Annotated in this window: 109 protein-coding genes and 2 pseudogenes (1 of these 111 only partly in view); 33 read left to right on the top strand and 78 right to left on the bottom strand. The window is 67.6% G+C overall.

What is annotated here, in order from left to right:
• Window positions 1-264 precede the first annotated feature (264 nt).
• Window positions 265-450: a hypothetical protein gene (locus tag HDC36_RS22440; protein WP_179571071.1), complete on the bottom strand. Its 186-nt coding sequence runs from the start codon at window positions 448-450 to the stop codon at window positions 265-267.
• Between the two features lie 306 nt (window positions 451-756).
• Here HDC36_RS22440 and HDC36_RS22435 point away from each other — a divergent pair, with 306 nt between their 5' ends.
• A complete protein-coding gene (locus HDC36_RS22435) occupies window positions 757-1,245 on the top strand; it encodes a nuclear transport factor 2 family protein (RefSeq protein ID WP_179571070.1) in 489 nt (162 codons plus the stop codon).
• Between the two features lie 324 nt (window positions 1,246-1,569).
• Window positions 1,570-2,349, top strand: a complete 780-nt coding sequence (gene pcaD / locus HDC36_RS22430; RefSeq protein WP_179571069.1) for a 3-oxoadipate enol-lactonase — start codon at window positions 1,570-1,572, stop codon at window positions 2,347-2,349.
• A 73-nt stretch (window positions 2,350-2,422) separates the two neighbouring features.
• On the opposite strand, the gene HDC36_RS22425 is transcribed toward pcaD, so the two are convergent.
• A complete protein-coding gene (locus HDC36_RS22425) occupies window positions 2,423-3,469 on the bottom strand; it encodes an NADP-dependent oxidoreductase (protein WP_179571068.1) in 1,047 nt (348 codons plus the stop codon).
• Entirely contained in the window at window positions 3,466-4,425 is a 960-nt protein-coding gene (locus tag HDC36_RS22420) for an aldo/keto reductase (protein WP_179571067.1), read from the bottom strand. The genes HDC36_RS22425 and HDC36_RS22420 overlap by 4 nt, the downstream gene beginning before the upstream one ends.
• A gap of 175 nt (window positions 4,426-4,600) precedes the next feature.
• Between HDC36_RS22420 and HDC36_RS22415 the strand changes: the two genes are divergently transcribed.
• Window positions 4,601-5,458, top strand: coding sequence for a class I SAM-dependent methyltransferase (locus tag HDC36_RS22415; RefSeq protein ID WP_179571066.1), 858 nt, complete (start codon window positions 4,601-4,603; stop codon window positions 5,456-5,458).
• A 113-nt stretch (window positions 5,459-5,571) separates the two neighbouring features.
• Entirely contained in the window at window positions 5,572-6,108 is a 537-nt protein-coding gene (locus HDC36_RS22410; protein WP_179571065.1) for a pseudouridine synthase, read from the top strand.
• A 313-nt stretch (window positions 6,109-6,421) separates the two neighbouring features.
• On the opposite strand, the gene HDC36_RS22405 is transcribed toward HDC36_RS22410, so the two are convergent.
• Both HDC36_RS22405 and hrpB read right to left on the bottom strand, forming a co-directional pair.
• A complete protein-coding gene (locus HDC36_RS22405) occupies window positions 6,422-6,823 on the bottom strand; it encodes a hypothetical protein (protein WP_179571064.1) in 402 nt (133 codons plus the stop codon).
• Between the two features lie 412 nt (window positions 6,824-7,235).
• Window positions 7,236-9,848 carry an ATP-dependent helicase HrpB gene (hrpB, locus tag HDC36_RS22400; RefSeq protein ID WP_255432872.1) on the bottom strand — a complete coding sequence of 871 codons (2,613 nt, stop codon included), beginning with the start codon at window positions 9,846-9,848 and terminating at the stop codon, window positions 7,236-7,238.
• Between the two features lie 110 nt (window positions 9,849-9,958).
• Here hrpB and HDC36_RS22390 point away from each other — a divergent pair, with 110 nt between their 5' ends.
• Window positions 9,959-10,756, top strand: a complete 798-nt coding sequence (locus HDC36_RS22390) for a TatD family hydrolase (RefSeq protein WP_179571063.1) — start codon at window positions 9,959-9,961, stop codon at window positions 10,754-10,756.
• A gap of 232 nt (window positions 10,757-10,988) precedes the next feature.
• Here HDC36_RS22390 and HDC36_RS22385 read toward each other — a convergent pair whose 3' ends face one another.
• The 20 genes from HDC36_RS22385 to HDC36_RS22290 form a co-directional block, all read right to left on the bottom strand.
• Window positions 10,989-11,501, bottom strand: a complete 513-nt coding sequence (locus HDC36_RS22385; RefSeq protein ID WP_179571062.1) for a hypothetical protein — start codon at window positions 11,499-11,501, stop codon at window positions 10,989-10,991.
• A 497-nt stretch (window positions 11,502-11,998) separates the two neighbouring features.
• Window positions 11,999-12,943: a 2-dehydropantoate 2-reductase gene (gene panE / locus HDC36_RS22380; RefSeq protein WP_179571061.1), complete on the bottom strand. Its 945-nt coding sequence runs from the start codon at window positions 12,941-12,943 to the stop codon at window positions 11,999-12,001.
• 31 nt (window positions 12,944-12,974) lie between these two features.
• Entirely contained in the window at window positions 12,975-13,628 is a 654-nt protein-coding gene (locus tag HDC36_RS22375) for a hypothetical protein (RefSeq protein WP_255432871.1), read from the bottom strand.
• Window positions 13,618-14,298, bottom strand: a complete 681-nt coding sequence (locus HDC36_RS22370; RefSeq protein WP_179571060.1) for a TadE/TadG family type IV pilus assembly protein — start codon at window positions 14,296-14,298, stop codon at window positions 13,618-13,620. Before HDC36_RS22370 ends, HDC36_RS22375 begins: the two co-directional genes overlap by 11 nt.
• Window positions 14,295-14,690, bottom strand: a complete 396-nt coding sequence (locus HDC36_RS22365; RefSeq protein WP_179571059.1) for a DUF192 domain-containing protein — start codon at window positions 14,688-14,690, stop codon at window positions 14,295-14,297. The genes HDC36_RS22370 and HDC36_RS22365 overlap by 4 nt, the downstream gene beginning before the upstream one ends.
• Window positions 14,687-15,577: a type II secretion system F family protein gene (locus HDC36_RS22360; RefSeq protein WP_179571058.1), complete on the bottom strand. Its 891-nt coding sequence runs from the start codon at window positions 15,575-15,577 to the stop codon at window positions 14,687-14,689. Before HDC36_RS22360 ends, HDC36_RS22365 begins: the two co-directional genes overlap by 4 nt.
• The gene (locus HDC36_RS22355; protein ID WP_179571057.1) at window positions 15,574-16,425 is read right to left on the bottom strand and encodes a type II secretion system F family protein; all 852 of its coding nucleotides are present in this window, start codon (window positions 16,423-16,425) and stop codon (window positions 15,574-15,576) included. Before HDC36_RS22355 ends, HDC36_RS22360 begins: the two co-directional genes overlap by 4 nt.
• The gene (locus HDC36_RS22350; protein WP_179571056.1) at window positions 16,418-18,154 is read right to left on the bottom strand and encodes an ATPase, T2SS/T4P/T4SS family; all 1,737 of its coding nucleotides are present in this window, start codon (window positions 18,152-18,154) and stop codon (window positions 16,418-16,420) included. Before HDC36_RS22350 ends, HDC36_RS22355 begins: the two co-directional genes overlap by 8 nt.
• 33 nt (window positions 18,155-18,187) lie before the next feature.
• Entirely contained in the window at window positions 18,188-19,645 is a 1,458-nt protein-coding gene (locus HDC36_RS22345; RefSeq protein ID WP_255432870.1) for a pilus assembly protein N-terminal domain-containing protein, read from the bottom strand.
• 39 nt (window positions 19,646-19,684) lie between these two features.
• Window positions 19,685-20,467 carry a Flp pilus assembly protein CpaB gene (cpaB, locus tag HDC36_RS22340; protein ID WP_179571054.1) on the bottom strand — a complete coding sequence of 261 codons (783 nt, stop codon included), beginning with the start codon at window positions 20,465-20,467 and terminating at the stop codon, window positions 19,685-19,687.
• Window positions 20,464-20,649 (bottom strand): hypothetical protein, encoded by a 186-nt coding sequence (locus tag HDC36_RS22335; protein WP_255432869.1) that lies wholly within the window; start codon window positions 20,647-20,649, stop codon window positions 20,464-20,466. Before HDC36_RS22335 ends, cpaB begins: the two co-directional genes overlap by 4 nt.
• Window positions 20,650-20,660: 11 nt before the next feature.
• The gene (locus HDC36_RS22330) at window positions 20,661-21,335 is read right to left on the bottom strand and encodes a hypothetical protein (protein WP_179571052.1); all 675 of its coding nucleotides are present in this window, start codon (window positions 21,333-21,335) and stop codon (window positions 20,661-20,663) included.
• Entirely contained in the window at window positions 21,319-22,140 is an 822-nt protein-coding gene (locus tag HDC36_RS22325) for a TadE/TadG family type IV pilus assembly protein (protein ID WP_179571051.1), read from the bottom strand. Before HDC36_RS22325 ends, HDC36_RS22330 begins: the two co-directional genes overlap by 17 nt.
• 13 nt (window positions 22,141-22,153) lie before the next feature.
• Window positions 22,154-22,948, bottom strand: coding sequence for a hypothetical protein (locus HDC36_RS22320; RefSeq protein WP_179571050.1), 795 nt, complete (start codon window positions 22,946-22,948; stop codon window positions 22,154-22,156).
• On the bottom strand, window positions 22,945-24,447 hold the full coding sequence (locus HDC36_RS22315; protein ID WP_343204370.1) for a pilus assembly protein TadG-related protein: 1,503 nt from the start codon (window positions 24,445-24,447) through the stop codon (window positions 22,945-22,947). Before HDC36_RS22315 ends, HDC36_RS22320 begins: the two co-directional genes overlap by 4 nt.
• A gap of 157 nt (window positions 24,448-24,604) precedes the next feature.
• Window positions 24,605-24,877, bottom strand: coding sequence for a pilus assembly protein (locus tag HDC36_RS22310; RefSeq protein WP_145706949.1), 273 nt, complete (start codon window positions 24,875-24,877; stop codon window positions 24,605-24,607).
• A gap of 711 nt (window positions 24,878-25,588) precedes the next feature.
• On the bottom strand, window positions 25,589-26,626 hold the full coding sequence (locus HDC36_RS22305; protein WP_179571049.1) for an OmpA family protein: 1,038 nt from the start codon (window positions 26,624-26,626) through the stop codon (window positions 25,589-25,591).
• A gap of 31 nt (window positions 26,627-26,657) precedes the next feature.
• On the bottom strand, window positions 26,658-27,107 hold the full coding sequence (locus HDC36_RS22300; protein ID WP_179571048.1) for a hypothetical protein: 450 nt from the start codon (window positions 27,105-27,107) through the stop codon (window positions 26,658-26,660).
• A 4-nt stretch (window positions 27,108-27,111) separates the two neighbouring features.
• Window positions 27,112-27,927, bottom strand: a complete 816-nt coding sequence (locus HDC36_RS22295) for an ABC transporter permease (protein WP_179571047.1) — start codon at window positions 27,925-27,927, stop codon at window positions 27,112-27,114.
• Between the two features lie 21 nt (window positions 27,928-27,948).
• Window positions 27,949-28,950, bottom strand: coding sequence for an ABC transporter ATP-binding protein (locus HDC36_RS22290; protein ID WP_179571213.1), 1,002 nt, complete (start codon window positions 28,948-28,950; stop codon window positions 27,949-27,951).
• 145 nt (window positions 28,951-29,095) lie between these two features.
• On the opposite strand from HDC36_RS22290, the gene HDC36_RS22285 reads away from it, so the two are divergent.
• Window positions 29,096-29,806 carry an FAD-binding oxidoreductase gene (locus HDC36_RS22285; RefSeq protein ID WP_255432904.1) on the top strand — a complete coding sequence of 237 codons (711 nt, stop codon included), beginning with the start codon at window positions 29,096-29,098 and terminating at the stop codon, window positions 29,804-29,806.
• A gap of 113 nt (window positions 29,807-29,919) precedes the next feature.
• Here the strand turns inward: HDC36_RS22285 and HDC36_RS22280 are convergent, their stop codons facing one another.
• A complete protein-coding gene (locus HDC36_RS22280) occupies window positions 29,920-30,813 on the bottom strand; it encodes an AraC family transcriptional regulator (protein WP_179571046.1) in 894 nt (297 codons plus the stop codon).
• Window positions 30,814-31,050: 237 nt separating this feature from the next.
• On the opposite strand from HDC36_RS22280, the gene HDC36_RS22275 reads away from it, so the two are divergent.
• The 6 genes from HDC36_RS22275 to HDC36_RS22250 all read left to right on the top strand — a co-directional run bounded on the left by HDC36_RS22275 (window position 31,051) and on the right by HDC36_RS22250 (window position 36,604).
• Window positions 31,051-31,806 (top strand): SDR family oxidoreductase, encoded by a 756-nt coding sequence (locus tag HDC36_RS22275; RefSeq protein ID WP_179571045.1) that lies wholly within the window; start codon window positions 31,051-31,053, stop codon window positions 31,804-31,806.
• A gap of 463 nt (window positions 31,807-32,269) precedes the next feature.
• Window positions 32,270-32,851, top strand: a complete 582-nt coding sequence (locus tag HDC36_RS22270; protein ID WP_179571044.1) for a hypothetical protein — start codon at window positions 32,270-32,272, stop codon at window positions 32,849-32,851.
• A complete protein-coding gene (locus tag HDC36_RS22265; RefSeq protein WP_003472309.1) occupies window positions 32,848-33,048 on the top strand; it encodes a helix-turn-helix transcriptional regulator in 201 nt (66 codons plus the stop codon). The genes HDC36_RS22270 and HDC36_RS22265 overlap by 4 nt, the downstream gene beginning before the upstream one ends.
• 82 nt (window positions 33,049-33,130) lie before the next feature.
• Window positions 33,131-34,648 carry an alpha/beta hydrolase gene (locus HDC36_RS22260; RefSeq protein ID WP_179571043.1) on the top strand — a complete coding sequence of 506 codons (1,518 nt, stop codon included), beginning with the start codon at window positions 33,131-33,133 and terminating at the stop codon, window positions 34,646-34,648.
• Between the two features lie 31 nt (window positions 34,649-34,679).
• A complete protein-coding gene (locus HDC36_RS22255) occupies window positions 34,680-35,426 on the top strand; it encodes an ATP-binding cassette domain-containing protein (RefSeq protein ID WP_179571042.1) in 747 nt (248 codons plus the stop codon).
• Window positions 35,423-36,604 carry an ABC transporter permease gene (locus tag HDC36_RS22250; RefSeq protein WP_179571041.1) on the top strand — a complete coding sequence of 394 codons (1,182 nt, stop codon included), beginning with the start codon at window positions 35,423-35,425 and terminating at the stop codon, window positions 36,602-36,604. Before HDC36_RS22255 ends, HDC36_RS22250 begins: the two co-directional genes overlap by 4 nt.
• A gap of 139 nt (window positions 36,605-36,743) precedes the next feature.
• Here HDC36_RS22250 and HDC36_RS22245 read toward each other — a convergent pair whose 3' ends face one another.
• Window positions 36,744-37,748, bottom strand: coding sequence for an energy transducer TonB (locus HDC36_RS22245; RefSeq protein ID WP_179571040.1), 1,005 nt, complete (start codon window positions 37,746-37,748; stop codon window positions 36,744-36,746).
• A 178-nt stretch (window positions 37,749-37,926) separates the two neighbouring features.
• A complete protein-coding gene (locus HDC36_RS22240) occupies window positions 37,927-38,535 on the bottom strand; it encodes a TIGR00645 family protein (RefSeq protein WP_179571039.1) in 609 nt (202 codons plus the stop codon).
• A 111-nt stretch (window positions 38,536-38,646) separates the two neighbouring features.
• Here HDC36_RS22240 and HDC36_RS22235 point away from each other — a divergent pair, with 111 nt between their 5' ends.
• The 4 genes from HDC36_RS22235 to HDC36_RS22220 all read left to right on the top strand — a co-directional run bounded on the left by HDC36_RS22235 (window position 38,647) and on the right by HDC36_RS22220 (window position 44,360).
• Window positions 38,647-39,336, top strand: coding sequence for a glutathione binding-like protein (locus tag HDC36_RS22235; protein ID WP_179571038.1), 690 nt, complete (start codon window positions 38,647-38,649; stop codon window positions 39,334-39,336).
• A 75-nt stretch (window positions 39,337-39,411) separates the two neighbouring features.
• Window positions 39,412-41,643, top strand: a complete 2,232-nt coding sequence (locus HDC36_RS22230; RefSeq protein ID WP_179571037.1) for a S9 family peptidase — start codon at window positions 39,412-39,414, stop codon at window positions 41,641-41,643.
• 42 nt (window positions 41,644-41,685) lie between these two features.
• Window positions 41,686-42,276, top strand: coding sequence for a cytochrome c oxidase assembly factor Coa1 family protein (locus HDC36_RS22225; RefSeq protein ID WP_179571036.1), 591 nt, complete (start codon window positions 41,686-41,688; stop codon window positions 42,274-42,276).
• 290 nt (window positions 42,277-42,566) lie between these two features.
• Window positions 42,567-44,360: a DUF885 domain-containing protein gene (locus HDC36_RS22220; protein WP_179571035.1), complete on the top strand. Its 1,794-nt coding sequence runs from the start codon at window positions 42,567-42,569 to the stop codon at window positions 44,358-44,360.
• Window positions 44,361-45,025: 665 nt separating this feature from the next.
• On the opposite strand, the gene HDC36_RS22215 is transcribed toward HDC36_RS22220, so the two are convergent.
• Window positions 45,026-45,499: a hypothetical protein gene (locus HDC36_RS22215; protein WP_179571034.1), complete on the bottom strand. Its 474-nt coding sequence runs from the start codon at window positions 45,497-45,499 to the stop codon at window positions 45,026-45,028.
• A 177-nt stretch (window positions 45,500-45,676) separates the two neighbouring features.
• Between HDC36_RS22215 and HDC36_RS22210 the strand changes: the two genes are divergently transcribed.
• Complete coding sequence (locus tag HDC36_RS22210) at window positions 45,677-45,925, top strand: hypothetical protein (protein ID WP_053839316.1); 249 nt, start codon at window positions 45,677-45,679, stop codon at window positions 45,923-45,925.
• A 209-nt stretch (window positions 45,926-46,134) separates the two neighbouring features.
• Complete coding sequence (gene hemB, locus HDC36_RS22205) at window positions 46,135-47,127, top strand: porphobilinogen synthase (protein ID WP_179571033.1); 993 nt, start codon at window positions 46,135-46,137, stop codon at window positions 47,125-47,127.
• 156 nt (window positions 47,128-47,283) lie between these two features.
• Here the strand turns inward: hemB and HDC36_RS22200 are convergent, their stop codons facing one another.
• Window positions 47,284-48,288, bottom strand: coding sequence for an NAD-dependent epimerase/dehydratase family protein (locus HDC36_RS22200; RefSeq protein WP_179571032.1), 1,005 nt, complete (start codon window positions 48,286-48,288; stop codon window positions 47,284-47,286).
• 93 nt (window positions 48,289-48,381) lie between these two features.
• Here HDC36_RS22200 and HDC36_RS22195 point away from each other — a divergent pair, with 93 nt between their 5' ends.
• Window positions 48,382-49,269, top strand: a complete 888-nt coding sequence (locus tag HDC36_RS22195; RefSeq protein WP_179571031.1) for a LysR family transcriptional regulator — start codon at window positions 48,382-48,384, stop codon at window positions 49,267-49,269.
• A 184-nt stretch (window positions 49,270-49,453) separates the two neighbouring features.
• Here HDC36_RS22195 and HDC36_RS22190 read toward each other — a convergent pair whose 3' ends face one another.
• Entirely contained in the window at window positions 49,454-50,206 is a 753-nt protein-coding gene (locus HDC36_RS22190) for a DNA/RNA non-specific endonuclease (protein ID WP_179571030.1), read from the bottom strand.
• Between the two features lie 196 nt (window positions 50,207-50,402).
• Here HDC36_RS22190 and HDC36_RS22185 point away from each other — a divergent pair, with 196 nt between their 5' ends.
• Complete coding sequence (locus HDC36_RS22185; protein ID WP_179571029.1) at window positions 50,403-52,907, top strand: sulfite reductase flavoprotein subunit alpha; 2,505 nt, start codon at window positions 50,403-50,405, stop codon at window positions 52,905-52,907.
• A 224-nt stretch (window positions 52,908-53,131) separates the two neighbouring features.
• On the opposite strand, the gene HDC36_RS22180 is transcribed toward HDC36_RS22185, so the two are convergent.
• Window positions 53,132-54,031: a PD40 domain-containing protein gene (locus tag HDC36_RS22180; protein ID WP_179571028.1), complete on the bottom strand. Its 900-nt coding sequence runs from the start codon at window positions 54,029-54,031 to the stop codon at window positions 53,132-53,134.
• Between the two features lie 52 nt (window positions 54,032-54,083).
• Here HDC36_RS22180 and aroE point away from each other — a divergent pair, with 52 nt between their 5' ends.
• The 3 genes from aroE to dinG all read left to right on the top strand — a co-directional run bounded on the left by aroE (window position 54,084) and on the right by dinG (window position 57,762).
• Window positions 54,084-54,932 (top strand): shikimate dehydrogenase, encoded by an 849-nt coding sequence (gene aroE, locus HDC36_RS22175; RefSeq protein ID WP_179571027.1) that lies wholly within the window; start codon window positions 54,084-54,086, stop codon window positions 54,930-54,932.
• A 43-nt stretch (window positions 54,933-54,975) separates the two neighbouring features.
• Window positions 54,976-55,302, top strand: coding sequence for a hypothetical protein (locus HDC36_RS22170; protein WP_179571026.1), 327 nt, complete (start codon window positions 54,976-54,978; stop codon window positions 55,300-55,302).
• Between the two features lie 360 nt (window positions 55,303-55,662).
• The gene (gene dinG / locus HDC36_RS22165; protein ID WP_179571025.1) at window positions 55,663-57,762 is read left to right on the top strand and encodes an ATP-dependent DNA helicase DinG; all 2,100 of its coding nucleotides are present in this window, start codon (window positions 55,663-55,665) and stop codon (window positions 57,760-57,762) included.
• An 18-nt stretch (window positions 57,763-57,780) separates the two neighbouring features.
• On the opposite strand, the gene HDC36_RS22160 is transcribed toward dinG, so the two are convergent.
• On the bottom strand, window positions 57,781-59,046 hold the full coding sequence (locus HDC36_RS22160; RefSeq protein WP_179571024.1) for an alginate lyase family protein: 1,266 nt from the start codon (window positions 59,044-59,046) through the stop codon (window positions 57,781-57,783).
• Window positions 59,047-59,331: 285 nt separating this feature from the next.
• On the opposite strand from HDC36_RS22160, the gene katB reads away from it, so the two are divergent.
• Together katB and HDC36_RS22150 are read left to right on the top strand one after the other, a co-directional pair.
• Window positions 59,332-60,855, top strand: a complete 1,524-nt coding sequence (gene katB, locus HDC36_RS22155; RefSeq protein WP_218848647.1) for a catalase KatB — start codon at window positions 59,332-59,334, stop codon at window positions 60,853-60,855.
• 73 nt (window positions 60,856-60,928) lie between these two features.
• Window positions 60,929-61,474 carry an ankyrin repeat domain-containing protein gene (locus HDC36_RS22150; protein ID WP_179571023.1) on the top strand — a complete coding sequence of 182 codons (546 nt, stop codon included), beginning with the start codon at window positions 60,929-60,931 and terminating at the stop codon, window positions 61,472-61,474.
• An 81-nt stretch (window positions 61,475-61,555) separates the two neighbouring features.
• Here the strand turns inward: HDC36_RS22150 and HDC36_RS22145 are convergent, their stop codons facing one another.
• Entirely contained in the window at window positions 61,556-62,305 is a 750-nt protein-coding gene (locus HDC36_RS22145) for a CPBP family intramembrane glutamic endopeptidase (protein WP_179571022.1), read from the bottom strand.
• Between the two features lie 223 nt (window positions 62,306-62,528).
• Window positions 62,529-63,752 (bottom strand): MFS transporter, encoded by a 1,224-nt coding sequence (locus tag HDC36_RS22140; RefSeq protein ID WP_179571021.1) that lies wholly within the window; start codon window positions 63,750-63,752, stop codon window positions 62,529-62,531.
• 92 nt (window positions 63,753-63,844) lie between these two features.
• Between HDC36_RS22140 and HDC36_RS22135 the strand changes: the two genes are divergently transcribed.
• Complete coding sequence (locus tag HDC36_RS22135; protein ID WP_179571020.1) at window positions 63,845-64,309, top strand: helix-turn-helix domain-containing protein; 465 nt, start codon at window positions 63,845-63,847, stop codon at window positions 64,307-64,309.
• 238 nt (window positions 64,310-64,547) lie between these two features.
• Complete coding sequence (locus tag HDC36_RS22130) at window positions 64,548-66,128, top strand: SDR family oxidoreductase (RefSeq protein WP_179571019.1); 1,581 nt, start codon at window positions 64,548-64,550, stop codon at window positions 66,126-66,128.
• Window positions 66,129-66,230: 102 nt separating this feature from the next.
• Here HDC36_RS22130 and HDC36_RS22125 read toward each other — a convergent pair whose 3' ends face one another.
• From HDC36_RS22125 to HDC36_RS22115, 3 genes are all read right to left on the bottom strand, one after another.
• Complete coding sequence (locus HDC36_RS22125) at window positions 66,231-66,758, bottom strand: hypothetical protein (protein ID WP_255432868.1); 528 nt, start codon at window positions 66,756-66,758, stop codon at window positions 66,231-66,233.
• A 116-nt stretch (window positions 66,759-66,874) separates the two neighbouring features.
• Window positions 66,875-67,300 (bottom strand): hypothetical protein, encoded by a 426-nt coding sequence (locus HDC36_RS22120; protein ID WP_179571018.1) that lies wholly within the window; start codon window positions 67,298-67,300, stop codon window positions 66,875-66,877.
• A 459-nt stretch (window positions 67,301-67,759) separates the two neighbouring features.
• Window positions 67,760-69,856, bottom strand: a complete 2,097-nt coding sequence (locus HDC36_RS22115) for a S9 family peptidase (RefSeq protein WP_179571017.1) — start codon at window positions 69,854-69,856, stop codon at window positions 67,760-67,762.
• Between the two features lie 282 nt (window positions 69,857-70,138).
• On the opposite strand from HDC36_RS22115, the gene HDC36_RS22110 reads away from it, so the two are divergent.
• Window positions 70,139-70,501, top strand: coding sequence for a TfoX/Sxy family protein (locus tag HDC36_RS22110; protein WP_179571016.1), 363 nt, complete (start codon window positions 70,139-70,141; stop codon window positions 70,499-70,501).
• 36 nt (window positions 70,502-70,537) lie between these two features.
• Here HDC36_RS22110 and HDC36_RS22105 read toward each other — a convergent pair whose 3' ends face one another.
• Window positions 70,538-71,005 carry a metallophosphoesterase family protein gene (locus HDC36_RS22105; RefSeq protein ID WP_179571015.1) on the bottom strand — a complete coding sequence of 156 codons (468 nt, stop codon included), beginning with the start codon at window positions 71,003-71,005 and terminating at the stop codon, window positions 70,538-70,540.
• 140 nt (window positions 71,006-71,145) lie between these two features.
• Here HDC36_RS22105 and HDC36_RS22100 point away from each other — a divergent pair, with 140 nt between their 5' ends.
• Window positions 71,146-71,451, top strand: a complete 306-nt coding sequence (locus HDC36_RS22100; protein WP_218848638.1) for a hypothetical protein — start codon at window positions 71,146-71,148, stop codon at window positions 71,449-71,451.
• A gap of 76 nt (window positions 71,452-71,527) precedes the next feature.
• On the opposite strand, the gene HDC36_RS22095 is transcribed toward HDC36_RS22100, so the two are convergent.
• From HDC36_RS22095 to HDC36_RS21920, 36 genes and pseudogenes are all read right to left on the bottom strand, one after another.
• Window positions 71,528-71,854 carry a hypothetical protein gene (locus HDC36_RS22095; RefSeq protein ID WP_179571013.1) on the bottom strand — a complete coding sequence of 109 codons (327 nt, stop codon included), beginning with the start codon at window positions 71,852-71,854 and terminating at the stop codon, window positions 71,528-71,530.
• 102 nt (window positions 71,855-71,956) lie between these two features.
• Window positions 71,957-73,657: an acid phosphatase gene (acpA, locus tag HDC36_RS22090; RefSeq protein ID WP_179571012.1), complete on the bottom strand. Its 1,701-nt coding sequence runs from the start codon at window positions 73,655-73,657 to the stop codon at window positions 71,957-71,959.
• Between the two features lie 160 nt (window positions 73,658-73,817).
• Entirely contained in the window at window positions 73,818-74,378 is a 561-nt protein-coding gene (locus tag HDC36_RS23595) for a hypothetical protein (protein ID WP_255432867.1), read from the bottom strand.
• Entirely contained in the window at window positions 74,338-74,736 is a 399-nt protein-coding gene (locus tag HDC36_RS22080; protein WP_179571208.1) for a VOC family protein, read from the bottom strand. Before HDC36_RS22080 ends, HDC36_RS23595 begins: the two co-directional genes overlap by 41 nt.
• A gap of 116 nt (window positions 74,737-74,852) precedes the next feature.
• Complete coding sequence (locus HDC36_RS22075) at window positions 74,853-75,218, bottom strand: hypothetical protein (protein WP_179571011.1); 366 nt, start codon at window positions 75,216-75,218, stop codon at window positions 74,853-74,855.
• A gap of 60 nt (window positions 75,219-75,278) precedes the next feature.
• Complete coding sequence (locus HDC36_RS22070) at window positions 75,279-75,566, bottom strand: hypothetical protein (protein WP_179571010.1); 288 nt, start codon at window positions 75,564-75,566, stop codon at window positions 75,279-75,281.
• Between the two features lie 25 nt (window positions 75,567-75,591).
• On the bottom strand, window positions 75,592-76,080 hold the full coding sequence (locus tag HDC36_RS22065) for a YcxB family protein (RefSeq protein ID WP_255432866.1): 489 nt from the start codon (window positions 76,078-76,080) through the stop codon (window positions 75,592-75,594).
• A 79-nt stretch (window positions 76,081-76,159) separates the two neighbouring features.
• A pseudogene (locus HDC36_RS22060) lies at window positions 76,160-76,354 on the bottom strand (AI-2E family transporter); the annotation flags it as partial.
• Between the two features lie 36 nt (window positions 76,355-76,390).
• Window positions 76,391-76,498: pseudogene (locus tag HDC36_RS23355) on the bottom strand (YfcE family phosphodiesterase); the annotation flags it as partial.
• 215 nt (window positions 76,499-76,713) lie between these two features.
• Entirely contained in the window at window positions 76,714-77,157 is a 444-nt protein-coding gene (locus HDC36_RS22050) for a DUF3592 domain-containing protein (RefSeq protein ID WP_179571008.1), read from the bottom strand.
• 216 nt (window positions 77,158-77,373) lie between these two features.
• A complete protein-coding gene (locus HDC36_RS22045) occupies window positions 77,374-77,772 on the bottom strand; it encodes a VOC family protein (RefSeq protein WP_179571007.1) in 399 nt (132 codons plus the stop codon).
• Between the two features lie 56 nt (window positions 77,773-77,828).
• Entirely contained in the window at window positions 77,829-78,470 is a 642-nt protein-coding gene (locus tag HDC36_RS22040; RefSeq protein ID WP_179571006.1) for a DUF2625 domain-containing protein, read from the bottom strand.
• A gap of 332 nt (window positions 78,471-78,802) precedes the next feature.
• Window positions 78,803-79,789 (bottom strand): AI-2E family transporter, encoded by a 987-nt coding sequence (locus tag HDC36_RS22035; protein WP_179571005.1) that lies wholly within the window; start codon window positions 79,787-79,789, stop codon window positions 78,803-78,805.
• Window positions 79,790-80,002: 213 nt separating this feature from the next.
• Window positions 80,003-80,320 (bottom strand): hypothetical protein, encoded by a 318-nt coding sequence (locus HDC36_RS22030; RefSeq protein ID WP_255432865.1) that lies wholly within the window; start codon window positions 80,318-80,320, stop codon window positions 80,003-80,005.
• 95 nt (window positions 80,321-80,415) lie between these two features.
• A complete protein-coding gene (locus HDC36_RS22025; protein ID WP_218848636.1) occupies window positions 80,416-80,976 on the bottom strand; it encodes a hypothetical protein in 561 nt (186 codons plus the stop codon).
• Window positions 80,949-81,626: a DUF1963 domain-containing protein gene (locus HDC36_RS22020; RefSeq protein WP_179571004.1), complete on the bottom strand. Its 678-nt coding sequence runs from the start codon at window positions 81,624-81,626 to the stop codon at window positions 80,949-80,951. The genes HDC36_RS22025 and HDC36_RS22020 overlap by 28 nt, the downstream gene beginning before the upstream one ends.
• 46 nt (window positions 81,627-81,672) lie before the next feature.
• The gene (locus HDC36_RS22015) at window positions 81,673-82,218 is read right to left on the bottom strand and encodes an NADAR family protein (RefSeq protein WP_179571003.1); all 546 of its coding nucleotides are present in this window, start codon (window positions 82,216-82,218) and stop codon (window positions 81,673-81,675) included.
• Window positions 82,219-82,296: 78 nt separating this feature from the next.
• Window positions 82,297-82,716: a hypothetical protein gene (locus tag HDC36_RS22010; RefSeq protein ID WP_179571002.1), complete on the bottom strand. Its 420-nt coding sequence runs from the start codon at window positions 82,714-82,716 to the stop codon at window positions 82,297-82,299.
• Between the two features lie 70 nt (window positions 82,717-82,786).
• Window positions 82,787-83,110, bottom strand: a complete 324-nt coding sequence (locus tag HDC36_RS22005) for a hypothetical protein (RefSeq protein ID WP_179571001.1) — start codon at window positions 83,108-83,110, stop codon at window positions 82,787-82,789.
• A 59-nt stretch (window positions 83,111-83,169) separates the two neighbouring features.
• Window positions 83,170-83,490 carry a hypothetical protein gene (locus tag HDC36_RS23680; RefSeq protein WP_179571000.1) on the bottom strand — a complete coding sequence of 107 codons (321 nt, stop codon included), beginning with the start codon at window positions 83,488-83,490 and terminating at the stop codon, window positions 83,170-83,172.
• A gap of 66 nt (window positions 83,491-83,556) precedes the next feature.
• Entirely contained in the window at window positions 83,557-84,363 is an 807-nt protein-coding gene (locus HDC36_RS21995) for a trypsin-like serine protease (RefSeq protein ID WP_179570999.1), read from the bottom strand.
• Between the two features lie 82 nt (window positions 84,364-84,445).
• Complete coding sequence (locus HDC36_RS21990; protein ID WP_179570998.1) at window positions 84,446-84,679, bottom strand: hypothetical protein; 234 nt, start codon at window positions 84,677-84,679, stop codon at window positions 84,446-84,448.
• 55 nt (window positions 84,680-84,734) lie between these two features.
• Window positions 84,735-84,956: a hypothetical protein gene (locus HDC36_RS21985; protein WP_179570997.1), complete on the bottom strand. Its 222-nt coding sequence runs from the start codon at window positions 84,954-84,956 to the stop codon at window positions 84,735-84,737.
• 499 nt (window positions 84,957-85,455) lie between these two features.
• Window positions 85,456-86,139: a hypothetical protein gene (locus HDC36_RS21980; protein WP_179570996.1), complete on the bottom strand. Its 684-nt coding sequence runs from the start codon at window positions 86,137-86,139 to the stop codon at window positions 85,456-85,458.
• 139 nt (window positions 86,140-86,278) lie between these two features.
• Window positions 86,279-86,548: a hypothetical protein gene (locus HDC36_RS21975; protein WP_179570995.1), complete on the bottom strand. Its 270-nt coding sequence runs from the start codon at window positions 86,546-86,548 to the stop codon at window positions 86,279-86,281.
• Window positions 86,549-87,246: 698 nt separating this feature from the next.
• A complete protein-coding gene (locus HDC36_RS21970) occupies window positions 87,247-87,483 on the bottom strand; it encodes a hypothetical protein (protein ID WP_179570994.1) in 237 nt (78 codons plus the stop codon).
• A 99-nt stretch (window positions 87,484-87,582) separates the two neighbouring features.
• Entirely contained in the window at window positions 87,583-87,942 is a 360-nt protein-coding gene (locus HDC36_RS21965; RefSeq protein WP_179570993.1) for a hypothetical protein, read from the bottom strand.
• A 71-nt stretch (window positions 87,943-88,013) separates the two neighbouring features.
• Window positions 88,014-88,277 carry a hypothetical protein gene (locus HDC36_RS21960; protein ID WP_343204369.1) on the bottom strand — a complete coding sequence of 88 codons (264 nt, stop codon included), beginning with the start codon at window positions 88,275-88,277 and terminating at the stop codon, window positions 88,014-88,016.
• 458 nt (window positions 88,278-88,735) lie between these two features.
• Complete coding sequence (locus HDC36_RS21955) at window positions 88,736-89,059, bottom strand: hypothetical protein (RefSeq protein WP_179570991.1); 324 nt, start codon at window positions 89,057-89,059, stop codon at window positions 88,736-88,738.
• 169 nt (window positions 89,060-89,228) lie between these two features.
• Window positions 89,229-89,426 carry a hypothetical protein gene (locus HDC36_RS21950; protein ID WP_218848635.1) on the bottom strand — a complete coding sequence of 66 codons (198 nt, stop codon included), beginning with the start codon at window positions 89,424-89,426 and terminating at the stop codon, window positions 89,229-89,231.
• Between the two features lie 499 nt (window positions 89,427-89,925).
• The gene (locus tag HDC36_RS21945) at window positions 89,926-90,306 is read right to left on the bottom strand and encodes a hypothetical protein (RefSeq protein WP_179570989.1); all 381 of its coding nucleotides are present in this window, start codon (window positions 90,304-90,306) and stop codon (window positions 89,926-89,928) included.
• A 56-nt stretch (window positions 90,307-90,362) separates the two neighbouring features.
• On the bottom strand, window positions 90,363-90,683 hold the full coding sequence (locus tag HDC36_RS21940) for a hypothetical protein (RefSeq protein WP_179570988.1): 321 nt from the start codon (window positions 90,681-90,683) through the stop codon (window positions 90,363-90,365).
• 394 nt (window positions 90,684-91,077) lie between these two features.
• Window positions 91,078-91,749, bottom strand: coding sequence for a hypothetical protein (locus HDC36_RS21935; RefSeq protein ID WP_179570987.1), 672 nt, complete (start codon window positions 91,747-91,749; stop codon window positions 91,078-91,080).
• Window positions 91,750-92,129: 380 nt separating this feature from the next.
• Window positions 92,130-92,528, bottom strand: a complete 399-nt coding sequence (locus tag HDC36_RS21930; protein ID WP_179570986.1) for a hypothetical protein — start codon at window positions 92,526-92,528, stop codon at window positions 92,130-92,132.
• Window positions 92,529-92,691: 163 nt separating this feature from the next.
• Window positions 92,692-92,901 carry a hypothetical protein gene (locus HDC36_RS21925; protein WP_179570985.1) on the bottom strand — a complete coding sequence of 70 codons (210 nt, stop codon included), beginning with the start codon at window positions 92,899-92,901 and terminating at the stop codon, window positions 92,692-92,694.
• Between the two features lie 553 nt (window positions 92,902-93,454).
• The gene (locus HDC36_RS21920; protein WP_179570984.1) at window positions 93,455-93,844 is read right to left on the bottom strand and encodes a hypothetical protein; all 390 of its coding nucleotides are present in this window, start codon (window positions 93,842-93,844) and stop codon (window positions 93,455-93,457) included.
• Between the two features lie 718 nt (window positions 93,845-94,562).
• Between HDC36_RS21920 and HDC36_RS21915 the strand changes: the two genes are divergently transcribed.
• A complete protein-coding gene (locus tag HDC36_RS21915) occupies window positions 94,563-95,576 on the top strand; it encodes an integron integrase (RefSeq protein ID WP_179570983.1) in 1,014 nt (337 codons plus the stop codon).
• 144 nt (window positions 95,577-95,720) lie between these two features.
• Here HDC36_RS21915 and ilvD read toward each other — a convergent pair whose 3' ends face one another.
• Window positions 95,721-97,559 carry a dihydroxy-acid dehydratase gene (gene ilvD / locus HDC36_RS21910; RefSeq protein WP_179570982.1) on the bottom strand — a complete coding sequence of 613 codons (1,839 nt, stop codon included), beginning with the start codon at window positions 97,557-97,559 and terminating at the stop codon, window positions 95,721-95,723.
• A gap of 260 nt (window positions 97,560-97,819) precedes the next feature.
• Here ilvD and HDC36_RS21905 point away from each other — a divergent pair, with 260 nt between their 5' ends.
• The 3 genes from HDC36_RS21905 to HDC36_RS21895 all read left to right on the top strand — a co-directional run bounded on the left by HDC36_RS21905 (window position 97,820) and on the right by HDC36_RS21895 (window position 99,916).
• On the top strand, window positions 97,820-98,362 hold the full coding sequence (locus tag HDC36_RS21905) for a DUF1190 domain-containing protein (RefSeq protein WP_179570981.1): 543 nt from the start codon (window positions 97,820-97,822) through the stop codon (window positions 98,360-98,362).
• Between the two features lie 40 nt (window positions 98,363-98,402).
• Window positions 98,403-99,584 (top strand): glutathionylspermidine synthase family protein, encoded by a 1,182-nt coding sequence (locus tag HDC36_RS21900; RefSeq protein ID WP_179570980.1) that lies wholly within the window; start codon window positions 98,403-98,405, stop codon window positions 99,582-99,584.
• 143 nt (window positions 99,585-99,727) lie between these two features.
• Window positions 99,728-99,916: a hypothetical protein gene (locus tag HDC36_RS21895; protein ID WP_179570979.1), complete on the top strand. Its 189-nt coding sequence runs from the start codon at window positions 99,728-99,730 to the stop codon at window positions 99,914-99,916.
• A gap of 211 nt (window positions 99,917-100,127) precedes the next feature.
• Here the strand turns inward: HDC36_RS21895 and HDC36_RS21890 are convergent, their stop codons facing one another.
• Together HDC36_RS21890 and HDC36_RS21885 are read right to left on the bottom strand one after the other, a co-directional pair.
• Window positions 100,128-101,435, bottom strand: a complete 1,308-nt coding sequence (locus tag HDC36_RS21890; protein WP_179570978.1) for a substrate-binding domain-containing protein — start codon at window positions 101,433-101,435, stop codon at window positions 100,128-100,130.
• A 320-nt stretch (window positions 101,436-101,755) separates the two neighbouring features.
• Window positions 101,756-112,312: the 3' portion of a filamentous haemagglutinin family protein gene (locus HDC36_RS21885; RefSeq protein WP_179570977.1), read on the bottom strand. It continues 1,494 nt past the right edge of the window; only the last 10,557 of its 12,051 coding nucleotides appear in the window; its start codon lies off the right edge, out of view; it ends in the stop codon at window positions 101,756-101,758.

The raw sequence follows: 112,312 nt of genomic DNA, 5'->3' as shown, positions 1-112,312 counted from the left end.
GCCTCTTTCGAAACGGCAATTCCTGCGTCGATTCCATTCCCGCCGCCCGCGTCCGGCACCTGGACGCAGCGCTTGCGCGCCTCGCGAGCGAAACTTCCCTGTTTCCGGGCATTCCATGCCCGGGTGCCTGGGATGTTGGATCGACAAAAACAAAACACATGGCATGCGAACGCGCAAAGCAAAACGCCCCCGGCATGGTGTCCGAGGGCGTTCGCGTTCCTCGGAGATCGATGCAACCGATCTCCGCAACGGGCGATCAGTCGATCAGGTGGCGCGATCCAGCCGCAGCGCGGTATCGCGCTGCGCACGCAGGACCGCTGCGCGCGTTTCGCGCTGCAGGCCGGGCAGATGTGCGGTGAAGGGGCGGAAGGTCATGATCGTCGGAGTCGTCGTTGCCGAACGTGTCGGCTGATGGGCGCGCACATTACCTGCGTTGTTTTCGTTGCGCAAGGGGTTTATCGAATTATTTTTGTCTCTCTCGCCAATGCCTCGATCGCTGCGCCGCGCGTCAGCAGTCCTCGGCAGATTCGCAATCCTCGAAGAGGCGTTTCCAATTCTGGTGTTTTGGTTACTGTGGCCGGCTCCGCAAAGCGAAAAAAATCATCGGGAAATGGCCGCATTTTCTCCGGGCGATGCCCGACCTGGCGCAATGCGCACTGCTAGGCTCGCGGTGCGTCCTCCAGCGGCCAATCACTTACTTTCCGGTTACTGGATGGCGCCAGCGATCAAGCCACTTCCCCCGACGGAGTCATCGAAATGAAAATTCGCCTGCATGCGTCTCTGCTCGCATTGCTGCTCGCGTTCCCCGCCGCTTCCGCATTCGCGCAAACCGCGGTCACCGCCAATCCCAACCACCAGCAGCTGTTGCAGGGATCGGATTGGCGCACCGAGGCGAACAAGCGCCTGGTCTACGACTTCTGGCGCATCGTGTTCGAAGCCGGGCACACCGAGTACGCGCCGATGTACATGGCCAAGGACTATATCCAGCACAATCCGACTGTGGCCAACGGCCGCGACGCATTCCTGCAGTTCCTGACCGCGTTCGTCAAACCGCAGCCGATCAAGCCGCGCGTGCAGCTGCCGCTGGTGGCGATCCTCGCCGAGGGCGACTACGTGACCCTGGTATCGGTGCGCACGTTGCCCGACCCCAAGGATGCGACCAAGACCTACACGACCACCTGGTTCGACATGTTCCGCATCCAGAACGGCAAGATCCAGGAGCATTGGGATCCGGCGACCAAGTGAGATAGGCCAGGATCCGGGACATCGCGGCGATGCGTCGCTGCGGCACGCACGAGGTGTGTTGTCGCAGCGACGCGGTGCGTGTGGCCGTGATGCCGTCGTCGCACGGATTTCCTTGTTGTCCGGCGCCGACCCAGGGGTGGTGAATTGGATGTCGGTGTGGGCCGCATGTGCAGTCGGTCGCGCATGCGCCTCAAGAGTTCTGTGCCGGCTTGCGGTAGCGAACACCCGGCGGTACGCGCTTGGAGCATGCTGGCAAGGCGCGAGGGAGCTAGACTCCGGTAGCGGCCATCGGTCGCGCGCCCTTTCCCAGCCGACCCTGCCGCCATGCCCTTCCTCGAACTTCCGACGCATCGCCTGCATTACCGCATCGACGGCAGCGAAGGCCGCCCATGGCTGACCTTCTGCAATTCGCTCGGCACCGACCTGCACATGTGGGACGCGCAGATCGACGCGCTGGCACCGTACTACCGGGTGCTGCGCTACGACCGCCGCGGCCACGGCGCCTCGAGCGCCGCGCCTGGACCGTATCGGATCGAGGCGCTGGCCGGCGACGTACTGGCGTTGCTCGATGCGCTGGCGGTCGAGCGGACCCATTTCTGCGGCCTGTCGATCGGCGGGCTGACCGGGCAATGGCTGGGCATCCACGCCGGCGCGCGCCTGCACACGCTTACCGTGTGCGCGACCGCGGCCAGGATCGGCACCGAGGATGGCTGGCAGGCGCGCATCGCGCAGGTGCAGGCCGACGGACTGGCGTCGCTGCTCGCCGGCACCCGCGAGCGCTGGTTCACCCCGGCCTTCGCCGAGCTGCAGCCGGCAACGGTCGAGGCGATCCTGGCGAGCTTCCTGAGCACCGATGCGCAGGCCTATGCGGCCTGCTGCGAGGCGCTGGCCAGCGCCGATTTCCGCGAGGTCCTGGGCGAGATCGCCACGCCGCTGCTGGCGCTTGCCGGACACGACGATCCGGTCTGCCCGCCGGCCGATCTGCAGGCGATCGCCGCGCAGGCGGCGCGCGGCAGCTTCGCCCAGGTGCATGGCCGGCACCTGTGCAATGTGGAATCGCCGCACGCCTTCAACGACGCGCTGCAGCGCTTCCTGTTGCAATAGACGCGGTCAGGGCTGCACAGACAAGCGCCGCGCGATCCCTACCGCGCAGCGCAGGCTGTCCCATCCCGAATCCCTAATCCCGGCTTTCATCCAGCTGCACAACCAGCTTGCCGAAATTGCCGCCGCCGAGCATGTCGATGAAGGCCTGCGGCGCGTTCTCCAGCCCCTGCACGACATGCTCGCGATAGCGCACGCGGCCGTCGGCCAGCCACGCGCCCATCTCGCGCAGGAACTCGGGATAGAGCTTGACGAAATCGCCGACGATGAAGCCGCGCAGGGTCAGCCGCTGGCGCAGCACCTGGTTCATCAGTGCCGGCAGGCGGTCCGGCCCCGGCGGCTGTTCGCCCTTGTTGTTGTAGGTGGCGACGGTGCCGCACACCGGCACCCGCGCGAAATCGTTGAGCAGCGGCAGCACCGCATCGAACACGTGGCCGCCGACGTTCTCGAAGTACACGTCGATGCCGTCTGTCGCGGCGGCGCGCAGTTGCTCGGCGAAGTCCGCAGCGCGATGGTCCAGCGCCACGTCCAGGCCCAATTCCTCGCGCAGGTAGCGGCATTTCTCGGCGCCGCCGGCGATGGCGATCACCTTCGCGCCGCGCAACCTGGCGATCTGCGCCACGCTGGCGCCGACCGGGCCGGTGGCGGCGGCGACCACGACGGTCTCGCCGCTCTGCGGCTTGCCGATCTCGTGCAGGCCGGCGTAGGCGGTGAAACCAGGCATGCCGTAGACGCCGAGCGCGGTGCTCGGCGGCAGCGGCGAGTGCGGATCGAGCTTGCGCCGCAGGCCGGCGCCGTCGGCCACCAGGTGGGTCTGCCAGCCGCCGCTCTGCACCAGCACCAGGTCGCCGGGCTTGAGGTCGGGATGGTGCGATTCCAGCACCTCGGCGACGGTGCTGCCGACCATCACCTCGCCCAGCTGCACCGGCGGCGCGTACGAGGGCGCATCGCTCATGCGTCCGCGCATGTACGGATCCAGCGACAGCCAGCGGTTGCGCAGCAGCACCTGGCCGGGACCGGGCACGGCCAGTGGCGCCTGTTCGATGCGGAAATTCTCCGCGGTCGGCGCGCCTTGCGGACGCGAGGCGAGGACCACGCGGGTGGTATGGGAAGCGGTGCTCATACGGTTTCCTTGCTGGCGGTATCCAGTTGCGCGATGTCCTCGGCCGACAGCGCCAGGCGCGCGGCGGCCAACAACTGCTGCAACTGCTCGATGCTGGTGGCGCTGGCGATCGGCGCGGCGATGCCGGGGCGCGCGATCAGCCACGCCAGGGCGACCTGGGTCGGCGTGGCCGAATGCTTGCCGGCGATGTCGTCGAGCGCGGCGAGGATGCGCAGGCCGCGCGCGTTGAGGTAGCGCGCGATCACGCTGTCGCCGCGCGCTTGGCTCTTCGCCGCATCGGCGGGACTGCGGTACTTGCCGCTGAGGAACCCGCGGGCCAGCGCGTAGTAGCAGAGCGTGCCCAGTCCCTGTTCGCGCACCAGCGGTTCCAGGCCGGCCTCGTAGCCGGCGCGGTCGTACAGGTTGTATTCGGGCTGCAGCGTCTCGTAGCGCGGCAATCCGTACTGCGCCGACACCTTCAGCGCTTCGGCCAGGCGTTCGGCGCTGTAGTTGGAGGCGCCGATCGCGCGCACCTTGCCTTGCTCGATCAGCCGCCCGAACGCGGCCAGCGAGGCTTCCAGCGGCACCGATTCGTCGTCCTCGTGGGCCTGGTACAGATCGATCACGTCGGTCTGCAGGCGCTGCAGCGATTCGTCCACCGCTGCGGCGATGTTGTCGGCGGCCAGGCCCGGGCGTTCGGCCCACTTGCCGACCTTGGTCGCGATCAGCACCTTGTCGCGCTTGCCGCTGCGCTTGAGCCACTGGCCGATGATGGTTTCCGACTCGCCGCCGCGGTTGCCGGGCACCCAGGCAGCGTACGCATCGGCGGTATCGATCAGGTTGAAGCCCGCTTCGACGAAGGCGTCGAGCAAGGCGAAGGAGGTCTTGGCGTCGGCACTCCAGCCGAACACATTGCCGCCGAAGGCGAGCGGCGCCGCGTGCAGGCCGGAACGGCCGAGTTCGCGCGTGTGCAGCATGGGGAACGCTCCGCTGTGGGGAAGGGCGACAGGATAGTCGTCCGAGGTTTCGGTATCGGGGCGATGGTCGCGAAAACAGCGTTCCGTTTGCGTGATTCGGGCTAACGCGAAGACAACATTCGGGCGTGCGCGCATGCGTGCTAGGCTCGCGTCACACCGACAACGGACGTACGCCATGAGCCTTCGCACCACGCTTGCCTGCGCTTGTACCCTTGCCATTGCCGCGACGCTGGCGATCCCGAACGCGCAGGCGATCAAGCCTGCCGACAGCGCCAGCCTGCCGGCGCCGGATGCGGCCTTGCAGAAGGCCATCGACGGCAGCTGGCGCGACCGCGTTTACGCCGAGCGCGACGCCTATCGCCACCCCGGGCAGACCCTGGCGTTCTTCGGCATCAAGCCGACCCAGACGGTGATCGAGATCACCCCGGGCGGCGGCTGGTATTCGGAGATCCTGGCGCCGTACCTGCGCGAGCGCGGCCAGTACATCGCCGCGGTGGTCGATCCGACGGCGGTGCCGGAAGGGCGCGGCCGCGAGTATCAGCAGAAGGCGCGCGCGACGCTGGAGCAGAAGTTCGCCGCCGCGCCGGCGCAGTACGACCGCGCCAAGCTGGTGGCGTATTCGCCGACCGCGCCGGTGTTTGGTCCGGCCGGCTCGGCCGATCTGGTGCTGACCTTCCGCAACGTGCACAACTGGCGCATGTCCGGCCAGGCCGAGGGCATGTTCAAGGGCTTCTACGCGGTGCTCAAGCCCGGCGGCGTGCTCGGCGTGGTCGAGCACCGGGCCAAGGCCGATGTGCCGGCCGACGACAAGAGCGGTTACGTCGGTCAGGCGCAGGTGATCGCGATGGCCGAGGCGGCCGGCTTCAAACTGGCCGGCAAGAGCGAGGTCAACGCCAATCCGCGCGACACCAAGGACTATCCGGGCGGCGTGTGGACGCTGCCGCCGAGCAACAGCCACGATGCCGCCGACGATGCCAAGTACAAGGCGATCGGCGAGAGCGACCGGATGACGCTGAAGTTCGTCAAGCGCTGAGAACGGCGGCGCGGGCAGCGGGAAAGGAAAACCGGCGTGGGAGAATTACCCGCGCCGCGCGCGCCGTCGATGCGTGGCCAATCCCGAATCCCTTTTCCCCAATCTCCGCTTCCATGCTGATCGCGTTCAACAAGCCGTTCAATGTGCTGTGCCAGTTCACCGATCGCAGCGACCCGCCGCGGCGCACGCTGGCCGGGTTCGGCCTGCCCGCCGAGGTGTACGCGGCGGGGCGGCTGGACTACGACAGCGAAGGCCTGCTGCTGCTCACCGACGACGGCGCGCTGGCGCACCGCTACACCGATCCGCGGCACAAGCAACCGAAGACGTACTGGGTGCAGGTGGAAGGCGTGCCGCAGCCCGAACAGCTGCAGCGCCTGCGCGATGGCGTGGTATTGAACGACGGACCGACCGCGCCGGCGCAGGCCAGCGTGTTGGAGACAGCGCCGGACCTGTGGCCGCGCGACCCGCCGGTGCGCTTCCGCAAGACGGTGCCCGATGCCTGGCTGCAGATCGTGCTGCGCGAAGGGCGCAATCGCCAGGTGCGGCGCATGACGGCCGCGGTCGGCTTGCCGACCTTGCGCCTGGTCCGCGCGGCGATCGGCGCGCACCGGCTGGAGGGGTTGGCGCCGGGCGCGTGGCGGGCGCTGTAAGCCATGTGGGCAACGCCCCCGTGTAGGAGCGGCTTCAGCCGCGACGCTTTACCGGTAGCCCTGTCGCGGCTGAAGCCGCTCCTACAGGAACGGGGCCGGTGGTCGCGAATTCCGGATTGAGACGCTTGCGTGCCGTGTGGCGTGTCCGCAGGCGCTCGACGATCGCCGTCGCGGGGGGCTTCGTCGCCGCGCTGCAGATCGCTTGGACACCACGTCGTCCGCTGCCTGTAAACGAAAACAGCGGCCGGATGCATCCGGCCGCTGTTTCGATGGCGCTGCCGTCGTCGCTGTCGCGGCGACGCTGCTGCAATGCTTATTCTTCGGTGGCGTCCTGCGCGGCCGCGGCACGGCGCGAGGTGCGCGCCGCCGAACGACGGGCACCGGCGTTGCCGCGCTTGCTGGCTTCGATGCGCTGCGAATCGCCTTCGATCGGCGCGTTGTTGTCGCGCTGGCGCTTGCGGTAGATCGCATACCCGAGCAGGCCCACGCCCACCGCCGCGGCGGCGATCGCGATGACCGGATTGCGGCGCACCGCCGTCCGCGCGACCTTGGTGCCGGTCTTCACCGCACCCAGCGCCGCACCGGTCTTCAGCGCGCCCATGGCGGCGCCGGACTGCAGCCACTTGTTGGCCTGCGGCCCGATGTGACGGAGGCTGTCGCCGGCATGGCTGGCGAGATCCAGCGCGCGGTCGGTGATGATGGTCAGCTTGCTCATGGGGGCGTCCCTACTGGCAGGAATAAGGACCGCAGTGTCCCCCGGGTACCGTATAGACCGCGTTAGCGCGCCGGCGTGGAGTCGTCTGCCGGCTGAATGCGCGGCCGGTTCGGGTGCGGTGGCCGGTGCGGTTGCGATCGCCACGGTGGGATGTCTCGACGGGACCGCACGCCGTGGCGCTGGCGCGACGTTGCCGCGGGCGACGTCGATCAGCGCAGCGTTCGCGCCGGGTCCATCGCCTTCGCCATCCACGGGCAGGGACGGCGGGCGAGGCGGTGCTCGCCTGCATCGGTGCATCCGGCGTGCTTGCGCCGGACCTTCGGAAACGCGGCGTGCAGACGGAACGTCCTCTTCGCCGCTGTTGCCCGTCTGCAACGGCCGCAAACCTGCAGCGCGATGGCTGCCGCCGTGCTCAAGTGCCGCGCGGCTTCGCGCGATGGCTGGCGGTGGCGGTCCACGGGTCGTCCGGCCACGGGTGGCGCGGATAGCGGCCCTTCATTTCCTTTTTCACTTCCGGATAGGTGCTGGACCAGAAGTTGCGCAGGTCCTGGGTCACCTGCAGCGGGCGCCCGCCGGGCGAGAGCAGGTGCAGCAGCAGCGGCACGCGGCCGTCGGCGACGCGCGGGGTGTCGGCCAGCCCGAACAGTTCCTGCAGCTTCACCGCCAACACCGGCGGTTGCGGTTGGCCGGCGTGGTCGAGCGTGTAGTCGATGCGCCGCTCCATGCCCGAGGGCACCGTGATCCGCGTCGGCGCGTGGCGATCGACGGTCTGCCGCTGGTCCCACGGCAGCAGCGACTTCAGCGCCTCGCCGAGGTCGTCTTCGCCGAGCGCATCGAGCCGGGTCTTGCCGGCGAAGGCCGGGCGCAGCCAACCGTCCAGGCCTTCCAGCAGCGCTGCGTCGCCAAGATCGGGCAGGCCCAGCTCCGGCATCCACGTGCGCAGCGCGACCGCGCGCGCGCGCCACTGGGTCAGCGGCTCGCTCCACGGCAGCGCCTGCAGGCCGAGTTCGCGTACCGCCTCGGTCAGCGCTGCCGCCGCATGCGCCGGATCGACGCGGCCGGCGGGGCGGCTGTCGAGCACGATGCGGTCGAAGCGGGTTTCGCGCAGCGCGCTCAACGCGCGCCGCTCGGCGTCCCAGCGCACCACGTCCTGCTGCACGAAGCGCTGCGGGAAATCCGCGCGCAGCCGCGCCTCGTCCACCGGCGCGGCGCGCAGCAGCAGTGCGTCCTTGGCTTCGTAGCGCAGTTCGGTGGCGACTAGCCACGGCTCGCCGCGCAGGTCGCTGTGCTCGAACAGGCGTGCGCTGCGGCCGTTGGCCAGCAGATAGCGCAACGGATCGGCCGGATGGCGGGTGGCGATGCGGTCGGGGAAGGCATGGGCCAGCAGGTCGCCGAGTTCGTGCGCTTCCACGCTGTCCGGCGCGGCAGCGTCGCTGCGCAGGCGCCGCCGCCATTGCTTGGCGGCCGCATCGATCGCGGCCAGGCCGCCGCGGTTGGCGTCGTGCGGGGCGCGGCCGCGGCGGAACCCGGCCAGTGCGCGCCAGCGCGCCGCCAGCGCGTCGCCGCCCTGGCGCAGCGGATCGCGCGCCTCGACCAGCGCGGCCAGGTCGCAGGCCAGCGCCTGCGCACGCGCATCCGGCGCGGCCAGCAGCATCGCCGCCAGCCGCGGATGGGTGCCCAGCGCCAACATGCGCCGGCCGGCCGCGGTGATCGCTTGGTTCTCGCTCAAGGCCCCTAGCCGCTGCAGCAGTTCGCGCGCGGCGGCCAGCGCGCCGGCCGGCGGCGGATCGACGAAGCGCAACGCGTCGCTGCCCCAGGCCGCCAGTTCCAGCGCCAGCCCGGCCAGTTCCACCTGCAGCATTTCCGCGCGGCGCTGCGCCTCCAGGCGCTGCGACTGCGGCCACAGCCGGTACGCCCAGCCGGCGGCGACACGGCCGGCACGGCCGGCGCGCTGGTCGGCCGAGGCCTGGGCGATGGCGGTCACGTCCAGCCGCGAGAAACCGCTGTTGGGGTCGTAGTGCGGCTCGCGCGCCAGCCCGGCATCGATCACCACACGCACGCCGGGCAGGGTCACCGAGGATTCGGCCACGTTGGTCGCCAGCACCACGCGGCGGCGGCCGTGCGGATCGGGCTGCAGCACCCGGGCCTGCTGTTCGACCGGCAGTTCGCCATGCAACGGCAACACGTCGACACCGCTGCCTTCTCCCCCCGGGAGAAGGTGGCGCGCAGCGCCGGATGAGGGTGCGCCCGAGGCGGTGCCGGAGGCCAGGGTGCCAGAAGCGGCCCCCGATGCGGGCACTCCCAGCCCCACCCCGGCTGCCTCCAACGCCGCCTGCACCCGCGCGATCTCGCGCTGCCCGGGCAGGAACACCAGCACGTCGCCGGGATGCTGCTGCAGCGCATGTTCGATGGCGCGGCGGGTCTGCGCTTCCAATGCCTCCTCGCGCCGCGCCGGGAAATGCGCGATCTCCACCGGATAGCTGCGGCCGGCACTGGACAGCCGCGGCGCGTCCAGGAACTGCGCCAGGCGTTCGCCGTCCAGCGTCGCCGACATCACCACGATGCGCAGGTCCTCGCGCACCTGCGCCTGCACGTCCAGCGCCAGCGCCAGGCCCAGGTCGGCGGCCAGGTGGCGTTCGTGGAATTCGTCGAACAGCAGCGCGCCGACGCCGTCGAGCATCGGGTCGTCCTGCAGCATCCGGGTCAGGATGCCTTCGGTGACCACTTCGATGCGGGTGCGCGCGGACACCTTGTTCTCGAAGCGGATGCGGTAACCCACGGTCTCGCCCGGCGCCTCGCCGCGCTGCCGGGCCATGAACGTGGCGGCGCTGCGCGCGGCGACCCGGCGCGGTTCCAGCATCACGATGCGGCGGCCCTGCAGCCACGGCGCGTCCAGCAGCGCCGGCGGCACCTGGGTGGTCTTGCCGGCGCCGGGCGGGGCTTCCAGCACCAGCCGCGGGTGCGCGGCGAGGCTGTCGCGGATCTGCGGCAGCAGCGGGTCGATCGGAAAAACGGGAGAGGCCATCGGCCAAGGATACGGATCGGCTGCGCCGCTGTAGAGCGCGCCGATCTCGCCGGTAGCGCCGGCCCCGTACAATCTCCCGCTTTCCTGCCCGGCTTCCTCGGCATCTCCGCATGACTCTGATCGATATCGGCGCCAACCTCACCCACGACTCCTTCGATCGCGACCGCGACGCGGTGCTGCAGCGCGCCCGCGACGCCGGCGTCGCGCAGTTGGTGGTGACCGGCGCCAGCCGCGAGCACTCGCCGTTGGCGTTGCAGCTGGCGCAGCAGCACCCCGGTTTCCTCTACGCCACCGCGGGCGTGCATCCGCACCACGCGCTCGAGTACACCGCCGAGTGCGACGCCGAACTGCGCGCGTTGCATGCGCATGCCGAGGTGGTGGCGGTGGGCGAGTGCGGGCTGGACTACTTCCGCGACCTGGCGCCGCGCCCGGCGCAGCACCGCGCCTTCGAGCGCCAGCTGCAGCTGGCCGCCGACACCGGCAAGCCGCTGTTCCTGCACCAGCGCGACGCGCATGCGGATTTCCTGGCGCTGATGCGCCAGTTCGACGGCAAGCTCGGCCCGGCGGTGGTGCACTGCTTCACCGGCACCCGCGAGGAGCTGTTCGATTACCTGGACCGCGACTGGCACATCGGCATCACCGGCTGGCTGTGCGACGAGCGCCGCGGCGCGCATCTGCGCGAGCTGGTCAGGAACATCCCGGCAGCGCGGCTGATGATCGAGACCGACGCGCCGTACCTGCTGCCGCGCACGCTCAAGCCGCTGCCGAAGGACCGGCGCAACGAACCGGCGTTCCTGGCGCACATCGTCGAGGAACTGGCGCGCGACCGCGGCGAGGACGTGGCGGCGACCGCGGCGGCGACCACCGCCACCGCGCGCGGGTTCTTCCGCTTGCCCGACGCTGCATGAGCGCAGTCCGCCGCCCGGCTGCGGCTATCGCGGTTGTGCGTGGCGATGCGGACCGAATGCTGGCGGCACGTGCGCTGCCGCAGCAGTCGATCGCGGTCGTTTGCGCTCGCGAGATCCTGTAGGAGCGGCTTCAGCCGCGACCGGCACTACCGTTAGCGCCTGTCGCGGCTGAAGCCGCTCCTACAGGGTTCATGGCCCGTCGCTGCGCCGGTTTTCCGTGCGCGGATCCGCGCTATTCGATCTGCGCGTCCTCGCGCTTGGCTTCCGCCATCGCTTCCGGCTCCAGTTCCTCGGCGCTGCGGTTGAGCTTGACGAACACGCCCCAGGCGACCAGCAACAGCGCCGCGCACAGGCCGACCGCGGTGGCATAGGGCAGCTTGGCCGGGTCGTCGTGCATCAGTTCGAACACGGACACCAGCGTCTCGATCGCCAGGGCGATGACGATGACCACGAAGAACCGCGACAGGTAGCGGCGCACCCGCGTCGGGCCGCTGATCTTGACGTCGCGCTGCACCTCTTCCTCGAAGATGGTCTGGCCCAGTTCCAGCGTCACCAGCGCCACGGTGAGCAGCCCGATCGCCTCCAGCACCACGTTGAAGCGGTCGCGGATGACCAGGTCGCCGCCGGGGGTGAGGCCGTGCCACAGTTCCAGCACCGCCATCGCCACCAGGCCGGCGGCGCACAGCAGGAACAGCAGGATGATCAGGAAATGGCCGCCGCGGAATATCTTTTCCATGAACTTCATCGCCGCTCGCCGTGGTCAGGTCGGCGAGCATAGGCGCGGCGGGCGTCAGCGGCGCGCGAAGAGGCGCGACGGACGGGGCACACGTGCCGCAGCCGAGGACTCGCAGGCACGCAATGCGTTCCGCGGCCCCCCGAGGCGGCTGCCGCGTGGCGGACTGCGCTGCCCGGTCGGGCGGATCAGGGAATGCATCAGTGGCGGTGGACGGTCTCGGGCATCGGCGTCGGCGGGTCCTCGCGGCTCCGGTGACCGGGGAAGTGCCTGTCGCGGTTGCACCCACTCCATGCACGCGCAAGGGCAAGCCGGGCGGGGTGGGTTTTGGGAGGGACTCCAGTCCCGACGCGTGTCGGCCGGACAGTCGCATGGCGACGCGCGTCGCGGCCGGCCCCGCTCGTACCAGATGCATGCCGGCGCATGGCGGTGTGCCGGGGACCTGTGGGGGCGTGAACCTCTCCGCTGCGAGGCGCGTCACTGTGGCGGCGTCGCCCGCCGCCATGCCTTCAGCCTTGCGCCAACCCGGCCTGGTAAGCCTGCAGATGGCAGTACGCGGCCAGCAGCCACGGTGCGGCATGGCCGGCGGCGCGGGCACGGGCCAGCATGTCGCCGACGATGTGCTGCGCTTCCACCTGCTGCCCGGCTTCCAGGTCGCGCAGCATCGAGGCCTTCATCGGCGAGCCGGGTTGGGTCAGCAGCTGCAGTGCGCTGGCCTGCGCCGCTTCCGGCACCGGTTCGCCGGCGGCGGCGGCGACCGCCGTGCATTCGGCATACAGCCCGCGCAGCAGCGCCACGCCGTCGTCGCTGGCGACGATGCGGCCGGTTGGCGCGCGCATCAGGCAGGTGGCCGCGGCCAGCGCGGTCAGGAAGGTGTACTTGATCCACTGTTCCTGCGCGATCCGGGGCGTGGCGACATGGTCGATGCCGGCCTGCGTGCAGGCGGCGGCCAGGTCGCGCACGCGGGCGCTGTCGGCGCCGCGCCCGTCGCGCTCGCCGAAGGTCAGCGAGGCCGGCTTGGCCAGGTGCTCGATGGCGCCGTCCGCGCCCAGCGTGGCGCTGATGAAGCACAGGCCGCCGAGCACGCGGTCGGCGCCGAAGCGCGCGTCCAGCAGCGGGTAGTGGCGCAGGCCGTTGAGGATCGGCAGCAGCGCGGTGCCCGGGCCCATCGCCGGCGCCAGCGCGTCCAGTGCGCTGTCCAGGTCGTAGGCCTTGCAGCTGAGGATCGCCAGGTCGAACGGTCGCGCCGCAGCCGCGGCCGGCAGCGTGTCGGCGGTCAGGGTGGCCACCGCGACGTCGGCATCGCCGCGCGGGCTGCGGATGCGCAAGCCGTCGCGCTGCAGGCGCTCGGCCCGCGCCGGGCGGACCAGGAAGGTGACGTCGGTGCCGGCCTGGGCCAGGCGTCCGCCGAAGTAGCCGCCGGTTGCGCCGGCGCCGAGGATCAGGATGCGCATGCGCCGATGGTAGCAGCGGCGCCGGCTGGCTTCAGCGCCGGGGTGCGGCCGTGCCCGGCGTGCGCAAGCCTTCCGGCGGCTCGAAGGCGTCGGCGGGCACGGGTTCGTAGCTGACCGTGTCCACACGCAGGCTGCGTTCGTCGCGTCGGTTCCCGATGCGGCCGCGGTAGCCGAGCAACAGGCCGTTGCCGTCTAGCCACAGCGTGCCGGTGGTGGTCCCGTCGGGCCCCTGCGTGGCCGATTGATAGCGCCAGCCCGCGGCGAGGCGGCCGGCGATGAACTCGCCGGGCGCCGGCGCGCAACGCCCGCCGATCCGTGCGCAGGGATTCTTGGGGTCGTACCAGTAAGGCCCGCTGGCGTCGGCGACCGGAAGCCGGTAGTCGCCTGAGCGGCTGATCAGCCAGGCGCGGCCCCGGGTGCCGGGGGCGACCAGATAGGCATCGGGCGCGTGCTCGCCGACGAAGTCGATGCGGATCGCTTCGCCACGCAGGCGCACCTGCACCTGGACCGAGTCGCCGGCCTGCTTCGGACCCAGCGGACCGAAGCCATACGCGCGTCCCTGCAGCCTGGCCTGCGGCGGCGGTGGTCCTTCTGCTGCCGCGTCCGTCGATTGGGACCGCGACGGGGCACTGACGAGGCCCAGCACGCCCGCCAGCAACGCCGCGGCCAGCCGTTCAGCGCGCAAGATTGCCGCTGTCGTAGATGGGCGACTGCATGCGCACCACCGCGTAGGACTCGATCGGCATGCGGCGGTGGCCACTGATCGGCTCCTCGATCAACATCGAAACCGGCCGATAGCTTTCGCCGCCGCTGACCAGATCCGACAGACCGACGATGACGCGGTCGACGAACGGCACGATCAGCGGCATGTTGTAGGTGACCTTGATTTTCAGGATGTTGGCGTCCTGCACGTTGACCTGGCTGCCGCCGATATTGGCGTTGCGGAATGCAAGGCTGTCGTTGGGAAGCGCGTAGCGGCCGTCGTACTGGCGTTCGCGGAATTCGTTGAAGGCCGCGCGCGTCGGCGAGATCACTTCGATCTTCGAGAAGATCAGCACCTCGGTCAGCTTGATCTTCTGTTTGGTGAGCAGCGCGTTTGCGGTGTCCGGCGACTGCACGAACAGCGGGGTCAGGCCGCCGGCGAGCGCGTCCTGCATGTCGCCGCGCTTCACCCCGCTTACCGCGCCGGCGCGTGCCGCCTGGAACGTGGCGTAGTCCAGCACGGTCTTGGCGCGATAGATCAGGATGAACTGGAAGATCACCAGCACCAGGAACAGGAAGGTGGGGACCACCACGCAGAACTCGACCAGGGACTGGCCGCGTTGCCGGCGCGGCACGTGACGCAATGCGTTCATGGGTGTTCTCCCGCAAAAGCGGTCGGTCGGGATGCGGCGGAAGCTTCGGCCGGCCACCAGGCCAGGCGCTCGCCGCGCGTCGGTTGCAGCGCCTGCAGGCTGCCTGCCGCCAGTTCCAGCGTGGCGTGGGCGCGCAGGCAGGCGGCGCCGCGCCAGGGCCTGACCCGCTCGCGCCACTCCAGCACATGGCCGTCGCGGTCCAGGAACAGCAGGTCCAGCGCGTAGCCCATGGCGAAGGTGTGCACGCTGTTGCAGGGCTCGATCAACAGCCCCTGGCCGGATTGCAGCGGCGCGCGCCCGAGCAGGCCGCGCAGGCGCAGCCACCAGGTGTCGGCGCGCCACACGCTGTGCAGCAGCACCTCGCCCTCGCGGCGCAGCGTGCCGCACCTCACAGGATCCCCTGCTGCTTCATCTGCAGATAGATGAAATAGGCCAGCACCACGAAGATCAGCGGGAAGAAGAACAGCACCAGCGGCAGCATCATCTTCACCGGGGCCTCCAAGGCCAGTTTCTCGGCGCGCAGGAAACGTTCCTCGCGGCGCTGCATGGCCTGCGAGCGCAGCGTTTCGCTGAGACTGGCGCCGACCCGGTCGGCCTGGATCAGCGCGCTGGTGAAGTTGGAGATCTGCGAGATGTCCATGCGGTCGGCCATGCGTCGCAGCGCCTCGGCGCGCGGCAGCCCGGCGCGCAGGTCGCGCAGCATCCGCGAGAACTCCTGCGACAACGGTCCGGGCGGGCCTTTCTGCACCGACTGTTCGATCGCCCCGGTGATGTTCAGGCCGGCCTCGACCGCCATGGTGATGAAGTCCAGGAACGTCGGCAGGTCGCGCACGACGTGCTTGCTGCGCTGCTTGCGCCGTTCGCCCAGCCACAGCGTCGGATACATCCAGCCCAGCGGGATGCCGAACAGCAGGCACATCGACAGCGCGCCCATGCTGAACTTGCCCAGCAGCATCACGATGACGGCGAACACCACGCTGACCGCGCAGGCGGCGACGATGCGCGTGCCGTACAGTTCCTCCGGCGTCAGCACGAAGTCCTGCCCGGCCGACTGCAGGCTGCGATGCGCGCGTTCCAGCTGCGCGGACTTGAGCCGCGGGCCGACCAGGTGCGTGGCGGCGGTGACCAGCGGCCAGAGCAGGCGCAATGCCGACGGCAGCGGATCCTGGTAGTTGCGATCATCCTGCGGCACCGCCTGCAGCAGCCCGCGCAGCGCGAACATCACCAGGCCAACGGCGGCCAGCGCCAGCAGCGCGACCAGGGCGAGCATCCAGTTCATATGTCGATCGTCATGATCTTGCGGCACATGCGGTAACCCAGGTACTCGAGCACGCACATCAGCGCGATGACGCACCAGCCGAGCATGGTGTGGAACATCGGGTTCATCGTTTCCGGGTAGAACAGCACCAGGAAGCCGACCAGGCCGGCCGGCAGCATCGCCATCACGATGCCCTGCAGCTTGCCCTGCGCGGTCAGCGCCTTGACCTTGCCTTCCATGATCAGCTTGCGGCGCAGGGTCTCGGCCAGGGTCGACAGGCTCTCCGCCAGGTTGCCGCCGACCTCGCGCGAGATGCCGACCGCGGCGACGAACAGCTTCACGTCGGCGATCGGAACGCGCTTGGCGAAGTTGTCCAGCGCCTCGTCTGTGCGCACGCCCATGTGCTGCTCGCGCAGGATCAGCGCCAGTTCCTGCGCCAGCGGCGGTTGCCCGTCATGGGCTAGCGCTTCCAGCGCCGGATTGAAGCCGACGCCGGCGCGCAGGCTGCCGGACATCATCAGCAGGCTATCGGGCAGCTGTTGCTGGATCTGGTCCAGCCGCCGCTGCTTCAGCCACAGGTAGATCTTGCGCGGCGCCACCGCCAGCACGATCACCGCGACCACCGGCAGCAGCAGGTTGCCGCTGATCAGCCATAGCAGCAGCGGGATCAGTGCCAGCACCACGCCATTGGCCACGAACAGCATCTGCGGATCGACGAACAGGAACATGTCGGCCAGGTTCAGCCGCGCCGTATCTACGAAGCGCTCGTGGTAGCGCTGCATGAAGTTCGCGCTGGCCCGTACCAGCAGCAGCCCGGAGACGGTGACGCAGCTGAACGCGAGCAGGGCGACCAGCCAGATGTTATCCATTGCCCTGGCCGCCGTTGCGGAAGATCGACAGGTCCACCGGCACGCCGCGTTCGGCCAACTCCTCGTAGAACTCCGGCACCGCGCCGGTGGCAATGAAGTCGCCGGTAACCTTGCCGTCGCGGCCGGCGCTGGATCTGGCCTTGAACAGGAACACGTCCTGCAGCTGGATGGTGCCGCTTTCCACGCCGGTGATTTCGGTGATATGGCTGACCTTGCGCGAGCCGCAGGGGAAGCGCTTCTGGTGCACGATCAGGTCCACCGCCGAGGAGATCTGTTCGCGTACTACGGTCATCGGCAGTTCCATGCCGGCCATCATCACCATCACTTCCAGGCGCGACAGCGCCTCGCGCGGATTGTTGGCATGCGCGGTGGTCAGCGAGCCTTCGTGGCCGGTGTTCATCGCCTGCAGCATGTCCAGCGCTTCGCCGCCGCGGCACTCGCCGACCACGATGCGGTCCGGACGCATGCGCAACGCGTTGCGGACCAGGTCGCGGATCGAGATGTGGCCCTTGCCTTCCATGTTCGGCGGACGTGCCTCCAGCGCGACCAGGTTCGGCTGCACCAGTTTCAGTTCGGCCGCATCCTCGATGGTGACGATGCGGTCGGTGTCGGGGATGAAGTTGGACAGGATATTGAGCAGCGTGGTCTTGCCCGAGCCGGTGCCGCCGGTGACCACGATGTTGCGCCGCTCGCGCACCGCCATGATCAGGAATTCCAGCATCGGCGCGTTGAGCGAGCCGAAGTCGATCAGGTCCTTGCCCTCCAGCTTGCGCTTGGAGAACTTGCGGATGCTGATGCTGGGGCCGCGCAGCGCGATCGGCGGAATGATCGCGTTGACGCGCGAGCCGTCCTTCAGGCGCGCATCGACCATCGGCGAGCTCTCGTCGATGCGCCGCCCGAGCGGGGTGACGATGCGTTCGATCGCCGACAGCACCGCGCGGTCGCTGGTGAAGCACACCGGCGACTGCTCGATCCGTCCGGCGCGCTCGATGAAGATCTGGTCGTAGGCGTTGACCATGATCTCGGTCACCGTGTTGTCCTCGATCAGGTCTTCCAGCGGCCCCAGACCGATCGCTTCGTCCAGCACTTCCTTGGCCAGGCGGCGGCGGTTGATGGTCTTGGGCAGGTCGGCGAACTCGCGTTCCAGCACGTCGTCGATCAGCGCGATGGTGGCGGCGCGCAAGGCATCGTCGCCCATGCTGCGTACGTCCAGGCGTCGCAGGTCCATCTGCTTGACCAGCGAGGCGTGTACCTTGGCGCGATAGACCGCGATGTCCGGCGGCAGGTCCTGCGGACGCGCCAGTTGCCGCTGTTCCTGCACGTCGGCCATCGGCTGGTTGGCCGCGGCCGTCGCCGGATCGGCGAGCGCCGCCGCGGGTGCGGCGGCCGGCGCATTGAACGTGGCCGGATCGTGGCGCGGCGCCGAGGCTTCCGGCTCGTCGCCGACCACCTGCAGGCGATAGTCGCCGATCTGCACCAGATCGCGGCTGCTCAGCGGCCCGCGGCTGCCTGACACCTTCTCGCCGTTGACCAGCACCGACGCGCGCCCGCCGAAGGCCTCGATGAAGATGCCGTCGTCCTCGCGCTTCAGCGCCGCATGCTGCTGGGCGATGCTCCAGCCCTGCAGCACCACTAGATTGCCGTCGCCGCGGCCGATGCCGCATTCGCGGTGCAGGCAGCGGACATGGCGTTGGTCGCGGTTCGGCGTATCGATGAGGATGTTGAACATGGTTCTGTCTACGGAGAGCGAGGGGGGGAAGAACTACTGCACGTATTCCTTGCTGCGCTTGGGCATCGCTTCCTGGCCGCGTTCCTGGATGCGCCGCCCGTGCTCCAGGCCATCAAGGTTTTCCTGCGAATCGGGGGTGATGATGCGCGGGGTCACGAACATCACCAGTTCGGTGCGGTTGCCGCGGAAGCCATCGGAGCGGAACAGCTTGCCCAGGATCGGAATCTCGCCCAGCAACGGGAATTTCTTCGCGTCCTGCTGCGCGCTGGAATCGATCAGCCCGGAGATCACGATGGTCTCGCCGGCGCGCACGTTCAATTCGGACTCGGTGCGGCGCGTGGTGAAGCCGGGCACGCCTTGCACGCTGACGGTCGGATCGATGCGGCTCACCTCGGCCAGCAGGCGCGTGGAGATTTCCTGGTTGCCGTTGACCAGCGGCTCGATGTCGAGCTTGATGCCGTATTCCTTGAAGTCGACGGTGACCTGGCCGAAGCCCTGCGGGATCGGGATCGGCACTTCGCCGCCGACCAGGAACTTGGCCTGGCCGCCGCTGCGCGCGCTCAGTTGCGGCGACGCCAGCAGGAACGCCTTGCCCTTGTTCATCAGCAGGTTGATCGCCGAGCCAATCTGGGTGGCGATGCCGAAGAAGGCCTGGGTGCCGGGCACGCGATTGGGCAGGACGACGCCGGCCGCGGGGCTGCCCTGCGGATTGATCCGGTAGTAGTCGTTGGTGGTGAAGTCCTTCAGCAGCCCGCCGACCGGCCCCTGGATCACGTTGTCCCACTGGATGCCCAACTCTTCCAGCGCGTTGCTGTCGAACTCCATGATCTTCACGTCCATCAGCACCATCGGGCGCATGCCGACCGGGTCGGCGGAGGTGAAGTCGAGCAGGGTCGGATACAGCTTCTGCAGCGCCTCGATGCGCTTGGCCACGCCGGGATTAATGTCCTGGCCGGTGATCACCACGCGGTCGGCCACCGCATGCACGCCCAGGTTGGGGACGTCGGCGAGCAGCGTGCGCACCGTCTCCACCGTCGCCGGCGCGTTGCCTTCCATCACCTCCACCGGCACATCGATCTGGCGCCCGTCCTGCAGCCACAGGTGCACGCTGGTGGCACCCGGCTTCTGGCCGATGATGACCAGTTCGCGCTTGCCGATGTTGGTCACCTGGACCAGCTCGCCGTTACCGACCGCCACGCGCTTGAGCGCCTGCGGCAAGCTGTGCACGGCGGCCTGACCGGCATAGATGCGCGCGCGTTCGGGCAACGGCGTGACCACGGCCGAGCCCGCGGCGCGGCGATAGGCCGGATCCGGCACCGGCGCGGGAAAGCCGCCGCCGCCCATCGGCACCGGCGCCTGGTTGCCGGTGGTGGGTGGCGCCGGGGGCCTGGATTCGGGCGCGACGGTGACCGGCACAGGCACCAATCCGGTCTGCTGCTGGGTCTGCGCCTGTGCGTTGCCGCCGATGGTCATGGTCGCGGCTGCGAGCATGGGAAGGAACGAAACACTCCATGTAGTCCTGCGCATGCGTCAGCCCTTGCCTCCGATGATGAATTCGACGCCACTGCCGCCGCCGCCCGCCTTGGCGGTGCCGAGCAGTTCCTTTTGGGTCAGGCCGTTGAGGCCGAACGGATTGCGGTCTTCGACCTGGCGCAACATGACCCGCATCGCCCCAGCCTTGGCCGCCACGGTCAGGCGTTCGGCTTGCTGCGGGTTCAGTTCCAGGGTGATGTTGGAGAAGCCTTGCTGGTCTTCCTGTACCGGCGTGTCGCCGACGCGGTTGCCGGTGGCCAGCACGTTGATGTTCTCCAGCAACGGGATGACCCGCGACCCCGCGTTTTCCTGCTCCACGGTGAGCAGGATGTCGACATGGTCGCCGGGGGCGATCATCCCCGAGATCGAATTGGTCTCGTCCACCGGCAAGGTGTAGCCGACGTTGCCCGGCTTGATCACCCGTGAGAACTGGTCGTACAGCGGAACCAGGGCGCTGGCGCCCAGCGGCGCGCCCTGGCGCACCGGCGCGCGCAGGACGCGCCCGCTGAACTGGTCAACGTTTTCCGGAGTCACCGCATCCGCCGGCTGCAGGTCGGCCGGGACCTCGCGCACCGCCAGATCCGATGTGGTGACCACCGTACCCGGTTCCATGTCGGACTTGGGCACCGCCACCGTCACCGTCTCGCCAACCTTGGCGGTGCGCGCGGCGACGGCGCCCTGCACGTAGCGCACGGCGACGAAGGCGGCCAGCGCGCCCAGTCCCAGCGCGACCATGATGAACAGCAGGTTGCGGTTGGGCTTGAATCCGGCCGCTTTCATAGCCACCCCAGCGACAGCGCGTAGGTGAAGCTGGAATAGGCCTTGCGCAGCGATTCGACCAGTTCCAGGACGATATTGGGCTGGGCCACCAGCACGGTGACCGCCAGCAGCGTGACGATGCTGTACTCGATCAGCGCGGCACCGCGTTGATGCCGGATGGACGACAGGGAAACAGGGCTCAAGGCGTTGATCCTCATTGCTGGAGCTGGTTGACCACGATGGAAGTTCCCTTCTCGCGGCGGTTGAAAGTGAGGGTCATCTGCTGCTTGCCCTTGCTGTAGCTGCTCACGCAACTGTTGGAAATCATCGAGCAGGTGGTGGCCGAGGACTGCTGGCTCCAGCCTTCGGCCGGCAGCCGATTGCGATAGAACGCCTCGCCCTGATAGGGCGACAGCGGGCTTTCCAGCGCCAGCGTGCGTCCGGGGTTGTCCAGGTACTCGATATCGTTGACGACCGTGGTGCCCGACGGCTTCAGGAAATCCGCGCCGGGCGCCTTGCGCGGTTTCTCCTTGAGCAGGCGCACGATGCCGACCTGGGCCTCGCTGCCGGCGCCGGCACCGGTGATCTCGATGGTGACGTAGTGCTCGCCCTCGGCATGGCCGACAATGGTCTTGTTGCCGACCTCGTTGACCACCACCTGGCCCGGCCACTGCTTCCCGTAGAACGCCACCAACTGTTGCGGCGACTGGTTGGCGGTGTAGCGCGAGGAGCGCATGTGCAGGCCGTTGTAGATCATGTGCTTGGACACCCACTCGCCCTTGGCGCCCTCGGGCTCGGGCACCTCGGGCCAGTCGGCGGCATGCGCGAGCGCCGGCACCAACGCGGCCAGCGCCAGGCACAGGAGGAGGCGGTCAGCGCGGCCTGGCATACGGTTCCAGCTTGTCCACGGGGACCACGTCTGGCGCGACGTAGCCCGGATCGAACCGACTGATGGTGCCGACGATGGGAATGATGCTCAGGCCGTCGAACATCTTGCCGGCCTCGCTCAGGTGCGAGGTGGGGACCAGGGTCCGCACCTGGCCGATGACCGAGCGCCTGGTCGGATTTTTGGCAGTACCCGGGCCGGCCGCGTTCCACGGATCGGTCAGCAGGGTATTGCTGCCCTGCATGCGCAGGCCGAGTTGGTCGAAGGGCTCCAGGAACGCCGCCGAGCCGCCGTTGGCCAGTTTCAGGTCCTGCACGCTGACGCTGAGACTGGCTGTGACCAAGCCCTTGTCGTTGGGCGGGAAATTGCCTGGGATCTTGCTGATCAGATTGCCGATGCGGTCGAGAATGCCGGAGGAACGCTCGTTCTTGTAGGCATCGACGCGGATGTCGCCACGCTCGACCAGAGCCTGGTTGGAGAACGTGTTGAGCAGCGGGTTGTCGACCCGGTCGCGCGCATTGCCGGTGCTGGCACGGCTGACGATCTGCGCGTCGGCCTTGCCGAAATGGCGATCCACGGTCAGGTCGCGCATGCGAGCGCTGGCCGGCAGCGTGTAGTCCTTCGCCACGGTCGCTTCCCACGCAGCGGCGCGCGCCGCCTGCTGCGTGGCCTGGCGCAGGTGGATGTACTTGCCCATGATCGGAATCAGCAGGAACAGCGGTACCAGCACGGCGCACAGCACCGCCGCCTCGGTGAGGCTCTGGCCGTCCTGGCGTCCGCGCAGCCGCGGTTGTCGACGCTGGCGCATGCTCGCGTTCCTCCTAATTGAGCTTCCCGCGCGCGCGCGGGGCTTCTAGCGCGGCCCGATCGAACGGTTTGCCGACGCTGATGACCTGGGTGGTGACTGTGTAATCAGGATCGTGGCCGGGCGTCTGCTCGAGCACGATGAAGCCGCGGTTGGGGCGATATTCGTTCAAGGGTTCCGGGGTGAACCCCCACTTGGTGCCGCCAGACCACACGCACTGGCGCAGGCCCGACGGCTTGACCCACTCGTTGCAGGGCTGTCCGGCGACGCTGCGCTGGGTCGGCCCGCTGAAGCCGGACAGCGCGACCGTGTCGCTCTTCTCCGCGGGCATGCGTGCCAGCGCATCGTCCGGCGCCGCGTCGTCGGTCTGCTCGCCGGTCGCCAGGTCGACCTGCTGGTAGCGCGAGGACGTGGTGGTTTCCTGGTTGCCGGTGGTCTGCAGCCGGAACATGCAGGTACCGCCCGGGCCGTCGTTGGCCACTTCCCAGGTAGTCTGGCGCACCACTTCGGTGTCGCGGTCGAGCCACAGCTCGTAGCGGGTGGTACCGAGCAGGGCGACGTCCTCGTCGCGCAGCGGACGGCTCTGCAGGCCGCCTGCCTGGCAATCGCGGATCGCGCCGAGGTAGTTCTCGCGCGCCTCGTTGACGCCGTTGCGGGTCAGCTCCACGGTCTGCCTGACGTGGATCGGCGGCATCGAGTCGCGGGTGTCTTCCGCGCCGCCGGTGCCTTCGGCGGTCGCGCTGCAGCCGCACAGCAGCACCAGCGCCGCGGGTAGCAAGGCATGGCGGAAAGGTGTCGCGGCACGGCTCATATTCCGCCCACTCCCGCGACCAGCACCTTGATGCTGTTGGGCGTATCCACCAGGCGCGCCTGCCAGTACGGGCTGAACAGGTTGCCGGATTCCACCTTGTTGTCGCCGCGGCGGAACAGCGCATAGTTCGGCGGCCGGTTGAAATAGACCTGCGCCGAGGACAGCGCCGACAGCTTGTTGTTCTGTGCCTTGTCTTCGGTGGCCATCGACGAGCCGGCCGGTCCACCGATGCCGTCGATCGTGGAGCTGGTGCGCGCATTGCGCATGTCGGTCTCGGCATAGACGGTGAACACCGGCCCGGCGTTGTCGTCGAAGATCTCGCTGCCGCTACTGGCGTACGGCCGCATCGCCTTGTTCTTCTTGACGTCGTGGTAATCGCGCAGGCCGTTGTAGCCGGTGAAGAACGCCTTCTTGTGCTGGCCGCCGTCCATCGCCACGTTGGCGTCGCCATCGACCATGCGCGTGACGAAGCCGTTCCTGCGCAGGCTGTCGCCATAGGGACGATAGCGGCGCCGATCCCAGTCCGAATACCAGCCCTGACCGTTGCCGAAGCCGCGCAGGAAGCGCTGGTTCTTGTAGCGGTCCACTGCCTGCGCGCCGCCCCAGCCGAGCGGAATGTCGATGTCCGGCAGCGGCCAAGGCAGATTGATGTCGAGCGCCATCGTATCCAGCGCCGCCCAGCGGTTGTAGTCGACCATGTCGGTGCCGCCGGTGCTTTCGAAGCGGATCAGCCCGAGCCCGAAGCGGTCGCCGCGATCCTTGCTGAAGCCGTCGCGCGACTGCATCACCACGTTGCGGAAGCGGTCCGCGCCGGCGCGCTGCGCCGCGCTGCCGCCACCGGTGGCGCGTGGGATGCGGTGGGTATCGAGAAACTTGCTTTCCGAGGTCAGCAACTGCTCGCCGAGCACGCCCAGCCCGACAGCGCCTATCTTGGCGTTCTTCGAGTTTCGTTCCACGACCTCTTTCGCGACCAGCATTCCGTCCACGCGCGACACCCCTTCGATCACGGCCGTGGCCGCCGTCGCGAAGATGCCGTTGAGTTCGTCGAGCGCGGTCACCATGGCTTGCGCGACCGGGTTGTAGGCCTTGCGTGCGGCTTTCAATATCTTTTCCGCAGCTTTGAATGCGACACCAATGGCTTTGAATATCGGCCCGACATAGGGAATGGCCGACAACACATCCATCGTGGTGCGAATGATGATCGTGGTCCCATGCAACTGGTTCATCCACGAATACAGGCTGATTGCCTGCGCGATCGCCACTTCGTTGGCGACGCGGCCGCGATTCATGTATGCGGCGAAATTGAGCGCGCGCGCCTGCTGCACCGCGACGCTATAGGCGGCGGCATCGGCGGCGTTGGTGAGTTCGACTTTCTTGTTGACCGCCTGGCCGCTGTCGAACAGCACGATCGCGCCGACGCACAGCACCAGGATCAGCACCAGGCCAAGCACCATGGCTTGCCCGGCCATGCCGCGCTTGCCGTCGAAACGGGGTGGCACGCGCGATTTAGCGATTGCGAACGCTGTACGCATCTGCAATTCCTTTGCCGAATGCACTCCCTACAGCGTCGTCATCGGCACGTCGGAAGTTAATTGGAACGTACCCGGGCAGCATCTGCCGCCCGGGTACCCATGGCCCTTACCCCAACAAGTGCGATTACTTGTTGTTGTACGCGTCCATGCCCTTGGTCTTGTCGGCCTCGGTCTGGGCGCTGTTGGACTGGTTCTTGGCCCGGTTGATCGACTGCGTGGCGCTCTGTCCCGACAGTTCCTTGGACATGCCCGCGACCTGGCTGCGCACGGTGCCGCCGAAGAAGGTGACGGCGGCGATGGCCGCGATCGCGATCAGGGCGGTGATGATGATGTATTCGGTCATGCCCTGGCCGAGCTGCTTGCGGCCGAAACGGATGTGCCTGCGCTGGTTCTTCATTTGATTCCTCTCCTTGGCTCTGGCGCCCACTGCACCGGCAGCACACTTACGTCCGCGCGGTTGCGTGTAGGCGTGTGGGTTGCATAAGTGAAAACACTCACAGATATGAAACTAATCCTTGGCCCACGCTTGACATGCATTGGCAAATGTATCGCGGACGTATGCACTTTATCGTCAAGATATTGCCGTTACAAGAAAGCTTGCGTTAAGGTTTTGGCGCAAAAAGGAATGAACATCCCATAATTGAGTCAAACTTCAGGCGCAGCGTTTCACTAAACGATTCACTCTATTCTGAATTCGGGACTATTCGGTCGATACGCGCCTGGCGTGAGCGAGGCGCGTCAAATGGCTGACGAATCGGGTGACGCACGCGGCAGGTGCTTGGTTCGCACGCCTTCGACGAGGGTCGGGCGATGCCGATCAGATGGGGCGACCCGATCGCGCCAGGAGATCCTGGGCGTGGGCGGTTCGGGTCATCGCGCGCGTTGCGAAAGGCGACCCGTGGGCGGCGCCCAGGTGCCGGCGGCAGTGGAGCGAAGGTCCACTCCGATTATTTCTGCCAGGCCGCCGGGAGCCGCGCGCACCGGTCGGCGGCAACTCCGGCGAATTCAATATGATGGATGCCTATTCAGGCCGCCCCTTCCGTGGCCGTTCCGGATCCATCGGCGCGTTCGGGTGAGTGGTGGATGCGCACCGCCCATGCCGGTCGCGCTACACGCGCACCAACTCCACCCGGCGATTGCGCGCCTTGCCCTCTTCCGTGGTGTTCGGCGCGATCGGCTGTTCCTGGCCGAAACCGGCCGCGCGCAGGCGATCGGCGGCGATCCCGGCGCCGGTCAGGTAGGCCACGACCGCGCTGGCGCGGGACTCGGACAGCGATTTGTTGTGCGCGGCGTCGCCGCTGTTGTCGGTATGGCCGTTGACGGCCAGGCGCAGTGCCGGGTCGGCCTTGAGCAACTGCAGTACCTGGTCCAGCTGCGGTTTGGAGTCGGGCAGGATCTGCGCCGCATCGGAGGCGAAATTGACCTGGATGGCGACCTTTCCCGCAGATGCCAGCTGCTGCTGCAGCGCATCGGCCGGCAGCACCTTGGCGGTGGCCTGGAACGGCTTGGTCTCGGCGATCAGCAGCCCACCGCCGCCGCCGCCGCTGCACACATGGATCCAGATGTCCCGATCCGCACGGTGGATGACGTAGGTGTCCGCCGGCTCATTGTAGATGTCGCCGATGCCGCCGACGTAGGTCACCGCCGCGTTGCTGCCGCCGATCGCCTTGCTCGCGTCGGCCGGCAGCTGGCCGCTGGCGATGCGCTGGCCGCCCAGCGATTCCACCATGCTCTGGATGTTGCGCGACAGTTCCAGCGGCGAATAGGGCTTGCCCTCGGCGGTGCCGATCGCGGCCGCATAGATCTTGCCTTCCACCCACTCGACCCGGTCGCCGGTCCAGAACGGCGCGCGGTCGAAGTCGTTGCGGACCGGCGCGTCCTTGGTGACATAGCCGTCGGGGAGGCCGAGATACGGGAAGCTTCCTAGCGGGGCATCGGACACGGGCAAGGTGGCGGCGTCGAAGCGTTTGGCCGTTTCTGCCGCCGCCGGCGCGGGCGGCGCCGCTGCGCCCGATGCGGGCTGCGCCTCGGCATCGGCGTGCGCCGCCGGCTGCGGTTCGGAACGTTTGCAACCGCCAGCGGCGGCGATGAGCACCAGGCAAGCGCTGAGAACGGCGCGGCGCGCCGTGAGGATAATCGCGGTCATCGGAATTCTCTGGGGCGGGGACGGAGTGCGCTCAGCGCATGTCGCTCAGCAGTTTCTTGCACAGCTCGGCATCGGGCTTGTAGGTGCCGTCGGCATGCACCTTCTGCATGCTCTGCAGCCCTTGCTTGTAGCCTTTGTCGAAGTCGCCGGAGAAGTTCGGCAACTGTGCATAGAGGCCCTGCATCGTCTTCTGCTGCTTGGCCTTGTAGGCGTCGACCTGCGCCTGCGTGGCGCCGCAGGCCTTGCCGTTGGCGGCATTGCCACCAACGATCTTGCCGAAGTTGACGATGCCATCGTCCTGAGCGTGAACCCCTCCGCTGGTACACGCCAGCAATGCTGCCGCGATGACTGCCATGTATCGGTTCATTCCTTGCTCCTCGTGCGGCCCGTTGCGAGCGGGCCGGTAAAACCCCTGTGCGCCGAGGATAGCAATGCCGTGCGCAAGCCCCAACCCTGGCCGCACCACGCGCCAGGGCGGCATTCAACTAGCTGCGCAACCCCACCCCACGCCGCAGCAGCCACAACGCCAGCGCGCTGAGCACCGCGACGAAGCCCAGCATCAGCGCGTAGGCCACCCACACCGGCACGTCGCTGCTGCCGAGCAGGCCGTAGCGGAAGGCGTTGACCATGTAGAAGATCGGGTTGGCATGGGTGGCGGCCTCGGCCCAGCCGGGCAGCAGCTTCACCGAATAGAACACGCCGCCCAGGTAGGTCAGCGGGGTCAGGATGAAGGTCGGCACGATGGCGACGTCGTCGAACTTCTTCGCGTAGACGGCGTTGATGAAGCCGGCCAGCGAGAAGATCGTCGCGCCCAGCAGCACCGTGGTCAGCGTCACCAGCGGGTGCGGGATGCGCACCGGGGTGAAGAACATGGCGATGATCAGCACCAGCACGCCGACCATCAGTCCGCGCAGCACCGCGCCGGCCACGTAGCCCCACAGGATCACCCAGTTCGGCATCGGGCTGACCAGCAGTTCCTCGACGTGGCGGCCGAACTTGGCGCCGAAGAAACTGGAGCTGATGTTGCCGTAGCTGTTCTGGATCACGCTCATCATCACCAGGCCGGGGACGATGAACTGCATGTAGCTGTAGCCGCCCATGTCGCCCACGCGCGAGCCGATCAGCCCGCCGAAGATCAGGAAGTACAGGGTCATGGTGATCGCCGGCGGCACCAGGGTCTGGCCCCAGATGCGCAGGATGCGCTTGACCTCGCGGCGCACCACGGTGCCCAGCGCGACCCAGTTGCGCTGGGCCGGCGTGGTCTCGGGGAGGAGGGATTGCGGTTTGGCGGTGGTGTTCATTGGCGTCCAGCGAAAGAGGGGTCAGGCGGCGGCGGGCGGCTGCTTCGGCGAGTCTGGCGCCGAGGCCGGGCCGCTTGCGCCGTCCCGGTTGTCCCCGGTGAGGCGCACGAACAGCTCCTCCAGGCGGTTGCTCTTGGTGCGCATCGAGCGCACGCGGATGCCGGCGCTGCCGAGCGCGGCGAACACGCGGTTGAGGTCCATCGCCCGCGGCATGTCCAGGTCCAGCGTATGCGCGTCCTGCGCGAGCAGGGTGGTGCCCTCGATCGCCGGCAGCTGCGCCGGCAGTTCGCCGTCGATGTCGAGCAGGAAGCCTTCCACGTCGAGCTTGGCCAGCAGTTCGCGCATCGGGCCCTGTTCGACGATGCGGCCGCGGTCGATGATCGCCAGGTTGCGGCACAGGCTCTCCGCTTCCTCCAGGTAGTGCGTGGTCAGGATGATGGTGGTGCCGGCGGCGTTGATCTCGCGTAGCACGCGCCACATGTCGCGGCGGATCTCGATGTCCACGCCGGCGGTGGGTTCGTCCAGGATCAGCAGGCGCGGCTGGGTCATCATCGCGCGGGCGATCATCAGCCGCCGCTTCATGCCGCCGGACAGGGTGCGGCTCATCACCTGCGCCTTGTCCCACAGGTGCGCGCGCTTGAGCTCCACTTCGGCCTGGTGCTCGGCCTGCGCGCGCGGCATGCCGTAGAACCCGGCGTAGTTGACCAGGATGTCGAAGGGCTTCTCGAACAGGTTGAAGTTGATCTCCTGCGGAACCAGGCCGAGCAGGCGCATCGCCGCGCTGCGCTGGGCGGTCAGGTCGGTGCCGAACACCTCGACCTGGCCGGCGCTGAGGTTGACCAGCGAGCTGATGATGCCGATCAGGGTGGACTTGCCGGCGCCGTTGGGGCCGAGCAGGGCGAAGAAATCGCCGGGCAGCACGTCCAGCGACACGCCGTGCAGCGCCTGCACGCCGTTGTCGTAGGTCTTGCGCAGCTCGCGCACGCGCAGCGCGGGCACCGGGGAGGGGAGCGGGGAGGCGATATTCAAGGCGGACCCTTTCGCGCCCTGTTGACGGCGCTGAAGAAATGCAGCCGCTATTATAGAAGACCTCGTGGGCTCGGCCCCGGCCATAGACTGTTGCATCCGCGTGCCTGCCCAATTCCCGTTGAAACTGGTCGACCGCCACATGCTGGCCCCGGCCGTCGGCCACTACCGCTTCGTCCGCGACGACGGCCAGCCGCTGCCGTTCGTGCCCGGCCAGTTCGTGCAGGTGCACTTCCACTACGCCGACGGCACCGCCACCAAGCGCAGCTATTCGCTGGCCACCCGCCACGATCCGTCGCAGCCGGCCGATGCGACGGTCGAGATTGCGGTCAGCTTCGTCGCCGGCGGCGCGGCCACGGCCTTGTTCGAAGGCCTGGAGATCGGCGGGCAGGTCTGCGCCAGCGGTCCGTACGGCCGCTTCTGCCTGAACCAGGGCGACAGCAACCGCCGCTACCTGCTGATCGCCACCGGTACCGGCGTCACCCCGTACCGCTCGATGTTGCCGCTGCTGGAAGCGGCGATGGCCGAGCGCGGCGCGGAGGTGGTACTGCTGCTGGGCGCGCGCACGCCGGCCGAGCTGCTGTACGGCGACGAGTTCCGCGCCTTCGCCGACGCGCATCCGCGCTTCCGCTTCGTGCCGTGTTTCTCGCGCGAACTGCCCGACGCGCCGCATGCGGACGTGCGCCACGGCTACGTGCAGCAGTTCCTCGGCGAGTTCGCGCCGCAGGCCGACGGCGATATCGCCTATCTGTGCGGCAATCCGAACATGGTCGACGCCTGCTTCGATGCGCTGAAAGAGGCGGGTCTGCCGGTGCAGCACATCCGTCGCGAGAAGTACGTCAGCAGCAAGTAGCGCCTGCGCGCCGTCGCTCGCCATGCGCCGGCGCCTGGTGGCTCGCTTCCTGCCCGCGCCGGACATCGCTCCGGGCGCTGCAGTGTTTGCTCGGCACGGGGCCCGCGCTTCGGCTACGCGGCCGAGGTCAGGCGTTGCCGGGTGTCCTTGATGTCCTTGCCCGGCGGCATGCCGAACATGCGGCCGTATTCGCGCGTGAACTGTGGAACGCTTTCGTACCCCACCGCCGAGGCCGCCCGGCCGATCGTCGCGCCTTCCGCCAACAACAGACGCCTGGCCTCGATCAGGCGCAGCTGCTTCTGGAACTGCAGCGGGGTCAGCGAGGTGATCGCGCGGAAGTGCACATGGAACGTCGACAGGCTCATTCCCGCCGCGTCCGCCAGCTGCTCCATGCGCAACGGCCTGGCGAAGTCCGAGCGGATCCTGGCCACTGCGCGGCCCACCCGCCTGGCATGGCTGTCGGTGACGCCCAGCGCGCGCATCGCGCCGCCGTGCCGCCCCGACAGCAGCCAGTAGTGCAGTTCGCGCAGCAACTGCGGGCCCAGCACGGGGACCGACGCGGGGCGGTCCAGCAGGCGGATGAGCCTGTCCGCGGTGTCGGCGACTTCCGCCTCGGTCGGATCGACGCGTACCGGCGACCCCATCGCAAAAGGGGTCGTTCCCATCTCGGCCACCAGCGATGCGATCGTGGCCGGATCCAGCTCCACCACGCAGGCGTAGTAGGGCGCGGCGAGCGAGGCACGGGTGATCTGGCTGACCGTGGGCACTTCCGCGGTGACCAGCAGGGACTCGCCGGCACCGAAGTCGTAGCTGCTGCTGCCCATCGTGACCTGCTTCCTGCCCTGCAGCACCAGCGCCACCAGCGGCCTGCAGATGGCGTAGTGCAATGGCGTCGGCCGGGTCTCGCGCAGGATCGCAAGCCCGGGCAGGGGCGTGCGCGCGACCCCGGCCTCGTCGACGTTCGCATCGGCGTAGCGACGCGCGGTTTCCAACAGATTCGCAGGCATAAGCAGACCCTAGCGCGTGGCCGCAGCGGGCACAATCGAGTTGGATGATTGGGCAAGAAATCCGGAAGAAAAGGCAGGGGTGCGCTCAGTTTTTGCGTGGAAATGAGGGGTTCCTGAGGCTCGTTGGTGCGAATTCGGGACGAATAGGCAAGAAATGGACGGGATCGGGAAACTGCGCGAGGGCGTTCCGTCCGATCGTCTCTCCACCCCGCAACATCCACCCCGCTGGAGATTCCCATGACGTCGATCACCCTCATCACCGGTGCCAACCGCGGCCTCGGCCGCAATACCGCCATCAGCATCGCCCGCCGTGGCGGCGATGTCCTGCTGACCTACCGCAACGGCGCCGACCAGGCCAAGGCCGTCGTTGCCGAAATCGAAGCGATGGGCCGCAAGGCGGTGGCCTTGCCGCTGGACGTGAGCGACGTGGCGTCCTTCGGCGCTTTCGCCGACGCAGTGCGCAGCGCCCTGTCCGGCACCTGGTCCCGGAGCGACTTCGACCACCTGCTCAACAATGCCGGCCATGGTGAGATGGCCATGCTCGCAGAGACGACCGAAGCCCAGTTCGACGCGCTGTTCGCGACCCACGTCAAGGGCGTGTACTTCCTGACCCAGGCGCTGCTGCCACTGATCGCCGATGGCGGCCGCATCGTGAACTTTTCCTCCGGCCTGACCCGCGTGTCGATGCCGGGCTTCTCTGCCTACGCGGCCGCCAAGGGCGCCGTCGAGATCCTGTCGGTCTACATGGCCAAGGAATTCGGTGGCCGCGGCATCGCGGTGAACACCGTGGCCCCGGGCGCGATCGAAACCGACTTCCTGGGCGGCGCGGTGCGCGACCTGCCCGATCTGAACAGGCAGTTCGCCGACATGACCGCCCTGGGGCGGGTGGGTGTGCCCGACGACATCGGCCCGATGGTCGCCAGCCTGCTCGGCCCGGACAACCGCTGGGTCAACGCGCAGCGGATCGAGGTGTCGGGCGGGCAGGTCATCTGACCGACGGTCCCGCGAGGCTCGGAGGGCGTCGGCCTGCTGGCCGGCGCCCTTTGTGCGGCGACGGCAGAGCGCGCGCAAGGGTGCGGCCTGTGTGCGATCGCAGCGCGACGGAGCTGCCGATGTCGCAAGGAGACGGATGCGCAGTGCGATCGCAGAGAGGTCCTGCGCGACTGTCTGAAAACGCCTCGGTGCCTGGCCACGATGCAGCTGCCGGCGCGATGCCGAGGTACGCGTTGCGGGAGTCGCGCGTGCGGCAATCGCGGGCGACGCCGGCGCTGCGACTCTGACGGATTGCGAGACGGCATCGCCTGTCGCCAGCGGCTGTAAAGGACGCTTGACAGCCGCGACCGGCGCGCGCATCCTCCTGTAAAGCGTGCTTGACAGGGGGATGTATGCGAAACGTCGTGATGGCATTCGATTGGTGCCGGCCGGAGACGGTCGGCGCTGCGGTCGGGGCGCGGCCGTGAACCGCTGCAAGCGCAGCGCGATCGTGGTGCTGGGCGTGAGCGTCGCGCTGCTCGCGGTCACGCCGTGGCTGCGGCTTTTGCGCGGCGACGACTATTTTCGCGGGCTGTGGTTCGGGCTGTGCATCGGCGGCATCTTCCTGGCGCTGATGCTGTGGTGGTCGCCGGGCAGCCTGCGCGACAGCGCGCCGCCGGCGCTGGCGCGCCGCTACTACCGCGAGTTCGGGTTGCCGATGTTGCTCTACGTCGGCGTGATGCTGTGCTGGAGACGCCTGCTCGGCAGCGTGGAGGCGGACTGGGCACGGGTGCTGATCGCGCTGCTGCCGGCGCTGCTGGTGGCGCTGGTGATCCGTGCGGTGGCGCGCTTCGTGCGCGACTCCGACGAGATGCAGCGGCGCATCGAGCTGGAGTCCATCGCCATCGCCGCCGGGCTGGTCGCCGGCGGCTACATGACCGCCGGTTTCCTGCAGGCGGCGGGCACGATCGCGGTGCCGGCAGCGGCGGCGATGCTGTGGGTGTTCCCGCTGCTGTGCGCGACCTACGGCATCGCCAAGGGCGTGAATGCGCGCCGCTACCAATGAACAGCCGCATCCGCGAACTGCGCGAGGCCCGCGGCTGGTCGCAGGGCGAGCTGGGCGAGCGGCTGGGCGTGTCGCGGCAGACCATCAACGCGCTGGAAACCGGCAAGTACGATCCGAGCCTGCCGCTGGCGTTCCGTATCGCGCGGCTGTTCGCGCACAGTATCGAGCAGGTGTTCCTGTTCGACGATTCCGAGTAGCCCTTCCGACCTGCCATCGGTCACCTACGACGCCATGCTCCGGCATGGCATCCTGCAAGCCATGAACTCAAGGATGCGAACCATGCGACACCCATGCAGACCGCTCGCCGTCGTCGCGGCGACCTTGCTGCTCGCCGCCTGCCAAGGCGGACACGGACCGGCCCCGCAGAATGCGGGGCGCAGCTACGGCACGCTGCGCTTCCATCCCTGCACGTTGACCAGTCCGGTCGCGTCCAACAACGTCGAGGCGCAATGCACGCGCATGCCGGTGCCGGAGAATCCGGCGGTGCCTGGGGGACGCAAGATCGAGCTCAACATCGCCTGGTTGCCGGTCACCGGCCAGGGCGGCAGCGATCCGGATCCGGTGTTCTTCCTCGCCGGCGGCCCGGGCCAGGCGGCGACCGAGGTCGCCAGCATCGTCGACATGGCCTTGCGCGAAACCCGCAAGCGCCGCGACGTGTTCCTGATCGACCAGCGCGGCACCGGCCAGTCCAATCCGCTGACCTGCCTGGGCGCGGACGGCAAGGAAATGCAGCTGGCCGATCCGGCGCGCGCGCCCACCGCCAGTGAACTGCTCGACTACGCGCGGCGTTGCGCGCAGTCGCTGCAGGGCCGCGCCGATCCGCGCTACTACACCACCACCCAGGCCATCGCCGACCTGGATGCGGTGCGCGCCGCGCTCGGCACGGACAAGCTCAACCTGATCGGCGGCTCCTACGGCACCCGCGTCGCCCAGCAGTACGCGGCGCGCTATGCGGCGCACACCCGCAGCGTGGTGATCGACGGCGTGGCGCCGAACGACCTGGTGGTCGGCGGCGAATTCGCCACCACCTTCGAGGATGCGATCAAGCTGCAATCGGAGCAGTGCAGGGCCACCCCGGCCTGCGCCAAACGCTTTCCCACCGACACCCGCGCGCAGCTGCGCACGGTGGTGGAGCGGCTGCGGCAGGCGCCGGCGGACGTGGACTATCGCGACCCGGCCAGCGGCGAGAGCAAGCACGACCGGGTGACCGCCGACACCGTCACCAGCCTGGCGTTCTCGTTCTCGTACGCGCCGCAGACCGCGTCGCTGTTGCCGCTTGTGCTGGACGAGGCCGCGCACGAGCGCTATGCGCCGCTGATGTCGCTGGCGAAGATGATGGGCAAGCAACTGGACGGGCAGATGAACCGCGGCATGCAGTGGTCGGTGATCTGCGCCGAGGATGCCGACCGTTACCACCCGCCCGCCGCCGGCGGCGAAACCCTGCTCGGCCCGGAGGTGGCGCAGATGTTCTTCGCCGCCTGTCCGGCATGGCCGACCGGGACGCGCCCGGCCGGTTTCACCGCGCCGTTCAAATCCGAACTGCCGGTGCTGCTGACCTCCGGCGAGCTGGATCCGGTGACCCCGCCGCGCTATGCCGCGCGCGTGTTGCAGGGCCTGCCCAACGGCCGCCACCTGGTGGTGCGCGGCCAGGGCCACGGCACCATGACCCTGGGCTGCATGCCCAAGCTGCTGAGCCAGTTCTTCGAGAACGCCGATGCCAAGCAGCTCGACGCCACCTGCCTGGACGCGATGAGCGGCGTGCCGGCCTTCACTTCATTCAACGGATGGGAACCATGAGCCGCGCAGCGTTTCGCAGGGGAGAGTGCGCATGATCGTCGCCGACAATCTGCACAAGGCGTTCAAGACCAAGGCCGGCGTCGTGCAGGCGGTGCAAGGGGTCAGCTTCGAAGCCGCCGACGGCCAGATCACCGGCCTGCTCGGTCCCAACGGCGCCGGCAAGACCACCACCTTGCGCATGCTGTACACACTGATGGCGCCCGACCAGGGCCAGGTGCGCGTGGACGGCATCGACGTCGGCGCCGATCCGCTGGCGGTGCGCCGCGCGCTGGGCGTGCTGCCCGACGCGCGCGGCGTGTACAAGCGCCTGACCGCGCGCGAGAACATCGCCTACTTCGGCGAACTGCACGGGCTGTCGGCGGCGCGCATCGCCGAGCGCACGCGGCTGCTGTCGGCGGCGCTGGACATGGACGACATCCTCGACCGCCAGACCGAGGGCTTCAGCCAGGGCCAGCGCACCAAGACCGCGATCGCGCGCGCGCTGGTCCACGATCCGCGCAACGTGATCCTCGACGAACCCACCAACGGCCTGGACGTGATGACTACCCGCGCGATGCGCGGCTTCCTGCGCGGGCTGCGCGAGGAAGGGCGTTGCGTGATCTTCTCCAGCCACATCATGCAGGAGGTGGCGGCGCTGTGCGATCGCATCGTCATCGTCGCCAAGGGCACGGTGGTGGCCGCCGGCACGGCCGACGAGCTGCGCGCCCTGACCGGCGAAGACAATCTGGAAGACGCCTTCGTCAAGGCGATCGGCAGCGACGAGGGACTGCACGCATGAGCCTGTTTCGAACCGTTTTCACCGTGATGCGCAAGGAATTGCGCGACCTCGGGCGCGACCGCCGGACCCTGGCGCTGGCCCTGCTGCTGGGCCCGCTGCTGTATCCGGCGCTGATCCTGGGCATGGGCGCGCTGGCCGAGAGCCGGGTCAGGACCCAGATCGACAAGCCGCTGAACATCCCGGTGATCGGCCGCGAGCGCGCGCCGAACCTGGTCGCGTTCCTCGCCGCGCAAGGCCTGAACGCGGTCGCCCCGCCCAAGGACCTGACCGCGGCGATTCGCAGCCAGGACGTGGACCTGGCGCTGAAGATCGACGAGGACTACGCCAACGCCTGGCGCGAGGGGCGGCCGGCGCTGGTGGAGATCATCAAGGACAGCACCCGCCGCGATGCCGACATCCCGACCACGCGCGTGCAGACGGCGCTGAGCATGTACAGCCAGCAGGTCGGCGCGCTGCGGCTGTTGGCGCGCGGCGTCGATGCGCAGGTGGCGCGGCCGCTGGACATGGCCGTCCAGGACCTGGCCACGGCCGAGGCCAAGCGCGGCGTGCTGCTGGCGATGCTGCTGCCGGTGCTGCTGAGCATCACCTCGTTCATCGGTGGCGCCTATCTGATCCTCGACGCCACCGCCGGCGAACGCGAGCGGCAATCGCTGGAGCCGCTGCTGGCCACGCCGGCATCGCGCGGCGCCATCGTCAGCGGCAAGATCGCCGCCGCGTGCGTGGTCGGGCTGGCCTCGCTGCTGCTGACCCTGCTCGCGTTCAAGCTCAGCGCGCAGGTCGCCAGCGGCATCGGCCGCCAGCTCAACGTCAGCTTCGTGGCGATGCTGCAGATGCTGTTCGTGCTGTTGCCGATGCTGTTCATCGGCACCTCGCTGCTGACCCTGCTGGCCGCCGCGGCCAAGAGCATGAAGGAAGCGCAGAGCCACATGACCTGGCTGATGCTGCTGCCGATGCTGCCCGGTTACGCACTGATGGTGTATCCGCTGAAGACCACGCTGTGGCAGTTCGCGGTGCCGTTCCTGGCGCAGAACCAGATGCTGCTGAAGATCATCCGCCGCGAACCGATCGACCTGCAGATCTGGGCGGTGTACCTGGCTGCCGGCTTCGGCCTGGCCGCGGTGCTGTGGCTGGCCGCGGTACGCCGCTACCGGCAGGAGCGGTTGGCGATATCGGGGTGAAGCCGGGATTGGGGAGTCGGGATTGGAGATTCGTAAAAGCAGCGCAAATGCATCGCTGCAGGAACGCCCTTCGCTCTTACGAATCCCCAATCCCGACTCCCCAATCCCAAAAAAAGCCCGGCAGAGCCGGGCTTTTTTCTTAGCCGCCGGGATTGAACGCCAACGTGCGCCGCGTCGTGACCGGCGCGCTGACCGGCTCGAAGCGCCAGCGCTTGGTCGCGTTCAGCGCTTCGCGGTCGAACACCCGTGCCGGGGTGGCGCGCAGCACGCGGGCGCTGGTGACCGAACCGTCGGTGCCGACGGTGATCTCCACCAGCACTTCGCCGGCGGTGCCCGAACGCAGCGCTTCGGGCGGGTAGCGCGGCGCCGGGGTGCTGATCGCGCGTAGCGATTGGGTGCTGGCGGTGGCGGCCGTCGGCGGTGGCGTGGCCGCAGGCTGTGCGGCTGCCGGAGCCGGGGTCGGCGCGCTGCGCGCGGCGGCGGCCTGGCGCTCGGCTTCCTGGCGCGCGCTCTCGCGGCGCGCGGCTTCCTGTTGCGCGGCGATCTGCTGCGCGGCCTGCGCCTCGCTGGCCTGCTGCTGCGCCTGCTTTTGCTGCTCGGCCAACAGCTTGGCCTTCTGTTCGGCCTCCTTCTTGACCTTGTCGGTCTCTTCCTGGCTACGCTGCGCCGCAGACTGCATGCCGTTGCTCACGCCCAGCTTCAGCCGCGGCAATGCCGGCGCCTGGCTGTCGATCTTCTCGATCAGCGCGACCAGCCGCTGCGCTTCCGGGAAGTCCTCGCGGTTGATGCTCTGCTCGGCGGCGATCAGCGTGTACGGCATCAGGTCGGTCAGCGCGCTTTTCACCCCGGCGTCGTCCGGCTGCTTGTCGCGCAACGCCAGGTAGTACTCGACCGCGTTGTTGCCGGCCGGCGCATACATGCGGTTCTCGCGCAGCGCCTGGCTGGCCGATTCGTGCAGCTGCTCGGTGCCCATCGACTGCACCTTGGCCGAGACCGGCGGCGCGGCCGGCGCGGTTGCCGTGGGCTTGGCCGCCGGCGCAGCGGCCGGGGCGGCGTCCTCCTGCTTGGAACAGGCGGCCAGCGCGGCCAGCAGCAGTACCGGCGCCATGCGGCGCGCCTTCGCGAATGTCGTTACCTGCAACATGCTTCCCCCTAATCCCCGGTGATGGCCATGAATACGCAGCGGTGGTTCTCCCGCGCAGCCGGTCCGGCTCCCCCGTCCCTGCCAGCGCACCCCACCTGCCAATCTAGCATCCGCTCCGGCCGCGTGCTTGACGGCCGCGTGGCGGCGGCCGGAAAAGCGTGAGCCCGTGCACGCGAGGTCAGTGCGCCGGTTTCGGCGGCGCGGACATCAGCCGGTCGGTCCAGGCGATGCCGATCGCCGACAGGATGAAGATGCCGTGGATGATGGTCTGCCACAGCACGCCGGTCTGGGTCAGCGTCGCACAGCTCTTCAGGTCCACCGTGGCTGCGGCGCTGGCCAATTGGTCCGGCGAGCACAGCGGCATGCCGCCCAGCGCGCCGACCGCGATGAAGGTCTTGAGCAGGTGGATCGAGGAGATGCCGATGATCGACAGCGCCAGTTTCACCTTCAGCACGCTGGCATTGACGTGGCTCAGCCACTCCGGCTGGTCCGGATGGCCTTCCAGGCCCAGCCGCGAGACGAAGGTCTCGTAGCCGCCGACGATCACCATCACCAGCAGGTTGGAGATCATCACCACATCGATCAGGCCGAGCACGATCAGCATGATCTGCTGCTCGCCCAGGCTCGGCGCCTCGTGGATCAGGTGCCACAGTTCCTTGCCGAACAGGAACACGTAGACGCCCTGGGCCACGATCAATCCCAGGTACAGCGGCAGCTGCAACCAGCGCGAGGCGAAGATCAGGCTGGACAGCGGATTCAGGCGGGGCGTCGGGCGCGGAGGGCTCATGGCGTGGTATCGAATGCTGCGTTGCAGGAAGGCGCAGGGTACTGGCCCGCCGTGATGCTGCCAAGCGCACGGCGCGGCTACACTGGACGCCCCCGTTTCCGGACCGCCGCCATGATCGATCTGTACTACTGGCCCACGCCCAACGGCCACAAGGTCACGTTGTTGCTCGAGGAAGCCGGCCTGGACTACACCATCAAGCCGGTCAACATCGGCGCCGGCGAGCAGTTCGCGCCGGAGTTCCTGGCGATCTCGCCGAACAACAAGATGCCGGCGATCGTGGACCATGCGCCGGCCGACGGCGGCGCGCCGCAGAGCGTGTTCGAATCCGGCGCGATCCTGCTGTACCTGGCCGAGAAGACCGGACGCTTCCTGCCGGCCGATCCGCGCGGGCGCATCGTCGCGCTGGAGTGGCTGTTCTGGCAGATGGCCGGGCTCGGCCCGATGAGCGGGCAGATGGGCCACTTCAATGTCTATGCGCCGGAGAAGATCGGCTACGCGATCGACCGCTACAACGCCGAGGTGCGGCGCCTGCACGGCGTGCTCGACAAGCGCCTGGCGCACAGCGAGTACCTGGCCGGCGCCGAGTACGGCATCGCCGACATGGCCAGCTATCCGTGGATCGAGGTGTACAACGGGCTCACCCCCGACTACGCCGCGTTCCCGCACCTCAAGCGCTGGCACGATGCGATCGGCGCACGCCCGGCCACGCAGCGCGCCTACGCGCTGAAGCAGCAGGTCAATCCGGACGCCGGCAAGCCGCTCAGCGACGCCGAACGCAAGCATCTGTTCGGCAAGCGCTGAGCCTGTCCGCGTCACGCTTCTCAAACCGCCGGCACGCGCGCATCCTTGCGCGCTAGTGCCACGCCAGGAACCTTCATGCGCTCTGTGTTCGCCGCTCTCGCCCTCATGCTCGCCACGTCCCTCGTTCCCGCGCACGCCGAAAAACTGACCCTGGAGGCCATCACCGGCAGCAAGCCGCTGTCGGGGCCGACCCTGATGAAGCCGCAGGTCGCGCCCGACGGTTCGCGGGTGACCTTCCTGCGCGGCAAGGACAGCGACCGCAACCAGCTGGACCTGTGGGAATACGACATCGCCAGCGGCCAGACCCGCTTGCTGGTGGACTCGAAGGTGGTGCTGCCGGGCACCGAGACGCTGAGCGACGAGGAAAAGGCCCGGCGCGAGCGCCAGCGCATTTCCGCCTATGCCGGCATCGTCGATTACCAGTGGGCGCCGGATGCGCACGCGCTGCTGTTCCCGCTCGGCGGCGAGCTGTATCTGTACGACCTGCGCAAGACCGGCAGCGCCGCGGTGCGCAAGCTGACCCAGGGCGAGGGCTTCGCCACCGATCCGAAGATCTCGCCCAAGGGCGGCTACGTCAGCTTCGTGCGTGCGCGCAACCTGTGGGTGATCGATCTGGCCAGCGGCCAGCAGCACCAGCTGACCCGCGACGGCAGCGACACCATTGGCAACGGCGTGGCCGAGTTCGTCGCCGACGAGGAAATGGACCGCCATACCGGCTACTGGTGGGCGCCGGACGACTCGGCGATCGCCTTCGCGCGCATCGACGAATCCGGCGTGCCGGTGCAGAAGCGCCCGGAGGTGTATGCCGACCACACCGAGGTGATCGAGCAGCGCTATCCGCAGGCCGGGCAGCCCAACGTCAGGATCCAGCTGGGCACGATCGCGCCGCGCGCCGGCGCGCAGCCGCAGTGGATCGACCTGGGCAAGAATCCGGACATCTACCTGGCGCGGGTGGACTGGCGCGATGCGCAGCGGTTGACCTTCCAGCGCCAGTCGCGCGACCAGAAAAAGCTCGAACTGATCGAAGCGACCCTGGCCGGCGGCAAGCAGCGCGTGCTGGTCACCGAGACCAGCAAGACCTGGGTGCCGCTCAACCACGACCTGCATTTCCTCAAGGACGGGCGCTTCGTGTGGGGCTCGGAGCGCAGCGGCTACGAGCACCTGTACCTGGCCTCGGAAGACGGACGCAAACTGGTTCCGCTGACCCACGGCGACTGGATCGTGGACGAGCTGCTGGCGGTGGACGAAGGCGCCGGCAAGGTCTACTTCTCCGCGACCAGGGAGTCGCCGACCCAGACCCAGCTCTACGCGGTGCCGCTGGACGGCGGCGCGATCGAGCAGCTGTCCAAGCCCAACGGCACGCATGCGGCCAGCTTCGCCAAGAACGCCAGCGTCTACGTCGACAGCTGGTCCAACACCGCCACGCCGCCGCAGATCGAGCTGTTCCGCGCCAGTGGCGAAAAGATCGCCACGTTGCTGGTCAACGATCTGGCCGATCCGCAGCATCCCTACGCCAGGTACCGCGACGCGCAGCGTCCGGTCGAGTTCGGCCACCTGACCGCGGCCGACGGCAAGACGCCGCTGCACTACCGGCTGACCAAGCCCGCCGACTTCGATCCGGCCAAGCGCTATCCGGTGGTGGTGTACGTCTACGGCGGCCCGGCCGCGCAGACCGTGCTCGACGGCTGGCCGGTGCGCGGCGACGCGCTGTTCGACCAGTACCTGGCCCAGCACGGCTATGTCGTGTTCTCGGTCGACAACCGCGGCACGCCGCGCCGCGGCCGCGACTTCGGCGGTGCGCTGTACCAGCGGCAGGGCACGGTGGAAGTGGACGACCAGCTGCGCGGCGTCGCCTGGCTGAAGGCGCAGCCGTGGGTGGATGCCGCGCGCATCGGCGTGTACGGCTGGTCCAACGGCGGCTACATGACCCTGATGCTGCTGGCCAAGCACAGCGAGGCCTATGCCTGCGGCGTGGCCGGCGCGCCGGTGACCGATTGGGGGCTGTACGACAGCCATTACACCGAGCGCTACATGAACCTGCCGGCGGCCAATCCCGACGGTTACCGCGACGGCCGCGTGGCCGCGCATCTGGATGGCCTGAATTCGCCGCTGCTGCTGATCCACGGCATGGCCGACGACAATGTGCTGTTCACCAACTCCACCTCGCTGATGAGCGAGCTGCAGAAGCGCGGCAAGCTGTTCGAGCTGATGACCTATCCTGGGGCGAAGCACGGCCTGTCCGGCAGCAATGCGCTGCACCGCTACCGCACCACCGAGGCGTTCCTGGCGCGTTGCCTGAAGCCCTGATCGCCGCCACCCGCACCGTCTTTCGCCGAAAAGGAGTTCTGCATGTCCACGCCGCCGCCGTTACCCGGTTCGCCCGTGTCTGACCCCGCCGCCGCCGCGCCGCCGGTGGCGGCCCGGAAGGGCTGGTGGGCACGCCACTGGAAATGGGCGGTGCCATTGGTGGTGCTGTTGCTGGGCGCAATGTTGCTGGCCTCGATCGCGGTGTTCGTGATGGGCATCGCACGCGTCACCAAGTCGTCCGAGCCGTACCGCGTCGGCCTGATGGCCGCGCAGCTCGACCAGCGGGTCATCGCTGCGCTGGGCGCGCCGGTCAAGGACGGGATCATGCCCAGCGGCAGCATTTCCACCAGCAACGGCACCGGCAGCGCCAATCTCAGCGTGTCGCTGCACGGCGCGCGCGGCAACGGCACCTTGTACATCGAAGCCGAGCGCCATGCCGGCGAATGGCACTACACGACGCTGCAGGTGCTGCCCGACGCCGGCGAGGCGATTCCGCTGCTCGAGGATGTCGAGTCCGGAGTGGACGACGCCATCGAAACCGACGCCGAGTCCGATTCCGACGCCGATGCCGTCAACGAGGTGCAGACCGACGCGGATCCGGCTGCGCCGGCCGAGGCGGACAGCACGCAATAAGCTCCGCGCAGCCGCGGCATGCGGTGCAGTGGCACCCACGCTGCGTGGCCGAATCCGTCGCGTCGCTGCGTTGCGCGGGCAGGGTGGATGCGGGGCATCGCGCTGTCGCCGTGCTGCCGTCCGCAGACGGTGAGGCCGTGTCTACGATTGGCGAGCCTGCAGCGGCGGCCCTGGTCGCTTCCGTGTCGCGCGCGATCGCCGGCCACCCGGCGCGGCCATGACCTACGGCAGCTTGCCGGCCGTGCGCGCGCCGCGTACGGTCGCCGCATCGTCCCGCTGGAGATTCACCGATGAAGCCACTCGTCCTCGCCATCGCGCTGGCCCTGGTCGCGCCGTTGCCTGTCCTCGCGCAGGCCGCGCCCGCCGCCGCTTCGGCCGAGGCCGCCGGCCCGGCATGGGTGAAGCGCAGCAACGACTTCGCGCAGATCCTGCTGCAGGCGCAGGCGCCGTTCCAACCCGAGGAAGTGAGCTTCTTCGGCGTGCCGGGCTACGACGACAAGGTCGCCGACCTGGGGCCGGACAATGCCCGCCGCTATCGCGACGCGATCGGCAAGGCCCGGCGCGCGCTGCAGGAGAAGCTGGAGGTCGAGCGCGATCCCAACGTGCGCCAGGACCTGGCGATCATGATCCATGCCGCCGACCAGGCCGCCGAAGGCAGCGCGTTGAACGAACGCCTGCTGCTGCCGTGGCAGGATGCGCCGCAGATGGTGTTCGGCGGCCTCAACAATCTGCTGTCCGAACAGGTGCCGGCGGCGCGCCGGGCCAAGGCGCTGGACCGCCTGCAGCGCTATGTCGGCCTGGCGCCCGGCAGCACCTCCTCGCTCGTGCTGGCGCGCCAGCGCTACGAGGAAAAGCTGGCCAACGGCGCGCTGCTGCCGCCGACCCGACGCGAGGTCGAGCAGGCCTTGAGCAACGTCGACACCTACGCCAAGGGCATTCGCGAACTGTTCGCGACCTACAAGATCGACGGCGCCGAACCGGCGCTGGCGGCGATGGACAGACAGTTCAAGGACTACGCCGCTTGGACGCGCAAGGTGGTGCTGCCGAAGGCGCGCGAGGACGCGCGCCTGCCGCCGGAACTGTATGCCTTCCAGCTCAAGCAGGTCGGCATCGACATCGCGCCGCAACTGTTGATGCAGCGCGCGCAACTGGAATTCATGGAAACCCGCGCGGCGATGCAGCAGCTGGCGCCGCTGGTGGCAAAAGCCAAGGGCCTGAAGGTCGACAATCCCAGCGATTACCGCGCGGTGATCCGCGCGCTCAAGCGCGACACCATCGCCAACGACCAGCTGGAAACCCATTACCGCGACGTCATCGCGCAGATCGATCCGATCATCCGCCAACAGCGCATCGTCGATGTGCCGCAGCGGCCCATGCAGATGCGGCTGGGCTCGGCGGCCGAGAGCGCGGCGCAGCCGGCGCCGCATTTCCGTCCGGCGCCGCTGGTCGGCAATACCGGCGAGCAGGGCACCTTCGTGCTGCCGCTGGGCAATCCGGACAGCGCCGGCAAGGGCGAGCACTACGACGACTTCAACTTCGGCTCGGCGGCGTGGACGCTGAGCGCGCACGAAGGTCGGCCCGGCCACGAACTGCAGTTCACCGCGATGGTCGAGCGCGGCGTGTCGCTGGCGCGCAGCATGTTCGCGTTCAATTCGGTCAACGTCGAGGGCTGGGCGCTGTATGCCGAGGCCGAAATGGTGCCGTACGAACCGTTGGACGGGCAGCTGATCGCGCTGCAGTTCCGCCTGCTGCGCGCCGCGCGCGCCATGCTCGACCCGATGCTCAACCTGGGCCTGACCGACCGCGAACGCGCGCGCCTGGTGCTGGAGAACGACGTCGGCCTGTCGCCGGCGATGGCGCGGCAGGAACTGGACCGCTACATGATGCGCGCGCCCGGCCAGGCCGGCAGCTATTTCTATGGCTACAGCCGCATCATGGAACTGCGCATGCGCACCGAACTGGCGCTGGGCGCGAAGTTCGACAGGCTCAAGTTCAACAACTTCCTGCTGGACCAGGGCCTGCTGCCGCCGGACCAACTGGCGACTGCGGTGGACGAGGTGTTCGTCCCGGCACAACGGAAGTGATGGAACCGTGCCGCTGCGCCGACCGCGCAGCGGCACGGTCGGACTTCAGTGATCTTCCGGGACGCTCTCAGGGCGCCGCCCGTCCGTGTTCTTCCAGTCGCTTGCTTTTCCGCCGCCTATGGGACACATGGCCATGTACTGCCCGACAGCGGTCACTGCAGTTTGCGTCCATGGCAGGAAGCAGACATTTCCGATGCAGCAGGCGCCAGTGGTTGGGTAAGGGCAATATCCAGGCACCGCTACCCAAGTCCCGCTGCTTGGACTTATCGGGATCCAGTTCTTGTCGCCGTCCTTGCAGCCTTGGGTACAGAACACGAAGGGGTCATTGTCGCGGCAAGCAAACTCCACATAAGGGCCCACTGCTTTGGCCGTGCCCTGCAGTCCGAAGAACGCGACCAATATCCATATCCAGCGCTTCATAACGAGTCCTTCTGTCAATGACGGTCCATCCCGGGCGCTAACACCAATGACGGGTCACTGCCCTCGCGGGTCCGGATCCATCCCCTGCAATGCCCGAGGGTCGGGGAATACTATAACCCGGCCAATAGCTTACCAAGGGTTCCCGGACGGCGGTCGTCTGTGCCTGGGCCGCCGCGGCGACTCAGGGCACGGTGAAGCCGGACGCCGAGGAGGCGGAAACCGCCGGGATCACTCTCCCAAGACGCTCAGCGTTCCTGCGCCGGCAACGGCGGTTGGGGCTGTGGCTCTTGCGCCTTCGGCACCTGCGCCCCCGGCGGCACCCAGATCGCCATGCCGGCGGCGCGTTTCTGCGTGGTCGGGATGCCGATGCCCAGGCCGCCGCCGACGTGGCCGCCGTAGCTGCCGGCGCCCACCGACACGCCGCCGCCGGAGCGCTGCGAGGCCACGCCCATCAGTACCACGCCGTTGGCGCCGAGCTTGGCCGCCTCGCGCTTGAGCCGGGCCATCGCCGCATCGGTCTGGCCCTGGGTGCCGAAGCCGGCCGCGCTGGACGATTCGAGCTGGGCGATGTCGACCGCGCCGAGCGGCGGGGTCGAATAGATCTGGACCAGGGCCGGGTCGATCGGGGGGCGCGGCGCGCCGACCATCACCTTGGAGGAACTGGCGCAGCCGGCCAGCGCGAACAGCAGCGCCAGCGGCAATAGCGGTCGGACGTTCATGGCATCACCCCTGGGAATCGGTTCACGATGCGATGATAGGCGCGATCGGTGAACCGCGGCGCACCCGCCATCGCCGCCACCGTGGCACGCCCGCCGTGAGTCCCGTGCCAAGAGTTGGCTTGCGCCGCCGGGGCCGCGCGCTATGGTGCGCACTGGCATTCAGCGTAGGGCGACGGCATGGGCTTGATCAGTCTGTTGTGGGGCATCGTGGCGTTGCTGTGGATGATCCTGGCCTTCATCCCGCTGCTGGGCTGGGGCAACTGGTTCGTGATCCCGTTCGCCGCGGTCGGCGCGATCATCGCCGCGATCGGGCTGCTGTTCACTTCGGCCCCGAACCGCGGTCGCGCCAAGACCGGGCTGATCCTCAACGGCCTGGTGATCGTGGTCGGGGTGATCCGGCTTAGCCTGGGAGGCGGAGTGATCTAACGGCATGCCGGCGCATGCCGGGCACGGCGGCATGCTGTGTTGCAGCAGTTCCCGTCCATCTGCGGCCGGCAGGCGTAAAATTCGGCGGTGACGACCGCTGCGGTGGCCGTCACCGTTCGCGCCGGTGCGTGCGGCGCGGCTCGGCAGACCGGGCGTCGCCTCGCAGTGCCGCGTGCGCGACGTCCGACCCGTCCCTGCAGGAGCCTCGCGTGGCCCATCCCCATTACCGCCCCCGGCGCATGCGCCGCGACGACTTCTCGCGCCGGCTGATGCGCGAGAACACCCTGACCGCCGACGACCTGATCTGGCCGGTGTTCGTGCACGAACTGCCAGGCCGCGCGCCGATCGCCTCGATGCCCGGCGTGGAGCGGCTGTCGATCGACGACCTGCTGAAGGAAGCCGAGACCGCGCTGGAACTGGGCATCCCGGTGATCGACCTGTTCCCGGTGATCGACCCGTCCGGCAAGAGCCTGGACGCGGCCGAGGCCTGGAACGAGGACGGCCTGGCGCAGCGCGCGGTGCGCGCGCTGAAGGCGCGTTTCCCCGAACTGGGGGTGATGACCGACGTGGCGCTCGATCCGTACACCACCCACGGCCAGGACGGCATCATCGACGCACGTGGCTACGTGCTCAACGACATCACCGTCGAAGCGCTGGTCAAGCAGTCGCTGTCGCACGCGCAGGCCGGCGTGGACATCGTCTCGCCCTCGGACATGATGGACGGGCGCATCGGCGCGATCCGCCGCGCGCTGGATGCCGAGGAGCATCTGCACGTGCGCATCATGGCCTATTCGGCCAAGTACGCCTCGGCGTTCTACGGCCCGTTCCGCGACGCGGTCGGCAGCGCCGGCAACCTCGGCAAGGCCGACAAGAGCACCTACCAGATGGACCCGGCCAACGGCGACGAGGCCATGCGCGAAATCGCGCTGGACCTGGAGGAAGGTGCCGACATGGTGATGGTCAAGCCCGGCATGCCGTACCTGGACGTGGTGCGGCGGGTGAAGGACGAATTCCGCGTGCCGACCTTCGCCTACCAGGTCAGCGGCGAGTACGCGATGCTCAAGGCCGCCTTCGCCAACGGTTGGCTGGACGAGCGCAAGTGCGTGCTGGAATCGCTGATGGCGTTCAAGCGCGCCGGCGCCGACGGCGTGCTGACCTACTTCGCGCCGCAGGTGGCGCGCTGGCTGCGCGAGGCGCGCTGAGGCGGTAGCGTTCTTGCGATTCAGATCATGCCGCTTTGTTGTAGGAGCGGCTTCAGCCGCGACAGGGCTCTACCGGTAGCACCCTGTCGCGGCTGAAGCCGCTCCTACGACGGCATGATGCGCGCAGGCAAAAACGTGCGGGCGTCGGTGATGCATTTACGCGGACGGATGCGCCATCGGCATGGAAGCCGCTGCCGGCAGGCAGCCCAACCCGAGCAATGTCGCCTCCACCGCGTCGTCCAGCGGCGTGTGCGGCTCTTCGCCGAGCGTCTGTAGCAGGCGCGTATTGCGCATGCGCAGCGGATGGCGCCACAGCGGGCGCATCTCGCGCAGTTCGCGCGCCAGCGGCCAGAAGGGCATGGCCAGGGTCAGCAGCCACCACGGGAAGCGGCGGGTCCGTGGCGGCGCCATGCCGTGGCGGTGCAGTGCGCGTGCGATCGCCGCCGCCATTTGCGTGCCGTCGGCGTCCCAGTGTCCGTCCATGTGCAGCCGCGCGAACGCCGGAAGCGCATCGCGCTGCTGCAGCAAGCGCAGCATGGTCCGCGCCACGTCCGGCACGTACGCCCATTGATGGCCGATGCCGGGATCGCCCGGCAGCGTCACGCTGGCGATCGGCTGCCCTGCTTTCACCAGTCCCTGCGCGAACCAGCTGTTGCCCACGCGTGGGCCGAAGAAGTCGCCGGCGCGCACCACGATGACCCGCGTACCGTGCGCGGTCGAAGCCTGCAGGCGCCGCTCCAGCTCGACCCGGATCGCGCCCTTGCGCGTAGCCGGGGTCTGCGCGGCGTCTTCGTCCGGCGCCGGGTAGGCATCGAGGCCGTAGTTGTAGACCGTGCCCGGCAGCACGATGGTCGCGCCCTCGGCGCAGGCCGCGGCGATCGTGTTGTCGATCATCGGCAGCACCAGCTCGGCCCAGCGCCGGTAGCCGGGCGGATTGACCGCATGCACGATCGCCGCGCAGCCGCGCGCCGCCTGCAGCACGTCCTCGCGGCGCATCGCGTCGCCGCGCAGCCAGTGGATGCCGTCGCGGGTGTCGCTGGCGGCCGCGAGTCCGCGTTGCAGGGCGCGCACCTGCCAGCCGGCGTCGCGCAGCTGGCGCGCCAGCTCGCCGCCGATGCCGCCGCTGGCGCCCAGGACCAGGGCGGTGGATGTCGTTGTCATGCGGGGACTCCGTTGCGGGGAATGCGATCAGTGTGATCACCGCCGCATAGCAAAGGAATTGGCGAACATCGGCGATCGGCTATACATTTATGTATGGACAATGCCATCGGTTGGGAGCTGTACCGGTCTTTCCTCGCGGTGCTGGAGGAGGGGTCGCTGTCCGCGGCGGCACGTGCGCTGGACCTGACCCAGCCCACCGTGGGACGGCATGTGGCGGCGCTGGAAAAGGCGCTGGCGGTGCCGTTGTTCGTGCGCTCGCAGAGCGGATTGCTGCCGACCGACGCGGCCCTGGCGCTGCGCGGCCATGCCCAGGCCATGCGCAGCATCGCCGCGTCGCTGCAGCGCGCGGCCGGCCGCCACGGCGAAGCGGTGCAGGGCACGGTGCGGATCTCCGCCAGCGAGGTGATCGGCGCGGAAGTGTTGCCGCCGGTCTTGGCCGGCTTGCGCCGCGCGCATCCGCAGCTGCGGCTGGAACTGGTACTGAGCAACCGCGTGCAGGACCTGCTGCACCGCGAAGCCGATGTGGCGGTACGCATGACCCGGCCGCAACAGGATCCGCTCATCGCCCGCCGCATCGGTGAGATCGCGATCGGCCTGTACGCCGATCGCGACTACCTGGCACGGCATGGCACGCCGCAAGACCTGGACGAACTCGGGCAGCACGCACTGGTCGGCTTCGATGCGGAGACGCCGTTCCTGCGCGCCGCGCGCACCGGGCTGCCGCAGTGGCGCCGCGAGGCGTTCGCGCTGCGTGCCGACAGCGACCTGGCGCAGCTGGCCTTGATCCGCGCCGGCTGCGGCATCGGCTTCTTCCAGGCGGCCCTGGCCCGGCGCACGCCGAGCCTGCTGCCGGTGCTGCCGCAGCAGGTGCGGCTGGGCCTGGAGACCTGGATCACCATGCACCAGGACCTGCGCGGCAGCGCGGCCTGCAGCGCCGTGTTCGCGGCGCTGGTGGAAGCGATGACCGCGCACGTGGCCTGAGCGACGCGCGCGGCGATTCGCTGGTGATTCGATGGGCGAGCCGCCTGTCTGCGGAAATGCGGTCTGCGCGTGCGAATGCATCTGCAGACCGCCTTCGCAGCGCTACATGCAACTACGGTATCGACACAGTCTCAGTAGGCGATGCGGCTACGAATCCCCAATCCCGAATCCCCAATCCCGGCTTTCAGGGCATCGTCAACGCGATCGGCGTGGACTTCATCGCCGCGGAGATCGACGGGAACGGGTCGACGCTGGCCATGGTGATCACGTCGTCGATCGACACCACATCGCAGGTGATGCTGTCGTCGTTCACGCACAGGTACGCGGCCGCGCCCACGCCCGGCTCGTACACTGCCTTCCACACGTAGTCCGCCACTTCCACCTTGTCGGTGCCGATGGTCGTCACGTTGTCGTCGAAGGCCGGGCCGGTGACCACGTAGATCTCGCCGCGCTGCTTGGCCAGCTGCCGCACCTGCTCTTCGATCCGCGCCCATTCGCCGGTGTTGAGCTTGTGGTCCTGCGGGACCACGTTGGCCATCGAGAAGGTCTCCTTCTCCGAGCTCTCGGTCGAGGCGTCGCCGGCCGGGGTCATGTGGCCGCGGTCGAACCCGGTGTTGGTGTAGTCCGAGCTCTTGGAGCGGTCGGCGGCGGGAATGGCGGTTTCCTCGTGGAACGAGCCGACCCGGCCGATCGCCTCGGCGCCGGCGACCTGCTGGTCGGTCAGGTGCTCGGCCGAGTACAGCGGGCCCTTGGTCACGCCCGAGGCCAGGATCGCGTATTCGGTGTGGCAGACCTCGGTGGTGCGGGCGGTCAGCGAGGCGTCCACGCTCGGCGGTTTGCCGCCTGCGTACAGCGTGGCGCAACTGGTGGCGGCCATCGCCGTTTGGGCCGTGAACAACGCAAGCAGAACCAGACAACCGCGCAGGGAGAAGGACATCGCGTACCTCGCTAGCCAAGGGGGAGTGAAGAAACTGGCGAGGGGCGATGTCGTTACGGTGACTGTTGGATGTGTCGCGCATGGCAAACGCGCTGCCGGTCACGTTTGCGGGTAGACGACGCGGGCCGGCTCGAGGCGGATCCGATAAGCGTTCTCATTTACAATGCGCGGCCGCCTTCCGAACGTGTCCTGCGCCGTGACCAAGAAGCTGTTGTTCCAGCTGCACTGGCTGTTCGGCATCAGCGCCGGGCTGGTGCTGTCGGTGATGGGCCTGAGCGGGGCCACGCTGGCGTTCGAGGACGAGATCGTACGCTGGGCCAACCCGCCGCTGGCCGAGGCGGCCGCGCGCCATGCGGCCGGCGAGTCGCCGTTGCCGCTGGCCGAGCTGGCGCGGCGTCTGGACCTGGGCGGCACGCACCGCACCACGCGCATGTTGATCGACCCCACCGGCACGCGTCCGTCCAACGTGCGCCTGGCCGGCCGCGACGGCGGACGCCTGTACTTCGATCCCTATACCGGACGCACGGTGGCGGAGCCGCGGCTGACCGGTTTCTTCGCCTTCGTCGAGGACCTGCATCGGCGCCTGGCCGCCGGCGAACGCGGCAAGGCGGTCACCGGCGCCTGCGCGATCGCGCTGCTCTTCTTCTGTCTGTCCGGGCTGTACCTGCGCTGGCCGCGGCAGTGGTGGAGCTGGCGCGCGTGGTGGGTGGTGGAATGGAAGCGGCAGGGCCGCAGTTTCCTGTGGAGCCTGCATTCGGTGATCGGCACCTGGTGCCTGGCGATCTACCTGTCGATCGCGCTGACCGGGCTGTACTGGTCCTACGACTGGTACCGGCAAGGGCTGGTGGCGGTGCTCGGCGGCGAACGCGCGGACAACGAGGGCGGCGGCCGTGGCGGCAAGCCGCCGGCGGTGGACTATGCGCGGCTGCAGGCCACGCTCGATGCGCTGCCGGACGTGCGCCGCGCCTATCTGGACCTGCGCCTGCCCAGTCGCCCCGGGCAGCCGCTCATCGCACGCTACCTGGCCGCCGATCCGGTGCACAGCCGGGCCTTCGACGGCCTGGAGATCGATCCGCGCAGCGGCCGCATCCTGCGCCGCCTGGACTACCGGCAGCAGCCGCTGGGCCGGCAATTGCTGAGCAGCGTGTTCGCCCTGCACACCGGCAGCTTCTTCGGCCTGGCCGGGCGCGTGGTGGTGATGCTGGCGAGCCTGTGCATGTCCCTGTTCTTCGTCACCGGCTGGCTGTTGTACCTGGACCGGCGACGCAAGAAGCGCGCGTTGCACACGGCGCGGCGCGATCTGGCGTCGCCCGTGCTGGACGCCGCCGAGCCGTGGCTGGTGGGGTTCGCCAGCCAGAGCGGATTCGCCGAACGGCTGGCCTGGCAGGCCGCCGGCCAGCTGCAGGCGGCCGGCGTGCCGGTGCAGGTGCAGTCGCTGGCGCAGCTGGATGCGGCGCAGTTGCGCGGTGCGCGGCGCGCGCTGTTCGTGGTCAGCACCTTCGGCGACGGCGAAGCGCCGGACCCGGCGCGCGCCTTCGAGAAGAAGGTGCTGCGCCAGGCGCAGGCGCTGCCCGACCTCGGCTATGCGCTGCTGGCCCTGGGCGATCGTCAGTACGCGCGCTTCTGCGGATTCTCGCGCCGGCTGGAGCAGTGGCTGGCCGCGCAGGGCGCGCAGGCGCTGTTCCCGGCGGTGGAGGTGGACAACGCCGATCCGCAGGCGCTGGCGCAGTGGCAGCGGCAGCTATCCGCGGTCACCGGTGTGGCGGACGCGGCGCCGGAGTTGCAGGCGCCGCCGGCGCTGGAGTGGCACCTGGCCGGACGCACCCTGCTCAACCCCGGCAGTGCCGGCGCGCCGGTGTGGCGCATCGATCTGGCGCTACCGGCACAGGCGCAGTGGCAGGCGGGCGACATCCTGGAAGTGCAGCCGTGTCACGCCGCGGATGCCGTGCGCGCCTGGCTGGCCGCGCATGGCCTGGCAGCGGACACGCCGCTGCGCGCTGCTGGCGTGCTGCGGCCGTTGCAGGCGGCGCTGGCCGATCGCGAACTGGCGCCGCCCGGGGACGCGCACGATCTGCAGGCCTGGCTGGATGCGCTGCCGCAGCTGCCGCTGCGCGAATACTCGATCGCCTCGGTGCCGGCCGACGGCCTGCTGCAACTGGTGGTGCGCCTGACCCGGCGCGACGACGGCAGCGCCGGCCTGGGCTCGGGTTGGTTGTGCCTGCACGCGCCGCTCGGTACCGCGGTGCAGGCGCGGGTGCGCGCCAACCCCGGTTTCCGCCGACACGGCGCCGCCCCCTTGCTGCTCATCGGCAACGGCACCGGCATCGCCGGCCTGCGCAGCCTGCTGCGCGAAGCCGAGCAGGCCGGTGTGCATGGGCACTGGCTGCTGTTCGGCGAACGCAATGCCGCGCACGACGCGCTGTTCGGTGCGGAACTGCAGGCATGGCAGGGCAGCGGCCACCTGCAGCGGCTGGACCTGGCGTTCTCGCGCGACCAGCCGGACAAGCTCTACGTGCAGGATCGCCTGCGCGACGCCGCCGACGAAGTGCGCGCCTGGCTCGCGCGCGGCGCCACGCTGCACGTCTGCGGCAGCCTGGACAGCATGGCCCGCGGCGTGGATGCGGCCTTGCGCGAGATGCTGGGCGAGGATGCGCTGGATGCGCTCAGCGCGGATGGGCGGTATCGGCGCGATGTGTATTGAGGTCTGAGGCAGGTGGAGCGGTTCGGTGAGTTCTTGGCCCCGGATCGAATTCGGTGGCGTTGCTTCCACCGCTGCGTCTGTCGCGGCTGAAGCCGCTCCTACAAAGGCAGCGGAGGCGCGCGGCTTTTTTGTAGGAGCGGCTTCAGCCGCGACCAACTGCATCAGCGATCGCGTGGAAACGGAGATGCCAGCACGCGCAGGCTTCGCCAGCGAAGCCGTCGCCGTCAGCGCGCACCCGCACAATCGCCGCTGCCGCTCGCAGCCGGTGCCTTCATTCGGTACACATCGAGCTTGCCGGCCTTCGGTGCGCGCGCGCTGCCGACCAGCAACAGTTCGCTCGGCTTGGAGGCATCCAGCACCGCACCGCGGGTGTCGCCGTCGGCGCCGTTGAACGACAGCGCCAGCGGCTGTGCCTGCACGTAGTGCCCACCGGCGCACTGCGCGAGCAACAGCTGCGCGCCCTGCGCCTTTCGCGCTCGCGCGAACACCAGCGCGCGGCCGTCGCCCAGCCAGGCCGCGTCGGTTTCGTCGTCGGCGCTGTTGATCCCATCCAGCGCCTGCGGTTGGCCGAAGGCCTGGCCCTGCAGCCGCGCCACGAACAGGTCCATGCCGCCGGCGCCGCCGTGGCCGTCGCTGGCGAACAGCAGCCGGGTGCCGTCCAGCGACAGGGTCGGCGCGCGCTCGTCGCCGCGCGAGTTCAGCGCCGCACCCAGGTTCTGCGGCGGGCCGTAGCGGCCGTCGGCCAGCACCGGCGCGCGGTACAGGTCGCTGCCGCCCTGGCCGCCGGCGCGGTCGGAGGCGAAGTACAGCCAACGCCCGTCGGCGCTGAAGAACGGGCCGCCATCGGCATCGGGCGAGTTCAGCGGCGCCGGCAACGGCTGCGGGTCGACCCAGCGTCCGTCGCGCAGCGTGGCCTGCCACAGGTCGCCGCCGCCGGGCCCGCCCGCGCGGTCGGGGCTGGCCCAGACGATGCGTCGTCCGTCGGCGGAAACGCTGGCGCGGGTCTCGTCGGCCTTGGTCGAGACCACGCCCATGCCCTCGATGCCGAACTCGGAAAGCGCGAACGCCGGCGGCGCGCAGAGTAAACTCGCGGCCAGCGCGAGCGGCAGGGCGGGGGTCCGCATGTCGGATTCCTTCGGATGTCGCGACCAGTCTAAAACAACCAACGAGCGTTCCATGCCCACATCCCGCTATGCCGTGTTCGGCCATCCCGTCACCCATTCGCTGTCGCCGCGCATCCATGCCGACTTCGCCAAGCAGACCGGCATCGCCCTGCAGTACGACGCGATCGACGCCCTGCCGGACGGCTTCGCGGCGGCGCTGGCGGCCTTTGCCGCGGAAGGTGGCGTGGGCGCCAACGTGACCCTGCCGCTGAAGGAAGCCGCATACGCGCTGAGCGTGGTCCACAGCGAGCGCGCGCAGCGCGCCGGGGCGGTCAACACGCTCAGCTTCCGCGACGGGCAGTGGCACGGCGACAACACCGACGGCGCCGGCCTGGTGCGCGACCTGACCGGGCGCAACGGCCTGGACCTGCGCGGCCGCCGCGCGCTGCTGATCGGTGCCGGCGGCGCCGCGCGCGGCGTGGCGCCGGCGCTGCTGGAGGCCGGCGTGCAGCAGTTGCTGATCGTCAACCGGTCGCCCGAGCGCGCCGATGCGCTGGTCGATGCGCTGGGCGAACCGGCACGGGCCATTTCCCGCTACTGGGAAGACCTGCGCGAACTGGGCGACTTCGAACTGATCGTCAATGCCACCGCCGCCGGCCGCGACGACAGCGCGGGATTCTCGCTGCCGCTGTCGCTGGTCAACAGCATGACCCTGGCGGTGGACCTGAACTACGGCGAGGTCGCGATTCCGTTCCTGGCCTGGGCGCGTGCGGCGCATTGCCGCGATACCGTGGACGGGCTGGGCATGCTGGTCGAGCAGGCGGCCGAGAGCTTCGAGCGCTGGCACGGCGTGCGCCCGGACACCGACCCGGTCTACGCCGCGCTGCGTGCGCGCGACGCGGTGCTGGTCAGCGCCGACTGATCTTGCGCCCCGGCGCTGTTTTCGTGGCTAGACGGAGATTCCGATGGACGATGGATTCGTGATGCAGCTGTTGACCACGGTGGGCTTCCAGCTGCCGATCCTGATCGTGCTCGGCACCGGCCTGGTGCTGCTGGCCACGCGCCGCCCCGGCCGCGCCCGCACGCTGGGCCTGTGGGGCTTGAGCCTGCTGCTGCTCGGCGGGCTGTGCGGCACGGTGACCTCGCTGCTGCCGATGTGGATCGTCGCGCAGGGCGGGAACTTCTCCAGCTACGCCGTCTGGTACGGCATGCTGCAGGCGGTGTTCACCCTGCTGCATGCGGTGGCGATGCTGCTGGTGGTGCTGGCGCTGCGCCTGGCGTTGCCGCGCTAGAGCGCGTCATCGATTCCCAAGTAAGTCGCGTTGGGTCTGTCAGGTCGCCAGCCGGTGCTGCGTGGCGCAGCGCCCGACTGGCGGTCGGGTCAAGCCGCGCGGCGCAGGCTGCTGGCGGCCTGATCGGCCCAACCCGCAGGGCCGCTCGTGTGCGCCCTCGGCGCTACGTCATCGCCTGGGTGGAACCCTCCTCCGCGCCTTCTGTTGCTTGCCTCGTGCGGCACACGAGCGGCGCGGTCTGCTTGGGGATTGATGACGCGCGCTAGGCCGCGTGCGGCGAGCCGTTCACCTTTCCCCGGCACGCGGCGGCCAGACCTGGGAAAATAGCCAGCCGATCCCCGGCACGAGCAGACAGGCGGCATGGAAAAGGCAGCACCCACGCGGCAGTTGACCGACGAGATGAAGGCCGGCATCCGCGACGCCTACACCAAGCTGCAGGCCAACACGCCCGGTTTCATGGTGCGCCGCGCGCAGAGCCAGATGATCGGCGTGGTCTCGCGCGCGCTGGGCACCTCCGGCGGCGTCGGCGTGGCCGAGGCGCCGACCGGCGTCGGCAAGAGCCTGGGCTATCTCACCGCCGGGGTGCCGATCGCGCTGGCCAGCAAGAAGAAGCTGGTGATCAGCACCGGCACCGTGGCATTGCAGTCGCAATTGGTGGAACGCGACATTCCCGCCTTCCTCAAGGCCACCGGCATCGAGGCGACGGTGGCGCTGGCCAAGGGCCGCACCCGCTACCTGTGCGCGCGCAACGTCGCCGAGCTGCATGGCGACGCCGCGCAGAACAGCATGTTCGAGGACGAGGCGCCGCTGTACGACCGCCCGCTGAGCCCGGCCGAGGCCGAGCAGGCGCGCACGCTGGCCAAGGCCTACGCCGACAAGACCTGGAACGGCGACCTGGACGCCGCGCCGGAACCGATCCCGGCGTCGCTGCGCGCGCGCATCACCACTAACGCCGCCGGCTGTGCCGGACGCCGCTGCTCGTTCGCGGTGCAGTGCCCGGTGCTGAAGGCGCGCAGCGACGTGCGCGATGCGCAGATCGTGGTCACCAACCATGCGCTGCTGCTGTCGGCGCTGGCGTTGGGCGACAGCGACAACGGCCAGCCGCTGATCGCGCCGCCGGCGGACATGCTGCTGGTGCTCGACGAAGGCCACCACATCGCCGGCGTGGCCATCGACCAGGGCGCGGCCAACCTGGCGCTGGACGACATGGCGCGGCGCACCGGCCGCCTGCAGGCGCTGGTCGGCGCCGCCTATCGGCTGGCCGACAAGGACACCATCGGCAACCAGTTGCCGAACGAAGCGATCGAACTGGCGACCCAGGTCAGCAAGGGGCTGAAGAGCTTCCGCGCCGAGATCGAACGCGCCTGGGTGCCGGACCCGGGCCAGGAAGAACCGATGTGGCGCGCGCCCAACGGGCGCCTGCCCGAGGACTGGAAACCCTTCATCGATGCGCAGGCGCAGGACACCGCCGCGCTGCTCAACTGGGTGCAGGCCGCGCATCAGCTGGTGGCCAAGTCCAAGCAGGAGGACGCGGCCAAGGAGCGCCTGCAGCGCAGCCTGGGCATGGCCCTGGAGATGGTCGAGCAGCAATACGCGCTATGGCTGGGCTGGCGCCGCGAGGACCAGGACGGGCAGGCGCCGATGGCGCGCTGGATCACCCTGTCGCGCGATGCCGACCTGGTCTGCCATTGCTCGCCGGTGTCGGCCGCGCAGGTGCTGCGCGCGCTGTTGTGGAGCGAAGTGGACTCGGCGGTGCTGACCTCGGCCACGCTGACCGGCGGCGGCGATTTCCAGGCGCTGGCGATCGACAACGGCCTGCCCGCGCATGCGGAAATGGTGTCGCTGTCCTCGCCGTTCGACCTGCCCAACCAGGCCGAACTGATCGTGCCGAAATTCCCGGTGGCGCCGGACGACCGCGAAGGCCATCCGCGCGAGGTCGCGCGCTACCTGGTCAAGGAGCTGGACTGGGGCAAGGGCTCGATCGTGCTGTTCACCTCGCGCTGGAAGATGCTCAAGGTCGCTGACCTGTTGCCGATCGCGCAGCGCAACCGCGTGCTGGTGCAGGGCGATGGCTCCAAGTCGCAGATGATCGGCGAGCACATGCGCCGCATCGGCGCCGGCGAGGGCTCGGTGCTGTTCGGTCTGAATTCCTTCGGCGAAGGCCTGGACCTGCCGGGCGAGGCCTGCACCACCGTGGTCATCACCCAGGTGCCGTTCGCGGTGCCGACCGACCCGCAGACCGCCACGCTCGGCGAATGGTTCGAAAGCCGCGGCCTCAACGCCTTCAACCTGATCGCGGTGCCGCATGCGCTGCGTACGCTGACCCAGTTCGCCGGCCGCCTGATCCGCAGTTCCAGCGACCACGGCCGGGTCATCATTCTCGATTCGCGCCTGCTGACCAAGCGCTACGGCAAGCGCATCATCGATGCGCTGCCGCCGTTCAAGCGGGTGATCGGGTAGCGATCGCGAAGGCCGGCGCTATGGCGTCTGCTGCAGGCTGTACAGCAAGGTGCCGTAGCCGAGCTGGTCGTAGCCGCCGCTGTTGGGGCCGTAGTCGCCGCCGCCGCCCTCGGCGCGGACCTTGGCGGCGAATCTGGTCAGGTACGGTGCCTTGAGGCCTTTCAGCACCACGTAGTGGTTGTACAGCAGCTCCCATTCCGGGCGCAGCGTGCCGCGCCCGTTCGGCGAGAGCGTCGTCTGCGTGACGTCGCTGTTGCTGTAGGGGGTGTACGGCAGCGTCAGGGTGTCGTCGCAGCGGTCGCCATCGGTGTCGCAGACGTTGTAGGCGGCCACGTATTCGGCGCCCTTGAGCACGCGGTTGTCGTCGTAGCCGAACAGGTCCTCGCCCTGGCTCCAGGCCATCTGGCACAGCGAACCGAGCAGCGCGATCACCAACGTGGCATGGCCCTGGTCGCGTCCGCTCTCCTGCACCTGGCCCATGCCCTGCGCCGGATACAGCTTCCAGATCGCCTTGGCCAGGCTGCCATTGCCGGCGCCGTGCTTGAAGTAGTCGATCGCCTCGTCGTACAGGTCCGCGCGGTCGGTGAGCACGCCGATGGCGAGGATCGCATTGAGCTGCGCCAGATCCCAGTTCGCCCAGTAGTGGTCGATCTGCGCGTTGTTGTGGCGGACCAGGAAGTCGTGATTGATCGGATAGAACACGTCGAGCAGCGTCCGCTTGAAGCGATTGAAGTCATCCCTGTTCCAGCCGGTGTAGTCGCGCATCAGTTCGCCGGCATTGGCGAATTCGTAGCCGTAGATGCCGGCGGCCAGCGCCGCGTCGCTGGTGCCGCGGATCGCGGTGAGCTTGCCCGACCAGGCATTCATGATCTCCACCGCCTTGTCGGCATAGCGGCTGTCGCCGCCGAGCTTCCAGCGCAGCGCCAATGCATAGGCGGCCGCGGCATCCCGGTACAGCCGTGTGTAGTTCTCCGGATGCTGGCCGTCGTAGCCGCGGTAGACGATCTCCACAGGACGCGGCTTCCAGTCCAGCGAGGCATGCGGGTTGGCGATCAGGCGTTCCCATCCTGCTTGCCAGGGGGCGGCGGAGAGGGTGAGTTTTTCCCGGATACGGGCCAGATCCTGTGCGCTGTGCAGCAAGCCGGGATGTGCGAAGGTCAGGGTCGCTGCATCGGCCTCGGCGACGAGGGCGGCCATGCACAGCAGCAACAGCGCGATCCAGCGCAGCGCGCCGCGCGCGCGCGAACGGCGCTCTTCTACACGCACAGTCGTGTGGTCATGCATCGGAATCTCTCCTGGGTTGGCGGCGGCGCGCAATGCGGCTGCGCTCGGCGCGCGAGGCACGGCAGGTTCGCCGGCATCGTCTACATTTTGATGTCGGTTTTCCGTTGCTGCGCTGCGCATGCGATGTGTGTCGTCGAACTTGCAATGCATCGCCCACGCTATCGGAGACCGCAATCACATTGCCGGCGCCGTATCTGCCGCGCCTATCGCTTCCATAGCAACTAACGAATTCTCCGCGCACGGCGCTACCGCCATCATTCAGCTCCCTCAACACGAGCTGACGCCATGCGCCCTGGAACACTGTTGGTGCTCGCCCTGCTGTCGCAGACCCTGATCGTCCCCGCCGGGTTCGCGCAGTCCACGCTCACCCGCGACAACGGCGCGCCGGTCGGCGACAACCAGAACTCGCAGACCGCCGGCGTCACCGGCCCGACCCTGCTGCAGGACGTGCAGCTGATCCAGAAGCTGCAGCGCTTCGACCGCGAGCGCATCCCCGAGCGCGTGGTGCATGCGCGCGGCACCGGCGTGCATGGCGAGTTCACCGCCAGCGCCGACATCTCCGACCTGACCAAGGCCAAGGTGTTCGCTGTCGGCGCGAAGACCCCGGTGTTCGTGCGCTTCTCCTCGGTGGTGCACGGCAACCATTCGCCGGAGACGCTGCGCGACCCGCATGGCTTCGCCACCAAGTTCTATACCAGCGAAGGCAACTGGGACCTGGTCGGCAACAACTTCCCGACCTTCTTCATCCGCGATGCGATCAAGTTCCCGGACATGGTGCATGCGTTCAAGCCGGATCCGCGCACCAACCTGGACGACGATTCGCGCCGCTTCGATTTCTTCTCGCACGTGCCCGAAGCCACGCGCACGCTGACCCTGCTGTACTCCAACGAAGGCACGCCGGCCGGCTACCGCTTCATGGACGGCAACGGCGTGCATGCCTACAAGCTGGTCAACGCGCAGGGCGAGGTGCACTACGTCAAGTTCCACTGGAAGTCACTGCAGGGCCTGAAGAACCTGGATCCGAAGCAGGTGGCGCAGGTGCAGGGCAAGGACTACAGCCACCTGACCAACGATCTGGTCGGCGCGATCAAGCAGGGCGACTATCCGAAGTGGGACCTGTACATCCAGGTACTGAAGCCGGAAGACCTGGCCAAGTTCGACTTCGATCCGCTGGACGCGACCAAGATCTGGCCCGACGTCCCCGAGCGCAAGATCGGGCAGATGGTGCTGAACAGGAACGTGGACAACTTCTTCCAGGAGACCGAGCAGGTGGCGATGGCGCCGGCCAACCTGGTGCCGGGCATCGAACCGTCGGAAGACCGCCTGCTGCAGGGCCGCATCTTCTCCTATGCCGACACCCAGCTGTACCGCGTCGGCACCAACGGCCTGAGCCTGCCGGTGAACCGGCCACTGGTGGCGGTCAACAACGGCAATCAGGACGGCGCGATGAACGCCGGCGCCACCGCCAGCGGCGTCAACTACGAACCGAGCCGGCTCAGCCCGCGTCCGCAGGATCCGAACGCGCGCTACAGCCAGCTGCCGCTGTCGGGCACCACCCAGCAGGCGAAGATCGTCCGCGAGCAGAACTTCAAGCAGGCCGGCGATCTGTTCCGCAGCTACAGCAAGAAAGAGCAGCAGGACCTGATCCAGAGCTTCGGCGAATCGCTGGCCGGCACCGACGACGCCAGCAAGCACATCATGCTGTCGTTCCTGTACAAGGCCGATCCGGCCTACGGCAGCGGTGTCGCCCGCGTCGCCAAGGGCGATCTGGCGCGGGTCAAGCAGCTGGCCGCGCAGTTGCAGGATTGATCGTTCGCTGCGCAGCGCGGCGGCGCCTCCCCCACGCCGCGCTGCGCTGCGCCTTCTTTGTCGGAGACCGAGCATGCGTCGCTTCCTTCTTCTCGTCCTGAGCCTGGTCGCCGTCTCGGCGACGGCCGCGCCCGCACCCGCCGACCCAGCCAAGGTCCAGGCGCAACTGCGCGACTACTTCTTCGATGCCGCGCGCGAAGGCCGCCAGGACATGCTGGCCGAGTTCATCCGGGCGCACTACGACCTCAACACCCGCGACGACAAGGGCTATACCGCGCTGATCCTGGCCGCCTACCACGGCCAGCAGCCGGCGGTGGAGCAATTGCTGCAGGCCGGCGCCGATCCGTGCGCGCAGGACAGGCGCGGCAACACCGCGCTGATGGGCGCGATCTTCAAGGGCGAGCTGGCGATCGCCAAGCGGCTGATGCAGGCCGATTGCGCGCCCGACCAGCGCAACAACGCCGGGCAGACCGCAGCGATGTACGCGGCCCTGTTCCAGCGCACCGAAGTGCTGAAGGAGCTCGCTGCCAAGGGCGCCGATCTGCAGGCGAAGGACGCGCAGGGCAACGACGTGGCCAAGCTGCAGCGCGGCGAGTTCGCGCAGGCGCCGCTGCGCTGAACCGCATGCGGACACCGGCGGTGCGCGCGGGCATGGCCGCGCTCCGCGCGCTCAGCCGACCGTGCCGCCATGCGGGCTCGTTCAATGCGGCGGCCACAGCGCAGCGAAGATGCACGCGTTCATCGCCAGGTTGAAGCTGGCATGCGCGGCCATCGCCGGGAACAACGAACCGCTGCGGCGCCGCAGCCACGCGAACAGCAGCGCCGTGCAGAACATCAGGCCGACCCACAGCGCAGCGGACAGCGGCAGCAGGCGGATGCCGGCCGCGGTCGCCAGCAGTCCGTGATGGCAAAGATGCACCAGGCCGAACCACAGCGCTTCGATGCAGGTGCTCGCGCGTAGCGAAAACCGCTCTTCCAGCGCGCGTTGCAGCAGGCCGCGGAAAAAGATCTCCTCGCCGACCGGGCTGAACAGCAGCGCGGGCACGGTGGCCACCAGAAACAGCTGCAGCGTGCTGAAACCCTGGTGGGGAATCGTGTCGCGGTAATTGCGCGCGACGCTGACGAACCAGTTGTCCTCGCCGCTGCCGAAGGCGATGGCGCCGAGTGCGAAGCATGCAAGGGCCGCCAGCGCCCCCAACGCGAGCGACGGCGCGAACCAGGCGAGCCGTATCGGCCGCACCAATCCGATCTGCTGGTGCCCTGGACGGGACAGCAGCAGCCACGGACTCGCTGCCATGCACACGAAGCCGAGCGGCAGCAACCAGCGCCAGTGCGCCGGCGCCAGCGTGCCTGCCGCACGCATGGCGGCGAAGACCAGCGCCAATGCCACGGCAACAGGCAACCCGCGCGCGCTGCTGAACTTCCACGACAGACGCGAGGTCAGGGACACGGGCCGATCTCGCTCGATGTGGGTGCGCTGGTGCGCGTAGGGCAGGCTACTGTGCTGGTGCTCGGCCACGCAAGCGTGCGATCACTGGAGAGGCTGCAACAGACGCGCGGGAGCGTCAGTCGCCACAGACGCTACCGGTGGCGCTTGTGACAAGGAATGGCCGAGGCCACCCGATGTCGTTCCCAAATGCCCCGCCAACGGCGGTTGCGCGCGACGACGATGGCTAGCGAGCGGGTTCCGCCGGCATCCAGCGCAGCGTCGCCGCCCAGAACAGCAGCGCCGCCGCGCTGGTCGCCGCCCCCAACATGCACACGCCCGTCCATCCGGCATGCGCATAGGTGGCGGTGGCGGCGATCGCGCCCAGGCCGCTGCCGAGTGCGTAGAACAGCATGTAGCCGGCCACACGCCGGCTGTGCGCCTGCGCGTCGCCGCGGAAGATCAGGCTCTGGTTGAGGACATGGATGGCCTGACCCGCCATGTCTAATGCGACGATGCCGAGGATCAGTGCCGACAGCCAGCGCATGCCCAGCGCCAGCGGCAACCACGAGGCCAGCAGCAACGCCAGCATCAGCCCGCTGCAGCGTTGCGCCCAGCCACGGTCGGCCCAGCGCCCGGCGCGCGCTGCGGCCAGGGCGCCGACCGCCCCGACCAGGCCGAACGCGCCGATCGTGGTGTGCGAGTACGCATGCGGCTGCGCGCTCAGCGGCAGCACCAGCGCGGTCCAGAACACCGAGAAGCTGGCGAACATCAGCAGCGCGATGCCGCCGCGGATCTGCAGCACGCGCTCGTGCGCCAGCATGTGCAGCATCGAGCGCAGCAGGGCGGCGTGGCCGGGCGGCCGTCGCGGCGCAGGCAGGGCGGGCAAGGCGTGGCGCAGCCACAGCAGCAACAGCAGCGTCAGCGCCGCGGATGCCGCATAGACGCCGCGCCAGCCGGCCAGGTCGGCGATGACGCCAGCCAACACGCGCGCCAGCAGCAAGCCGATCACCACGCCGGCCTGGGCCGCGCCGACCACACGGCCACGTTCGGCCGGTGCGGCGCTGGCCGCGGCGTAGGCGATCAGGCCCTGGGTCATCGCGGTGCCGAGCAAGCCTACGGCGAGCATGCCGGCCAGCAGCGCCGGCAGCGTCGGTGCCGCGGCCACCGCCAGCAGCGCGGCCAGCAACGCGCCGGCTTGCCACAGCATCAGCGGGCGCCGCGCATGGCGGTCGCCCAGCGGCACCACCAGCAGCAGCGCCAGCGCGCAGCCGGCCTGGGTCGCGGCGATCACCCCGCCGGCAGCGCCCTGACCGATGCCGAACTCCGCCGCCAACGCGTCGAGCAGCGGCTGCGCGAAATAGACGTTGGCCACACTGGCGCCGCTGGCGCAGGCGAACAGTGCCACCTGCGCGCGGCGCAGCGCGGGCTCGGGCTGGGGGTTGGGTACGGTCGGCACGGGGCTGTGCATGGCTAACTGGTTGCAATAAAAAACCACTGACAGGGTGTCGATTTTGGTTTTAAAATGCAACCGGATGCCGCACTCGGCGAATGGGAGCCAGCATGGCCAGACGCAGCAAGCACCCTGCCCAACCATGCCCGGTGGCGCGTTCGGTGGAGCTGATCGGCGAGCGCTGGGCGCTACTGATCGTGCGCGATGCCTTCGACGGTATCTGCCGGTTCGGCGATTTCCAGCGCAGCCTGGGCATGGCGCGCAACATCCTGGCCGATCGCCTGCGCCTGCTGGTCGAGGCGCAGATCCTGGCGCTGCGGCCGGCCGCCGATGGCAGCGCCTATCAGGAGTACGCGCTCACCGAAAAAGGCGAGCAGCTGTTCCCGCTGCTGCTGGCGTTGCGGCAATGGGGCGAGCGGCACCTGTTCGCGCCGGGCGAGGCGCATTCGCGCCTGCTCGATCGGCGCACCGGCAAGCCGCTGCCGGCGATGCTGCCGCGCGATGCGGCAGGCCGTGCGCTGAAGCCGCGGCAGACGCTGGTACGCAAGGTCGAGGCGCCTGCCGACGGCGCATGAGCGCGGCGGGGGTGTTGGGACGCGCGCAGGATCGGGACGCAATCCGGGGCCGACATGGCGCCGACACCCCCGGATCGGCGAAAATACCGTCTGGCCGGCCTGTCCCGGCCCGTTGCAACGCTCCCTGCGCTGCCGTTGCCCGTTCGCCGCAAGCGCCGGGCGTGCTGCATCGCCGCCCTTTCGTCGGCTTGCTGCCGCGCCTTCGCCACGGCTCGCCGCCGCTCATTCCGGATCCGTCTTGAACACCACCGCCTCGCCCCCTGCCACCGACGCCCTGCCCCTGACCGAGCGCCTGCGCGTCGCCCTGGACCTGCTCGAAGCCATCGATGCCGACCGCAGCGTGCTCGACGCGCTGCCCGAGGCCGACCGCGTGCGCCTGCACCAGGTCGTCGCCAAGGTCTATCACCCCGAGCCCAAGGCGCGCCGGCAACTGCTCAAGCAGCAGGCGCGCGAACGCCACCAGGAAAAGGTGCGCAAGGCCGAAGCGCTGCTCGAGCAGACCGGCATCCGCGCGCTGCGGCGCAAGCCGGTGTTCAGCACGCCGAACTACTTCCCGCCGCATGCCGCCGGCCTGCACGACGCCAGCAATGGCGCGGCCGAGGAACCCGCGGCGGCGCAATCGCCCGAGCTGCGCCACTGCTACGTGTGCAAGCAGAAGTTCACCCAGCTGCACCATTTCTACGACCAGATGTGTCCGGCCTGCGCCGAACTGAACTACTTCAAGCGCACCGAGACCGCGGACCTGCGCGGGCGCGTGGCGCTGCTGACCGGCGGCCGGGTCAAGATCGGCTACCAGGCCGGGCTGAAGCTGCTGCGCGCCGGCGCCGAGCTGATCGTGACCACGCGCTTCCCGCGCGATTCGGCCGCGCGCTACGCGCAGGAACCGGATTTCGCCGAGTGGGGCCACCGCCTGCAGGTGTTCGGCCTGGACCTGCGCCACACGCCCAGCGTCGAAGCGTTCTGCAGCCAGCTGCTGGCCACGCGCGAGCGGCTGGACTTCATCGTCAACAACGCCTGCCAGACCGTGCGCCGGCCGCCGCAGTTCTACGCGCACATGATGGCCGGCGAGACCGCCGCGTTGCACGAACTGCCCGAGCACGTGCGCCGCCTGGTCGGCCACTACGAAGGCCTGCGCAGCCCGGAACTGCTGCCGGCGGCGTCGGCGACCACGCTGTCGGCGGGCCAGGGCCATGGCATCAGCGGCGCCGACGGGCTGACCCGTGCCGCCGAGCTGTCGCAGGTGCCGTTGCTGGCCGACGAACTGCTTGGCCAGCAGCACCTGTTTCCCGAAGGGCGCCTGGACCAGGACCTGCAGCAGGTGGACCTGCGCGGACGCAACTCGTGGCGCCTGCTGATGGCCGAAGTGCCGTCGGTGGAATTGCTGGAGACGCAGCTGGTCAACGCCATCGCCCCGTTCATCATCAATGCGCGGCTCAAGCCGCTGATGCTGCGCACGCCCGAGCGCGACAAGCACATCGTCAACGTGTCGGCGATGGAAGGGCAGTTCTACCGCAACTTCAAGACCACCCGGCATCCGCACACCAACATGGCCAAGGCCGCGTTGAACATGATGACCCGGACCTCGGCGGCCGATTACCAGAACGACGGCATCCACATGAACAGCGTGGACACCGGCTGGGTCACCGACGAGGACCCGGCCGAGATCGCCGCGCGCAAGGTGCAGGAAGAACGCTTCCACCCGCCGCTGGACATCGTCGACGGCGCCGCGCGCATCGTCGACCCGATCATCCACGGCTTCAACACCGGCGAGCACGTGTGGGGGCAGTTCCTGAAGGATTACGCGCCGACCGATTGGTGAGGGGCGGCGTGGTCCACGCCAACCGGTCTGCTTCCATGATCGTGGCGATCTGACGATCGCCGCGGCCATCCCGACGGGGCGGCGGCGTGCTTTTTTCGGAGATCAGCCGCCGGCGACCGCACGGTGCATGGTGCCACTGTAGCCCCAGGCGAATTGATACCACTGATCGTCAGGGGAAACGTCGAGATTGTTCACGGTGCGCTGCCAATAGACGATCATCTCGTCCTTGGAGGTCCGCGCAAGCGTGAATGAGGACGACTCAACCCAGACGCCATCCTCGTCCCGTCCCGAGGTGGTGCTGTAGATGAGCGCATGCGGGCCGGAATTGCGCATGCGGAACTGCCCCGGCTTCATTTCTTGCCACGATCCCTTGACCACGTTGTAGACCCGCACTTGCCAGCGGGAAATGACGAAGCGAAAGCGTCTCGGAAAGCCTGCGCTATCCACGTAGCGGGGCGCGTCGAATCCGTCGAGCACACCTTCCCACGTGCCCTGGAAATCGAATTTGGCATCGCTCGGGTGGGCAAGGACGGGGCGTGGCCGATACGTGTAGAGCGGCGCCGTCACGGTGGCGCAGGACGTCAGAAGAAACAACGCAAGCGCAACCGTCCAGCGTGTGCATGCTTTCATGGGAAGTGGCATCCGATTCGATCAACCAGCGCAGCCGATTCGATTTGGGTGGGTTACAAGAGACGCATCTGGATCAGAACGATTGGACGATGCGCTTGAGGCTCGCCATATTCGTCTCAACTGGATGGATCGGAGGCGGCCGTGGAGGCGGCCTGGCCGCTTTCGCGGCCCCAGAATTCCACCATGATGGTCATCAAGGTCCACACGAGCAGCGTGGGTTGCACCTTGTCGGGCAGCAGATCGTGCCCCTTGAGCATGATGTCGATCATCTGCGGCATCGTCAGCGCCAGCAGCAGTGTGTAGACCGCATACGCGATCCTGTGCCGGCTGTTGGAAATGAACAGGATGGAGATGACCGTGCTGGCGAGGATGGCCAGCACGACGCCGAACCGCCAGCCGTCGAGCCGTTCCGTACCGGTGAGCACCAGGCCCAGCACGGCGCCGAAGAACGTGTTGATTCCGCTTAGATTCGCCTGGTATTCGCCATTGGACATCTTGCCAAGGCCGGTCTTGCCGAAGATACCGCCGAACTTCTTCCACATGAGACATCCCCTTTGTCTGCCACGTGACGTATGTCGTCTGTTCCCGCTGCATCGAGCGTTCGACGCTGCCTGCGCCCCCGCGCGGCATCGGCCATATTCCCCGTTCCCGGCCCGCCTTGCCAACCCTGCGGCCAGCGGCCAACTCTAGCGGAGATTGGAGACGCCCACAGCGCGATCGCCGCCCGCGCGGATGCGCAAGGCGCGGGAAGAGCGTTTCCATCCGCCGCTGGACATCGTCGGCGGCGTCGCGCGCATCGTCGAGGCGATCCTCCACGGCTGCAACGCCGCGAGCCCGTGTGAGGGCAGTGTCCAAGGACTGCACGCCGACGGATTGGTCGGCGCACCATCGCGCATCGCGGTCATGATCGCCGCGGCGCAATGCGCCATCGCCGCCGTGGCGCTGCCGCGACGGCGCCGATGCGTGCACGACGGGAGGCACGCATCGGCGTCGGCGAGGACTTACTTGCGCACGCTCTGCGTATGCGACTTCAGCGCGTCCTCCAGGCCCGGCACCTGCGCCGCGCCGTCCGGCACGCTGAGGCTGGAGCCGACCAGGTCCTGGCCGAACGGCTGCGTGCGTCCGCCCAGGCACTTGCCCAGGAACGCTTCGCTGACCGCGTTGAACGCCTTGCTGTTCTCCGGCCGGGCGAAGCCGTGGCCTTCGTCGGGGAACAGCACGTAGGTCACCGGGATCTGCTTGGCCTTCAGCGCGTTGACGATCTGGTCGGCCTCGGCCTGCTTCACGCGCGGGTCGTTGGCGCCCTGGCCGATCAGCAGCGGCCTGGCGATGCGGTCGGCGCGGCTCAGCGGCGAGCGTTCGTCCAGCAGTTTCTTGCCGGCCTCGGTGCGCGGATCGCCGATGCGCCGCGCCATCTGCTCGAAGCCGGATTTCCAGTACGGCGGGATGGTGCTGAGCAAGGTGTTCAAGTTCGACGGGCCGACGATGTCCACGCCGCACTTGAAGGCGTCCGGGGTGAAGCTCAGCCCGACCAGCGTGGCGTAGCCGCCGTAGCTGCCGCCCATGATCGCGACCTGGTCCTTGGTCGTGACGCCCTGCTGCACCGCCCACTGCACCGCATCGAGCAGGTCGTCGTGCATCTTGCCCGCCCATTCGCCATCGCCGGCGTTGGTGAAGCGCTTGCCGAAGCCGGTGGAGCCGCGGTAGTTGACCTGCAGCACCGCGTAACCGCGGTTGGCCAGCCACTGGTTGTAGCCGCTGTAGCCGTAGTCGTCGCGTGCCCACGGCCCGCCGTGCACGAACAGCACCAGCGGCACCGGCTTGTCGGCCTTGCCGTCGCCGTTGGCATCTGCCTCGCGCGGCAGGGTGAGGTAGCTGACCAGGGTCAGGCCGTCGCGCGAGCGGATCTCCTGCGGCCACTGCGGCACCAGCGGCTGCCCCTCCAGCGCCGGGCGTGCGGCGAACAGCTTGGTCAGCTTGCCCGCACCGGACGGTGCGCGGTCGTAGCGGTAGAACGTGGCCGGCGCATCGGCGGCGGAATAGGCGACGATCCAGGTGCGGTCGTCCTGGGTGCGGGTCAGCACTGAGATCTCGCCCGGGCCGATCGCCTGCAGCTGCCTGATGTCCGCGGCGATGGCCGGGTCCAGTACCTTCCATTCCGGGCGCATGTAGTTCGATTCCACCGCCTGCACCACGCCGCTGCGCGGATCGGTCAGGGTGCCGCCCACGTCCGCGCGCGCATCCTCGAACAGCAGCTTGCGCGTGCCGCTGGCCACGTCCACCGCGTACAGCGCCGAGGTGTCGCGCTGGCGCGAATCGACGAAGTACAGCGTCTTGCCGTCGGCGCTGAAGCCGGACGGCGCGGTGGTCAGCGAATCCTCGAACGGGATCTCCTCGCGCTTCTGCCAGCCGCCCTTGCCGTCGGGCTGCAACAGGTCTTCGCCGCCGTCCTCGCGCGAGCGCGTCGCCAGCCGCACCTGGTAGTCGTCGTCGGCCAGGTACTCGCCGATCTGATCGGTGTTCTTCTGCAGCAGCGTGCGCTTGCCGCCGGCCAGGTCGACCCGGTACAGATCGTGCCACTGCGCGTCGCGGTCGTTCATGCCGACCAGGATCGACTCCGGATGCGTGCGGCTGACCGCCACCACCCGCGCGCGGGTCTTGGGGAAGTCGCTGAGGTCGCGGCCGTTGCCGCCCTTGGCGACGTCGAGCGCGAACAGGTGGAAATCCTCGTCGCCGCCGCTGTCGCGCATGTACAGCAAGGTGTCGGGCAGGAACGACCAGAAATAGGAGCGGATGCCGCGGCCGCGGTCGTGGGTGACGGCGCGCGCCTTGTCGGGTGCGTCGGCCGGCGCGACCCAGACGTTGAGCACGCCGTCCACCGGCGCCAGCCAGCTCAGGGTCTTGCCGTCGGGGCTCAGCTGCACGCTGCTGCGCTCGGGGTTGCCGAACAGCACGTCGCGCGGGATCAACGGCGGTGCCGCGGCGGCCGCTGCCGGCGTCTGCGCGGCCGGCGCGTCCTTGGCGGCGGGAGCGGCGGCCTGCTGCGAGCAGGCGGAGACCGCGAGGACGAGGCTGGAAACCAGGACGAGACGCCGCATGAGTGCTCCGGGAACGTTGTTGGCGGGAAGGAATTGTTACTTTATAACAAGTGAGGATTCCAGTGCGGCAGGTGCCGATGCGGCCACGCGTAATGGATCTGCGACGCGCTCCAGTATCGGTTGCCGGCGGCCGTTGCGACTTCGGGGTTCGGTGCCCGGACATGGGCGTATCGGCGTGGCGCAGGATGCTTCCGATGTGTGGCGCACCCCGGCGCCGCCGGCGCTTGCGCTTTGCCGGCCGCGATGCAAAATCCGGCATCGACCCAAGCGCAGAGCGACGACATGGCCTCCGACGCCAGCTACGTGGAATACGTCATGGAACAGGCGGCGCTCGGCGCCGCGCTGACCTGCAAGAAGATGTTCGGCGAATACGCGCTGTACCTGGACGGCAAGGTGGTGGCGTTCGTCTGCGACAACCAGGTCTTCGTCAAGCCGACCGCCGCCGGGCGCGCGCTGCTCGACGATGTGGTCGAACAGGCGCCGTATCCTGGCGGCAAGCCGCATTACCTGATCGACGAGGGGCTGGAGGACCGGAGCCTGTTGCAGCGCTTGCTGCGCGCCACGGCGCAGGCATTGCCCGCCCCCAAACTGGCCAAGGCGGCCAAGGTCGGCAAACGCGCGAGCCGGCCGCCGGCGCCGCGGTAGAGCGCGCGTCGTTTCCCGGAATCCCGCAGCGCCGCTTCAGGTCAGCGCGTGCAGCTCGCCGCGGACGCCGCCTGCCTGCAGATGCAGATAGCCCACCCCGATCGGCAGGCTGAAACGGCGCGGCCCGGCACTGCCGGGATTGACGTACAGCACGCCGTCGCGGCTCTGCAGCAGCGGTTTGTGCGAATGCCCGCTGACCACCACGTCCACGGAGGCGGGATCGCGCGCCAGCGTCTTCAGATCGTGCAGCACGTGCAGGCGGATGCCCGCGATGTCGAGGTCCAGGGTGTCGGGCAGCGCCTGCGCCCACGGCGCGGTATCGATGTTGCCGCGGATCGCATGCAGCGGCGCGAGCGCGCGCAGCGCATCGAGGATTTCCGGCTTGCCGATGTCGCCGGCATGCACGATGGCGACGCAATCGCGCATCGCCGCCAGCGCCTGCGGCCGCAACAGGCCGTGGGTGTCGGAGATCAGGCCGATTCGCAGCGGCGGCACGGTAGGCATCGGCAGGGCTTGGCAACGGGACGGAGTGCTAGCCTAAACCCCACGTTCGCAAGGCCGCGTGCCGGTCGAGCGAAAGGCTTCCTTCACCACGTCGCGAGAACCGCATGTCTGCAGCGCTTGATCGGGAACCAGCGGCCTACGTGGAACAGGCCGACGCCGCCGCGATCCGGGTCCGGGCGATGCGTAACGAACACGATGCGGCGCTACGTGCGCTCGGTTTCGCACGCACCGGCGAGGCTGGCGTCTCTGCCATGGTGGTGCGCGACGATGCGGAAAAGGCCGAGGCCTTCCACGCGCTGCGCGAACTCGGCCTGGCCTTTGCCGCCGGAAGGGAGTGGTGCCCGGCAGAGGTCTTCGGCTATCTGCGCGACAAGGGATTGCTGAGCGGCCCGTTCCTGCGCATCGCCTGGACCCAGCCGGGCCGCTACCGAGTGGATGAGGCGTAATCGCGTGCCACGCGGGCCGGCTGCTCGCGACCGCGCATCCTGGCCGAGTCGCCAGGCGCATCGGCGAGTGTGGCCGCTACGTCCCTGTTCCGCCGTGATGCGGCGTGCAGCGTCGCATCGCGGCGCCCGATGGATGACCGCGTCGATGTGGCGGCCATCCGGATCCCTCACGAACGCCGCGTAGTGCGTGCGGGTGGGTACCTGCGATGCCGACGTCCAGCGTGTCGGGCAGCGCCCGCCCATGACGCGGCATTGATGTCGCCGCGGATCGCTGCACCCACGCGCGTGTGGGCAGCGCATCGAGGATCACGGGGTTGCCGATGTCGCCGGCGTGCACGACGACCACGCGATCGCGCATCGCCGCCAGCGCCTGCGGCCGCAGCCGGCCGTGGATGTCGGACATCCGGCCGATTCGCAGCGGCGAAACGGACGGCGTCGGCGGTGGCCTGATGGGAGGCCGATAGCCCGGCTGCGCAGGCGGCTACCGTTCTCCCCTGGCTCCGGCTCAGGCGAAGTGCAGGGCGGCGGTCAGGTCGCCCGGGCGCACCCCGCTGACGGCCTGCATGGCACGCTCCCGTTCGGCCAGGCCCGGCAGCGTCTCCAGCCCGAAGCGGCGGGTGATGAAACGCAGGATCGAGCCGGTGTCGTAGACGCTGTGGTCGACATGGCCGCGCCTGGCGTGCGGCGATACCACCAGCGCCGGGATGCGCGAGCCCGGCCCCCAGCGATCGGCCTTGGGCGGAGCCACGTGGTCCCACCAGCCGCCATTCTCGTCGAAGGTGATGAACACCACCGTCTTGTCCCACAGCGGGCCGTTGCGCAGCGCGTCCACCACCATGGCGATATGGCGGTCGCCGGCGGCCACGTCGGAATAGCCGGCGTGCATGTTGAGGTTGCCCTGCGGTTTGTAGAACGCCACCGGCGGCAGCGTGCCGGCCTGCACATCGGCGATGAAGCGGTTGTCCGGGGCGCTGTCGCCCAGCCCGCCGTCGCGCAGGCGCCGCGCGCGCGCGGCCGTGCCGGGAGCGAGATTGGCGAAATAGTTGAACGGCTGGTGGTGGATCTGGAAATTGGGGCTGGTCGGGAACTCGGGGGTATCGCCGGTGTCGCCCTTGCCCTGCACCGCCAGGCCCCAGCCGCCGGCATACCACGCCCAGTCCACGCCCTTGGCATCGAGCGCGTCGCCGATGTGGCGGTGGGTCTGCGCCGGCAAGGTGTCGGGACTGTCGGGGGCGGCGTAGTCGGGGCGCGCGGGGTCCTGGCTGGTGCTGGGCTGGAACGGCGGGCTCAGGGTGTTGACCGCCCAGAAGTCCGGGGTCAGCGCACCGTTGCGCACGAAGCGCGGCTTGCCGTTGAGCGCGGTGTCCGGCGAATCCTCCTGCACGGCCAGGCGGATCTCGTCGGGCCGGTCGCTGGCCATGGCGCTGATCTGCAGCCGCGCCGGGCTGGTGTCCGCATGCGGGTAGTACGGCGCCTGCGCGGCGACCAGATATTGGTGGTTGAGGAACGAGCCGCCGAACGCGCCCATGAAGAAGTTGTCGCACAGCGTGTACTCGCGCGCCAGGCTCCACAGCCGCAGCGTGGCCGGGGCGTCGGCGTAATGGCCCATCACCAGCCCGCCGGCATCGCTCCAGGCGGCGAAGCCATCGTTGCGGCCGCCATTGATCTGCATCTGGTTCTCGTAGAAGCGGTGCACCAGATCGCGGGTGACCACGCCATGCGGCAGCGGTTTGCCGTCGGCCGTGCGCAGCGGGAACGGCGCATTGGGCAGCGGGCCGATCGCATCCTCGCCGATCTTGTAGCGGCGGTGGTCCACCACCTGCTCGTCCGGCGCCAGCCCGCCCCAGATCGGCGGCAGGATGTCGAGCACGCTGCCGTCGCGATCGACCTGCCGCGCCTGCGCCGGCGTCACCGCCGACAGCGGCCGCTGCAGCCCGGGAAAGTCCGGGAACAGGTTGTTGAAGCTGCGATTCTCGGCGTAGATCACCACCACGTGCTGGATCTTCTCGCGCAGCTGCTTGTCCAGGTCGCTGGCCGACAGCGGGCTTTGCGGCGCGCGTCTGGCCGCCTCGGCGAGGGCCTCGCCGGGGCCGATGGCCAGCGCGCCGCCGGCCAGTGCCAGGCCGCCGAGCAGGCGACGACGTTGCGGATTGTCGGGAGTGGCATCGGCGTCGGTGGACACGGGGTCCTGGGGCGGCTTCTTCACGGTGTCATGGGCATTGGGGGAAAGGCATCGGCCAGTGTGGGCCGCGCAAATGACAAGTCAAAGCGGGCGGGACGGCTGGCCGGCGCGGCGTTCAGCGGCCGTATCGCAGACCGTCGCCGATGTCCCTGGATCAGGCGGAACGTGGGCGCACCGCATCGGCTCAGCGGCGCCGCGTTGCGATGCCGAGGATGTGCTTGCACAGGTCGGCGTAACGGCCCGAGTCGTCGCGGGCCGCCGCCCCGCTTTCGATGGCCTCGCTGAGTACCTGTCCAAGCCGCGCGTGCCCCACGCGTGCAGCCAGCTCGCTCAGTTGCGCCTGGAAGCCGCACTGCATGGCCGCGATCTGCTGCGCATCGTGCCCGAGCCAGGCATGGCCTTTGTCGTTGTACATCGCCGCGCCGTGTAGCGCTTCGTCCAGAGCGTGCGACGGGTCCTGCTGATCGGTTGGCATCATGGCGACCCTGGCGTGTCGTCGGATCGCCGCCGTGCCCTGGTGCGATCCGACAGGAAGGGGGGGCGCCGACCAGCCGATCCAGCTGTGTTCGACGGCGGAGATGTCCTGCAAGGCCTTGCGTTGCGGGCAGCGCCTCCTGCGATCGGCCGTCGGCATGGCGCGCGCCGACGCCAGCAGCGATCGGAATGCAGGCGAGCGCCCGCCAACCGCCGCGGTGTCGCTGCGCTTACAGCGCCCGATTGATGACGGCTTCGATGTGGTGTCCATCCGCATCCACCACGAACGCCGCGTAGTAGTCGGGGCCGTAGTCCGGGCGCAGGCCGGCGGCGCCGTTGCTGCGGCCGCCATGCTGCAGCGCCGCCGCGTGGAACGCGGCGACCGCGTCCCGGCTGGGTGCGGCGAAGGCGAGGTGGAAGCCGGGACCGGGCGCGCGGGCACCGGCGCCGCGCAGCTCGATCGCCAGCTTGTCGCCGCCGCCGGGCAGTCCATAGCCAACGGCCTGGTCGTCGTCCCCCGGACTCAGGTCTTCCCATACCCGGACATAGCCGAGCGCACCCAGCACGGCATCGTAGAAGCGCGCGGCGCGTTCGATGTCTGCGACGCCGAGAGACACGTGATGGAGCATGTTGCGGAGTTCCTGGTCGAGTGGAGCGGCTGCGCCGTTGCGGAAGCGGAATGCCATGGCGTGTGGGACTGGTGCGGATCGGACGATTCGACGCGTGGTCCGACGCGAGGGGCAGCTTACCAACGCCAGCCGTACTTCTTCATCCGCTTGCCGTGCACCCGCATATCCTCCGCGGCCGTGGAGCCCTTGCGGGCCCTTCCATAGCGGCCGACCTGGTAGGCGGCAAGCGCAAGCAGGACGCCCAGCAGCGCATAGCCGACATGGCGAACGTCTTGCAGCGCGAAGGCGAGATACACGTTGCGCAGTGCGCCCAGAACCAGCAACAGGGAACATCCAAGCATTACCAGGCGCCTGACGCCAAGCCATGTCGTCGCAATGGCTTCTTCTGCAGAGCGCATGGGCCTGCGCCGGCGGCGCAGCCAGAGCAACGCGCAGAAAAGCACTGCCAAGAGGCCGAGAATGTAGATTGCAGAATGCGGCACGCAACGTCCCTGTCAGCCCCGATATGTCAGCGCCGCGCCAGAGGCGCCGGCTCGCGTAGTTTAGGTGTCATTGAGCGGTTTGTGGTTCGCCCACTCGCGCTCGAACTCGGTGCGATCGATGCGAAACGGCTCGAACTCGTCTGGATCGAGCGCCGCGGCACTGAGGCCTCCATACGCATCCTCAAGGCGGTCGCGGTGGTAGAACAGGACCGGGCCGGCGTCATAGATCTCGATCTGCCGGCTCGGCCAGAACGCATCATCGGTCTCGAACAGCCACCAGGAGTGACCCCATGCGTCGTAGCGATCGGCGCGGGACTGATTCCAGCGGCGTTTGTAGTAGTGGGGCATCGGGTGGCCGCGACCGTATCCGGCGTCAGGAAACCTTGCCGCCCGCAGCCAGGATCCTTGTGCGGATGAACTCCGCGGCTTCCGGGCTGAGGTCGGCGAGAGGCAAGGTGACGAATTGAGACTTCGAAAGCAGCAGCAGCCAATAGGAGTCGAATCGCCACACTTCGCAGACTGCCGACCAGGGCATGGTCGTGGTGCCAGCGCCGGACGAAAGCGACAGCGAGGTTTCGGATGCCTCAAGCGTGCCGAGGGGAGTACCCATTGCATCGAGCTTGAGCAGCGAGTTGCGATAGTGGATGGCGTACAGCGCTACGGGAAGGGCAATGCCGAGCGCCAGTACGCTTGCCAGGACGCCGACCAACCAGGAGGCATTGCCGCCGCGAACGAGGAACACGAGGGGTCCCGCCACCAAGGCCAGGGCGACGCCATAGCGCAGGCCGACGACGCGCCACCAGTAGCTCGCCACGGCTTGCCGGATCAGCTTTTTGTCGTAGCTCAGGGTGGCGCGGTGCATCGGATAACGTCCGCATTGGGCGCCGCTGTGCGGCGGCATCGGTCATGGAGATCCGGAGTCTACGCGTTACCCGGCCGGATCAATCCGCCGGTACGGTATCGTTTGCTTCGTCCAGGGCATGGTGGACGTACAGGTGCTTGACCAGCACGTAGATCACCACGGTCAGCGGCGCCGCCAACACCACGCCCATCGGTCCGAACAGCACGCCGATGCCGAACAGCGAGAACAGCAGCAAGGCCGGCGGCAGGTCCACCGCACGCGCCTGGATCAGCGGCAGCGCGTGCAACTCGCCGCGGACGCCGCCAGCCTCCAGATACAGATAGCCCATGCCGATTGGCAGAGTGAAGCGACGCGGCCCGGCGCTGCCGGGATTGAGGTGCAGCACGCCGTCGCGGGTCTGCAGTGCGGGTGCGTGTGCAGGCCGATCCGTAGAGGCTGGGTTGGACGCATGGGGGCCATTCGCAACGGAGGGGTGCCGCTAGCCTAATCGGGGGCACAGCAAGGATGCCGCCAGGGCGCTGGCTTCGGAGAACTGCCGCCAGCGCCTAAGCGCTCGGATGGATCCCCACGTTATGGTCCGATGGTGCCATCGACCTTACGATCATCAGCATCGAAGTGGTGTGGCGCCTGCGTTCAACGCCCTTGCTGCGAACGATCGGTATCGCTGCTGCGCCAGCGAACGGCCTTTGCCAAGCCGACGCCGCCGAATATCAGGCCCAGACCTCCCAGGAACCCAGGGACGCCCCACAATGCGCCCGGATCATCGACGATGGCGCTGCCTGCGGGCCGCTCGGGCAGGTAACGCACCCGCACTCGCTGATCCTGCCGATAGCCGGAGATCAAGCCGCCCTGGGGATAGGAAATTTTTTCGCCAGCACCGGTAGTGAAGGCGATCTCAGGGTGCGAACCGCCGGCGTTCAAACGGCTGACGACGCCATCGGCGATGCGTGCGCGGGCGAGGAACGCGTGCCGATTCAGCGCAAGATTGACGGCGATGCCCAGCAAGCCGATGCCGATCAGGGCGAACAGCAGGCCCAGCAACATCTTCCCGATGTGGGGCGAGGAGTGGTTGGACATGGTTCTCGGCGTTCGTCCATGAAAAAAGGGAGCCAGAATAACAAGAAGCTTCGCCGGCGCATTTCCCGATGCCTCGCCATCGCCGACCAGCGTTGCGCAACGATGCGGAATGGGGTCCGGTTGGAGGAGCGAACGAAGTCGCGGAAAGCTTCTCGACGGCATCCATCGATGCACCGATGCTCGCGCTCGCTAGGAGGCCTCGAGCGTATCCCGGCGTCAGTGCATCGGGTTGAGGACGGCCTCAAGACGATGGCCGTCGGGATCGACGACGAATGCGGCGTAGTAGCTGTCCCGGTAGTCCGGACGCAGCCCGGGAGCACCATTGTCCTGACCACCGTTGCATAGCGCCGCCGCATGAAATGCGTCGACGGCAGCGTGGGTATCCGCTGAGGAGGCCAGATGGAATCCGGGACCGGGCGCTCGCGCATCCGCGCTCCTGAGCTTGATGGCCAGCTTGTCGCCGCTACCGGGAGTGCCATAGCCGACGGCTTGATCGTCGACTCCCGGGGTCAGGTCTTTCCCTACGCGCACGTAGCCGAGCCGCAGAAGCGCGGCGTCGTAGAAGCGCGCCGAGCGCTCGATTTCGGAAACGCCCAGGAAGATGTGGTGCAGCATTTGGATAGATGTCTTTCAGCGCTGGACAGTGGATGCTACCCGAAGCGGGGACGGGTTCATTCCGCTTCGCTGGCCCACCCTGTATGGGAAGCGTAGTGTTCGGCGACGTCGATCAGCTTGCGGGAGCTGGATGCAACGGATCCTTCCTTGCTCCAAAGAAACGGAAAGAAGCTGAAACACTGGCTTCCACCGGCCTGCCTCACGTCTGTCTCCCACCCGGGCCAGCGCAAGCCTTCGTAGAAAATGTCCAGACGGTCGCTGAGCGCCCAGCGGAGGAAGTCGGTGTAGCCGATATCCAAGGCTTCCCATCGCAGCGTGTCGGGTGCGAAGTAGTACATCGCACCCAGGTCGCTTCCCAGGCTGCCGCCGTTCACCGAGAAGAAGCCACCGGCCACATCGTCTGCGACCAATAGGTGGCCCGAAGCGCGGCTAGCATTCCACTCGACGATGTCGCGCGGCAACTTGGGATGGCCCGAACCGAGGATGCGCAGCCAGCCGTGATCGATCAACAGCCCGCCGGTCTCGTACGCGATGGCGCCCATGGGGGAGCGGGTCGTGACTTGGAGACCGAGCAGAACGCCATCGCGTTGTTGCGAAGGCGAGAGCACCTCGAACGGCCGGCTGGCTTCGGAAAGCCATTGCCTGACCAGCGGCATCGCCGGATCATCGCGGTCGAGCAGTTCTTGCAGCGTCAGCATGAATGTCTGATACCTGTACAGCGTGGTGCGGCCAAGCAAAGGGGTCTATCCGACCGCAACGCTTCAATTGGCCTCCAGGATACCAGCCCACGGAATCCCGGACGAATGCGATGCCGGACGCACCGCCTTGCTCGGCGGCGAGCACGATCCAGAGGATCGGGCGCCGCCCGACGTGGCCGGAGCACGCTCCAGTTCCGATGCAAATCTATCCGCTGGCCAGATCGTTTGGCCGACCGACCCACGCATTTCCCGGCAAAGGCTGACTCTTGGGGCGATTGCTTGGCATGTCCTGGTGCAGAGCCCACGAGGTGGCCTCGGACGACTCCAGCGGATCAGGTCACCGGCACGGCGTCGTCGGGGTCGTCCAGGGCATGGTGAACGTACAGGTGCTTGACCAGCACGTAGATCACCACGGTCAGCGGCGCCGCCAACACCACGCCCATCGGTCCGAACAGCACGCCGATGCCGAACAGCGAGAACAGCAGCAAGGCCGGCGGCAGGTCCACCGCACGCGCCTGGATCACCGGTTGCAGCACATGGCCCTCGATCTGCTGCAGGACCACGAACACCAGCAGCGCGCCCAGCGCCACTTGCGGACTGACGGTGAAGCCGAGCAGCACCGCCGGAACCGCCGCCACGATCGGGCCGACGATCGGGATGAAGTCCAGCAGCGCGGTCAGCAGGCCGATGCCGAGCGCCACCGGGACGCCCAGCAGCCACAGCCCAAGGCCGGTCAGGCTGCCGATCACCAGCATCGCCAGGAACTGACCGCCCAGCCAGGCGCGCAACACCTGGCCGCTGGCGGCCAAGGCCTCGTCGGCGACATCGCGCCGGTCGCGCGGCAACAGCCGCAGCAACCCGCGCCGGTACAGCTTGGGCTGCGCGGCCAGGTAGACGCCGCCGACGATCATCAGCACCGCGTCGGTGATCCCGCCGCCGGCCGACAGCACGATCGCGCCGGCATGCGTGGCCAGCGTCGAAGCGCCGTCGCGCAACTGGTCGGGGATGCTCTCGATCTGCGGCCCGAGCGGGCCGGACTGCAGCCACGCGTGGAACTTGTTCCATGCCGCCGGCAGCGTGGTCCGGAACGCGTCGATCTGGGCGGCGACTTCCGCGCCGAACAGCAACACGATCGACGACAGGATCAGCACCAACAGCAGGATCACCAGGCCCAGAGCCGCCCACTCCGGCACCGGCAGCCACTTGCGCAGTGCCGACGCCAGCCCGTGCAGCAGCACGCCCACCACCACCGCGCCGAACACGACCAGCAGCAGTTCGGAGAGCTGCCAGGCCAGCAGCGCCAGGCCGGCCAGCGCCATGACGACCAGGACCCGCGCCGCGAAGGGCCGCAGCGGGGACGGAGAACTTGGGGCGGAGGACAGCATCTGGAACATCCCGGCAGAACGGCAGTGGGCGGACGATACGGTCAGCGAAGTGCAAGCCGAGCGAAGGGCGCGAGGCGCCGGGCTTGCCGGAACCATGCCGGTCCATGACCGGGGCTCTCGGCGCGGATGACCGGTCCGGGCGCATTGCTAGCATTGGAAGAAGAAGTACACGAAGGCCAACGCCAGGCCGCCCACCCACACGGCGATCATCCCGCAGAAGCCAAGGACGATGACGGCCGATCGAGAAAGCCAACGCATGCCGCGCGAGCGCCGGACGAGGTAAGCGAACAGCAGGCCGCCAACGACGATGCCCACGGCGACGACGAGCCAGCCCAGCAGGTTGACGGTCGGATCCTTCGGGCCGAATTCGGGCGGGCATTGGCTTGTCGCGTAGGCGGGGAAGGAGAATGCAAGCAGTGCAACAAGCGCGCTGCCTGGCGAACGCCGCTGTTGAATCCCTGTCATTGCTGGCGCAGCGATTGCACAATGGCCGCACGGGCGTCGACGGAGGCCAAGACCACGACAGGCGAAACGGCAGGCGCGGGACGTAGGTCGCATGCCTATCTGAGTTCCTTGCGAATGACCAACTTCAAGCCCGACCAGATCGCGTCCACCGCGCAGACCTTCACGTCGACAAAACCGAGCGGTAGCGCCAACTCCCGGATGGTGTCTTCGGTGATGTCGGTCGGCAGTTTCGATGCCTTCTTGGGCCAGGACACCCAGACAACGCCATTGGGTCTGATCGCGCTTCGCAGCACCGCAAGTTCGGCTTCCAAGACACGCTTGCGCTCGGCGAAGAGATGCACGATGTCGGTGGCAGGGGAGACGGTCGATTCGAAGATGGCCCCAGCGGGAACCGGCTCGAGCAATGCGCGGTAGTTGTCGGGCGCGTATCGCGCAACCACGGTGCTGTTCGCCGCGATACCCAGCTTTTGGGCGAGAGGTGTTCCGGAGTAGCCGGCGGGCTTCATGTCATGACTGTCCGAATGCCTGACTTCGTGGTGGGGCCGGGCCGGAAGCACGAACACCGCCAGGGTGAGCACCCAGACGACATTGCGCTGGTGGCTCGGCTTGGATGCATCGTCGGCTGTATTCAGTAGAACTGGCAAGACCATGACCATTGCCCTTCGGGCGAGCGGAAGAAGTAGCCGACTCCGTTGTCTGCCCACATCCAGCCCACTTTTTCTTCCGATGCCACCTGGAAGACGAAGTCCTTCAGGCCGACGCCATGCTGGACCTCGACAGGGTATCCGCCGAATTTGGTACCGGCATGGCGCGCGAAGTCATCGAAGAATGCAGCGGATGCCGCCTCGTCGTCGTTGACGGGCGTCAGGTCGACGCAGTCCCAGGCATCTTCCCACCCGGGAGCATCGTCCTCCACCTCGCTCCAGCTGATCGGAAAAGGCCGAAACGGGTGCCTCATGGAGGGAAGCGGCTGCAGGCCATCCAGCGACCTGTACTCGCGGACCAGCCAGCCATCGCCATGCGGGCGATCGAATGGGTGGCGCTGCAGGTTCTGGAACAGCACCAGCAACGCGATGCCTTGCAACTGCGGGGGAACGAAGGGCAACTCGTCGATGCGGACCTGCAACAGCGGAAACATCGGCTCGCCATTCCACGAAGGAAGGCCTTCGTTCGGCGGGCCGACTGCGCGGCAGAACCATGAAGTCAGCGGGTCTTCGGGTGGGCGGAAGCCGCCGACCGTAGCGACGGAAGCACGGCGCAGCTTGGTGCTCAGCTGGTTCAGTACTTCGAGTGCGGTAGGGGTCATGGGGGTGCAATGAAGTGTCGGCGGCGCAGCATGGTCCGCAGCGTTCCTAGAAGCCGTCGCGCACCTGCATGAGGGCGAAGCCCAGGAGATTGAGGCCGAGCCAGAGGTTCGGGTTGCCTGCCCTTGCGTCGTCTTGGGCGAGGCCAATGCCCCAGATGGTGTCGACGGGACTCGCCTCGACGAGAATGCGTGAGCCTGTTTGCTTGAGGAACAGGCCCAACGCCGTGTTCTGAGCAAACTTGGCCTCGTTGGCACGGACCACCACGGCGAAGCGATTCTCCAGCCAAGTCGCCTCATCGAAGCCGCGCACCTGCCGCCCTAGCGCCTTCGCTGCTCCGGGCGTAGGCGCCTGAAGTACCAACGCTCTTGTTGCCTGATCCCCGAACAGCGCGGCCTTCTCCGCCATTATGAAGTGTTCGGCTGTCGGATAGCGCTGCCCTTCAGCGACGAACGGAGCTTCATACCATTGGCTGAAGCAGGATGCGGTCACTTTGCCTTTGCTGGTCCGATGACCCCAGAAGAAGAGGTACTTCAGGTCCTCGCCAGCGTTGAAACGGTAACGAAGGGCTTCCAGAGGCTGGGAATCATGCATGGTGGATGTCATGGCGCCTACGCAGGAATCAATCTGCACCGCGAAGCGGCGTACGCTCGAACAGCACGCCAGGGTCCATCAGTCCCACCAACAGGCAACGGGGCGTGTCTCGCGGGGAACTTGATAAGGCTCGTATGGTTGATCCACGAAGCCGGTCCAAGTCTCGTCGGGCTTTAGGTGCTTGGGGAACCATGTCGCCACCTCCTCGGGTGTGGCGGAGGTCATGATGTAGACGGTATCCGAAAACGGCCACTCGGGACAGTCGAATGCGGTGATCTGAACGCGGATGTCTTCGACATCCGGACGCTGTGCAATAGTGCGGAAGAGGTTGTGGAACGCGCCGGGTCCCGGAGCGCCGTCAAGGTTGCAGCCGATGCTCCCGACCTCGACGTTACCCTCGAAGAACTCGTCGACGGTCAGCAGTGGTCGCGGGGTGCCAGGCTTGTCGGGATGCCCTAGACGGCTGACGCGCTCGGTGATGCGGTCGAGAGGGGTCATGTGGCTCTAACGTTTGAATTGAACTGATGCGTGCGGCGGCTTTGGCTTGAGCGCATTGCGACGGCTGGCCTCACTCACGCCCCCGCATGTTGCTTGCCTTGATCAGCTTCGTAACGGTGAGGACGCGTTTGCATACGCCGAGATTGCCATAGCTCCCCTGCGGTCCGAGTATGCCCTGTACCGTGACATGCGAGATACCCCAGCGCTCCGGCAACTCAGCTTTGGACATGTCGCCGTTGATGCACCATTTTTCGCTCTTGTCGGCAGGAGTCAGATAGGCGAACTCAAAGTTGTAGAAGTACTCTCCCGAGTAGATATCTGTGCCATCCGAGGTGGTGGCGCAGCCTGCGCAAAGTGCCGAAAGAAGTGCTATCAAACCTGTTTGACGTCTCATGCTGTGCCCCAACGTCGGGATTGAGCCACGCCGCGAAGCGGTTCGGCTTAAATGAATTGTTAGGACTGTACGGCAGCATTGCCGGGCTCTGAAAAGGTGCCGAGTAAAGTTTGCTCGAAGCCGGCAATGCTTACGGTTTTGTAGTCAATCATTCGGATGCGGGAGACGGCAAGCTCGACAAGCGATGGGGCCGCATCGGCCAGGCGGTCTTTGATGCCGGGATTGAGGTCCAGGAGCGGAAAAGTCCAACGAGGATCGCCCACTTCGAGGAAGTCGTGAAGAGGCAGCTTGCTCGGGCACTCGTAAACGATAAGCCAGTAGGATCGGAAGTCCCCGACCTCGCGAAGCTCCAACCCGCAATAGCTGCAATGTCTGGGCATAGGCCTACGTGTGCGTTGGGCCTGGCTGCGAAGCGGCCTCGGCTTGAAGGGGCAGTCAGCGCCCGCCTACGACTGCGTAGATAGGATGCTCTCGATCCACTGGCTGTAGTGACTCAGGCGGACATTGCAGGTGATTTGACCATACCTCCCGGGCGTTCTGATAGCGCTTTGAGGATCCGACCATGAAGTCAGTCCAGCCACCAGCCAATCCTTGTCAGCCTGGATAAGGACGGGCCCGCCGCTGTCGCCACTTCCTGACCCACCCTCAAGGGGAAGGGCGTCCGATGGCTTGTCGAACACATAGCAGAGCCAGCGGCCATCGGCGCTGGTGACCGTGTTATAAGCGCGGCGAAGCTCCGTGCGGTGGGAGCTGCCGAATGCATAGCCCGTGACGCCGTTACCGGTAGCGCCTTTCCCCATGACCTTGATGGTCTTGCCGAACTCGTCATCGCGCTTGTTGAGTGCGGCTGGCGAGACATCGGTAACAGGTTGTGCCAGCTTGAGAAGTGCGATGTCATCCGAGGAGGAGAGCGCCACCCGGAAAAGCGTCCAATCCCAAGTGGCGAGCGCCTGGTCCAGCAGCGCTTGTGGCGGCTTCTTGTATCCGGGGTGTATCACGACACGTTCAACGTCCCTGGATATCCCATTGATAGTGACCTGCTTGATGTCCGGTTGCCAGGTGACCGCATGGGCAGCGGTTATCACCCATTGCGGTGCAACCAGCACGCCATGTCCCTCACCAGGCATGTCGACTAGCGCAGGCAACTCAGATGCCGGAACTCGGTACTTCGCGTCATCCACGTCATCCCGAATGACGATTGCGCTTGCACTGAAAGGCACAACGAATAGTGCGAGCAACAAGAGTCGTGTCATATGCGATTCCCTTGGAAGGATCTCCGAGTGGCTTGCGCCTGAGCCAAGCCAAGCCATGATGCGGACGCCGCTGAACGAGGTGTCAGGTGGGCGCCCCGCGCTCGATCAGTACGAACTCCTCCGCCGTCTCCGTCGTGTAATGCACAAGCCCGGCGAAATCCGTGTCGACCATGATGCCTGCGCCAAGATATGCCCAACTGTCCTCGTCCGGCAGGTACTCGTTTGTGTCCATCGAGGCAATGACGCGGCCACGGTAGGCCCCGTCGATCCGGAGAATGTCGCCAACTTCTATGTCTGTGCCATCCGCGTACTTCATGCTGTCGCCTGACGTTCGAGCTAGGTCCCGCTGCGGAACGGCCCCCGATTGAGCGCTAGGCCGCCGCTGTGTGTCCCGGCCGCCAACCAAGGAGGCGGGCAGGCAGGAACAGGATGGCGTGCAGGAGCGCGAACACTGCGGAGAACGTGATCCCCACTAGGCGAAAGGGCAAGGTCAGTAGCCAAACGATCGGCCACAGCACCAAGACCAGCAGGGCCAGCGGCCAGCACAGAACAAAGAGAAGGCACCAGGCAACTGTCGCAATTAGTGCTTTCACGACGCGGCTCCTTTGGCCCGTGAGCGGAAGCGGAAGGATTGCAGCTCCAGGGAAATGCGGCAACTGGCGTGCGACGAACTAGCCAAAGCACCGGATGAAGCGCCAGATATGGCGACGAACTCTCCCAGTGGGCTGACGCCTGAGTCAAGCCGATCCGCGAGGCGAGTCCGGCCGCGATGGTTAGGCAGCATCCGCAACGCCGCACGCGCCATAGCTTGATGCTACTGACGTCAAGGGCGCTGACGATCCGAGCAGCCATGGACCTCCAAGTCCGAAAGATGCTTGTTCAACGCCTAAGCGACCAGGCCCAGGCACTCAACGTGGCGTGGCCGTCTTTTTGGTGTAATGCACAAGCGAGGTAAACGGGTGACGATGGCAGGACGCCAAGCCCAGGTCTGCGAAAAACGTACCGCGTTCCGCCAGACCGAGCTTGCTGACTTGCCATTGGCGCCCCGCTTGACCGAGGGGTCAGGCACCAGCGCGGCCGCCGATGCAAAGCCTACGGGTGTAGAGGCCTGAGCGGCGCGACTTGCAGGTTGGCGTATTGGCCGTCATCTGAATCGACGAAAAGTCCAACAGGGCGTTCGGTATCACCGCTCGACAGCCTGGCGACGACCAGGCTCGGCTCCTTTGCGTGATTCACGAATACGCGCACCTGGCTGGCGGTCACCTCAATCTTGGCGTGAAACCAGGTGTCCGGATCCGGGGCCGGGTTCACTGCCTTCTCGAACTGGCCCGGTGCGCGTTTCCTCAGATGCTCCCAGGTGTTTTCCGGCCACGCTATGTACTGTACCGAGCGGTTGCGAATGGGCGCTTCGGCGTTGAAGTTGAACGGCCGAAAATACACGGCCTCGAAGGTCTTCTCGTCGATGACGTTGAACGCTACGCCGAGAAAGCTTCTCTGCTTGACGTTCTTGCCCTTCAAGTCGACCTCAATCGTCCCGGTCGAGAAGGTCAACCCGCGCGGAAGCGCCAAACCCACGATTCCAATGGGTGGGTCCCCTTTGGCGATTAGGCGCACCGCAGTGCTCCCATCCTTCTCGGTGCGCTCGACGTTTGCATGAAACACCTTCCACGACTTGCCGTCGGCAATCGTCGAGAGATCCGGCGTGGAAGGTTGCGCCTGAGCTGCATGACCCAGGCCAAAAACTGCAACAAGCACGGTGAAAGCAATAGTCTTCATCGCAAACCTTTCTATCGTTGATGCTGCACTGAGGTCGCCCATGATTGGCCTTGGTGGGGCGAGATGCAGGTTGTATTGGCCTGAAACCTAAGCCTTGAGTCAAGCCGCGCCGCGGAGCGGGTTCGGCTTGAATGAATTATTAGGCCGCCATGCCGAGATAGCTGACGGCCAGTGCTTGAGCAGAATCTAACGTATCGGCGATGGAAACCCTACCATCTTCAACCCACCACTTTCCCTTCCATTGCGGCTCCATCTTGCCCCGAATGTGGCGCTGTACGCGAAACCCATCCCATGTTTGATAGATGCACGCTAGTCGTTGAGCGTCTGACGATGCTTCGACGGAAACGCGATCCCAGCTGTCCGGAGCTGACAGGAGAAGATTGGCGCCTACGACCTTGATTGCTTCCATAGCGGTCTGACGCCTGAATTAAGCCGAGCCGCGAAGCGGCGTCGGTTTGAATGAATTGTTAGGCACCGCCCGAGACACGCAGAGTCGCGGATGCGGCGCCCACTTTGATGCTAAGGCCGCTCATGAAGTTGGCCGTGAGGTGGTTGCAGCCCTCAGAAGGTCTATTTGAGGTAAATGCACGCATCTCAGCTAATAGGTCGTCCCACATGAATCCAAGGGAGTCCAAGCAGCTATCCTCGGTGAATGGAACTGCCGGGTCTCGCTCCTGGGCTTTGAACAAGTACACCCCAGCAAAGCTGAGTGAGAGCTCAGGCGGGTCCGATGGCTTTACCCAATCGCCGGTGCCACGGCACCAATGTAGCTCTAACGTCTGTGGCGCTGGGGCGTATGACATGCCCTGAAAGTCAAAGTTGTTGTGCAGATCAAAACGGTCAAGCCCGCGCTCAAGCGCGATAAAGTCTTCTGCAATTGAAAAGCCAATTAGCTGCATGCGGTGCCTAACGTTTGAGCTGAGGGACCGACGCCGGCATGGCGCTTGGCCCGCGCAGCGGATAATGGCACTGGCCGGTGAGCAGGCCAAGTGCCATGCCGGTGGCGGCCCACTCGAGCGAAGGGTTAGGCCGCACTCGCGACCTGTGAAACTGTGGTGCGATTGTTGGCGCTGGCCCGGTGCCCGAGGGTCGCCTCACCGGAGGAACTCACTCGGCTGCGGCGACCACGAAGTGCGGGGAAGACCTGAATTCTTTGTGTCTGTCCGAGAAGTGCACGTGATCGTATGACGCACCCATGCGAAGCATTTCGTCAGCGCATGCAGCTAGGAAGCGGCTCAGCGCCTGCAGTTCTTTGGGCGTAGCGCACAGCGTGACCTCCGCTAGCGTGAGCGGCACTACTTCCTCGGGTGGCTTACCTTCATCTGCGTACCCGTAGAGCTTCATGATGATGTGGTTCCTACGGATCCAGTCCGAGTAGCCCGATGAGCTTGATTCATGAGTTGTGCCGAACGCGAGGTGCTGTTGTGCGGCCTAACGTTTGAATTAAGGGGAGCCGCGAAGCGGCTTCCGCTTGAATGAATTGTTAGGCCGCGCAGCGACGCCCCTGACTGACAGGAAGAAGCTCACCGCGACAACCAAGAACAGCAATGACGGCAAGAAAACCTCAACGGTGACAACGATCCAGTTGACGGCAGGATGAGGTTGCGACGGATTGCCGTAGTTGAGCACGAGGTAGGTGCTGAGGTTGGACAGGAACGGCCAGAGTGTGAGCAGCGTGAGCGACCACGCAAGTGCAGAACTGCTGCGGCTGCGCAAGCGCCGGCGCAACATCCAAGCCGAAATCATCAGCACCAAGAGTGCGGCGAGACCGGAGATTGCGAGAAGACTGTTCAGATCAGTCACGATATCGTTCCTTAGCAGCCTAACGCCTGAGTTAAGCCGACCCGCGAAGCGGATTCGGCTTGAATGAATTGTTAGAGCCCTGCCCGCGACAGCGCATGAGTCAATTCCAACTGGTTGCAGCCATGGTCCTGCAGGATGCCGTCAGCATCTAGCACCCCAACCTCAAATCCCTCCTCAACGTCCTCGTAGTAGAGCAGGCCAGATGGCAACTCTGCAACGACAAGGACATGCTCCAAGGCACGGCTGCGCTGGAAAGGGACTGAATAAAACGGCACGCGATATGAGGCGAATGCGGCTTGCTGGGTAGGCGAGCAGCTAGGGAACTGATCGGCCACCAGCGCCTCAAGCTCAACGACTGTAATGGGCTGCCAAGTTTCCAAAGGGCTCTAACGCTTGAATTAAGCCGCGTTGCGAAGCAACGTCGGCTTGAATGAGTTGTTAAGCAGTGAGTGGCCGAAACGGTTGAGACCGCAACCGTGCTCCCCAGCACTGCCCGCCTGAGCCGAGTGTGCCACAGCTTGCGGGATGAAGCTTGCGCCGCAATGCCACGAGGCCTGTTGGCTCCGAAGCCAGGCGCAATGAGTGCCGCGCGGCAGCGACACGAAATGACGAAGCGGCGGACTGTCCGATGCCAGTTATGGTGAGAACCCGTATCCGGAGCCGACCGTGTGCGCGCCAGTGAACTGGTCGAAGATGCGAGCACCGATGCTGTTGCTCCACCACGGCCTAACGCTTGAATTAAGCCGCGTTGCGAAGCGGCGTCGGCTTGATTGAATTGTTAGGCGGCAACCGGCTATTGCCGAAGCGCGCCGCTAACCTTGCCGTGCTCCGTGCTGCCGAACAGGCCATAAGAGACATGAGACCCCTCGAAGGTTGAGCCAGAAACATTGCCTATGAGAACAGTGTAGGCGTCGCACAGCTCGGTGGATAGCAGGATCTCGAGCTTGCCAGATTGGTACTGATAAGCCGGCCGGGATACCTGCCCCTGCGGCGCAGAGAGCGGCTGTGCCTGGAACCAGTTGCCGGAAATGCAGGTGTCGGCAGGTGTGTTCGTGAGAGCAAAGCTAAATGATTGCGTCTGGCTCTTGTCGGTGACTACAAGATCCCAGATACCCATCACCGCGTTTGGCGCAGGCGCTTGTGTAGGACTTATCCGGCCAGAAGACGCGCAGCCAGCCATGAGAAGGATTGAAAGAGTGGCCGCTGCGAGAACTCTCATTTCTGCCTAACACCTGAATTAAGCCGCGCCGCGAAGCGGCGTCGGCTTGAATGAATTGTTAGGCAGGTCAAAATTTAAAGGTGACATGCGAGCCCCCAATACGAGCAAGGTTCTCCAGCGTCATTGGCATGCTTTGCGATGCATTGATGATGTGACCGCCGCTACTCGCAGCGAGGCCAACCAATTTCTCTAGCGTCATCGGCATGTAGGTGTGAGCTAACAGATCAAGGCACGCGCCCAAGCTGGCAAGCGTCTCCAACGTCATTGGCATCGGACTCATACTAAAACCTCCAAGTAATTTTTATAGGCCTGCCTAACGTTTGAATTAAGCCACGTTGCGCAGCAACGTCGGCTTGAATGAATTGTTAGGGCCCAGCCGCGACCCATGGAAGCGCTGATCGCGTTAAGCCCGCCAAAGAAAGCACAGAAGATAGCCCTGGCTCGACACTGGCAGAACTATCAAACCTAACGGTGTAACCAAGTGGCGGTGGACTAAGTTTGTAGCGAACAAGCTCAACGTATTGACCATCATAGAGCTGGAATCCAACCGCGAGCCAGTCCCCTAGTCCTGGCTCGGTTCCCTCAAGTATATCTCCGAAGACCTTGCTTACGACTAGATCATCCAAAGGAAGTACGGCCACATCTCGATAGTCGCCGCTGGGCCAAGATAGGCCGGGATCAACCTTCGAGTGTGTGGACACTGTATTGGGCCCTAACGCCTGAATTAAGCCGAGCCGCGAAGCGGCTTCGGCTTGAATGAATTGTTAGGCACTTGGCAGCAGGCCTTCACTTGCCAACGCCTCCATTACGGCCGGAAGCGTGTATTTTTGCCAAGGAATGGTGCCCTTTGTATCGTCATCGCGGCAGAACTCCCCAGCATCAAAGGCCAAATAGACCTCCAACGGGAAGCCCCTAAGGTCAATGTCCATAATTCCGGAGAGCTGGTTCATGGCCACGTCTCCGTCTGCATAGGACATCTCGCCGTTTACGAACTCCTCTGCGACTACTTTGGCAAAGAGATAGCACAAGCGGTCTCTATCCACGCCGTGCTTTAGGCAGAATGGCTCAAAGCCATCGGGCCAAAGTGTGTTTCCGCCCACGCGCTTGATGCATACGTCAATCAGTTGGCGAAGATCTTCGTCCATGTGCCTAACGCCTGAATTAAGCCGAGCCGCGAAGCGGCTTCGGCTTGAATGAATTGTTAGGCACCAGCGCGATCTCCACCAGTGCTAGTGAGATAGACCTTGCTGCCGATAGGGATCTGGTCCTTGGACAGCGAGGAGGGCAAGCCAATGGGCGCAGAAGGACTGTCCGGAAGCGGCATGCGGCCATAGTTGATCATCTCTACGCCAGCTATTTGTGTGTCGATGCGGTCGCCGCTGGGTGTGACAATGAAAATCGGAGTGCCAATCCGAATTGATGGAAGGCTAGGCTTGTTAAGAATCCCGGGAACAAGAACCGGTCCCGGACGCCCCGAAAGCTTAAAGATCTCTTCGACTGTGAAGAGCAGGATCTCTGACATGGTGCCTAACACCTAAGTTAAGCCGGCCCGCGAAGCGGGTTCGGCTTGAATGAATTGTTAGGCCGCATGCTAGCGCAGTTGCGGCCGCCAACTAAAAGACTGACATCCAGTCGTTCGCCTCAAGTAGAGCTAAGAAAGCGTCAATTGAATCGATCGATAGGTCAAACGTGGTGCGGTACCCGCCCTTTGGATGGACTCCAACAATCTCAACGTTATCCACCCCAGGCGCGCTTTGAAGCAACGCGAGAATTTGCATCCTTTCATCGTCCGTATGAGTTGTTACGCCTTTCCGACGCATTAACCGTTGGTACTGATGCATGCTATGCGGCCTAACGCCCGAATTAAGCCGAGCCGCGAAGAGGCGTCGGCTTGAATGAATTGTTAGAGACGATGGCTAGTAGACCTGAATGTACTTAATGCTTATAGCGTTTGAACTCAGCCATAAATGAATCTCCTTGCTCAAGCAGCCGTAGACAGTCTTGCTTTGGTCGAACCCAGGATCCTCGCAGAATAGGATCGTTGAAGCGGTGGTCTTGCTAGATTTACAGAGTGCCTGAAAGACGTAGGCCATAAAGTTGTGACAGGCGCGCAATGCGTTGACTGAATCATCCGCGCAACAGAAGCTTGGGGTCTTTGGAAGGTCAAGCGCTGGTGTTCTTGGGCAACGAGCGGTTGACTCGTCCTCCGACCAGTGCTCCCAAATCACGGCCTGTGCTTTTGGGTGGACGAACAGATCTCGCACTCTCTTGATCTCCACTACCTGCTGCACCTCGTGCCGCGCACGATCTATGGACGCGCCGCGACGCCTAAGACGACAGAACAGGTCGAACTTTGACAGGAACGGAAGCTTGTCTATGTCGCTGGCAAATCCATTGCCAAGACTAAGGGATTCAATGCAGGCGTTGGCACTGGCCTCGATGAAGTGAGCAGTGGCGAGCAACGAGTACCGGGCCATAGAGTTGCTATGGTCAAGATCCTTTGTCACAGCAGATCGGTACGCCAGCTCAATGCTGTCGCTAAAGAAGGTGTAAGTGCTTCTGTCGACCTCTGCTGGACCTTCAACCATCGTCTCTAACACCGGAGTTAAGCCGACCCGCGAAGCGGGTTCGGCTTGAATGATTTGTTAGGCGACTGGCTCAAGATCATTGGGAAATGCACCGGCAACTGCCCACTCGCCGTCCGTAAAGTCCTCAGCAATGTCTCTACGCCTCCATGCCCGATTGAGATGAGCATACACATGGCCTAGATCTATCCGAAACTCAGGCTCTCCATACCCTGAACTCGCAGATATCTCCTTGATGAGGTTGTCCAAGTGCTCACGCGCATCCTCAAGGTCGTCAAGGAGCAGGGACCAGCCCACTGGGTTGTCGGTGCAATTAATCATGGTCCTGTCGCCTAACGCCTGATTAAGCCGAGCCGCGAAGCGGCTTCGGCTTGAATGAATTGTTATGTTGCACCCGCGTGCTCCTCAAGAGCCTTGAGCACGTCTAACGTGATCTCTGCTAGATTGCCGTACGCTCCGTTGGCCGCCAGTTGAAGCTCGTCATCTAGCCCGTCAAAGTGATAGTAGACCTCGTCGGGAAGGCTCGTTGTTTGAGCTACACGCATGGCCGCGAGAGTCGCGTCTGCTGCAGATATGTCCCCAGACTTGCGCTGGGCAAGTATGTCCGCCAATAGGAGCCGGCCCGCAGCCTGCTGATCTGCGCCGTGGGCTGCGGCTTGTAGCGCATCCATGGCGCTGTTGCGGTCATTGGCAGTTGCAATCTCAATGACCTCAATAGGTGGCTCATCTAACGTCTCGATGACAGAAAAAGCCCAATCCTTGCCGCTTTGAAACGGCAACACGCCAACAGCGACTCCCGCCCAAAAGTATGAGCAGATCGTTGCTTGTGTAACGCTCGCCGGGAACTCTCTGTGCGACATAACACCTGAATTAAGCTGCGCCGCGAAGCGGCGTCGGCTTGAATGAATTGTTAGGCATCACCCCTCCGGGCAGGCCCGCGAGATCTCAAACATCTTGCTGTGGTGCGACGAGCGCTCCGCCGTTGTAGATTAAATCCGCTGGCACCCGCCCATCAACTGTCTTCTTGAGCTTTGCCCCATCAATTGGAACTCGAAATTCTGTACCGTCCGATTTAGCAAAGACAAGGAAGTAAGAGTCTCCGTCTTGCAGCACCTCTCGAATCTCGATGCGGTGAACTCCGTTGCGCTCAATCACTACGAGCGCTTCGGGAAGGGATCTTCTTGAATCTCTCATGTGGGGCCTAACACCAGAATTAAGCCGTGCCGCGAAGCGGCATCGGCTTGAATGACTTGTTAGGCATGCGTGCGCAAGTCTCTGCAAGTCTTCTTGCAGCTGAGGCCGCGCACTCTTCGCCCCGTCCCGAGCAGTTTAGTACGGATGCCGAGTCAAATTTATCGTCCCGATACTTTAAGACGTAGAACACCCGGAACCGATCGTTGGAAGGGTACGACCGAATATCGTTCGCCGGAGCGCCGACGAGATAGAACTCGATGTCAAAGTCGCCAGAGGCTCGCGCCAAGCGGAGGAAACTATGACCCCGTACCTCTTGCTCAAAGGCGACCGCGAAGTGCTGCGCGATGCTGCTGTGTGCGCTTCCATTCGCGAACTGAACCACGCAGGGCCCTTCTGCCGAGCCGCTTGAGCTAGCGAGTGCTGCTGTGAAAACCGTGGCCGCGAACAGTGTCATAAGCATGCCTAACACCTGAGTTAAGCCGCGCCGCGAAGCGGCATCGGCTTGGACGAATTGTTAGGGCGCACCCGCCGGCGCCAAGCCGACCACCGCCCGCATGTATGAGTACCGCGGATCTTCCGAGAGGGTGCCGGCGTAGTCCCAGATCGTCATCTGGGTGAGGCTGGTGCCATGCTGCTCTAGCTCACGGTCTATGCGCTCGGCTACCTCGGGCGACGCGCCTAGTACGACAACGTCGAGTTCGCCGAGCACTGCCCAAGAGCCTGAAGCGTCAAACACTACATGTTCGAGGGACTGGTTGCCGGGGCGCTTCACGGCAGCGCAGAAGGAATCCCAATCCGGCACCACCCCTAGCGCTGGCGGTTGTTCGCCCGTGTAGAAGTGCACGCTGATCTCATTGGTGCCGGTCGCTGCTACCAGCGCCTCAAAGAGGAAGCGAGGCATCATCGTGGCATCGAAGCGGTCTCGGTTGAGGCAGCCCCCGCGCCACGATAAACGCACAAACGGTGGGATGCAGTCCCCTGCCTCGTTGAAGAAGCGCTGCCTCGGATCAGCTTCTAGCTGGCTGCTCGAAGTGCTCACATGTGCGCCCTAACGCCTGAATTAAGCCGAACCGCGAAGCGGTTTCGGCTTGAATGAATTGTTAGGCAGCGGCCCATGACTATGGTAAGTGATCACGAGCCAACTCCCTAGCGGATAGGAGCGCCGACAACACTCGGTCGCGGTTATGCGCATTGTTGATTCCGGCAGGCAATCTGCTTTGCCAGGGCTGGAACTCCCAATGGTCTCCGCCAGTGGCATACATCCGTGTTGAGCCGGACGGCGAGCAAAAGTAGGCGATTGCGACCTCAAGCTGAGCTTGGGATAGGAACTCAAGCTTGAACTTTCCAAATGAAACAACAAGGACATGCCGCGCAGGACTAGGGGACGGAACCTCCGGCATGTGATCGCGGTGAATCGCGGGATCAAATTCCTCAACTGCGAGGGTGCTCATCTGCTGCCTAACTACTATTGGACCGCCTAAAAGCGGTGTTGCGCCAAGTATCGACTAATGCCAGAAGTCTGGGAAGAGGGGAATTCCTACTTCGTAACAATGACTTGCCGGATGGCAACCGACGGTCTTGGCGTTGATGCTGGTTGCGTTATCCGACGTTTGAGCAGGCGTATGAGTTACACCCGTGACGATGCAGGCGTAACGACGCGCCTGGCGCCCAAGCTGTTGGATCGGGTCCGTGGTCGGCTGCGGCTTCGGCATTACAGCCTGCGCACCGAGCAAGCGTATGTGGGCTGGATACGGCGCTTCATCCTGGCCAACGGCAAGCGGCATCCGGCGCAGATGGGGCAGGCCGAGGTCGAAGCGTTCCTGACCGATCTGGCGACCCGGGGGCAGGTCTCGGCCGGAACGCAGAATCAGGCGCTGGCGGCGCTGTTGTTCCTCTATCGTGATGTTCTGGGCGTGGAACTGCCCTGGATGGAGAATCTGGTGCGCGCCAAGCGGCCGCGGCGGATTCCGGTGGTGCTCTCGGTCGAGGAGGTCGCGCGCTTGCTGACGATGCTCGACGGGTGTTGTCGGCTGATGGCGGGGCTGCTGTACGGCAGCGGGATGCGGTTGCTGGAATGCCTGCGGTTGCGGATCAAGGATGTGGACATGGTTCGCGGCGAGATCGTGGTGCGCGACGGCAAAGGCGGCAAGGATCGGCGGGTGCCGCTGCCGCGCAGCCTGCGCGGGGAATTGATGCAGCAACGCGAGCGGGCGCTGCTGCTGCACGTCGCGGATCTCGCCGAGTGGGCGGGAAGGGTGTTCCTGCCACATGCGCTGGCGCGAAAGTATCCCAGTGCCGATGCCGAGCCCGCCTGGCAGTATCTGTTCCCCGCCGCGCGTCGATCGGTGGATCCGCGCAGTGGCCGAGTGGGCCGGCATCACGTGTCGGAGGAAACGCTGCAGCGCGCAGTGCAGGCGGCACGGCGCCGTGCAGGCATCGCCAAGCCGGCGACCTGCCACACCCTGCGGCATTCGTTTGCCACGCACCTGCTGGAAGCCGGCCACGATATCCGCACCGTGCAAGAGCTGCTGGGCCACAAGGATGTGGCCACCACGCAGATCTACACGCATGTGCTGGGGCGCGGGGCCTCGGCGGTGCGCAGCCCGCTGGATGGGCTGGGCGTCGGCGGCGAGTGACATTGCCGCAAGAGGCAGCCGAACTGTAGGCGATTGCAGTCACGCGTCGGGACTGATAGCCCGAGGCCACCCAGAGTTCCTCCCACAGTTCAATGCCGGGATGCCATGAAGACCGTGGGAAGCCACGGTCTTCATGGCAACGCCTCAACCGTCCAACATCGCCTTGTCGCGCACCGCGCCCTTGTCGGCGCTGGTCGCCAACAGCGCATACGCCTTCAGCGCGGTGGTGACCTTGCGCGGGCGCACTTCCACCGGCTTCCAGCCTTGCGCGTCCTGCGCGGCGCGGCGGGCGGCGAGTTCGGCGTCGTCGACCAGCAGGTTGATGCTGCGGTTGGGGATGTCGATCAGGATCCTGTCGCCGTCGCGGACCAGGCCGATGGCGCCGCCCGCCGCCGCTTCCGGGGAGGCGTGGCCGATCGACAGGCCGGAGGTACCGCCGGAGAAGCGGCCGTCGGTGAGCAGGGCGCATTGCTTGCCCAGGCCCTTGGACTTCAGGTACGAGGTGGGGTACAGCATCTCCTGCATGCCGGGGCCGCCCTTGGGGCCTTCGTAGCGGATCACCACCACGTCGCCGGCCTTCACTTCGTCGGCGAGGATGCCCTTGACCGCCGAATCCTGGCTCTCGAACACCTTGGCGTTGCCTTCGAACACGTGGATCGATTCGTCCACGCCGGCGGTCTTGACCACGCAGCCGTCGAGCGCGATGTTGCCGTACAGCACCGCCAGTCCGCCTTCCTGCGAGTAGGCATGGGCAACGTCACGGATGCAGCCCGCTGCGCGGTCGGCGTCCAGCGTCGGCCAGCGCGTGGCCTGGCTGAAGGCGATCTGGGTCGGGATGCCGGCCGGGCCGGCCTTGTAGAACGTGTGCACGGCGTCGGCGTCGGTCTGGGTGATGTCCCACTGCGCGATGGCGTCGGCGAGGGTGCGGCTGTGCACGGTGGCCTGGTCGGTATGCAGCAGGCCGCCGCGCGCCAGTTCGCCGAGGATGGCGACGATGCCGCCGGCACGGTGCACGTCCTCGATGTGGTACTTCTGGATGTTCGGCGCGACCTTGCACAGCTGTGGCACGTGCCGCGACAGGCGGTCGATGTCGCGCAGGGTGAACGGCACTTCGCCTTCCTGTGCGGCGGCGAGCAGGTGCAGGATGGTGTTGGTGGAGCCGCCCATCGCGATGTCCAGGGTCATCGCGTTCTCGAACGCTTCAAAGGTGGCGATACCGCGCGGCAGGGCGGTCGGATCTTCGGCGCCGTACCAGCGGTGGCATAGCTCGACCGCAGTGCGTCCGGCCTTCAGGAACAGCTGCTCGCGGTCGGCATGGGTGGCGACCACGGTGCCGTTGCCGGGCAGGGCCAGGCCCAGCGCTTCGGTCAGGCAGTTCATCGAGTTGGCGGTGAACATGCCCGAGCACGAGCCGCAGGTGGGGCAGGCGCTGCGCTCGAACGCGGCGACCTTTTCATCGGAGGCGTTGGGGTCGGCGGCGATCACCATCGCGTCGATCAGGTCCAGGTTGTGGTCGGCGAGTTTGGTCTTGCCCGCTTCCATCGGCCCGCCGGACACGAACACCGTGGGGATGTTCAGGCGCAGCGCGGCCATCAGCATGCCGGGGGTGATCTTGTCGCAGTTGGAGATGCACACCAGCGCGTCGGCGCAGTGCGCGTTGACCATGTATTCCACCGAGTCGGCGATGATCTCGCGGCTGGGCAGTGAATACAGCATGCCGTCGTGGCCCATGGCGATGCCGTCGTCCACGGCGATGGTGTCGAATTCCTTGGCCACGCCGCCGACGCGCTCGATCTCGCGCGCGACCAGCTGGCCGAGATCCTTCAGGTGCACGTGGCCGGGCACGAACTGGGTGAAGGAGTTGGCGATGGCGATGATCGGCTTGTGGAAGTCGGCGTCCTGCATGCCGGTGGCGCGCCACAGCGCGCGTGCGCCGGCCATGTTGCGGCCGTGGGTGGAGGTCTTGGAGCGATAGTCGGGCATGGGGGCGTCGTACAGTCGGAAGGCGGGCGGAATGCTGGCGGAAGCGGGCGGCCCGGCGAGGGCGGTAAAGGGTTGCATTCGCAACCTTTTGCGCCGCGCACAGGGCCATTCGCCACGTTATCACGCGGCCTGCGCGGCTGCCCTTGCCGGCGATGAACCGGCGCGATGCGCATGGCGCCCGGCGGGCGCCGCGGTGCCGGCGATTTCCGTCCCTGGCCGGAACCAGGCATCATCGGGGTCTGTGCTCCGGGAGGGAACCGATGAAGCGATCCAAGAAGGCCGCGCTGTTGCTGATGGGCAGTGCGCCGCTGCTGTTCACCGCCTGCGCGCCCGAAGCCAAGCGCCAGGAGGGGCTATACACCTCGGTGGAAGCCTGTGCAGCGCAGACCCACGACATCACCACCTGCCGCGAGGCGTTCAAGCAGGCGCAGCAACAGTCGGCGGATCAGGGGCCCAAATACGCCAGCCGCGAGCAGTGCGCGCAGGAGTATTCGGCCGAGCGCTGCGTGGAGCAGCGCGACAGCCAGGGACATTCGTTCATCGGCCCGCTGATGACCGGCTTCTTCCTGTCGCAGATGCTCAACGGCAATCGCATGGCCGGCTTCAACGCCGCGCCCGCCTATCAGGACCGGCAGAGCCAGTGGCAGCGGCCCGCGGCCGCCGGGGCCGGCGCGGCCGCCGCCACCAGCCTGCGCGGCAACCAGACCATGACCCATATCGGCGCCACGCCGAACCGGGCGGTCACGGTGAGCCGCGGCGGTTTCGGCAGCTCCAGCGGCGCGCGCGGCAGCGTCGGCGGCTGACCGCCGCGCCTCTCTACGCCGCATCGACCAAGGCAAGCACATGCAACGCATCGCGATCGTCGAACGCGGCGACTGGCGCGCGCAGGCCGCCGAGTGCGGCTTCCGTTTCCACACCATCGGCGGCGAACGCTACTGGGACGAACGCGCGTACTACGCGTTCACCCTGCGCCAGATCGAACGCGACCTGGAGGATCCCAGCGCCGAGTTGCACCAGATGGCGATGGGGCTGGTGGACGAGATCGTCGCCAGCGAGGAGTTGATGCAGCGCCTGGCGATTCCGCCGGCGTTCCGCGACTGGATCGCCGAGAGCTGGCGGCGCCGCGATCCGCACCTGTACGGGCGCCTGGACCTGGCCTACGACGGCACCGGCCCGGCCAAGTTGTACGAACTGAACTACGACACGCCGACCTCGCTGTTCGAGTCGTCGTTCTTCCAGTGGCAGTGGCTGGAAGACCAGCGGGCGCAGGGGCGCCTGGCGCACGACGCCGACCAGTTCAATTCGATCCACGAGACGCTGGTGGAGCGCTTCGCCGAACTGGCGGCGCAGTTGCCGCCACCGCTGTCCTTCGCCGCGGTGCGCGATTCGGAGGAGGACCAGGGCACGGTCGCGTATCTGCGCGACTGTGCGGCGCAGGCCGGGCTGTTCGGCGAGGCGATCGCGATCGAGGACATCGGCCTGTCCGAGGATGGCCGCTATACGGATCTGAACGACGTGGTGATCGGCACCTTGTTCAAGCTGTATCCGCTGGAAGACCTGTTCGCCGAGCGCTTCGGCCAGGCCCTGCCGGGATCGGGCCTGCGCCTGCTGGAGCCGCCGTGGAAGGCGGTGCTGAGCAACAAGGGCATCCTGCCGCTGCTGTGGTCGCGCCATCGCGGCCATCCCAACCTGCTGCCGGCCGCGTTCGACGACGGCGCCGCGCTGCCGCCGGGCTGGGTGCGCAAGCCGCTGCATTCGCGCGAAGGCGCCAATATCGCCCTGCATCTGGCCGACGGGCGCATGCTGGAGAGCGACGGTCCGTACCAGGGGCCGTGCATCGTCCAGCAGGCGCATCCGCTGCCGGCGTTCGACGGCCGCTATCCGATGGTCGGCAGCTGGATCGTCGGCGATAGCGCGTGCGGCATCGGCATCCGCGAGGACGACGGCCCGATCACCCGCGACAGCGCGCGCTTCGTGCCGCATGCGATCGTCGAAGCGGGGCGGCCAGGCGTGCTGTATGCCTGAGCCGGCGTGAGGCCGGTTGTCCGCCCGTACCGGATGATCCAGGCATGGCGATGGCGATGGCGATTGTGTGCCGTTGCCGCTGCCGTGCAGGAGCCGGGGCGGCTGGTTTACTGTAGCGATCCCACCCACGCAGGTGCCACGCCATGGATCGCCATTCGATCGCGCAACGGTTGCAGCAGTTGAAGGACGAGCGCCGTGCGGGCGATGCGCAGCTGCAGCAGCTGGATGCGCGCAGGCGCGATCTGCAGCAGACGCTGACGCGGATCGATGGCGCGATCCAGGTGCTGGAAGAGGTGCTGCGCGATCAGGAGGAGCCGCCGGCTTCGGCATAGCGCCCTTCGGCGCAGTGGCGTTGCAGGTTGCCGGTCTCGCCCGGCCAGGCCTGCGGCGATGTTCGGCTGCGTGCCAAGGCCGCGGGATGCGGGAAGACGGCGCGCATCGCCGCGTCCCCATCGCTGCACCGACCGCAGCGCCCAAGAAACAAGAAACCGGCGGGCATCGCTGCCCGCCGGTCGCAAGCCATTCTGGCTCGAAGCGTTGCCGTTACTGCACGCAGGTGTTGACGGTGTTCTGCGCCGAGGCGGTGACGCCGCCCAGGTAGGCGAAGCCGTCCGGAAGGGCCGGGCGCGTGCTGGTGTTGTAGAAGATGTTGAACAGGTCCTTGACCGCCTGCACGTGCGCGGCGCTGCCGTTGCCGCTGGTGAAGCCGGCCAGGTAGGTGATCGCCGCGATCGGGTAGGCATTGGTGATGGCGGTGGTCGGGTTCACCAGGCGCACGCAGTTCTTCACCGCGGTGGTACCGCTGCCCGGGACGGCGTTGACGGTCGCACCGTCGAGCACGCGGCCGCTCAGCAGCGCCGACGCCGCCAGGGTCACCGGCGCCGGGTTGCCGCTGGAATCCTTGCCGAAGTTCTTCGGATCGAAGCCGGCCACGGTCACGTAGCGCGCCGACTGCAGCAGGACTTCGCCGACGTCGGCATAGCCCAGCGCGTTGCTGTTGGTGACGCGCACCGAGGTCACCACGCCGTTGTTGCCGCTGGCGCCGATCGCGCGCGAGCCGTACACGCCGCTGGTGCCGCCTGGCAGGGCCGAGTTGAAGGTCTGGTTCGGGCTGAACACGAAGCCCGACGGCACGTTGCTGGTGCCGTTGCAGGTGCGCGCCAGGTAGCTGGTGAAGGCGAAGGTGGTGCCGCTGCCGTCGGTGCGGTAGACGATCTTGATCGGACCGGTGGTGCCGCTGCCGGACACGCTGCTCCAGTCGCTGACCAGGCCGGAGTAGATCTGGCAGACCTGGGCGGCGCTCAGGTTGAAGCTGACGGTCGGGGTGCTCTGCGGCAGCGCGATGGCGCCGGCCAGGGTCGGGACCTGGACGATGCCGACGCGGCTGGCGGCGTTGCCGCCACCCAGGAACGCGTTGTAGTCGGCGGTGCTGTACGGCGCGTCGGTGCCGATGAAGTCCGGGGCGGCAGCGGCGCCGCTGAGGCCCAGCGGCGACACGCTGAAGTCCTGGCAGGCCTGGTTGGCGGCGGTGCTGCCGGCCACGGTGTTCTTGCCGAAGCCGCTGCCGGTCTGGCAATACGACACCTTGTTGGTGCTGCTGTTGCTGTAGGTCAGGAACACCGAACCGGTGCCCAGGGTCGCGGTGGTGAAGCCGCTACCGGCGGTGTTGCCGGCATTGGTCGACAGGCGCGCGTTGGGGGTCACGCCGGTATAGGTGTTGCCGACATACGGCTGCGCCGGAAAGGTGGCGCCGCCGCCGTAGAGGTTTTCGGCGGCCATGGCCGAGCCGGTGGACAGGGTCGCGATCGCAATGGCGATCGCGCTGACGCGGGGGAAATTAAGATTAAGCACTTGCCTCTCTCCTTGGTGAGAAAACGACGGAATGGATCCGGGGGAATTCTTTACCTGTAGCGTGCTGGCGCCATCGACTGGCGCAGAGAAAGGTTGCGCTGGGCAGATGATAATGCGGCGACATTCGTCGGAATGTTTCTTTACCTGTGATGCGCAGTCTGAAATATCCCGATTGTTATGGCGCTGACATCATGAATTGACCGGAAAATAACGATTAACTCGATGAGTTTCTCCGGCGCGAATCCGTGTCTACAAAATGCGCCGATTTTCGTTTGCCGCAGCGACGCCGCAACGTCGCCGCGGCCCACGTCGCCGCAGTGTCATTGACCGGGCTGGCAGCGCGGATCGTCCACCTTGCAGTCGCCGAAGCCGAGCACCTGCACGGTGATGACCGAGGGCGCTTCGCGTGGCGTGGAGGTTCCGCGCCCCGCCAGGTCGCCGACCGCATCGGTCACCGCCGCTGCGGCATTGGAGGCGGCGCTCAACGCGCCGCCATCGACGTTGCGCGCGGTGCCGACGCCGACCGTGTCGCCCTGCACCTGGATGTTGTCGGCATTGGCGACGAACTGCGCGGCCACGATCAGGTTGCCGCTGGCGCGGATGCCGGCGTCGCCGGCATCGACGGTGCCGCGCGGGGCGACCAGCACCGCGTTGCCGCGCGGATCGTCCGTGTTCAGGCGCAGCGTGGCGATGCCGGCGCCGCTGACCTGGCCGCTGGCATCGAGCACGCAGTACTGGTCCTGGTCGCACAGGTAGCGTGCACGTGCGCGCTCGGCGCTGGTCTTGCTGCCCTTGCCGGCGTTGATGTCGCCGTTGGAACTCCACAACATCAGGTCGCCGCCGCGCTGGGTGAAGATGCGGCTCTGCGCCAGCAGCACGCTGGCGTCGGTGAACACGCCGATGTCGCCTTGCCCCACCGCCAGGATGCCTTGCTGCGCCGGACCGATCAGCACGTTGCCCTGGGCATCGGTGACCACCGGCGGCGCCAGCACGCTGCCGACCTGCAGGCCGCCGCCGGGACCGAGGATGCGGATGTCGCCGCCGGCCTGGGTCTGCAGGGTGGAGCCGCGCATGTCCAGGGTGCCGGTGATGCTGCGGGTCGCCGCGCCGTTGGCGCCGCCTTCCAGGTTGTTGCGGGTGTAGCCCAGCCGTGCCGGGAACAGCGCTTCGATCGCGGCATAGCCGCGCGTGTATTTCTGGAAGTCTGCGCTGGCCGGATCCGCGTAGCCTTCGCCGACCTGTTTGAGCACGTCCAGGAACACGCGTTCGCTCAGCAGGCGCCGGGTGGCGTTGGGCAGTTGCGCGAACTGGCGCCAGGCCTCGGCAGGCGTCGGCGTGTCCTGCTGGGTCGCGGCTTGCTGCGCGAGCGGCGTCGAGGCCGGTGCGGACGCGTCCTGCGCATGTTGGCGCACGAAGTCGAGCAGCCATTGCCGGTAGGTGTCGGTGCTCTGCCCGCTGTCCGGGTCCAGATACAGCGCGGCCAGCGCGTCGGCATCCTCGCCGTTGGCCACGCCGTAGCGCACCACCAGGTCGGCGCCGGAGGTGGTGCGGATGCCGCCCGCATTGCGGTCGACGAGCCCGATGCGCAGGCCCTTCATCGCTTCCTCGGCAGAGGTCAGCGGGCCGAGATTGCGTCCGGCCTCCACCTCGAACGTCCCTGGGCCGTCGAGCGACATCCAGCCCCAGCGAACGGCCTGGTCGCCAAGCGGGCCTCCGAGGATGGAGGTGTAGCGGAGGTCGCGCCCGGCCTGCACCCGGGTCACGTCCGAGGTCCGGTAGTTCTGCGCTCGCAGATCCAGGTTGACGATGTCGCGCCCGGCGCGGATGTCGGCCGGTTTCGGCAATTGCAGGGTCAGCGGGTTGAGCATGAAACCGTCGGCCGCATAGCCGCTCGCCACGTCGCCGTCGCGGCTGTAGATGCGCACCGGTTGCGCATCGTCCCGATGCAGGCCGAGTTGCGCGCCGCTGCCGGCGGCATTGTCGTTGCCGTCGTAGTTGCCGGTTTCGTCGAGCATCGCCAGCTGCAACCTGCTCTTGCCGGCGACCAGCGTGTCGTTGAACAGGCGGACGTCGCCCTGCGCCATCGCCTCAAGTTGCCCTTGCGCCGAGGGATACAGGCGCCCGCCGGTCTCGAACTGCAGACTGCCGGCGTGGGCGACCGCTTGCACCTGTGCCGGCAGCACGTTGTCGAACACGCCGTCGTTCAAAATGAGACTGTCGGTACCGCGGCTCGCATCGCGCGCACCGTTGCCGAACAGCGTCGCCGGCAGCTTGAGCGTGCCGAGACGGATGTCGCCGTTCAACGTGTCGATGGCGATCGCCGAGGCGCTGCCGTAGTCGGTGGTAGCGCGGGTGCTGTCGCTCATCAATGCGGCGACGCCGCCGGAGGACAGCACGTAGCTGGGATTGACGATGGCGCCGAGCGCGGCGTCGCCGCCGACGTGGATCGTCCATTGCCCGTCCTGCAGCGCGAACACCGGATCGACCGCGCTGCCCACCTGCAGCAGGGTTCCCGAGGCGTCGTAGCCCTGGCCGCTCAGCGTGAACGCGCTGCCCAGGTCGCCGCCGGCGTTCAAGCGGCCCTGTCCGCGCGCCACGAAATAGTCGCCGCCGAGCACATCGCGTCCGGCCTGCACCTGCAGGTCGCCGCCGCCATAGGTCTGGCGGCCCTGCGCGGTCAACCGATAGCTGGTCGGCAGCGACACCGACAGCTCGCGGATGTCGCGCCCGGCCTGCACTTCGACGTCGCCGCCGCTGCTGAGCACGCCCTGGGCGAAGCCGCCGTAGTTGATCAGCCCGGCACTGGGGGTGACGCCATCGGCGCCGACCGGATTGCCGACCTGCAGCCACGGCCACCAGTATTGGCCGACGTAGTTGCCGGCCACGCCGGTGCGGCTGCCGTCGCGATCGTATATCTGGCGATTGCCGAGGATGTCGCGCCCGGCCTGCAGCAGCAGGTCGCCGGCGGCCTCCGCATTGGCCTGCGCGCTGACCACTTGGTCGGCGCTGCGGCTGGCGGCGTCGCTGCGCACGATGCGGATGTCGCTGTCGGCCTCGCTGTCGGCGGCGGGCTGGCCGGCGCTGTAGATGCTGGCCGGCGCGTCGGCGTCGGCAAAGCGCAGGTCGCGCGCGGCGGCGATCTGGATGCTGCCGGTGCCGGTGCGCACCACGGTCGGCAGCAGCACGTCCTTCTTGCCGCTTTCCTGGTAGCGCTGGTGGCCGTCGAGCACCACGTCGGCGTCGCTGTCGGCGCGCAGCGCGTCGGGGCGGATGCCGGCGAAATCGGCGCCGGCGACGATGCGGTAGCGGCTGTTGTCGCCGCCGATCAGGCTGGTGGTGGCGAGCGGCAGCGGATTGCTGGCGTTGGCCTGCAGCGACGGGGTGTTGTGGGTGGCCGCCGGCAGCAGCGGGCCGAGCACCGGCGCGGCGGGCAGGGTCAGCGTGGCCAGGCCGAACACGCCGGCGTTGGACAGCTCGGTGTTGTAGGCGAACAGGTCGAGCAGATAGCTCTGGTAGCCGGCCAGGTAGGTGGAATAGTCGGCGGGCGAGGTCGGTGCGCGCGGCGCCTGCGGCTGGTCGGGGTAGTCCTGGACCGGATAGCCGTTGTCCGGCGAGTAGCTGTAGATCACGCCTTCCAGCAGGCTCATCGGCAGGCCGCCCAGGTCGTGCGGCTGCTGCAGCATGTCCAGCAACTGCAGGTATTGCCCGTAGTACTGCGCGGCTTCTGCGGGATCGCCGAGGTCGGCCGACGGCGCCGGCAGCAGGCCGTCGATGCTGATGAAGGCGTTGTTGAAGGCGTTGTCGAGCAGCGCCTGATAGGCGTTGGCCGCGCCGCTGTAGGTACCCTGCGGCCCGCCGCCGCCGAACGGGTTGCGCAACTGGTAGAAGCCGTCGCTGAGGCTGGCCTTGATGGTCACGCCGCCCTCGGCGCGCAGGGTCAGCGCCGGCGCGTTGCCGTTGTAGCGGAAGTCCAGCTGGTCGCGGTTGGCGCCGGAGCCGAGGTTCCAGTTGCTCATCACCCGGATCTCGCCGCCGTTGATGGCCGGATCGGGATTGCGCAGCTCGATGCCGGGGCGCGCGCGCAGGTTGGGCAGGTTGCCCAGGCGCGCTTCGAACGCGAAGCCGGGACGTTGCACGAAGCCCATCAGCGTGCCGGGCGTGCCGGCGCTGTCGTCGGCATAGCCGTAGAACTGGCGATGCGCGGCGTTGGCGCTGTCCGGGGTGAATGCGTAGCGGGTGAGGTAGTCGGCGATCTGCGCCGGCGTGGTCGGCGCGGCCACCGCGTTGCCGGCCAGGTCCGTCCAGCTGCCGGCCAGCAGTGCGCCCTGCGCGTCGTACCAGCCGGCCGGATCGACGATGCCGTCGAAGTGTTTGACCGGATCGGTGCTGGCGTCGGTGGTGCTCCACACCGCGTAGGCTTCCAGGCCCACTTCGCGTGCGCCGCGCACGCTGGCGCCGTTGGCCACGGTCACGTTGACCTCGCCATCGGCGAGCAGCGGCGTGCGGATCTCCACGCTGCCGCCGGACAGGCCGCCGGCGCTGCCGCCGGAGACGTCCAGCACCGCGCCGGCGCCGAGCGCGATGGTGCCGGCCGCGCCGGCCTGCACGTTCTGGTAGCCGTAGTCGGCGTTGAGGGTGCCGTCGTCGCGGCCGCTGCTGCCCAGCGTGATCGTGCCGCCGCGCTTGTCGGCGGCGCTGCCGCGGGCCAGCAGCTGGCCGTCGATCGCCACCCCGTGACGCCCCCACAGCGCGATGCTGCCGCCCTGCGTGCCGGAGGCGTCGATGCTGCCGGCGATGCGGATGTTGCCGTTCGCCGCATCGCGGTCGAGCGCATCGGCGCCGCCGTCGGCGGTCAGGGTCACCGCGTCGGCGCGCAGCGTGTTGCCGGCGGACAGCAGCAGGTTGCCGCTGCGCGCATGCAGGTCGATGGCGCCGTCGAAGCCGCCGCCGGCCAGCTGCGCGGCCAGCGGATCCAGCGCGATCGCGCTGCCCGAATCGAGCAGGAAGCGGCCGCCACGGCCCTGCGCGGCGCGGCCGTCGAGGCTGCCGGGCAGGGTCACCGTGCCTTGCGCCGCCGACAGGTTGACGCTGCCGGCATCGGCGCTGCCCACGGCCGACACGTCGATGCGGGTGGAGGCATCGGCGCGCACGTCGCCGGCCGTGGCCTGCAGCGTGACCGTGCCGCCTTGGGTCGGCTTGGTGGTGTCGAAGAACGTGCTGGCCATGCCGGACGCATCCAGCGTGGCGCCATCGTGCAGGCGCAGCGCGCCTTCGCTGCTGCGCAGGACGATGCCGCCTGAATTGGCGCGGATCAGTCCGTTGCTGTCGATGCTGGCGCCGACCAGCGTCACCCGTCCGCCCAGCGGTTGCGCCGTGTTGGCGCTGGCGCCGCCGCCTTGCAGGCGCAGCGCGCCGGCGGTGCGCAGGGTCTGGTCGGCACCGGCGTCGGCCAGCAGCAGCGGAGTGCGCAGGTCCACGTCGCGCGTGCCGAAATCGAACTGGCCGCGGTCGCGCACGTACAGCGTCTGCGCCGCATCCACCGCGACCGCGCCGAACCCGGTCAGCTGCTTGTCGCCGCCGGCGAAGGCGACTTCGCGCCCCTGCAGGTGCAGCAGGCCGCCGCCGGCCACGGTGTCGGCCGGTGCCGCGCTGGCGCCCTGGTTGGACAGGGTCAGCTGATCGGCGCTCAGGCTGACGTCGCGGCCGTCGCCGACGAAGCGGCCGGCGCTGAGGGTGAGCGCGTTGCTGACGCGCAGGTCCAGGCCGCCGGCGAAGTCCATGTCGCCGTAGCTGTGCAGGTTGACCTGTTTCGCCTGCGCGAACTGGGCCAGGCTGCCGGCGCCCAGCACCAGCCCGTCGGCCTCGCCGCTGGCCGCCTGCGCGTCCAGCCGCACGTGGCCGGCGCTGGCGTCGATGCGCTGGCCGCGCAACAGCGCGCCGGCATCGATCGCGCTGTCGCCGGTGGAATCCAGGCTCAGCGCCGCGCCGCCGTCGAGCAGCGCGCCGGCGCCGATCTGCAGCCGTGCGCGCGCCTGCGCCGCCTCCGGCACGTTCGCCCGTTCGATGGTGGCCGCACCGAGGCTGGACAGGCGCACCAGCGCGCCGTCGCCGCTGCTGCCGCCGTCCTCGCCGATCAGCAGCGTCGTGGCCGCGCGATCGCCGCTGCCGCCTTGCGCGCGCAACACGCTGCCGGCGTCCACGCGCAGGCCGCCGTCGGCAGCGTCGCTGGCGGCGGTCGCCAACAGCAGTTCCGGCGCTTGCAGCGCGCTGCCGGCGTCGTTGCTGATCCGCAGCTGTTGCGAGGTGACCTGCAGGCGCGTGCCGTCGGCGCTCTGCTCGCGGGTACCGCCGAGCAGCAGGCTGCCGGCGTTCATCGCGTTGAGCGCGCTCGCCTCCACGCCGACATAGCCGGCCGCGGCGGTCTGGCCGGCGCCGAGCACCTGCAGCGCGCGCGCGGCGATATCGATCTGCGCGGCGTTGCCGCCGCTGGCCGCGGCGGTGTTCAAGGTCGCGCCCAGGCGCAGCGCGTCGCCAGCGGCGAGGATCAGTTGCCCGCCGTCGCGCGGCAGCTGCGGTGTCGCGTTGCCGGCGACGGCCGCCTGCGCGGCGAAGAACGCATTGGCGCCGGTGCGGGTGTATTCCGAGTACTGGCCCCAGGTCGCCGCCGACTGTACTTCGAACAGCTGGCTGCGCGCGCTGCGGGTGCCGCTCAGGGTATCGACCAGATAGCCGGCGACCACCGCGGTGCCGTCGGCCGCGACCAGGTTCTGCGCGGCGGTGGCGTCGGTGCTGCCGCTGCGCGCGACCACCCGGTAGGCGCCGGGCAGGGTGGCGTACTTGGCCGGCAGCAGCGTGTAGTCGCCGTCCGCCAGGCCGGGCACGCCGCTCAGATGCACGGCGCTGCCGAGCGCGGGCGTGCCGCCCTTCTGCTCGAACGCTGCGTCGCTGGCGGCGACCGGCGTCTGCACCCCGGGCACGATCGCGTAGACCGTGCGGCCGTCCGCGTACAGCGGCACCTGGGTGGCGTTGCCGCTGGCATAGCTGGTGTTGGTCGAGGACAGCAGGTCGCGGCTGCCGCCGGTGCCGGGCACCCACTCGCTGGCCTGCAGATCGCCGCCGCCGGACAGGTCCACGCGTGCGCCGGGCGCCAGCGCGACGCTGTCGGCGTCCAGCCGGATCTGCTTCTGCGGCGGCGCGCTCAGCGCGGTGCTGCTGCCTTGCGCACTGCCGTCGTAGCGCCACTGCGAACCGTCCACGGTGCTGCCGTACGGCAGGGTCGCGCCTTCCAGCGACACCGAGGTGAGGCTGCCGGCGCCGAGGCTGACCTCCAGCGTTGGCGTCAGTGCGCGCGTGCCGAACACCGCGCGCGTGGCCGCGTCGTCGAGCGCGCCGACCCCGAGCAGCAGCCGTCCGCTCGGCGCGCGCAGGCGTCCGTCCTGCGCGATGCGGGTCGCATCCAGCGCCAGGGTGCCGCCGGCCGACAGCGGCAGCGCCGGCGTGTCGCCCTGGGCCTGGATGCGGATGCGGGTCTCGGCGCGGCTGCCGTCGCTGCCGAGCGCGCCGAGCGCGCGCACCAGGAAGGTCTCGCCGCTGGCCGGATACAGCTGCGCGGCGCTGAAGGTCAGATTGCCGGCGGTCAGCAGTTCGCCTGCGCGCGGCGTGGCGATGCCGTTGGCGTCGAGCAGATAGGCATAGGCCGCGGGCGTATGGAAACGCACTGCGCCGCTGCTGGACAGGCGCGCCTCGCCGACCCCGTCCAGCGCGAACTGGCCGCCGAGATCGATCTGCGCAGCGTTCACCGTCAGCGTGGTCGCGCCGGGCGCCTGCGGCTCGGCCAGCACCGCGGCCGGGCTGTTCGGCGACTGCCAGCCGTTGAGGCCGACGTAGGCGGCGCTCAGGCTGACCTGGCCGCTGTCGGCCAGGCTGCCGAAACCGGTCGCATCGCTCGCCAGCAGCGCATAGCGCGGCGCGTTGAACACCAGCGCGCGCGACAGCGACAGCGCGACGTCGCCGGCGAAACCGACCGCCACCTGCGGGCGCAACGTGCCGGTCGGCGACTGGTCGCCGACCAGCAGGGTGTCGATGCCGCTGCCGTCGAGGCGATCGGCGGCGAAGTACAGCGGGCCGGGTGCGGCGGTGGCGTTCGGCAATGGCGCGCCGGGCTGCGCGCCCTGCGGCAGGCGGCTGTCGTGCTGGGTGAAGATCACGCCGCTCGGACCGGGCAATACCTGATTGCTGCCGTCGACCAGTTTCAGCGGGAGCAAGGCCAGGGTGCCGCCGCGGTCCTGCGCGCTGCCGCCGCCGGCGCGGATGCTGCCGTCGAAATACAGGCCGGTGCTGGCGGCCAGGTCCAGGCGCCCGCCGGCGCTGCCCACGGTCTGCGCCTGCAGCGTGTCGCCGCCACCGATGATGGCGTTGCCGCTGGGCAGGTCCAGCACCGCGGCGGTGCCGGACAGGTCCAGCTGCGCGCCGGCGGCGACCACGATCGCGCCGCTGTCGTTGCTGAGGGTGATGTGGCCGCCGTCGAGCACGCGCCCGCTGCGCGGCCGCACCAGGCCGCTGGCGCCGGGCTGCAGGGCGGCCTGCGGATCGAGCAGGGCGACGCCGGACACGTCCAGGCGGCTGTTCGCACCCAGCCACAGCGATTTGCCCGGTGCCGCATAGGCCTGGCCGCGGTCCACGTCCGGCGCGGCGGACAGGCCGGAGTCGCGCGAGGTGTCGCCGGAGATGGCGATGCTGCCGCCCTGCGCCTGGATGCCGCCCAGCACCTCGACCTGGCCGCGTCCGCCGATGCGCACGTTGGCGCCCGGATCCAGCAGCAGCTGCGCGCCTTCGTCGAGCAGCACGCGGCCGCTGGCGCCGCTCAGGCTGGGATTGCCGGCGACGCGGCCGAGGAAATCGCCGCCGCGCAATGCGAAATCAGTGGCGGGGCGATAGAACGGATCCAGCTGGCCGAGCGTGGCGTAGCCATTGCCGCCGGCCTGCGCCGCACCGGCGACCACGTCGCTGCCGCTGGCAGCGCCGCGCAGCGCCTGCAGGTTCGGGAGCAGGTTGCGCTGGCTCACCCGCAGCTGGGTGCCGGCGACGAGGGTGGCGTCCTGTTCGGCGGCCAGGTCGTAGCTGCCGAAGCTGTTGTCGGCGAAGAAGCCGGCGTCCAGGTGCAACACGCGCGCATCGCTCGGCGCGCTGCCGCCGATCTGCACGCCGAAGGCGCGCAGGCTCAGCGTGCCGCCGCCGGCGAAGTTGTCCGCGCGCAGGCTGGCCGGGTCGAACTGCAGCAGCCCGGCGCCGTCGGCCACCGGCAGGTCGGCGGTGTAGGTGGGGGAGCCGGCAGTCTCGTTGGACGGACGCACGTAGGTATGCAATGCGATGTCGCCGCCATGGCCGAGCGGCCGCCCGTCGCGCATCGCCAGCGCGCCGTCCTCGTCGACATAGCCGCCGCTGGAAGCGTTCAGCACGGCGCCGGAGGCGATCAGCAGCGACCCGCTCTGGTCGACGTTCTGGCCGGTGACGGGGTCGGTGATGCGCAGCTGCAACGCGTCGAGGCTGATGCTGCCGCCATCGACGAAGGCGCTGCCCTGCGCTTCGGCGCCGAAGCGGCGGTCGTCGTTGATCCAGCGTCCGCTCACGTCCAGCCGTGCGTCCGCGCCGAGCAGCAGGTCGCCGTGGCCGAGCACCTGCCGCGTGTCCGTGGCTCGCCTGGGATCGTCCACGAAGGCGAAGCCGCCGCTGCTCTGCAGCGCGATCTTGCCGGCATGCGCGGTCAGCGTGCCGTCGATCTCCAGACGCTGCGCCTGCAGCGAAATCGCGCCGCCGTCGGCGACCTGCAGCGCCGCGTCGGCAGCGACCGCGATCACCGGCGCGTTGCCGATCGCCAGCGTCTGCAATCCGCTGCCGTTCACCATGCGCGTGGACAGGCGCGACCAGAACAGCGGGTTGTCGCGCTCCTGCGCCGCTGCTGCGCTGCCCGGCAGCGCATCGGCGCGCGTGCCGAGCGCAAGCCCCTGCGGCAGCGCCGCTGCCTCGTCGACGATCAGCCAGCTGCGTTGGTCGCGGGAAATGTCGCCGCCTACCGACAGGCCGATGGTGGCGTTGTACAGACCGATGTCGCTGTCGATGCGCAACGCGCCGCCCTGCGGCAACGTGCCGCTGGCACGTTGGTAACGCCCGGCGAGCGCTTGCGCGGAGAGATCGCCCTCCAGCAGCGCCACGCCCGGTTCCGGTCCGTTGCCGCTGGAATGGCGCCCGAGTTCGATGTTCAGCGCACCGGCGTCGCCGCCTTGCAGATAGTCGCTCTCGTAGTAGCGGCGGCTGCCCAGCAATGGATTGCTGAACTGTTCGCTCACGCCCCAGCGCGTGTGCGCGACGGTCTGCGTGCCGGCCACGCCCAGGTAGCGCAGCGACGGATCCGCGCTGGCCAGGTCGTACAGGCGGCCGTCGGCACCGAGCAGGCGCGGCGTTTCGATCATGCCGCCGAGCATGTGCACGTAGCCGCCGTCCATGTTCACCTGCGCGCCGGGCGCGATCACCAGGTCGCGCGCGCCGATGTTGATGGTGCCGCCGTCGAGCAGCATCTCGTCGATCGTGCGCGGCACCTGGTCGACGTAGCCCTGCGCATTGAGCAGCGGGCTGCCGACCCAGGCCTGGCCATCGGCGCGCACGCCGCTGGCGCGGCGATCGAACTGCAGCGCCTGGCGGAACAGCGCGCCGTCGCGTTGCAGCGGCGCGTCGGCCAGTTCGTTCTGGCCCACGCGCGGAATCTGGATCAGGTTGCTGCTCATCGCCTGTCGCACGTCGGCGATGCCGGACACGTCGAGCTGCGCGCCGCTGTCGATCATCAGCCGGTTGTTGAGCTGGGGACGACCCTGCAGCCGGGT

The sequence above is a fragment of the Xanthomonas sp. JAI131 genome (assembly GCF_013410075.1).
GTDB classification, from domain to species: Bacteria; Pseudomonadota; Gammaproteobacteria; order Xanthomonadales; family Xanthomonadaceae; genus Xanthomonas_A; species Xanthomonas_A bonasiae.
The sequence above is the reverse complement of the archived record's forward strand: the minus strand, read 5'-3'. Positions and strand labels throughout refer to the sequence as shown.

Bases quoted from the DNA above. Each gene is read 5' to 3' on its own strand.
- HDC36_RS22140 (WP_179571021.1), bottom strand. From the start codon at position 63,752: ATGCACAGCCCCGTGCCGACCGTACCCAACCCCCAGCCCGAGCCCGCG.
- HDC36_RS22200 (WP_179571032.1), bottom strand. From the start codon at position 48,288: ATGACAACGACATCCACCGCCCTGGTCCTGGGCGCCAGCGGCGGCATC.
- HDC36_RS22370 (WP_179571060.1), bottom strand. From the start codon at position 14,298: ATGAACGCATTGCGTCACGTGCCGCGCCGGCAACGCGGCCAGTCCCTG.
- HDC36_RS21970 (WP_179570994.1), bottom strand. From the start codon at position 87,483: ATGAAGCTCTACGGGTACGCAGATGAAGGTAAGCCACCCGAGGAAGTA.
- HDC36_RS22420 (WP_179571067.1), bottom strand. From the start codon at position 4,425: ATGCTGCACACGCGCGAACTCGGCCGTTCCGGCCTGCACGCGGCGCCG.
- cpaB (WP_179571054.1), bottom strand. From the start codon at position 20,467: ATGAAAGCGGCCGGATTCAAGCCCAACCGCAACCTGCTGTTCATCATG.
- HDC36_RS22410 (WP_179571065.1), top strand. From the start codon at position 5,572: ATGCTGATCGCGTTCAACAAGCCGTTCAATGTGCTGTGCCAGTTCACC.
- HDC36_RS22210 (WP_053839316.1), top strand. From the start codon at position 45,677: ATGGGCTTGATCAGTCTGTTGTGGGGCATCGTGGCGTTGCTGTGGATG.
- HDC36_RS22360 (WP_179571058.1), bottom strand. From the start codon at position 15,577: ATGAACTGGATGCTCGCCCTGGTCGCGCTGCTGGCGCTGGCCGCCGTT.
- HDC36_RS22070 (WP_179571010.1), bottom strand. From the start codon at position 75,566: ATGCCCCACTACTACAAACGCCGCTGGAATCAGTCCCGCGCCGATCGC.
- HDC36_RS21915 (WP_179570983.1), top strand. From the start codon at position 94,563: ATGAGTTACACCCGTGACGATGCAGGCGTAACGACGCGCCTGGCGCCC.
- HDC36_RS22285 (WP_255432904.1), top strand. From the start codon at position 29,096: ATGCTGGCCCCGGCCGTCGGCCACTACCGCTTCGTCCGCGACGACGGC.
- dinG (WP_179571025.1), top strand. From the start codon at position 55,663: ATGGAAAAGGCAGCACCCACGCGGCAGTTGACCGACGAGATGAAGGCC.
- HDC36_RS22170 (WP_179571026.1), top strand. From the start codon at position 54,976: ATGGACGATGGATTCGTGATGCAGCTGTTGACCACGGTGGGCTTCCAG.
- HDC36_RS22105 (WP_179571015.1), bottom strand. From the start codon at position 71,005: ATGCCTACCGTGCCGCCGCTGCGAATCGGCCTGATCTCCGACACCCAC.
- HDC36_RS21950 (WP_218848635.1), bottom strand. From the start codon at position 89,426: ATGACGTTGGAGACGCTTGCCAGCTTGGGCGCGTGCCTTGATCTGTTA.
- HDC36_RS22355 (WP_179571057.1), bottom strand. From the start codon at position 16,425: ATGGATAACATCTGGCTGGTCGCCCTGCTCGCGTTCAGCTGCGTCACC.
- HDC36_RS21895 (WP_179570979.1), top strand. From the start codon at position 99,728: ATGGATCGCCATTCGATCGCGCAACGGTTGCAGCAGTTGAAGGACGAG.
- HDC36_RS22235 (WP_179571038.1), top strand. From the start codon at position 38,647: ATGATCGATCTGTACTACTGGCCCACGCCCAACGGCCACAAGGTCACG.
- HDC36_RS22415 (WP_179571066.1), top strand. From the start codon at position 4,601: ATGAGCCTTCGCACCACGCTTGCCTGCGCTTGTACCCTTGCCATTGCC.
- HDC36_RS22245 (WP_179571040.1), bottom strand. From the start codon at position 37,748: ATGTTGCAGGTAACGACATTCGCGAAGGCGCGCCGCATGGCGCCGGTA.
- HDC36_RS21935 (WP_179570987.1), bottom strand. From the start codon at position 91,749: ATGGTTGAAGGTCCAGCAGAGGTCGACAGAAGCACTTACACCTTCTTT.
- HDC36_RS22015 (WP_179571003.1), bottom strand. From the start codon at position 82,218: ATGCATGATTCCCAGCCTCTGGAAGCCCTTCGTTACCGTTTCAACGCT.
- HDC36_RS22135 (WP_179571020.1), top strand. From the start codon at position 63,845: ATGGCCAGACGCAGCAAGCACCCTGCCCAACCATGCCCGGTGGCGCGT.
- aroE (WP_179571027.1), top strand. From the start codon at position 54,084: ATGCCCACATCCCGCTATGCCGTGTTCGGCCATCCCGTCACCCATTCG.
- HDC36_RS22280 (WP_179571046.1), bottom strand. From the start codon at position 30,813: ATGCCTGCGAATCTGTTGGAAACCGCGCGTCGCTACGCCGATGCGAAC.
- HDC36_RS22250 (WP_179571041.1), top strand. From the start codon at position 35,423: ATGAGCCTGTTTCGAACCGTTTTCACCGTGATGCGCAAGGAATTGCGC.
- HDC36_RS22305 (WP_179571049.1), bottom strand. From the start codon at position 26,626: ATGACCGCGATTATCCTCACGGCGCGCCGCGCCGTTCTCAGCGCTTGC.
- HDC36_RS22125 (WP_255432868.1), bottom strand. From the start codon at position 66,758: ATGAAAGCATGCACACGCTGGACGGTTGCGCTTGCGTTGTTTCTTCTG.
- pcaD (WP_179571069.1), top strand. From the start codon at position 1,570: ATGCCCTTCCTCGAACTTCCGACGCATCGCCTGCATTACCGCATCGAC.
- HDC36_RS21920 (WP_179570984.1), bottom strand. From the start codon at position 93,844: ATGATGCCTCGCTTCCTCTTTGAGGCGCTGGTAGCAGCGACCGGCACC.
- HDC36_RS22080 (WP_179571208.1), bottom strand. From the start codon at position 74,736: ATGCTCCATCACGTGTCTCTCGGCGTCGCAGACATCGAACGCGCCGCG.
- HDC36_RS22320 (WP_179571050.1), bottom strand. From the start codon at position 22,948: ATGAGCCGTGCCGCGACACCTTTCCGCCATGCCTTGCTACCCGCGGCG.
- panE (WP_179571061.1), bottom strand. From the start codon at position 12,943: ATGCGCATCCTGATCCTCGGCGCCGGCGCAACCGGCGGCTACTTCGGC.
- HDC36_RS22020 (WP_179571004.1), bottom strand. From the start codon at position 81,626: ATGACCCCTACCGCACTCGAAGTACTGAACCAGCTGAGCACCAAGCTG.
- HDC36_RS22425 (WP_179571068.1), bottom strand. From the start codon at position 3,469: ATGAGCACCGCTTCCCATACCACCCGCGTGGTCCTCGCCTCGCGTCCG.
- HDC36_RS21945 (WP_179570989.1), bottom strand. From the start codon at position 90,306: ATGGACGAAGATCTTCGCCAACTGATTGACGTATGCATCAAGCGCGTG.
- HDC36_RS21940 (WP_179570988.1), bottom strand. From the start codon at position 90,683: ATGTCAGAGATCCTGCTCTTCACAGTCGAAGAGATCTTTAAGCTTTCG.
- HDC36_RS21905 (WP_179570981.1), top strand. From the start codon at position 97,820: ATGAAGCGATCCAAGAAGGCCGCGCTGTTGCTGATGGGCAGTGCGCCG.
- HDC36_RS22110 (WP_179571016.1), top strand. From the start codon at position 70,139: ATGGCCTCCGACGCCAGCTACGTGGAATACGTCATGGAACAGGCGGCG.
- HDC36_RS22035 (WP_179571005.1), bottom strand. From the start codon at position 79,789: ATGGCGCTGGCCGGCCTGGCGCTGCTGGCCTGGCAGCTCTCCGAACTG.
- HDC36_RS22225 (WP_179571036.1), top strand. From the start codon at position 41,686: ATGTCCACGCCGCCGCCGTTACCCGGTTCGCCCGTGTCTGACCCCGCC.
- HDC36_RS22265 (WP_003472309.1), top strand. From the start codon at position 32,848: ATGAACAGCCGCATCCGCGAACTGCGCGAGGCCCGCGGCTGGTCGCAG.
- katB (WP_218848647.1), top strand. From the start codon at position 59,332: ATGCGCCCTGGAACACTGTTGGTGCTCGCCCTGCTGTCGCAGACCCTG.
- HDC36_RS22195 (WP_179571031.1), top strand. From the start codon at position 48,382: ATGGACAATGCCATCGGTTGGGAGCTGTACCGGTCTTTCCTCGCGGTG.
- HDC36_RS22150 (WP_179571023.1), top strand. From the start codon at position 60,929: ATGCGTCGCTTCCTTCTTCTCGTCCTGAGCCTGGTCGCCGTCTCGGCG.
- HDC36_RS22295 (WP_179571047.1), bottom strand. From the start codon at position 27,927: ATGAACACCACCGCCAAACCGCAATCCCTCCTCCCCGAGACCACGCCG.
- HDC36_RS22050 (WP_179571008.1), bottom strand. From the start codon at position 77,157: ATGTCCAACCACTCCTCGCCCCACATCGGGAAGATGTTGCTGGGCCTG.
- HDC36_RS22160 (WP_179571024.1), bottom strand. From the start codon at position 59,046: ATGCATGACCACACGACTGTGCGTGTAGAAGAGCGCCGTTCGCGCGCG.
- HDC36_RS22240 (WP_179571039.1), bottom strand. From the start codon at position 38,535: ATGAGCCCTCCGCGCCCGACGCCCCGCCTGAATCCGCTGTCCAGCCTG.
- HDC36_RS22405 (WP_179571064.1), bottom strand. From the start codon at position 6,823: ATGAGCAAGCTGACCATCATCACCGACCGCGCGCTGGATCTCGCCAGC.
- HDC36_RS23680 (WP_179571000.1), bottom strand. From the start codon at position 83,490: ATGCCCAGACATTGCAGCTATTGCGGGTTGGAGCTTCGCGAGGTCGGG.
- HDC36_RS22220 (WP_179571035.1), top strand. From the start codon at position 42,567: ATGAAGCCACTCGTCCTCGCCATCGCGCTGGCCCTGGTCGCGCCGTTG.
- HDC36_RS22180 (WP_179571028.1), bottom strand. From the start codon at position 54,031: ATGCGGACCCCCGCCCTGCCGCTCGCGCTGGCCGCGAGTTTACTCTGC.
- HDC36_RS22030 (WP_255432865.1), bottom strand. From the start codon at position 80,320: ATGACAGGGATTCAACAGCGGCGTTCGCCAGGCAGCGCGCTTGTTGCA.
- HDC36_RS22025 (WP_218848636.1), bottom strand. From the start codon at position 80,976: ATGGTCATGGTCTTGCCAGTTCTACTGAATACAGCCGACGATGCATCC.
- HDC36_RS22260 (WP_179571043.1), top strand. From the start codon at position 33,131: ATGCGACACCCATGCAGACCGCTCGCCGTCGTCGCGGCGACCTTGCTG.
- HDC36_RS21975 (WP_179570995.1), bottom strand. From the start codon at position 86,548: ATGGAAGCAATCAAGGTCGTAGGCGCCAATCTTCTCCTGTCAGCTCCG.
- HDC36_RS22215 (WP_179571034.1), bottom strand. From the start codon at position 45,499: ATGAACGTCCGACCGCTATTGCCGCTGGCGCTGCTGTTCGCGCTGGCC.
- HDC36_RS22310 (WP_145706949.1), bottom strand. From the start codon at position 24,877: ATGAAGAACCAGCGCAGGCACATCCGTTTCGGCCGCAAGCAGCTCGGC.
- HDC36_RS22435 (WP_179571070.1), top strand. From the start codon at position 757: ATGAAAATTCGCCTGCATGCGTCTCTGCTCGCATTGCTGCTCGCGTTC.
- HDC36_RS21980 (WP_179570996.1), bottom strand. From the start codon at position 86,139: ATGAAGACTATTGCTTTCACCGTGCTTGTTGCAGTTTTTGGCCTGGGT.
- HDC36_RS22385 (WP_179571062.1), bottom strand. From the start codon at position 11,501: ATGAAGTTCATGGAAAAGATATTCCGCGGCGGCCATTTCCTGATCATC.
- HDC36_RS22230 (WP_179571037.1), top strand. From the start codon at position 39,412: ATGCGCTCTGTGTTCGCCGCTCTCGCCCTCATGCTCGCCACGTCCCTC.
- HDC36_RS21995 (WP_179570999.1), bottom strand. From the start codon at position 84,363: ATGACACGACTCTTGTTGCTCGCACTATTCGTTGTGCCTTTCAGTGCA.
- HDC36_RS22190 (WP_179571030.1), bottom strand. From the start codon at position 50,206: ATGTCCTTCTCCCTGCGCGGTTGTCTGGTTCTGCTTGCGTTGTTCACG.
- HDC36_RS22045 (WP_179571007.1), bottom strand. From the start codon at position 77,772: ATGCTGCACCACATCTTCCTGGGCGTTTCCGAAATCGAGCGCTCGGCG.
- HDC36_RS22390 (WP_179571063.1), top strand. From the start codon at position 9,959: ATGACTCTGATCGATATCGGCGCCAACCTCACCCACGACTCCTTCGAT.
- HDC36_RS21990 (WP_179570998.1), bottom strand. From the start codon at position 84,679: ATGAAGTACGCGGATGGCACAGACATAGAAGTTGGCGACATTCTCCGG.
- HDC36_RS22120 (WP_179571018.1), bottom strand. From the start codon at position 67,300: ATGTGGAAGAAGTTCGGCGGTATCTTCGGCAAGACCGGCCTTGGCAAG.
- HDC36_RS22065 (WP_255432866.1), bottom strand. From the start codon at position 76,080: ATGCACCGCGCCACCCTGAGCTACGACAAAAAGCTGATCCGGCAAGCC.
- HDC36_RS22040 (WP_179571006.1), bottom strand. From the start codon at position 78,470: ATGCTGACGCTGCAAGAACTGCTCGACCGCGATGATCCGGCGATGCCG.
- hrpB (WP_255432872.1), bottom strand. From the start codon at position 9,848: ATGGCCTCTCCCGTTTTTCCGATCGACCCGCTGCTGCCGCAGATCCGC.
- HDC36_RS21955 (WP_179570991.1), bottom strand. From the start codon at position 89,059: ATGGGTATCTGGGATCTTGTAGTCACCGACAAGAGCCAGACGCAATCA.
- HDC36_RS22255 (WP_179571042.1), top strand. From the start codon at position 34,680: ATGATCGTCGCCGACAATCTGCACAAGGCGTTCAAGACCAAGGCCGGC.
- HDC36_RS22115 (WP_179571017.1), bottom strand. From the start codon at position 69,856: ATGCGGCGTCTCGTCCTGGTTTCCAGCCTCGTCCTCGCGGTCTCCGCC.
- HDC36_RS22275 (WP_179571045.1), top strand. From the start codon at position 31,051: ATGACGTCGATCACCCTCATCACCGGTGCCAACCGCGGCCTCGGCCGC.
- HDC36_RS22095 (WP_179571013.1), bottom strand. From the start codon at position 71,854: ATGTCCGACATCCACGGCCGGCTGCGGCCGCAGGCGCTGGCGGCGATG.
- HDC36_RS22005 (WP_179571001.1), bottom strand. From the start codon at position 83,110: ATGAGACGTCAAACAGGTTTGATAGCACTTCTTTCGGCACTTTGCGCA.
- HDC36_RS22350 (WP_179571056.1), bottom strand. From the start codon at position 18,154: ATGTTCAACATCCTCATCGATACGCCGAACCGCGACCAACGCCATGTC.
- ilvD (WP_179570982.1), bottom strand. From the start codon at position 97,559: ATGCCCGACTATCGCTCCAAGACCTCCACCCACGGCCGCAACATGGCC.
- HDC36_RS23595 (WP_255432867.1), bottom strand. From the start codon at position 74,378: ATGGACACCACATCGAAGCCGTCATCAATCGGGCGCTGTAAGCGCAGC.
- HDC36_RS22325 (WP_179571051.1), bottom strand. From the start codon at position 22,140: ATGCGCCAGCGTCGACAACCGCGGCTGCGCGGACGCCAGGACGGCCAG.
- HDC36_RS22010 (WP_179571002.1), bottom strand. From the start codon at position 82,716: ATGACCCCTCTCGACCGCATCACCGAGCGCGTCAGCCGTCTAGGGCAT.
- HDC36_RS22300 (WP_179571048.1), bottom strand. From the start codon at position 27,107: ATGCCGCCCTGGCGCGTGGTGCGGCCAGGGTTGGGGCTTGCGCACGGC.
- HDC36_RS22345 (WP_255432870.1), bottom strand. From the start codon at position 19,645: ATGCTCGCAGCCGCGACCATGACCATCGGCGGCAACGCACAGGCGCAG.
- HDC36_RS21900 (WP_179570980.1), top strand. From the start codon at position 98,403: ATGCAACGCATCGCGATCGTCGAACGCGGCGACTGGCGCGCGCAGGCC.
- HDC36_RS22330 (WP_179571052.1), bottom strand. From the start codon at position 21,335: ATGCCAGGCCGCGCTGACCGCCTCCTCCTGTGCCTGGCGCTGGCCGCG.